98 protein-coding genes (1 of these 98 running past the window's edge) are annotated in these 115343 nt (G+C 71.9%); 35 read left to right on the top strand and 63 right to left on the bottom strand.

Going from position 1 to position 115343, the window contains the following annotated elements:
• Window positions 1-1884, bottom strand: the 5' portion of a protein-coding gene (gene acnA, locus DC008_RS26905) for an aconitate hydratase AcnA (protein ID WP_108709155.1). Its footprint begins 834 nt before the window's first position; the window shows 1884 of its 2718 coding nt (coding positions 1-1884); its start codon is at window positions 1882-1884; its stop codon lies beyond the left edge, outside the window.
• A gap of 270 nt (window positions 1885-2154) precedes the next feature.
• On the opposite strand from acnA, the gene argG reads away from it, so the two are divergent.
• From argG to DC008_RS26890, 3 genes are all read left to right on the top strand, one after another.
• A complete protein-coding gene (argG, locus tag DC008_RS26900; protein WP_108709154.1) occupies window positions 2155-3609 on the top strand; it encodes an argininosuccinate synthase in 1455 nt (484 codons plus the stop codon).
• Between the two features lie 166 nt (window positions 3610-3775).
• Complete coding sequence (locus DC008_RS26895; protein ID WP_079033636.1) at window positions 3776-3973, top strand: DUF4236 domain-containing protein; 198 nt, start codon at window positions 3776-3778, stop codon at window positions 3971-3973.
• Between the two features lie 65 nt (window positions 3974-4038).
• On the top strand, window positions 4039-5568 hold the full coding sequence (locus DC008_RS26890; protein WP_055621990.1) for a helix-turn-helix domain-containing protein: 1530 nt from the start codon (window positions 4039-4041) through the stop codon (window positions 5566-5568).
• Window positions 5569-5574: 6 nt separating this feature from the next.
• On the opposite strand, the gene DC008_RS26885 is transcribed toward DC008_RS26890, so the two are convergent.
• Both DC008_RS26885 and DC008_RS26880 read right to left on the bottom strand, forming a co-directional pair.
• Window positions 5575-5769: a hypothetical protein gene (locus tag DC008_RS26885; RefSeq protein WP_208645993.1), complete on the bottom strand. Its 195-nt coding sequence runs from the start codon at window positions 5767-5769 to the stop codon at window positions 5575-5577.
• 5 nt (window positions 5770-5774) lie between these two features.
• Window positions 5775-6377 carry a DUF4383 domain-containing protein gene (locus DC008_RS26880; RefSeq protein WP_108709152.1) on the bottom strand — a complete coding sequence of 201 codons (603 nt, stop codon included), beginning with the start codon at window positions 6375-6377 and terminating at the stop codon, window positions 5775-5777.
• Window positions 6378-6551: 174 nt separating this feature from the next.
• Here DC008_RS26880 and DC008_RS26875 point away from each other — a divergent pair, with 174 nt between their 5' ends.
• Window positions 6552-7391, top strand: coding sequence for a DUF4397 domain-containing protein (locus DC008_RS26875; RefSeq protein WP_108710872.1), 840 nt, complete (start codon window positions 6552-6554; stop codon window positions 7389-7391).
• 217 nt (window positions 7392-7608) lie between these two features.
• On the top strand, window positions 7609-8025 hold the full coding sequence (locus DC008_RS36080; protein ID WP_341867321.1) for a class F sortase: 417 nt from the start codon (window positions 7609-7611) through the stop codon (window positions 8023-8025).
• 150 nt (window positions 8026-8175) lie between these two features.
• Here the strand turns inward: DC008_RS36080 and DC008_RS26865 are convergent, their stop codons facing one another.
• Window positions 8176-10305, bottom strand: a complete 2130-nt coding sequence (locus DC008_RS26865; protein WP_108709150.1) for an ATP-binding SpoIIE family protein phosphatase — start codon at window positions 10303-10305, stop codon at window positions 8176-8178.
• Between the two features lie 287 nt (window positions 10306-10592).
• Window positions 10593-11048: a DUF6299 family protein gene (locus DC008_RS26860; protein ID WP_055622011.1), complete on the bottom strand. Its 456-nt coding sequence runs from the start codon at window positions 11046-11048 to the stop codon at window positions 10593-10595.
• Window positions 11049-11285: 237 nt separating this feature from the next.
• Here DC008_RS26860 and DC008_RS26855 point away from each other — a divergent pair, with 237 nt between their 5' ends.
• A complete protein-coding gene (locus DC008_RS26855; RefSeq protein ID WP_108709149.1) occupies window positions 11286-11510 on the top strand; it encodes a DUF5999 family protein in 225 nt (74 codons plus the stop codon).
• Between the two features lie 76 nt (window positions 11511-11586).
• On the opposite strand, the gene DC008_RS26850 is transcribed toward DC008_RS26855, so the two are convergent.
• Window positions 11587-11985, bottom strand: a complete 399-nt coding sequence (locus DC008_RS26850) for a RidA family protein (protein WP_108709148.1) — start codon at window positions 11983-11985, stop codon at window positions 11587-11589.
• Window positions 11982-13139, bottom strand: coding sequence for an acyl-CoA dehydrogenase family protein (locus tag DC008_RS26845; RefSeq protein WP_108709147.1), 1158 nt, complete (start codon window positions 13137-13139; stop codon window positions 11982-11984). Before DC008_RS26845 ends, DC008_RS26850 begins: the two co-directional genes overlap by 4 nt.
• 167 nt (window positions 13140-13306) lie before the next feature.
• On the opposite strand from DC008_RS26845, the gene DC008_RS26840 reads away from it, so the two are divergent.
• Complete coding sequence (locus DC008_RS26840; RefSeq protein WP_208645991.1) at window positions 13307-14920, top strand: AMP-binding protein; 1614 nt, start codon at window positions 13307-13309, stop codon at window positions 14918-14920.
• Window positions 14921-14935: 15 nt separating this feature from the next.
• Window positions 14936-15748, top strand: coding sequence for a PaaX family transcriptional regulator (locus DC008_RS26835; protein WP_108709146.1), 813 nt, complete (start codon window positions 14936-14938; stop codon window positions 15746-15748).
• Between the two features lie 13 nt (window positions 15749-15761).
• Here the strand turns inward: DC008_RS26835 and DC008_RS26830 are convergent, their stop codons facing one another.
• Window positions 15762-18116, bottom strand: a complete 2355-nt coding sequence (locus DC008_RS26830) for a bifunctional salicylyl-CoA 5-hydroxylase/oxidoreductase (protein WP_208645989.1) — start codon at window positions 18114-18116, stop codon at window positions 15762-15764.
• Window positions 18101-18928, bottom strand: coding sequence for an enoyl-CoA hydratase family protein (locus DC008_RS26825; protein WP_108709145.1), 828 nt, complete (start codon window positions 18926-18928; stop codon window positions 18101-18103). Before DC008_RS26825 ends, DC008_RS26830 begins: the two co-directional genes overlap by 16 nt.
• 335 nt (window positions 18929-19263) lie before the next feature.
• Between DC008_RS26825 and DC008_RS26820 the strand changes: the two genes are divergently transcribed.
• A complete protein-coding gene (locus tag DC008_RS26820) occupies window positions 19264-19716 on the top strand; it encodes an ATP-binding protein (protein WP_108709144.1) in 453 nt (150 codons plus the stop codon).
• Window positions 19717-19744: 28 nt separating this feature from the next.
• Here the strand turns inward: DC008_RS26820 and argF are convergent, their stop codons facing one another.
• Window positions 19745-20752 (bottom strand): ornithine carbamoyltransferase, encoded by a 1008-nt coding sequence (gene argF / locus DC008_RS26815; protein ID WP_108709143.1) that lies wholly within the window; start codon window positions 20750-20752, stop codon window positions 19745-19747.
• 128 nt (window positions 20753-20880) lie between these two features.
• The gene (locus DC008_RS26810) at window positions 20881-22104 is read right to left on the bottom strand and encodes an arginine deiminase (protein ID WP_108709142.1); all 1224 of its coding nucleotides are present in this window, start codon (window positions 22102-22104) and stop codon (window positions 20881-20883) included.
• Between the two features lie 125 nt (window positions 22105-22229).
• On the opposite strand from DC008_RS26810, the gene DC008_RS26805 reads away from it, so the two are divergent.
• A complete protein-coding gene (locus tag DC008_RS26805) occupies window positions 22230-23261 on the top strand; it encodes an SPFH domain-containing protein (protein ID WP_108709141.1) in 1032 nt (343 codons plus the stop codon).
• Window positions 23258-24157, top strand: a complete 900-nt coding sequence (locus DC008_RS26800; protein ID WP_108709140.1) for an NAD(+)/NADH kinase — start codon at window positions 23258-23260, stop codon at window positions 24155-24157. The genes DC008_RS26805 and DC008_RS26800 overlap by 4 nt, the downstream gene beginning before the upstream one ends.
• A 3-nt stretch (window positions 24158-24160) precedes the next feature.
• Here DC008_RS26800 and DC008_RS26795 read toward each other — a convergent pair whose 3' ends face one another.
• The 3 genes from DC008_RS26795 to DC008_RS26785 all read right to left on the bottom strand — a co-directional run bounded on the left by DC008_RS26795 (window position 24161) and on the right by DC008_RS26785 (window position 29244).
• On the bottom strand, window positions 24161-26701 hold the full coding sequence (locus DC008_RS26795; RefSeq protein WP_108709139.1) for a polynucleotide kinase-phosphatase: 2541 nt from the start codon (window positions 26699-26701) through the stop codon (window positions 24161-24163).
• Window positions 26698-28167, bottom strand: a complete 1470-nt coding sequence (locus DC008_RS26790; RefSeq protein WP_108709138.1) for a 3' terminal RNA ribose 2'-O-methyltransferase Hen1 — start codon at window positions 28165-28167, stop codon at window positions 26698-26700. The genes DC008_RS26795 and DC008_RS26790 overlap by 4 nt, the downstream gene beginning before the upstream one ends.
• 153 nt (window positions 28168-28320) lie before the next feature.
• A complete protein-coding gene (locus DC008_RS26785; protein WP_108709137.1) occupies window positions 28321-29244 on the bottom strand; it encodes an LLM class F420-dependent oxidoreductase in 924 nt (307 codons plus the stop codon).
• 262 nt (window positions 29245-29506) lie between these two features.
• Here DC008_RS26785 and DC008_RS26780 point away from each other — a divergent pair, with 262 nt between their 5' ends.
• A complete protein-coding gene (locus tag DC008_RS26780; RefSeq protein ID WP_108709136.1) occupies window positions 29507-29689 on the top strand; it encodes a hypothetical protein in 183 nt (60 codons plus the stop codon).
• A gap of 24 nt (window positions 29690-29713) precedes the next feature.
• On the opposite strand, the gene DC008_RS26775 is transcribed toward DC008_RS26780, so the two are convergent.
• The 4 genes from DC008_RS26775 to DC008_RS26760 form a co-directional block, all read right to left on the bottom strand.
• Window positions 29714-30184: a DUF6099 family protein gene (locus DC008_RS26775; protein ID WP_055622026.1), complete on the bottom strand. Its 471-nt coding sequence runs from the start codon at window positions 30182-30184 to the stop codon at window positions 29714-29716.
• Window positions 30185-30384: 200 nt separating this feature from the next.
• On the bottom strand, window positions 30385-30714 hold the full coding sequence (locus DC008_RS26770; protein WP_108709135.1) for a nucleotide pyrophosphohydrolase: 330 nt from the start codon (window positions 30712-30714) through the stop codon (window positions 30385-30387).
• Window positions 30711-31997 (bottom strand): AAA family ATPase, encoded by a 1287-nt coding sequence (locus tag DC008_RS26765; protein WP_244221423.1) that lies wholly within the window; start codon window positions 31995-31997, stop codon window positions 30711-30713. The genes DC008_RS26770 and DC008_RS26765 overlap by 4 nt, the downstream gene beginning before the upstream one ends.
• A gap of 138 nt (window positions 31998-32135) precedes the next feature.
• Window positions 32136-32525: a cell division protein SepF gene (locus DC008_RS26760; RefSeq protein ID WP_181890209.1), complete on the bottom strand. Its 390-nt coding sequence runs from the start codon at window positions 32523-32525 to the stop codon at window positions 32136-32138.
• 387 nt (window positions 32526-32912) lie between these two features.
• Here DC008_RS26760 and DC008_RS26755 point away from each other — a divergent pair, with 387 nt between their 5' ends.
• Together DC008_RS26755 and DC008_RS26750 are read left to right on the top strand one after the other, a co-directional pair.
• The gene (locus DC008_RS26755) at window positions 32913-33605 is read left to right on the top strand and encodes an SDR family oxidoreductase (protein ID WP_235072190.1); all 693 of its coding nucleotides are present in this window, start codon (window positions 32913-32915) and stop codon (window positions 33603-33605) included.
• Between the two features lie 67 nt (window positions 33606-33672).
• Window positions 33673-34290: a VOC family protein gene (locus DC008_RS26750; RefSeq protein WP_108709133.1), complete on the top strand. Its 618-nt coding sequence runs from the start codon at window positions 33673-33675 to the stop codon at window positions 34288-34290.
• A 9-nt stretch (window positions 34291-34299) separates the two neighbouring features.
• On the opposite strand, the gene DC008_RS26745 is transcribed toward DC008_RS26750, so the two are convergent.
• Together DC008_RS26745 and DC008_RS26740 are read right to left on the bottom strand one after the other, a co-directional pair.
• A complete protein-coding gene (locus DC008_RS26745) occupies window positions 34300-35322 on the bottom strand; it encodes a MerR family transcriptional regulator (RefSeq protein ID WP_108709132.1) in 1023 nt (340 codons plus the stop codon).
• The gene (locus tag DC008_RS26740; RefSeq protein ID WP_108709131.1) at window positions 35316-36035 is read right to left on the bottom strand and encodes a HEAT repeat domain-containing protein; all 720 of its coding nucleotides are present in this window, start codon (window positions 36033-36035) and stop codon (window positions 35316-35318) included. Before DC008_RS26740 ends, DC008_RS26745 begins: the two co-directional genes overlap by 7 nt.
• A 467-nt stretch (window positions 36036-36502) precedes the next feature.
• Here DC008_RS26740 and DC008_RS26735 point away from each other — a divergent pair, with 467 nt between their 5' ends.
• Window positions 36503-36778 carry a DUF3253 domain-containing protein gene (locus DC008_RS26735; RefSeq protein WP_108709130.1) on the top strand — a complete coding sequence of 92 codons (276 nt, stop codon included), beginning with the start codon at window positions 36503-36505 and terminating at the stop codon, window positions 36776-36778.
• Window positions 36779-36984: 206 nt separating this feature from the next.
• Window positions 36985-38115 carry a DUF3103 family protein gene (locus tag DC008_RS26730; RefSeq protein WP_244221422.1) on the top strand — a complete coding sequence of 377 codons (1131 nt, stop codon included), beginning with the start codon at window positions 36985-36987 and terminating at the stop codon, window positions 38113-38115.
• 163 nt (window positions 38116-38278) lie between these two features.
• Here DC008_RS26730 and DC008_RS26725 read toward each other — a convergent pair whose 3' ends face one another.
• The 15 genes from DC008_RS26725 to DC008_RS26655 form a co-directional block, all read right to left on the bottom strand.
• Entirely contained in the window at window positions 38279-39136 is an 858-nt protein-coding gene (locus tag DC008_RS26725) for an aspartyl/asparaginyl beta-hydroxylase domain-containing protein (RefSeq protein ID WP_108709128.1), read from the bottom strand.
• Between the two features lie 74 nt (window positions 39137-39210).
• Window positions 39211-40101 (bottom strand): LLM class flavin-dependent oxidoreductase, encoded by an 891-nt coding sequence (locus DC008_RS26720; RefSeq protein WP_108709127.1) that lies wholly within the window; start codon window positions 40099-40101, stop codon window positions 39211-39213.
• Window positions 40098-41507: an FAD-binding oxidoreductase gene (locus DC008_RS26715; RefSeq protein WP_108709126.1), complete on the bottom strand. Its 1410-nt coding sequence runs from the start codon at window positions 41505-41507 to the stop codon at window positions 40098-40100. The genes DC008_RS26720 and DC008_RS26715 overlap by 4 nt, the downstream gene beginning before the upstream one ends.
• A gap of 19 nt (window positions 41508-41526) precedes the next feature.
• Window positions 41527-43848 carry a non-ribosomal peptide synthetase gene (locus DC008_RS26710; protein ID WP_208645987.1) on the bottom strand — a complete coding sequence of 774 codons (2322 nt, stop codon included), beginning with the start codon at window positions 43846-43848 and terminating at the stop codon, window positions 41527-41529.
• The gene (locus DC008_RS26705; protein ID WP_108709125.1) at window positions 43845-44777 is read right to left on the bottom strand and encodes a beta-ketoacyl-[acyl-carrier-protein] synthase family protein; all 933 of its coding nucleotides are present in this window, start codon (window positions 44775-44777) and stop codon (window positions 43845-43847) included. The genes DC008_RS26710 and DC008_RS26705 overlap by 4 nt, the downstream gene beginning before the upstream one ends.
• A 60-nt stretch (window positions 44778-44837) precedes the next feature.
• Window positions 44838-45119 (bottom strand): hypothetical protein, encoded by a 282-nt coding sequence (locus tag DC008_RS26700; RefSeq protein ID WP_108709124.1) that lies wholly within the window; start codon window positions 45117-45119, stop codon window positions 44838-44840.
• Window positions 45119-46033: a chlorinating enzyme gene (locus DC008_RS26695; protein WP_164492385.1), complete on the bottom strand. Its 915-nt coding sequence runs from the start codon at window positions 46031-46033 to the stop codon at window positions 45119-45121. The genes DC008_RS26700 and DC008_RS26695 overlap by 1 nt, the downstream gene beginning before the upstream one ends.
• Before the next feature lie 136 nt (window positions 46034-46169).
• Complete coding sequence (locus DC008_RS26690) at window positions 46170-48002, bottom strand: ABC transporter ATP-binding protein (protein WP_108709122.1); 1833 nt, start codon at window positions 48000-48002, stop codon at window positions 46170-46172.
• Window positions 47999-49789 carry an ABC transporter ATP-binding protein gene (locus DC008_RS26685; RefSeq protein ID WP_108709121.1) on the bottom strand — a complete coding sequence of 597 codons (1791 nt, stop codon included), beginning with the start codon at window positions 49787-49789 and terminating at the stop codon, window positions 47999-48001. Before DC008_RS26685 ends, DC008_RS26690 begins: the two co-directional genes overlap by 4 nt.
• 70 nt (window positions 49790-49859) lie before the next feature.
• Window positions 49860-50942: an amidinotransferase gene (locus DC008_RS26680; RefSeq protein ID WP_108709120.1), complete on the bottom strand. Its 1083-nt coding sequence runs from the start codon at window positions 50940-50942 to the stop codon at window positions 49860-49862.
• Window positions 50935-52611: a carbamoyltransferase N-terminal domain-containing protein gene (locus tag DC008_RS26675; RefSeq protein ID WP_108709119.1), complete on the bottom strand. Its 1677-nt coding sequence runs from the start codon at window positions 52609-52611 to the stop codon at window positions 50935-50937. Before DC008_RS26675 ends, DC008_RS26680 begins: the two co-directional genes overlap by 8 nt.
• Complete coding sequence (locus DC008_RS26670) at window positions 52608-52826, bottom strand: MbtH family protein (protein WP_108709118.1); 219 nt, start codon at window positions 52824-52826, stop codon at window positions 52608-52610. Before DC008_RS26670 ends, DC008_RS26675 begins: the two co-directional genes overlap by 4 nt.
• Window positions 52823-54580, bottom strand: coding sequence for a SidA/IucD/PvdA family monooxygenase (locus DC008_RS26665; RefSeq protein WP_164492384.1), 1758 nt, complete (start codon window positions 54578-54580; stop codon window positions 52823-52825). Before DC008_RS26665 ends, DC008_RS26670 begins: the two co-directional genes overlap by 4 nt.
• Window positions 54577-55554, bottom strand: coding sequence for a fatty acid desaturase family protein (locus DC008_RS26660; RefSeq protein ID WP_108709116.1), 978 nt, complete (start codon window positions 55552-55554; stop codon window positions 54577-54579). The genes DC008_RS26665 and DC008_RS26660 overlap by 4 nt, the downstream gene beginning before the upstream one ends.
• A gap of 389 nt (window positions 55555-55943) precedes the next feature.
• Window positions 55944-56438, bottom strand: coding sequence for a GNAT family N-acetyltransferase (locus DC008_RS26655; RefSeq protein ID WP_208645985.1), 495 nt, complete (start codon window positions 56436-56438; stop codon window positions 55944-55946).
• 206 nt (window positions 56439-56644) lie between these two features.
• Here DC008_RS26655 and DC008_RS26650 point away from each other — a divergent pair, with 206 nt between their 5' ends.
• From DC008_RS26650 to DC008_RS35510, 4 genes are all read left to right on the top strand, one after another.
• Window positions 56645-57679 carry an Inducer of phenazine A gene (locus tag DC008_RS26650; protein WP_235072183.1) on the top strand — a complete coding sequence of 345 codons (1035 nt, stop codon included), beginning with the start codon at window positions 56645-56647 and terminating at the stop codon, window positions 57677-57679.
• A 168-nt stretch (window positions 57680-57847) separates the two neighbouring features.
• On the top strand, window positions 57848-59926 hold the full coding sequence (locus DC008_RS26645) for an iron-containing redox enzyme family protein (protein ID WP_244221421.1): 2079 nt from the start codon (window positions 57848-57850) through the stop codon (window positions 59924-59926).
• Complete coding sequence (locus DC008_RS26640; protein ID WP_108709113.1) at window positions 59919-61754, top strand: carbamoyltransferase family protein; 1836 nt, start codon at window positions 59919-59921, stop codon at window positions 61752-61754. The genes DC008_RS26645 and DC008_RS26640 overlap by 8 nt, the downstream gene beginning before the upstream one ends.
• A 38-nt stretch (window positions 61755-61792) precedes the next feature.
• The gene (locus DC008_RS35510) at window positions 61793-61936 is read left to right on the top strand and encodes a hypothetical protein (protein WP_164492383.1); all 144 of its coding nucleotides are present in this window, start codon (window positions 61793-61795) and stop codon (window positions 61934-61936) included.
• On the opposite strand, the gene DC008_RS26635 is transcribed toward DC008_RS35510, so the two are convergent.
• Genes DC008_RS26635 through DC008_RS26625 form a run of 3 tightly spaced genes read right to left on the bottom strand, consistent with a single transcriptional unit; the run spans window position 61923 to window position 64970 of the window.
• The gene (locus DC008_RS26635; protein WP_108709112.1) at window positions 61923-63155 is read right to left on the bottom strand and encodes an ATP-grasp domain-containing protein; all 1233 of its coding nucleotides are present in this window, start codon (window positions 63153-63155) and stop codon (window positions 61923-61925) included. The two genes, DC008_RS35510 and DC008_RS26635, sit on opposite strands and share 14 nt — an antisense overlap.
• Window positions 63152-64162 (bottom strand): fatty acid desaturase, encoded by a 1011-nt coding sequence (locus DC008_RS26630; RefSeq protein ID WP_108709111.1) that lies wholly within the window; start codon window positions 64160-64162, stop codon window positions 63152-63154. The genes DC008_RS26635 and DC008_RS26630 overlap by 4 nt, the downstream gene beginning before the upstream one ends.
• Window positions 64163-64178: 16 nt before the next feature.
• Window positions 64179-64970, bottom strand: a complete 792-nt coding sequence (locus DC008_RS26625; RefSeq protein WP_108709110.1) for a thioesterase II family protein — start codon at window positions 64968-64970, stop codon at window positions 64179-64181.
• Window positions 64971-65053: 83 nt separating this feature from the next.
• Between DC008_RS26625 and DC008_RS26620 the strand changes: the two genes are divergently transcribed.
• Window positions 65054-65824: a leucyl/phenylalanyl-tRNA--protein transferase gene (locus DC008_RS26620; protein WP_108709109.1), complete on the top strand. Its 771-nt coding sequence runs from the start codon at window positions 65054-65056 to the stop codon at window positions 65822-65824.
• Between the two features lie 256 nt (window positions 65825-66080).
• On the top strand, window positions 66081-66965 hold the full coding sequence (locus tag DC008_RS26615; protein ID WP_235072178.1) for a ParB/RepB/Spo0J family partition protein: 885 nt from the start codon (window positions 66081-66083) through the stop codon (window positions 66963-66965).
• 96 nt (window positions 66966-67061) lie between these two features.
• Here the strand turns inward: DC008_RS26615 and DC008_RS26610 are convergent, their stop codons facing one another.
• The 3 genes from DC008_RS26610 to DC008_RS26600 are packed head-to-tail and all read right to left on the bottom strand — an operon-like array spanning window position 67062 to window position 71891.
• Window positions 67062-70382: a non-ribosomal peptide synthetase gene (locus tag DC008_RS26610; protein WP_108709108.1), complete on the bottom strand. Its 3321-nt coding sequence runs from the start codon at window positions 70380-70382 to the stop codon at window positions 67062-67064.
• Window positions 70383-70407: 25 nt separating this feature from the next.
• Window positions 70408-70599 (bottom strand): MbtH family protein, encoded by a 192-nt coding sequence (locus DC008_RS26605; RefSeq protein WP_108709107.1) that lies wholly within the window; start codon window positions 70597-70599, stop codon window positions 70408-70410.
• Entirely contained in the window at window positions 70596-71891 is a 1296-nt protein-coding gene (locus DC008_RS26600; protein WP_208645983.1) for a cation:proton antiporter domain-containing protein, read from the bottom strand. The genes DC008_RS26605 and DC008_RS26600 overlap by 4 nt, the downstream gene beginning before the upstream one ends.
• 379 nt (window positions 71892-72270) lie before the next feature.
• On the opposite strand from DC008_RS26600, the gene DC008_RS26595 reads away from it, so the two are divergent.
• Genes DC008_RS26595 through DC008_RS26585 form a run of 3 tightly spaced genes read left to right on the top strand, consistent with a single transcriptional unit; the run spans window position 72271 to window position 75167 of the window.
• Window positions 72271-72876, top strand: coding sequence for a response regulator transcription factor (locus tag DC008_RS26595; RefSeq protein ID WP_208645982.1), 606 nt, complete (start codon window positions 72271-72273; stop codon window positions 72874-72876).
• A 32-nt stretch (window positions 72877-72908) separates the two neighbouring features.
• Complete coding sequence (locus DC008_RS26590) at window positions 72909-73316, top strand: nuclear transport factor 2 family protein (protein ID WP_235072175.1); 408 nt, start codon at window positions 72909-72911, stop codon at window positions 73314-73316.
• Between the two features lie 48 nt (window positions 73317-73364).
• Window positions 73365-75167 carry an LVIVD repeat-containing protein gene (locus DC008_RS26585; RefSeq protein ID WP_108709104.1) on the top strand — a complete coding sequence of 601 codons (1803 nt, stop codon included), beginning with the start codon at window positions 73365-73367 and terminating at the stop codon, window positions 75165-75167.
• 69 nt (window positions 75168-75236) lie between these two features.
• Here the strand turns inward: DC008_RS26585 and DC008_RS26580 are convergent, their stop codons facing one another.
• Complete coding sequence (locus tag DC008_RS26580; protein WP_108709103.1) at window positions 75237-75602, bottom strand: VOC family protein; 366 nt, start codon at window positions 75600-75602, stop codon at window positions 75237-75239.
• Window positions 75603-75771: 169 nt separating this feature from the next.
• Here DC008_RS26580 and DC008_RS26575 point away from each other — a divergent pair, with 169 nt between their 5' ends.
• The 4 genes from DC008_RS26575 to DC008_RS26560 all read left to right on the top strand — a co-directional run bounded on the left by DC008_RS26575 (window position 75772) and on the right by DC008_RS26560 (window position 87195).
• Window positions 75772-76182 carry an MmcQ/YjbR family DNA-binding protein gene (locus DC008_RS26575; RefSeq protein ID WP_108709102.1) on the top strand — a complete coding sequence of 137 codons (411 nt, stop codon included), beginning with the start codon at window positions 75772-75774 and terminating at the stop codon, window positions 76180-76182.
• 80 nt (window positions 76183-76262) lie between these two features.
• Window positions 76263-78188, top strand: a complete 1926-nt coding sequence (locus DC008_RS26570; protein WP_108709101.1) for a CocE/NonD family hydrolase — start codon at window positions 76263-76265, stop codon at window positions 78186-78188.
• A 249-nt stretch (window positions 78189-78437) separates the two neighbouring features.
• Window positions 78438-83381, top strand: a complete 4944-nt coding sequence (locus DC008_RS26565) for a non-ribosomal peptide synthetase (RefSeq protein ID WP_108709100.1) — start codon at window positions 78438-78440, stop codon at window positions 83379-83381.
• Window positions 83382-83385: 4 nt separating this feature from the next.
• Window positions 83386-87195, top strand: coding sequence for a non-ribosomal peptide synthetase (locus DC008_RS26560; protein WP_108709099.1), 3810 nt, complete (start codon window positions 83386-83388; stop codon window positions 87193-87195).
• Here DC008_RS26560 and DC008_RS26555 read toward each other — a convergent pair.
• The 7 genes from DC008_RS26555 to DC008_RS26525 all read right to left on the bottom strand — a co-directional run bounded on the left by DC008_RS26555 (window position 87180) and on the right by DC008_RS26525 (window position 96061).
• Complete coding sequence (locus DC008_RS26555) at window positions 87180-87869, bottom strand: hypothetical protein (protein WP_108709098.1); 690 nt, start codon at window positions 87867-87869, stop codon at window positions 87180-87182. The genes DC008_RS26560 and DC008_RS26555 overlap by 16 nt on opposite strands.
• A 64-nt stretch (window positions 87870-87933) precedes the next feature.
• Window positions 87934-88635, bottom strand: coding sequence for an FMN-binding negative transcriptional regulator (locus DC008_RS26550; RefSeq protein ID WP_108709097.1), 702 nt, complete (start codon window positions 88633-88635; stop codon window positions 87934-87936).
• Window positions 88636-88659: 24 nt separating this feature from the next.
• On the bottom strand, window positions 88660-90465 hold the full coding sequence (locus DC008_RS26545) for a gamma-glutamyltransferase family protein (RefSeq protein ID WP_108709096.1): 1806 nt from the start codon (window positions 90463-90465) through the stop codon (window positions 88660-88662).
• A gap of 4 nt (window positions 90466-90469) precedes the next feature.
• Window positions 90470-91396: a hypothetical protein gene (locus DC008_RS26540; RefSeq protein ID WP_108709095.1), complete on the bottom strand. Its 927-nt coding sequence runs from the start codon at window positions 91394-91396 to the stop codon at window positions 90470-90472.
• A 29-nt stretch (window positions 91397-91425) separates the two neighbouring features.
• Window positions 91426-91926, bottom strand: coding sequence for a VOC family protein (locus DC008_RS26535; protein ID WP_108709094.1), 501 nt, complete (start codon window positions 91924-91926; stop codon window positions 91426-91428).
• A gap of 613 nt (window positions 91927-92539) precedes the next feature.
• Complete coding sequence (locus tag DC008_RS26530; RefSeq protein ID WP_108709093.1) at window positions 92540-93880, bottom strand: class I SAM-dependent RNA methyltransferase; 1341 nt, start codon at window positions 93878-93880, stop codon at window positions 92540-92542.
• A 132-nt stretch (window positions 93881-94012) separates the two neighbouring features.
• The gene (locus DC008_RS26525) at window positions 94013-96061 is read right to left on the bottom strand and encodes an APC family permease (protein WP_108709092.1); all 2049 of its coding nucleotides are present in this window, start codon (window positions 96059-96061) and stop codon (window positions 94013-94015) included.
• Window positions 96062-96420: 359 nt separating this feature from the next.
• On the opposite strand from DC008_RS26525, the gene DC008_RS26520 reads away from it, so the two are divergent.
• Window positions 96421-97092, top strand: coding sequence for a potassium channel family protein (locus DC008_RS26520; protein WP_108709091.1), 672 nt, complete (start codon window positions 96421-96423; stop codon window positions 97090-97092).
• Window positions 97092-97766 carry a potassium channel family protein gene (locus tag DC008_RS26515; RefSeq protein WP_055622065.1) on the top strand — a complete coding sequence of 225 codons (675 nt, stop codon included), beginning with the start codon at window positions 97092-97094 and terminating at the stop codon, window positions 97764-97766. Before DC008_RS26520 ends, DC008_RS26515 begins: the two co-directional genes overlap by 1 nt.
• A gap of 71 nt (window positions 97767-97837) precedes the next feature.
• On the opposite strand, the gene DC008_RS26510 is transcribed toward DC008_RS26515, so the two are convergent.
• The 8 genes from DC008_RS26510 to DC008_RS26475 form a co-directional block, all read right to left on the bottom strand.
• Window positions 97838-98626, bottom strand: coding sequence for a DUF3159 domain-containing protein (locus DC008_RS26510; protein ID WP_108709090.1), 789 nt, complete (start codon window positions 98624-98626; stop codon window positions 97838-97840).
• Window positions 98627-98629: 3 nt separating this feature from the next.
• Window positions 98630-99028, bottom strand: a complete 399-nt coding sequence (locus DC008_RS26505) for an OB-fold nucleic acid binding domain-containing protein (RefSeq protein WP_055622067.1) — start codon at window positions 99026-99028, stop codon at window positions 98630-98632.
• A 20-nt stretch (window positions 99029-99048) separates the two neighbouring features.
• Window positions 99049-99732, bottom strand: a complete 684-nt coding sequence (locus DC008_RS26500) for a response regulator (RefSeq protein WP_108709089.1) — start codon at window positions 99730-99732, stop codon at window positions 99049-99051.
• Window positions 99729-102281: a sensor histidine kinase gene (locus DC008_RS26495; protein WP_108709088.1), complete on the bottom strand. Its 2553-nt coding sequence runs from the start codon at window positions 102279-102281 to the stop codon at window positions 99729-99731. The genes DC008_RS26500 and DC008_RS26495 overlap by 4 nt, the downstream gene beginning before the upstream one ends.
• A gap of 105 nt (window positions 102282-102386) precedes the next feature.
• A complete protein-coding gene (locus DC008_RS26490) occupies window positions 102387-103553 on the bottom strand; it encodes an alginate lyase family protein (protein ID WP_108709087.1) in 1167 nt (388 codons plus the stop codon).
• A 157-nt stretch (window positions 103554-103710) separates the two neighbouring features.
• Entirely contained in the window at window positions 103711-104469 is a 759-nt protein-coding gene (locus DC008_RS26485; protein ID WP_108709086.1) for a DUF3710 domain-containing protein, read from the bottom strand.
• Between the two features lies 1 nt (window position 104470).
• A complete protein-coding gene (gene dut, locus DC008_RS26480; protein WP_108709085.1) occupies window positions 104471-105031 on the bottom strand; it encodes a dUTP diphosphatase in 561 nt (186 codons plus the stop codon).
• Complete coding sequence (locus DC008_RS26475) at window positions 105028-105612, bottom strand: PaaI family thioesterase (protein WP_108709084.1); 585 nt, start codon at window positions 105610-105612, stop codon at window positions 105028-105030. Before DC008_RS26475 ends, dut begins: the two co-directional genes overlap by 4 nt.
• A gap of 58 nt (window positions 105613-105670) precedes the next feature.
• Between DC008_RS26475 and DC008_RS26470 the strand changes: the two genes are divergently transcribed.
• Window positions 105671-106132, top strand: coding sequence for a DUF3093 domain-containing protein (locus tag DC008_RS26470; RefSeq protein ID WP_108709083.1), 462 nt, complete (start codon window positions 105671-105673; stop codon window positions 106130-106132).
• Between the two features lie 19 nt (window positions 106133-106151).
• Here the strand turns inward: DC008_RS26470 and DC008_RS26465 are convergent, their stop codons facing one another.
• From DC008_RS26465 to DC008_RS26450, 4 genes are all read right to left on the bottom strand, one after another.
• The gene (locus DC008_RS26465) at window positions 106152-107069 is read right to left on the bottom strand and encodes a hypothetical protein (RefSeq protein ID WP_108709082.1); all 918 of its coding nucleotides are present in this window, start codon (window positions 107067-107069) and stop codon (window positions 106152-106154) included.
• A 13-nt stretch (window positions 107070-107082) separates the two neighbouring features.
• Window positions 107083-107379, bottom strand: coding sequence for a DUF4193 domain-containing protein (locus DC008_RS26460; protein WP_005481602.1), 297 nt, complete (start codon window positions 107377-107379; stop codon window positions 107083-107085).
• 404 nt (window positions 107380-107783) lie between these two features.
• Window positions 107784-109031: a sensor histidine kinase gene (locus DC008_RS26455; RefSeq protein WP_108709081.1), complete on the bottom strand. Its 1248-nt coding sequence runs from the start codon at window positions 109029-109031 to the stop codon at window positions 107784-107786.
• A 6-nt stretch (window positions 109032-109037) separates the two neighbouring features.
• The gene (locus DC008_RS26450) at window positions 109038-109691 is read right to left on the bottom strand and encodes a response regulator transcription factor (RefSeq protein WP_003993508.1); all 654 of its coding nucleotides are present in this window, start codon (window positions 109689-109691) and stop codon (window positions 109038-109040) included.
• Window positions 109692-110117: 426 nt separating this feature from the next.
• Here DC008_RS26450 and DC008_RS35505 point away from each other — a divergent pair, with 426 nt between their 5' ends.
• Complete coding sequence (locus DC008_RS35505; RefSeq protein ID WP_164492381.1) at window positions 110118-110291, top strand: hypothetical protein; 174 nt, start codon at window positions 110118-110120, stop codon at window positions 110289-110291.
• Window positions 110292-110384: 93 nt separating this feature from the next.
• Here DC008_RS35505 and DC008_RS26445 read toward each other — a convergent pair whose 3' ends face one another.
• The gene (locus DC008_RS26445; protein ID WP_108709080.1) at window positions 110385-111200 is read right to left on the bottom strand and encodes an inositol monophosphatase family protein; all 816 of its coding nucleotides are present in this window, start codon (window positions 111198-111200) and stop codon (window positions 110385-110387) included.
• A gap of 8 nt (window positions 111201-111208) precedes the next feature.
• Window positions 111209-112336, bottom strand: a complete 1128-nt coding sequence (locus DC008_RS26440; RefSeq protein WP_108709079.1) for a ferrochelatase — start codon at window positions 112334-112336, stop codon at window positions 111209-111211.
• Window positions 112337-112515: 179 nt separating this feature from the next.
• Here DC008_RS26440 and DC008_RS26435 point away from each other — a divergent pair, with 179 nt between their 5' ends.
• Both DC008_RS26435 and DC008_RS26430 read left to right on the top strand, forming a co-directional pair.
• Window positions 112516-113754, top strand: coding sequence for an MFS transporter (locus tag DC008_RS26435; protein ID WP_108709078.1), 1239 nt, complete (start codon window positions 112516-112518; stop codon window positions 113752-113754).
• Window positions 113714-115033, top strand: coding sequence for a D-arabinono-1,4-lactone oxidase (locus DC008_RS26430; RefSeq protein WP_108709077.1), 1320 nt, complete (start codon window positions 113714-113716; stop codon window positions 115031-115033). Before DC008_RS26435 ends, DC008_RS26430 begins: the two co-directional genes overlap by 41 nt.
• Window positions 115034-115343: the final 310 nt, after the last annotated feature.

Below are 115343 nucleotides of genomic sequence, written 5' to 3'. Positions count from 1 at the left end.
GCCGGCGAAGACGTCGCTGTAGGACTTGGAGAACATGTCCTCGCCGATGGCGTTGGCGACGACGTCGTTGACCTCGGCCTCGGAGGGCCAGATGTCCTTCAGGTAGACCGGGTTGCCGTCCTGGTCGACGCCCAGGGCCTCCTTGGTGATGTCCACCTTCATGGAGCCCGCGAGGGCGTACGCGACGACCAGCGGCGGAGACGCCAGGTAGTTCATCTTGACGTCGGGGTTGATCCGGCCCTCGAAGTTGCGGTTGCCGGAGAGCACCGAGGTCACGGCCAGGTCGTGCTCGTTGACGGCCTTGGAGACCTCCTCCGGCAGCGGGCCGGAGTTGCCGATGCAGGTGGTGCAGCCGTAGCCGACCAGGTTGAAGCCGACCTTGTCGAGGTACGGGGTGAGGCCCGCCTTGTCGAAGTAGTCGGTGACGACCTTCGAGCCCGGGGCCAGGGTGGTCTTGACCCACGGCTTGCGGGTCAGGCCCTTCTCCACGGCCTTCTTCGCGACGAGCGCGGCGGCGACCATGACGTACGGGTTGGAGGTGTTGGTGCAGGAGGTGATGGCCGCGACCGTCACCGCACCGTGGTCCAGCTCGTAGGTGGTGCCGTCGGGGGCGGTCACCGGAACCGGGTTCGACGGGGCGCCGTTCGGGGCGACGGCCGGGGAGTCGGAGGCCGGGAAGGACTCCTTGCCCGCCTCGTCCACGACGTCGACGTAGTTGAGGACGTCCTGCTTGAACTGCTCGGCGGCGTTCGCGAGGACGATGCGGTCCTGCGGGCGCTTCGGGCCGGCGATGGAGGGGACGACCGTGGAGAGGTCGAGCTCCAGCTTCTCGGAGAAGTCCGGCTCGGCCTTCGGGTCCAGCCAGAGGCCCTGCTCCTTGGCGTAGGCCTCGACGAGCGCCAGCTGCTGCTCGGAGCGGCCGGTCAGCTTCAGGTAGTTGATGGTCTCGGCGTCGATCGGGAAGATCGCGGCGGTGGAGCCGAACTCCGGCGACATGTTGCCGATGGTGGCGCGGTTGGCGAGGCTCGTGGCCGCCACACCCTCGCCGTAGAACTCGACGAACTTGCCGACGACGCCGTGCTTGCGGAGCATCTCGGTGATGGTCAGCACGAGGTCGGTGGCGGTGGTGCCCGGGGTGAGCTCACCGGTCAGCTTGAAGCCGACGACGCGCGGGATCAGCATGGAGACCGGCTGGCCGAGCATGGCGGCCTCGGCCTCGATGCCGCCGACGCCCCAGCCGAGCACACCGAGGCCGTTGACCATGGTGGTGTGCGAGTCGGTGCCGACAAGGGTGTCGGGGTACGCCTGGCCGCCCCGGACCATGACCGTACGCGCCAGGTGCTCGATGTTCACCTGGTGGACGATGCCGGTGCCCGGCGGGACGACCTTGAAGTCGTCGAACGCGGTCTGGCCCCAGCGCAGGAACTGGTAGCGCTCCTTGTTGCGGCCGTACTCCAGCTCGACGTTCTGCTTGAAGGCGTCCGACGTGCCGAACTTGTCGGCGATGACGGAGTGGTCGATGACCATCTCGGCCGGCGAGAGCGGGTTGACCTTCGACGGGTCGCCACCGAGGGCCTTGACGGCCTCACGCATGGTCGCGAGGTCCACGACACAGGGCACGCCGGTGAAGTCCTGCATGATCACGCGGGCCGGCGTGAACTGGATCTCCTGCGACGGCTGGGCCTGGGAGTCCCAGCCGCCCAGGGCGCGGATGTGGTCGGCGGTGATGTTCGCGCCGTCCTCGGTGCGGAGGAGGTTCTCCAGCAGCACCTTCAGGCTGTAAGGGAGGCGCGCGGAGCCCTCGACCTTGTCCAGCCGGAAGATCTCGTACGACTCGTCGCCCACCTGCAGCGTGCTGCGGGCGTCGAAGCTGTTCGCCGACACGACAGTCTCCTTCATTGATGTGCGCGTACCACCACGATCCTGCCGCGACGGCATACCGGCCGATCCGCTAAGGTAAGGCTAAGTTAGGTAACCCTTACCGTGAGATCGGTCGCGCCGTACGGCTGCGGTGCACCTCGGCAGATATCTCGATGTCGAGATAACTCTAGTACATGAGGCCGGGATGGTCATGCCCGGGGCGCGGCGAGCCCCGCGCTCCGGGTCGCGCAGGCCCGCATTGCATGACCATGCGAGATGATGCATACTCTTCCTATGTCCAAGGTCCTCACCTCCCTGCCCACCGGCGAGCGGGTCGGCATCGCCTTCTCCGGCGGTCTCGACACCTCGGTAGCGGTCGCGTGGATGCGCGACAAGGGCGCCGTCCCGTGCACCTACACCGCCGACATCGGCCAGTACGACGAGCCCGACATCGCGTCGGTGCCCGGCCGCGCCAAGACCTACGGCGCCGAGGTCGCGCGCCTGGTCGACTGCCGCGCCGCCCTCGTCGAGGAAGGGCTGGCCGCGCTCACCTGCGGCGCGTTCCACATCCGCTCCGGCGGGCGCGCGTACTTCAACACGACGCCGCTGGGCCGTGCCGTCACCGGCACCCTGCTGGTGCGGGCGATGCTGGAGGACGACGTCCAGATCTGGGGCGACGGCTCGACCTACAAGGGCAACGACATCGAGCGGTTCTACCGCTACGGCCTGCTGGCCAACCCGCATCTGCGGATCTACAAGCCCTGGCTGGACGCGGACTTCGTGACGGAGCTCGGCGGCCGCAAGGAGATGTCGGAGTGGCTGGTCGCCCACGGCCTGCCGTACCGGGACGCCACCGAGAAGGCGTACTCCACCGACGCCAACATCTGGGGCGCCACCCACGAGGCCAAGACCCTGGAGCACCTGGACACCGGCATCGAGACGGTCGAGCCCATCATGGGCGTCCGCTTCTGGGACCCGTCGGTCGAGATCGCCACCGAGGACGTGACGATCGGCTTCGAGCAGGGCCGCCCGGTCACCATCAACGGCAAGGAGTTCGCCTCCGCCGTCGACCTGGTGATGGAGGCCAACGCCATCGGCGGCCGGCACGGCCTGGGCATGTCCGACCAGATCGAGAACCGGATCATCGAGGCCAAGAGCCGCGGCATCTACGAGGCGCCGGGCATGGCCCTGCTGCACGCCGCGTACGAGCGCCTGGTCAACGCGATCCACAACGAGGACACCCTCGCCCAATACCACACCGAGGGCCGGCGCCTCGGCCGGCTGATGTACGAGGGCCGCTGGCTGGACCCGCAGGCGCTGATGATCCGCGAGTCGCTCCAGCGCTGGGTCGGCGCCGCGATCACCGGCGAGGTGACGCTGCGGCTGCGGCGCGGCGAGGACTACTCGATCCTCGACACGACGGGCCCGGCGTTCAGCTACCACCCGGACAAGCTCTCCATGGAGCGCACCGAGGACTCGGCGTTCGGCCCGGTCGACCGGATCGGCCAGCTCACCATGCGCAACCTCGACATCGCCGACTCCCGCGCCAAGCTGGAGCAGTACGCCGGCCTGGGCCTGATCGGCACCGGCAGCCCCACCATCGGCGCCTCCCAGGCCGCCGCGACCGGCCTGATCGGCACCATGCCGGAGCTGCCCGAGGGCGGCGCCGAGGCCATCGCCTCGCGCGGCGAGGTGTCCGAGGAGGACGCGCTGCTGGACCGCGCCGCGATGGAGTCCGGCACGGACTGACGGCGGCACGACCGGAGGACGGACCTCGAAGGGGCCCGGTACGACGCAGGACGCGTCGTACCGGGCCCCTTCGCTTGCGCTCGACTCGGCATGCCTCAGTGCGCGAAGCCGGGGTAAGCGGGTGAACACCTGACCGACTGGAGACCGACTGGAAAGGGAGGCGCGCATGCCCCTCACGTTCCGCAAGAGCTTCCGGATCCTTCCCGGCGTGACGCTCAACATCAACCGCCGTTCCTGGTCCATCACCACGGGTGGCAAGAACGGCCCGCGGCACACCCGCAGCAGCACCGGACGTCGTACGACATCGATGGATTTGCCCGGACCTTTCGGATGGCGGCGCACCCGTACCACCAGGGGGCGTTGACAGCCCGTCACCCGAATGGACCCCCCTGGGATGTGCCATCTCATATGTGAGATAGCCTCAGCCTCATGGCAGACGACTACCTCGTACGCATCGGCAGGCTCATCCGTGACGCCCGGCAACACCGTGGCTGGACACAGACGCAGCTCGCCGAGGCGCTCGGTACCTCCCAGAGCGCCGTCAATCGCATCGAGCGCGGCAACCAGAACATCAGCCTTGAGATGATCGCCCGTATCGGCGAGGCCCTGGACAGCGAGATCGTGTCCCTGGGATACGCCGGGCCGATGCATCTCCGGGTCGTCGGCGGACGCCGGCTGTCGGGTGCCATCGACGTCAAGACGAGCAAGAACGCGTGTGTGGCGCTGCTGTGCGCCTCTCTGCTCAACAAGGGGCGCACAGTTCTGCGCCGGGTCGCCCGGATCGAGGAGGTCTACCGCCTCCTCGAGGTGCTCAACTCCATCGGGGTGCGCACCCGTTGGATCAACGGCGGGGTCGACCTGGAGATCGTGCCGCCCGCCGAGCTGGACATGGGCGCCATCGACGCCGAGGCCGCGGTGCGCACCCGGTCGATCATCATGTTCCTCGGCCCGCTGCTGCACCGGATGAACCACTTCAAGCTGCCCTACGCCGGCGGCTGCGACCTCGGCACGCGCACCATCGAGCCGCACATGATCGCGCTGCGCCGCTTCGGCCTGGACGTGGCGGCGACCGAGGGCCAGTACCACGCCATGGTCGACCGGTCCGTACGGCCCGACCGGCCCATCGTGCTGACCGAGCGCGGCGACACCGTGACGGAGAACGCGCTGCTGGCCGCGGCGCGGCACGACGGCGTCACCGTCATCCGCAACGCCTCCTCCAACTACATGGTCCAGGACCTGTGTTTCTTCCTGGAGGCGCTCGGCGTCCGGGTCGAGGGCATCGGCACCACGACCCTGACCGTGCACGGCGTGCCCACCATCGACGTCGACGTCGACTACTCCCCCTCCGAGGACCCGGTGGAGGCGATGAGCCTGCTGGCCGCCGCCGTCGTCACCGAGTCCGAACTGACGGTGCGCCGGGTGCCGATCGAGTTCCTGGAGATCGAGCTCGCGGTCCTGGAGGAGATGGGCCTCGACCACGACCGCACCCCCGAGTACTTCGCCGACAACGGCCGCACCCGGCTGATCGACCTGACGGTCCGTCCCTCCAAGCTGGAGGCGCCGATCGACAAGATCCACCCGATGCCGTTCCCCGGCCTGAACATCGACAACGTGCCGTTCTTCGCGGCCATCGCGGCGGTCGCCTCCGGCAAGACCCTGATCCACGACTGGGTCTACGACAACCGCGCCATCTACCTGACCGACCTCAACCGCCTCGGCGGCCGCCTCCAGCTCCTGGACCCGCACCGCGTCCTGGTGGAGGGCCCGACCCGCTGGCGCGCCGCCGAGATGATGTGCCCCCCGGCCCTGCGCCCCGCAGTGGTCGTCCTCCTGGCGATGATGGCGGCGGACGGCACGTCGGTGCTCCGCAACGTGTATGTCATCAACCGCGGTTACGAGGATCTGGCGGAACGGCTGAACTCGATCGGGGCACAGATCGAGATCTTCCGGGACATCTGAGAGCTCTCAGAACACCGGTGCCACCAGATCGAGGAAGCGGAGCAGGAAGAGACCGGCGATGAGCACGGATCCGGTCACGACGAGGAGCAGCCAGAAGTAGGGGTGCTCCCAGACGCCACCGTCGGGACGCTCTTCGTGCGCTTCGGCGATCGAGCCCTCCACGGGAGGTGTCTCGGTCGGCCTGTTGAGTGGTTCGGTCACGTTGCTCACCGCTTTCCTCTCGTGGGCGGGCGCCATTCGGGCGTCCGCCCGTCGCCAGTGCCCTCGGGACTCTGCGTGGCGGGCAGCAGGTGCCGCTCCCACCCTGGGTCCGGGAGGGCGGCGGCCGCCTCGCGTTCGCGTGCCGCCTGCTTCGGATGCCGGCGCTGCCAGTACGGGTTGTCGTGGGACAGCTTGCTGGACACCCGCCCGTACATCCCGAACGTGGCGATGATCAACCCCATGACGAAGCTGAAGATCACGTTCGTCATGCCGAAGTCGAGGATGTTTGCGGGACGGTCCAGTACGAAGATGTGCGCGAAACCGCTCAGCACGAAGAGCGCGCCGACCGTCATGTTGAGGGTCGAGGCGAAGTTGCCGCCGATCACCGCGCCGGCGAGCAGCGCGAGACCGACGACGGCGGAGATGGTGCTGAGGGCGACGTTGGTGGTCATGCCGGCGATCGTGTCGCCGGCCGTGTCGAACGGACTCAGTGCGTCGGCGTAGCCGAGTCCCGCGAAGACCAGCAGGACGAGGCCGCAGAAGCCTGCGCCGTAGCGGTAGACGGTGGCCAGATGGTGATCGACAGGCAGTTCGTCCTTGAGCTTCATACCCGTATTTCGGCTCATATGTCGGCTTTGGATGCGGTGAGGGCGCTGTCCTGATCGCCGCGTGATGAACGCAAGGAGAAAGTGGTCGCTCCGGCGCATCCACGGCACCACCCGGCGGCGAAGCCCTTGTGAGACTCCCCCCGCACACATGAGCAACCCAAAGGAATGATCCTCATGACCTCCCGGACCTCCATCGCCGTCGCCGCTTCGGCCGGGGCCTGCGCTCTGGCCTTCGGCGTGACCGCACCCGCCGCCATGGCTGCTCCGCAACAGGGGCAGGACACGGGCATGGTGTCCGTCTTCCACGGCATCCCCGGCATGACGGTCGACGTCTACGCCAACGGCGACAAGCTGCTCAGCGACTTCAAGCCCGGCACGGTGACCGATCCGCAGTCCCTCGAGGCGGGGACCTACGACATCGAGATCTTCGAAGCCGGTCAGGACCCCGACGGCACCCCCGCCCTGGCGGAGCAGGTGAAGGTGTCCGAAGGCGGCAATGCCACGGTCGCGGCACACCTCTCCTCCGACGGCAAGCCACAGTTGACGGCATTCGCCAACGACGCCTCGAAGGTGGACGCGGGCAAGGCACGCCTGACCGTTCGCCATGTCGCGGCCGCGCCCGCCGTCGACGTACGAGCCGGAGGACAGCCCGTCTTCACCGACCTGACCAACCCGAACCAGGACAGCGCGGCGGTCGACGCGGGCACCGTGAACGCCGACGTCGTTCTGGCCGGCACCGACACGGTGGCCATCGGTCCGGCCGACCTCGACCTCAAGGAGGGCACGAGCAACATCGTCTACGCCTGGGGCAGCGCCGAGGACAAGAACCTGGCGCTGGCCACCCAGACGCTCAGCGGCATGGAGACGATGCCCAACGCGGCGCATGCCGGCGTCAGCGGTGCCGCCGTCACGCCGAACTCCTCCGACCAGTGGCTCGCCTGGGCAGCGGCGGCCGGAGCGATCACCCTGACGGGCGTCATGGTGGCCCGCCGGGTCGCCGGCCGACGTGGCTGACACCGCGCGACGGCTGACCGGACTGGCGACGGCGGCTGCCGCTGTGGCAGCCGTCCTCGCCGTTTCGGGTGGGCCGTCGGAGCCCGCACCCGCACCTCCCGACTTCGGGTCCGCGCCCGCGCGGCAGCAAGCGGTGACGGCCCCGACGCCCAGCGGTACCGAGTCACTGCCCGGCACCGCAGCAGCCGAGCCGCCCGAGCGCGTCCGACTTCGCGACGTGGGCCTCGACGCCCGCGTACAGCCGGTCGGTGTGACCGAGCGGGGAGACATGACCGTCCCCGACGACCCCTCCGTGGCCGGGTGGTACCGCTACGGCCCGGCGCCCGGCAGCCCCGAGGGGTCGGCCGTGCTCGTCGGGCACGTGGACAGTGAGACGGGCGCCCTCGGCGAATTCGCCGCGCTCTACGACGTACGGCGCGGCGATCGCGTCGAGGTCCGGCGAGCGAAGGCCGGGCCGATCGTCTACCGCGTCGTCTCGCGCGTCACCGTGCCCAAGGACGAGTTGCCGCCCTCGGCGTTCCGCCGAACGGGCGATCCCGTCCTGACGCTGATCACCTGTGCACCGCCCTTCGAGCCCGAGCGCGGCGGCTACCTGGCCAACCTCGTCGTCACGGCGGAGCCGGTGCGTGAGTGACAGCGTCGCCTCACGCGCGAAGGGCTCGTGTTGGGGCACGTCGTGTCGTGTCCGCGCTGCCGCAGTGAACTGGCGAAGCTGATCCGTGTGGTGGATGCCGCACACGGCGCGCAGGCGTCGGACCTGCCGACCCCGTCGGTTGCGGGTCGACTACAGGACCGGCAGCGGCAGTTCGGCTGTTTCGCTCAGCTGGGCCCAGACCGTTTTGCCGCGGCGGGCGTGGCGGGTGCCCCATTGTTCGGCGAGTTGGGCGACCAGGAGGAGGCCGCGGCCGCCCTCGTCGAAGACGCGGGCGCGGCGCAGGTGCGGGGTGGTGCTGCTGGCGTCGGAGACCTCGAGGAGCAGGGCCCGGTCGTGGATGAGGCGCAGGCTGATCGGGGGGCGGCCGTAGCGGATGGCGTTGGTGACCAGTTCGCTGACGACCAGTTCGGCGATGAAGTCCATGTCGCCGAGGCCCCAGGCGGCGAGTTGGCGTGAGACCTCTCCGCGTACGCGGCCGACCTCCGCGGGGTCGGGTTCCAGGTCCCAGGTGGCGACGCGGTCGGCGCCGAGGGCGCGGGTGCGGGCGAGGAGCAGGGCGATGTCGTCGTCCGGCTTCGTGGAGGGGAGGAGGGCCTCGAGGACCGTGTCGCAGGCCGCGTCCAGGCTGGGGGCCGGGCGGGCCAGGACTTCGCGCAGGGCCGCGAGTCCGCCCTCCACGTCGTGGGCGCGGGCCTCGATCAGACCGTCGGTGTAGAGGGCGATGAGGCTGCCCTCCGGCAGGTCGACCTCTACGGTCTCGAAGGGCAGGCCACCGAGGCCCAGCGGCGGGCCGGGCGGCAGGTCGAGCAGTTCCGCCCTGCCCTCGCGCACCACCACCGCCGGGGGCACATGACCGGCCCGGGCCAGGGTGCAGCGGCGCGAGATCGGGTCGTAGACGGCGTACAGGCAGGTGGCGCCGATGTCGCCGTCGCCCGGGCCGTCCTGGTCTCCGGACTCCTCGGCCGACAGCCGCAGCACGACGTCGTCCAAGTGGGTGAGGAGTTCGTCGGGCGGCAGGTCGATGTCGGCCAGGGTGCGTACGGCGGTCCGCAGCCGGCCCATCGTGGCGGCGGCCCGGATGCCGTGGCCGACCACGTCTCCGACCACGAGCGCCACCCGGGCTCCGGACAGCGGGATGACGTCGTACCAGTCGCCGCCCACCCCGGCGTCCGAGCCGGCCGGGAGGTAGCGGTAGGCGACGTCCACCGCGGACTGCAGGGGCGCGTTGCGCGGGAGGAGGCTGCGCTGGAGGGTGAGCGCGGTGGCCCGGGCGTGGGTGTAGCGGCGGGCGTTGTCGACGGCGACGGCGGCCCGGGCGGCGATCTCCTCGGCGAGGAGGAGGTCCTCGTCGTCGTAGCGGGCGGGTGTCTCGCAGCGGTGGAACTCGGCGAGACCCAGCGTGGTGCCCCGGGCGCGCAGCGGCACCACCAGGGTCGAGTGGATGCTGCTCGGGTCCTCGGAGCGGTCGTTCTGGTGCCGGGAGGGCTGCCCGGTGGTCAGGGCCTGCTCGGTGGGCGACCCGTCGTGGCAGTGGTGGATCTCCTGCGGGCGGACGGCCGGCTCCGGTCCGGTGGCGTCCGCCGGGCCCTGGGCCATCCGGCGCAGCACGTACGGCGTCTCCACGGCGGCGTCCTCCCCGCGCAGCAGCGGGTCGAGGAGGTCGACGGTGACGAAGTCGGCGAAGCGTTCGGCGGCGAGGTCGGCCAGTTCCTGCGCGGTGCGGTCGATGTCGAGGGTGGTGCCGATGCGCATGCTCGCCTCGTTCACCATCCTCGACCGCCAGCGCAACCGGCGGTCCCGCTCCTCCTGGAACGCCTCCACGCCCTGTTCGCTGACCCGGTCCACATAGGTGGTCGACATCGCGGTCAGCGCGCGGGCCGCCGCGCTGACCTGCTCGGCGTCGCCGCCCAGCCGGGGCAGCTCCTCCAGCAGGCGGTCGTTGACGATGCCCTGGGCCAGGCGGAACGCCCGCAGGACGGTGCTCAGGGGCGTGCCGTGCCGGGCCAGTCCCAGGGAGCGGGCGGTGTCGGCGGCGGGCAGCTCGATCTGGCCCGCTTCGATCTCGCCCTCGAGGCCGCCGAGGGCGGCGGCGATGTGGTCGGTGACGTTCTGGGAGACGACGCGGGCGATGTCGGGGGCGTCGTAGAGGGCCGGCAGTTCGCGCCGCAGGCACTCCTCCACCTCGGCGGAGAGCTCGTCGGCTCGCCGCCTGAGCTCCTGTGCCGCTCGCGCGAGAAGATGGCCGGCCGAGGAATCCACACTGACGACGGTACGCCGCTCGGGACGCCGTCTCAGACCGGGGGTGGCGGGCGGGTGGTCCGGTCGCCGGACCGGGCGCCGTCCGATCGGCCCCTACGGGCCCCTGAGGAGGGCTGGGCTCCCCCGCGTCCTCGCCCCGCGCCGCCCGCGCCGCGCCCCGGGATCGGCGGGGCGCAGCGCGGTGGGCCCCGCGGGCGTGGGGCGGGGGGCGGGCGTGGCGGGCGGCCGTCGGGCCTCGCTGGAGTCGCGGGCGGCCGTCAGTCCTTCACGAGGGCCGCGGGCGCCCGTCAGTCCTTCACGAGGGTCGCGTTCTTCTTCAGCTTCGCGTGGAAGTACGGCAGAGGCAGCCCGCCCAGCACGTCCACGGGGCGCAGCTCGACGAGGGTGGCCTCGACGTCCGCCTTGCCGGCCTCGAGCGTGGACGGGGTGGGGGTGCCCTCGTTCACCCAGCGGTGCTTCTTGCCGTCGCACTCGGCAAGGGTGCCGCCGATGGCGTGGCGGGTGTCGGACTTCCGCCGGGCCACGGAGGCGCTGACGAAGACGGGACCCTCGGCGTCGGCGCAGCGGTAGGTGCCGGACACGGTGACGGTGCCGTCGGAGGCCAGGCGGATCTTCTTGTCGACGGTCACGGACTCCTTGACCTCGGTGGTGGAATCGGTGTCGGCGGCGGGGGCCGAGGGCGCGGCGGCCAGCAGGAGCAGGACGGCGCCGACGGTGGCGGCGAGCGCGGGGCGCAGGGGCATGGGATGACCTCCCGGTGGGCGGAGTGGGGCGCTCCACTCGTACCCGGCGGGTGGGTCCGAAGACGTGATCGTCACCCCTTCGGTGGCGAGTCCGCCCGGACCGTCGCGGGGCGGTCAGGGGGTTGTCCGCGGGCTGTCACGGTTCGCGACGGGCCGTTCCGGCGCGGGCGCGACGGGAGCATGGTCGAACCACACGGACGGCCCCCACGGCTCGTCCGGTCCATGTGGAGGTGCGCCATGTGTTCTCACCGGTCCTCGTGCCCGTCCGTCCAAGCCGACACCGCACATGTGGTCGTGGCACACGTGCCTGCCGCACACGTGGTTGCGGCACACCCCGAGCAGGGCTGGAGCCTGCTGTGCGACGGCTCGATCGTGTTCGACGACAGCGGTGTGCTGCTGCCCGACGGCAGTGTGGTGGCGCCCCACCGGCTGCAGGCCGCCCGCCTGGCGCAGGCGGCGTGAGCCGACGGACCGGCGCGGTCCGGAGCAACGGGGACGGCAACGGCAACGGCAACGGCAACGGCAACGGCAACGGTGCCTACGGCAGTACCGCGAACCCGTCCAGTTCCACCACCGCCCGCTCGTCCCACAGCCGGACGACCTCGACGACCGCCATCGCCGGGTAGTCGCGTCCGGCCAGGCGCCGCCAGACGCGGCCCAGTTCGGCGGCCCGGTCGCGGTAGTCCGCCACGTCGGTCGCGTAGACGGTGACGCGGGCGAGGTCGGCCGGGGTGCCCCCGGCCGCCGCGAGTGCCGTCAGCAGGTTGCCGAGCGCCCGCTCGAACTGCTCGGGCAGGGTCTCCCCGGTCACCTTCCCATCGGTGTCCAGCGCGGTCTGGCCGGCCAGGAACACGACCCGTGACCCGGTGGCGACGACCGCGTGCGAGAAGCCCGTGGGCGGGGACAGGTCGGGCGGGTTGACGCGTTCGGCGGTCACTGGGCGGCCTCCCTGGTCGCGTAGAGCTCCTTGGCGATGATGCCGCGCTGCACCTCACTGGCGCCCTCGTAGATACGCGGGGCGCGCACCTCGCGGTAGAGGTGTTCGAGCAGATGGCCGCGGCGCAACGCGCGGGCGCCGTGCAGTTGGACGGCCTGGTCGACGACGTACTGCGCGGTCTCGGTGGCGAGGAGTTTCGCCATCGCCGCGCGCTTGGGGACGTCCGTCGCGCCCTCGTCGTACGCCGTCGCCGCCGCGTACACCATGAGGCGGGCCGCCTCGGTGCGCAGTGCCATCTCGGCGACCTGGTGGGCGACGGTCTGGAGGTCCTTCAACTTGCCGCCGAACGCGTCCCGTTCGGCGGTGTGGGCGAGCGTGGCGTCGAGGGCGGCCTGGGCCATGCCGACGGCGAAGGCGCCGACGCTGGGCCGGAAGAGGTTGAGGGTGCCCATGGCGACCCGGAAGCCGCGGTCGATCTCGCCGAGCACGTCGTCCGCGCTGACGGGCACGGCGTCGAAGCGCAGGGCGCCGATGGGGTGCGGGGACAGCATGTCGAGGCCGGTCCCGGTGAGGCCGGGACGGTCGGCGGGGACCAGGAAGGCGGTCACGCCGCGCGCGCCCGCGCCGGGGATGGTGCGAGCGAAGACGGTGTAGAAGTCGGCCTCGGGGGCGTTGGAGATCCAGCACTTCTCACCGGTGAGCCGCCAGCGGGCGCCACCGTCGGGCTCGGCGACCGGTTCGGACGCCCCCGCCTCCGCCCGGAGTTCCAGTGCCGCCGCGTCGGACCCGGCCGCCGGCTCACTCAGTGCGAAGGCGGCGATCGCCGTGCCGTCGGCCACCCGGGGCAGCCAGCGCTCCCGCTGGGCGGGGGTGCCGTGGGCGTATACGGGGTGGGCGCCCAGGCCCTGGAGGGCGAGCGCGGTCTCGGCCTCGGTGCAGGCGTAGGCGAGGGACTCCCGCATCAGGCACAGGTCGACGGCTCCGGAGGTGAACAGCCGCTCCAGCAGCCCGAGTTGTCCGAGTTCGGCGACGAGTGCGCGGTTGACGTGCCCGGGTTCGCCTTTCTCCGCGAGGGGGCGCAGTCGTTCGGCGGCGACGGCGCGCAGCTCGGCGCACCAGGCGGTCTGCGGTGGATCGAGTGAGAATGCGGGCATTGCCGACCTCCTGCGGGCCGCCCCGGCGGGCCCTTCTCGGCGGGCCCCGGCGATCCCTCTCGACGGGCCTCTCGACGATATCGCGCCCCATTGACTGCCGTCACCAACACGATACGCTCCCCATGCGAGCCCACACGAAGCCCACGAGGCAAGGGGGCGAAACCGCCATGGCCGGTCTGCACCGCTCCGCGCACGTCGACACCTTCGCGCGGGACCATCTGCCGCCGCCCGACCAGTGGCCGGAGCTGCTGTTCGAGCTGCCGGGACTGCACTACCCCGAGCGGCTCAACGCCGCCGCCGAACTGCTGGACGGCCCCGACGGCGACCGGCCCGTCTTCCACACCCCGGCCGGCGCGTCCTGGACGTACGACGTGCTGCGGGCCCGCGTCGACCGGCTCGCCCATGTGCTCACCGGTGAACTCGGGGTCGTCCCCGGCAACCGGGTGCTGCTGCGCGGCCCCACCACGCCCTGGCTCGCCGCGTGCTGGCTGGCGGTGCTGAAGGCGGGCGCGGTCGCCGTCACCGTGCTGGCCCAGCAGCGGCCGCACGAGCTGCGGACCATGTGCGAGATCGCCGAGGTCCGGCACGCGCTGTGCGACGTCCGGGCGGTCGACGACCTCGCCAAGGCCGAGGTGCCGGGGCTGCGCATCACGACGTACGGCGGTGACGGCCCGGACGACCTGCTGCGGCGGCCGGCGCCGGACACGCCGTACCCGGCCGCCGACACCGCCGCCGACGACGTCGCGCTCATCGCCTTCACCTCGGGGACCACCGGCCGGCCCAAGGGCTGTATGCACTTCCACCGGGATGTGCTGGCGATCGCCGACACCTTCTCGGAGCATGTGCTGCGGCCTCATGAGGACGACGTGTTCGCGGGCAGTCCCCCGCTCGGGTTCACCTTCGGCCTCGGCGGGCTCGTCGTCTTCCCGATGCGAGCGGGCGCCAGCGCCCTGCTGCTGGAACAGGCCGGGCCCAAGCAGCTGTTGCCGGCGATCGCCGGGCACCGGGTGTCCGTACTGTTCACCGCGCCGACCGCGTACCGGGCGATGCTCGACGCGCTCGACGGGCACGACGTCTCCTCGCTGCGGCGCTGTGTCTCCGCGGGCGAGAACCTGCCCGCGGCCACCTGGCGGGCCTGGCACGAGCGGACCGGGCTGCGCGTCGTCAACGGCATCGGCGCCACCGAGCTGCTGCACATCTTCATCTCGGCGGCCGACGACGCGATCCGGCCCGGGACGACCGGGGTCGCCGTGCCCGGCTGGCAGGCGCGGGTCGTGGACGCCGAGGGCCGGGAGGTGCCGGACGGGGAGCCCGGGCTGCTGGCCGTGCGCGGGCCGGTGGGCTGCCGCTATCTCGGCGACCCCCGTCAGCGCGAGTACGTGCGGCACGGCTGGAACATCACGGGCGACACCTATGTCCGCGACGCCGACGGCTACTTCCGGTACGTCGCGCGCGCCGACGACATGATCATCTCGGCCGGGTACAACATCGCGGGACCCGAGGTCGAGGAGGCCCTGCTGCGCCACCCGGACGTGCTGGAGACGGCCGTCGTGGGGCGCGCCGACGAGGCACGCGGCCAGATCGTGGTGGCGTACGCCGTGCTCCGGGACGGGGCGCGCCGGGACGCGGAGGCGCTGCGCGCGTTCGTCAAGGCCGAGCTGGCGCCGTACAAGTGCCCGCGGGAGATCGTCTTCCTGGACGCGCTGCCGCGCACCGCGACCGGCAAGCTCCAGCGGTTCCGGCTGCGCGATGCGGACGACCCGCCCGGCGACCGGCAGTGATCCGCACGACCTAAGATGATCAACGTGTCCGACCAGCATGCACCACGGTCTCTCATCGTCACGCTCTACGGCGCCTACGGCCGCCATATGCCCGGCCCGGTACCGGTGGCCGAGCTGATCAGACTGCTGGCGGCGGTGGGCGTGGACGCCCCCTCGGTCCGCTCGTCGGTGTCCCGGCTGAAGCGGCGCGGCCTGCTGCTCCCGGCCCGTACGGACCGGGGCGCGGCGGGGTACGAACTGTCGCCGGAGGCCCGCCAGTTGCTCGACGACGGCGACCGCCGGATCTACGCCACGGCGCCGCCCGAGGACGAGGGCTGGGTGCTCGCGGTGTTCTCGGTGCCGGAGTCGGAGCGGCAGAAGCGGCATGTGCTGCGCTCGCGGCTGGCCGGGCTGGGCTTCGGCACGGCGGCGCCGGGTGTGTGGATCGCCCCGGCCCGGCTGCACGAGGAGGCCCGGCACAGCCTTCAGCGGCTGCGGCTGGACGCGTACGTGGACTTCTTCCGGGGTGAGCACCTCGGTTTCACCCCGACCGCCGAGGCCGTCGCGCGCTGGTGGGACCTGGCCGCGATCGCCAAGGAGCACGAGGCGTTCCTCGACCGGCACGCGCGCGTGCTGCGCGCCTGGGAGCAGCGGGCGGACACCGACCCGGAGGAGGCGTACCGCGACTATCTGCTCGCCCTGGACTCCTGGCGGCATCTGCCGTACACCGATCCGGGGCTGCCCGCGCGGCTGCTGCCGCCGGACTGGCCGGGCGCGCGCTCGGCCGCCGTCTTCCGCGGGCTGCACGAGCGGCTGCGGGACGCGGGGGCCGTGTTCGCCGGTCTGTGAAGTCGCCGGGGTATCAACTACCCAGTGTGAGGCGGGGCTTCGGGGCGTCGGTGCGGCCGGTCTGGGGGCGGCGGCTGCCCGCCCGGTAGGGGGCCGGCCAGACGGCGCCCGGGCCGTCGTAGCCCTGTTCGGCCGCCGCGTGCAGGGTCCAGTGCGGGTCGTACAGGTGGGGCCGGGCGAGGGCGCACAGGTCGGTGCGGCCCGCGAGGATCAGCGAGTTGACGTCGTCCCAGGACGAGATGGCGCCGACGGCGATCACCGGGCGGCCGGTGGCGTGCCGGATCCGGTCGGCGTACGGCGTCTGGTACGACCGTCCGAACTCGGGGCGTTCGTCGGCGACGACCTGTCCGGTGGAGACGTCGATGGCGTCGGCGCCGTGCTCGGCGAAGGCGCGGGCGATGTCCACGGCGTCCTCGGCGCTCGTGCCGCCCTCGGCCCAGTCGGTGGCGGAGATCCGGACGGTCATGGGGCGTTCCGCGGGCCAGACGGCGCGTACGGCGTCGAAGACCTCCAGCGGGAAGCGCAGCCGCCGCTCCAGGGAGCCGCCGTAGGCGTCGGTGCGGTGGTTCGTCAGCGGGGAGAGGAAGCCGGAGAGCAGATAGCCGTGCGCGCAGTGCAGTTCGAGGAGGTCGAAGCCGGCACGGGCGGCCCGCCAGGCGGCGGACGTGAACTGCTCGCGGATGTCGGTGAGCTGGGAGCGGGTGAGCTCGCGCGGGGTCTGGGAGTCCGGGCGGTACGGGATCGGGGAGGCGGCGGCGAGCGGCCAGTTCCCCTCCTCCAGCGGCTCGTCGATGCCCTCCCACATGAGCTTGGTCGAGCCCTTGCGGCCGCTGTGGCCGAGCTGGACGCCGATGGCGGTGCCGGGCGCCTGGGTGTGCACGAACCGCACGACGCGTTTCCACGCCTCGGCCTGTTGCCCGGTGTAGAGGCCCGCGCAGCCGGGGGTGATACGGCCCTCGGGGCTGACGCACACCATCTCGGTCATCACCAGTCCGGCGCCGCCGAGGGCGCGGGCGCCGAGGTGGACGAGGTGGAAGTCGCCGGGGACGCCGTCGGTGGCGGAGTACATGTCCATCGGGGAGACCACGACCCGGTTGCGCAGGGTCAGTCCGCGCAGCCGGAACGGCGTGAACATGGGGGGTGTGCCGGGCGGGCAGCCGAAGTCGCGTTCCACGGCCTCGGTGAAGGAGGCGTCGCGCAGCCGCAGATTGTCGTGGGTGACACGGCGGCTGCGGGTGAGCAGGTTGAACGCGAACTGGCGGGGCGGCTGGTCGAGATAGAGGCCGATGTTCTCGAACCATTCGAGGCTGGCCCGGGCGGCGCGCTGCGTCGAGGCGACCACCGGCTTGCGCTCGGCCTCGTAGGCGGCGAGCGCGCTCGCCACGTCCGGCTGTTCGGTGAGGCAGGCGGCGAGCGCGAGGGCGTCCTCGACGGCGAGCTTGGTGCCGGAGCCGATGGAGAAGTGGGCGGTGTGGGCGGCGTCCCCGAGGAGGACGACGTTGCCGTGCGACCAGTGCTCGTTGACGACCGTACGGAAGGTGGTCCAGGCCGACTTGTTGGCCTTCAGCGGGCGTCCGCCGAGCGCGTCGGCGAAGATCTTGGCGCAGCGCGCGACGGACTCCTGCTCGTCGAGTTCGTCGAACCCGGCGGCCCGCCACACCTCTTCGCGCATCTCGACGATGACGGTGGAGGCGCCGCATCGATGCTGGGGCCCGGAGGGCTTCGTCGAGGGGTGGTGGTCGGGTGACGGGCGGGAATAGGGGTAGCCGTGCAGTTGCATCACGCCGTGCTCGGTCCCCGCGATCTCGAAGCGGAAGGCGTCGAAGGCGAAATCGGCGGCGAGCCAGATGTAGCGGCAGCGGTGCGTGGCCACATGGGGGCGGAACACATGGCTGTAGGTGTCGCGGGTGGTGCTGTGCACACCGTCGGCGGCGACGACGAGGTCGTGCTCGGCGGCCAGCCGGTCCACGTCCGGGGCCTCGGAGCGGAAGCGGAGGTCCACGCCGAGCTCGCGGCACCGCTCGTGCAGGATCTGCAGCAGCCGCTTCCTGCCGAGCGCGGCGAAACCGTGTCCGCCGGAGGTCTGGCGGGTGCCGGCGTGCACGATGTCGATGTCGTCCCAGCGGACGAAGTGCCGCTGCAGCGCGGCGTACACGACGGGGTCGGCGTGCTCGATGCCGCCGAGGGTCTCGTCGGAGAGGACGACGCCGAAGCCGAAGGTGTCGTCGGGGGCGTTGCGCTCCCAGACGGTCACCGAGCGGGCCGGGTCGAGGCGCTTGAGGAGCGCGGCGGCGTAGAGGCCGCCGGGGCCGCCGCCGACGACGGCGACACGCTGGGCGCTGTCCGGCACGGTCACCGCCCCCGCCACTTGGGGGGCCGCTTCTCGGTGAAGGCGGCGTGGAACTCGGCGTAGTCCTCGCCGTTCATGAGGAGGGCCTGGGTGGAGGCGTCCATCTCGACGGCCGCGGCGAGCGGCATGTCCAGTTCGGCCGTCAGGAGCGCCTTGGTCTGGGCGTACGCGAGGGCGGGGCCGTCGGCCAGGCGGCGGGCCAGGGCCTGGGCGGCCTCGTCGGCCCGCCCCTCCTCGGTCAGTTCGCTGATCAGGCCGATCCGCTCGGCCTCGGGGGCGCGCACGGTGTCGCCGAGCATCAGCAGCCGGGTGGCGTGGCCGAGGCCGACGACGCGGGGCAGCAGGTAGGCGGCGCCCATGTCGCCGCCGGAGAGGCCGACCCGGGTGAACAGGAACGCGAAGCGGGCGGTGGGGTCGGCGACCCGGAAGTCGGCGGCCAGCGCGAGGACGGCGCCGGCGCCGGCGGCCACCCCGTGCAGGGCCGCGATCACCGGGAACGGGCACTCCCGTACGGCCCGCACGACCTGGCCGGTCATCCGGTTGAAGTCGAGGAGCTGGGCGGTGTCCATGGACAGGGTCGCGCCGATGATGTCGTCGACGTCGCCGCCGGAGCAGAAGCCGCGGCCCTCGCCGGCCAGCACGAGGGCGCGCACGGCCCGCTCCCGGGACAGTTCGGCGAGCAGGTCGCGCAGGTCGGCGTAGGCGCCGAAGGTGAGCGCGTTGAGCTTGTCGGGGCGGGCCAGGGTGACGGTGGCGACTCCGTCGGCGTGCTCGACCCGCAGATGCTCCCAGTCGGGGGTGCGGGCGGCGGAGCCGGTGAAGGGACTCATGACGTGCGGCCTCCCCAGGGCGGACGGCGGGCACTGCCTCGGTGAGCTCACCCCTTCGAGCTCTTCCCCGAAGTTATCACCCGTCTCTGACTGTCGTCACGACCGCGCGATAGACCGATGTGCGCGAGATCGCGAATCGGGCTGTGACCTGCGGCTGTCACATCCGTCACGACTAGTCGACGCGCGTGTAACGAGAGGACGTGCCGGGCGAGGGCGGGCGCCGGGCTGGGTATGCCGCTCCTCAGCCGGGGCCGACCGCCCCGGGCGGTGCCCGCCGGACGCTCGCCGGGGCGGCCCCGTACCATTCATACGGTTGAAAGCAGGACAGCCTGCTCATGAACGGACTCGCCTTGCACGATCGCTCCTCGTCCGCCGCCTCCTGGCGCGTCGCGCTGCCGCACACCGCCGCGGCCGTGCCGGTCGCGCGCGCCCTGGTCCGTACGGCGCTGGCCGAGCAGGAGCACGCCGCGGACAGCGACACCGCGGAGCTGCTCACGGCGGAGCTGGTCGCGAACGCCATCGAGCACACGGCCGGGGACAGCCCGATAGAGCTGGTGGTGGACCTGCTGCCGTCGGGCTGCCAGGTCGAGGTGCACGATCCGAGCCCGGCACCGCCCGGCCATCTGACCCGGCCCGTCGTGGAGGCCCCCGACCCGTGGCAGGAGCACGGCCGCGGCCTGCTGCTGATCCGGGCGCTCAGCTCGTCCTGCGGCCACCGCCCGACGGCGTCCGGCAAGGCGGTCTGGTTCCGCCTCCCGATCGTCCCCGCCCAGCGCCGCCCTCACTAGGGGATGTCAGACCCTCTCTAGGAAGCGCTCAGCCCAGCGTCGCCACCAGGACCGCCTTGATCGTGTGCAGACGGTTCTCCGCCTCGTCGAAGACCACCGAGTGCTCCGACTCGAAGACCTCGTCGGTGACCTCCAGGGACGTGAGGCCGTGCGTCTCGAAGATCTCCTGGCCGACCTTCGTGCCGAGGTCGTGGAAGGCCGGCAGGCAGTGCAGGAACTTCACGTCCGGGTTGCCGGTGGCCCGCAGCACGTCCATGGTCACCGCGTACGGCCCGAGGGCGGCGATGCGCTCGCTCCAGACCTCCTTCGGCTCGCCCATCGACACCCAGACGTCGGTGGCGACGAAGTCGGCGCCGAGGACGCCCTCCTCGATCTTCTCGGTGAGGGTGACACGGGCGCCGCTGACGGCGGCCAGCTCCTGGGCCTTCTCGACGACGGACGCGGCGGGCCAGTACGCCTGCGGGGCGACGATCCGGACGTCCATGCCCAGCAGGGCGCCGGTGATCAGGTAGGAGTTGCCCATGTTGAAGCGGGCGTCGCCCAGGTAGGCGAAGGCGATGCCGGTGACGGGCTTGGCGGAGTGCTCGGTCATGGTGAGCACGTCGGCCAGCATCTGGGTGGGGTGCCAGTCGTCGGTGAGGCCGTTGAAGACGGGCACGCCCGCGAAGGCGGCCAGCTCCTCGACCTTGGCCTGGCTGTCCCCCCGGTACTCGATCCCGTCGTACATCCGCCCGAGGACCCGCGCGGTGTCCTTCACGGACTCCTTGTGGCCGATCTGGGAGCCGGTCGGGTCCAGATAGGTCGTGGAGGCGCCCTGGTCGGCGGCCGCGACCTCGAAGGCGCAGCGGGTGCGCGTCGACGTCTTCTCGAAGATCAGCGCGATGTTCCGGCCGCGCAGGTGCTGCGTCTCTTCCCCTGCCTTCTTGGCCGCCTTCAGCTCGGCGGCCAGCTCGACGAGCCCGAGGAACTCCTGACCGGTGAAGTCGAGCTCCTTGAGGAAGTGGCGGCCGGCGAGGGCGGTCGGGACAGTCGCCATGGGGCGCTCCAGGGATGCGGGAAACAAAGACGGTGGAAGTATATACGAACTTCAGAATTTATATACAGCCCCCGTTCCTCGCGGCCGTCACGACCGTCCCACCCACCTGCCCATCCTGCCTGTCCCGCCTAGACGGCGTCCCGCTCGATCGGGCAGCTCATACAGCGCGGTCCACCCCTCCCCCGCCCCAGTTCGCTGCCCGGGATCTCTATGACCTCGATGCCCTGCTTGCGCAGATGGGTGTTGGTGGTCGCGTTCCGTTCGTAGGCGACGACGACGCCCGGCTCGACGGCCAGCACGTTGCAGCCGTCGTCCCACTGCTCCCGCTCGGCCGAGTGGACGTCCTGGGTGGCGGTCAGCACCCGGATCTCGCTGAGGCCGAGGGCGGCGGCGATCGCACGGTGCATGTGCTCCGGCGGATGGTCGGTGACCTTCAGCTCCTTGTCGCCGGCGCCCGGTTCGATCGTGTACGAGCGCAGCATGCCGAGCCCGGCGTACTGGGTGAAGACGTCGCCGTCGACCATGGTCATCACGGTGTCGAGGTGCATCAGGGCGCGCCGCTTCGGCATGTCGAGGGCGACGATCGTCTGCGCCGACCCGGCGGCGAACAGCTTGTGCGCGAGCATCTCGACGGCCTGCGGGGTGGTGCGCTCGCTCATGCCGATGAGGACCGCGCCGCTGCCGATGACCAGGACGTCCCCGCCCTCGATGGTGGACGGGTAGTCGGCCTGCCCCTCGGACCAGACGCGGAAGTCCTCGTCGCGGAAGAGCGGGTGGTGCCGGTAGATCGCCTCGAAGTGGACGGTCTCGCGCTGCCGCGCGGGCCAGCGCATCGCATTGACGGAGACGCCGTCGTAGATCCAGGCGGAGGTGTCGCGGGTGAACAGGTGGTTGGGCAGCGGGGCGAGGAGGAAGTCGTCGAGCTCCATGACGTGGAAGCGCACGGAGGTCGGTTCGGCGTGCGCGTCCAGGAACTCGCGCTTGGTCATACCGCCGACCAGCGCCTCCGCCAGTTCGGGGGCGGGCAGCCCCTCGAAGGCCGCGCGGAGGTGGTCGGTGGCGAGGACCCCGTACTCCTTCTCGTCGAAGACCCGGTCCAGGACGAGCCGCCGGGCCTCCGGGATCTCCAGGACCTCGGTGAGCAGGTCGCCGAACAGGTGGACCTCGACCCCGCGGTCGCGCAGCACGTCCGCGAACCCGTCGTGCTCGGCGCGCGCCCGGCGCACCCACAGCACGTCGTCGAAGAGCAGGGCGTCCTTGTTGCTGGGGGTGAGCCTTTTGAGCTCGAGATCGGGCCGGTGCAGGATGACGCGGCGCAGCCGCCCGGCCTCGGAGTCGACATGCAGTCCCATGCCTTCATCCTGACCAAAGGGCGCCCCGTTCACCCCCTCCTTGTCGACGACTTCTTTTCGTCCCCTTGACGACAAGGGGCCTCTCTCGTTATCGTCTTCATGACGAGAAAGAGGGGGCAGGCTCCATGGCCGACATCACCCGGCGCCTCGGCTGGCGCCATCTGCGCGGTGCGCCCACCGCGCACGTCCGCCACCACCGCGGCGGAAAGCTGCTGCACGACGGCCCGGGCCTGAGCTTCTGGTACCGGGCGCTGACCGCCGCGCTCTCCGAGGTCCCGGTCGACGACCGGGAGCTGGCGATGACGTTCCACGCCCGCACCGCGGACTTCCAGGACGTGGCCGTGCAGGCGACCGTCACCTACCGGATCAGCGACCCGGCGACGGCCGCGGCCCGCCTGGACTTCTCCATCGACCCGGACACGGGCGTCTGGCGGGGCGCCCCGCTGGAGCAGCTCGGCACGCTCCTGACCGAGACGGCCCAGCAGCACGCGCTGGACGTCCTGGCCCGTACGCCGCTGGCGGCGGCCCTCGCCGACGGCGTCACCGCCGTACGGGAGCGGATCGCGGCCGGGCTGGCCGGCGAGCCCCGCCTGCCGGGCACCGGCATCGAGGTCGTCGCCGTACGCGTGGTCGCCCTGCGTCCCGAACCGGAGGTGGAGCGGGCGCTGCGCACCCCGGCCCGTGAGCAGATCCAGCAGGAAGCCGACCGGGCGACGTACGAGCGGCGGGCGGTGGCCGTCGAGCGGGAGCGCGCGATCGCCGAGAACGAGCTGGCCAGCCAGATCGAACTCGCGCGCCGCGAGGAGCAGTTGGTCGACCAGCGCGGCACCAACGCACGCCGCGAGGCCGAGGAGGGCGCCGCCGCGGACGCCGTGCGCGCCGAGGCGGAGGCGGCCCGGACGGTACGGCTCGCGGAGGCGGAGGCCACCCGGTCCGTGCGGCTGGCACGGGCCGAGGCCGAGGGGGCGCGCGAGGTCGGCGAGGCGCGGGCGCAGGCCCAGGCGGCCTGGCTGCGGGTGCACGCCGACGTCGACGTGGCGACGCTGCACGCGCTGACCGGGACCCGGCTGGCGGAGAACCTGCCGCGGATCGACAGCGTGACCGTGACGCCGGATCTGCTGACCGGGCTGCTCAGCCGGCTGGGAGCGCGGGAGTGAGCCTCGCGCCCCGGGTGGTGCTCGTCCACCGCACCACCGAGTACGAGGAGCTGGTGGCCCGGCACGGCACGCACGGCCAGGCCGCCTTCTTCCTCTCCTCCCGCGGCCGGGACATCGAGGAGATCGCGGACCGGCACCACCGCACCCGCCGGGCGCTGGCCGAGGTGGCGGCGGCGATCCCGCTGACCTGGCGGCAGGCCCGCGTGGAGCGCGCCGATCTGGACCGCTTCCTGTTCGCGCCGGAGGACGTGGTGGTCGTCGTCGGGCAGGACGGGCTCGTCGCGAACGTCGCCAAGTACCTCGCCGGGCAGCCGGTGCTGGGCATCGACACCGACCCGGGCCGCAACCCCGGTGTACTGGTGCGGCACCGCCCGAGCGACGCGGCGGCCCTGCTGGCGGCCACGCAGGCCCGCACGGCCCGCTGCGACGAGCTGACCATGGTCGAGGCCGTCACCGACGACACCCAGCGCCTGGTGGCGCTGAACGAGATCTATCTGGGCGCCGCCGGACACCAGACGGCCCGCTACCGCCTGGGCCTGGAGGGCGACGGGGGTGTCGTCGAGGCCCAGGCCTCGTCCGGGGTGATCGTCGGGACCGGCACGGGGGCGACCGGCTGGCTGCGGTCGGTGTGGCAGGAGCGGGGAGGGCGGCACGCGCTGCCCTCCCCCACGGAGGAGCGCCTGCTGTGGTTCGTCCGGGAGGCCTGGCCGTCCCCCGCCACCGGGACGTCCCTGGTGGCGGGGGAACTGGCGGCGGCGGGGCGGCTCGCCCTCACCGTCGAGTCCGAGCGGCTGGTCGCGTTCGGGGACGGCATGGAGTCGGACGCCCTGGAGCTGACGTGGGGCCAGACGGTCCGGGTCGGAGTGTGCCCGGACCGTCTGCGCCTCGCCGGCTGAGGCTCACAGCCTCGGGTCGACCGGCTCCGACTCCAGCGCCAGCACGCCGAACACGGCCTCGTGCACCCGCCACAGCGGCTCGCCCCCGGCCAGCCGGTCGAGGGCCTCCACGCCGAGCGCGAACTCGCGCAGGGCGAGGGAGCGCTTGTGGTTCAGGAACCGCTTGCGCAGCCGCTCCAGGTTCTCCGGGCGCGTGTACTCCGGGCCGTAGATGATCCGCAGGTACTCGCGTCCCCGGCACTTGATGCCGGGCTGCACCAGCCGGCCCCGCTCGTCGCGCACGACCGCGCCGAGCGGCTTGACGACCATGCCCTCGCCGCCGCGGCCGGTCATCTCCAGCCACCAGTCGACGCCCGCCCGGACCGACTCCGGGTCACCGGTGTCGACGTACAGGCGCCGGGTGGTCCGCAGCAGGCCGCTGCCGTCGTGCTCCACGAGCCGGTCCAGGAGCGCGAGCTGCTCGTCGTGCGGGAGCGCGGCGAGGCTGCGGCCCTGGACGGCGAGGAGCTGGAACGGCGCGAGCCGTACGCCGTCCAGGCCGTCCGTCGTCCAGCAGTAGCGGCGGTACGCCTCGGTGAACGCGGCCGCGTCCGAGGCCCGCTCCCGCTGGCGCGCCAGCAGTCCGGAGACGTCGACGCCCCGCCCGGCGGCGCTCTCCAGTGCCGCGAGGGCACCGGGGAACACCGCGCCGGCCGCGGCGCCGACCGCCGCGTACTGGGAGCGCAGCAGCCCGGCGGCCTTCAGCGACCACGGCATCAGCTCGGCGTCGAGCAGCAGCCAGTCGGTGTCCAGCTCGGTCCACAGGCCGGCCTCGCCGGCGGCCGTGCGGATCCGCTCCAGGATCGTCTCCGTCACCGCCGGGTCGTCGAAGAACGGGCGGCCCGTACGGGTGTACAGCGAGCCGGTCGGGCCGTCGACGCCGAAGTGACGGCGTGCCGCCTCCGCGTCCCGGCACACCAGGGCCACCGCGCGCGAGCCCATGTGCTTCTCCTCGCACACGACCCGCTCGACGCCGTCCGCCGCGTACTGGGCGAACGCCTCCGCCGGGTGCTCGAGGTAGCCGTCGACCGCCGAGGTCGCCGTGGGCGCCATCGTCGGCGGCAGGTAGGGCAGCAGCCGGGGGTCGACGGCGAAGCGGCTCATGACCTCCAGGGCCGCCGCCGCGTTCTCCTCGCGGATCGCGACCCGCCCGTGGTGCCGGGTCTCCACGACCCGGCGCCCGTGCACGTCCGCCAGGTCCAGCGGCCGGCCGTCCTGGCCGCCGGGTGCCTCCGTGCGCAGCGGCCGGGCCGGCTCGTACCAGACCTGCTCGGCGGGCACGTCGACCAGTTCCCGCTCGGGCCAGCGCAGCGCGGTCAGCTTGCCGCCGAAGACGGCACCGGTGTCCAGGCAGATGGTGTTGTTCAGCCAGGTGGCCTCGGGGACCGGGGTGTGGCCGTACACGACGGCCGCGCGGCCCCGGTAGTCCTCCGCCCACGGGTAGCGCACCGGCAGCCCGAACTCGTCGGTCTCGCCGGTGGTGTCGCCGTACAGCGCGTGCGAGCGGACCCGGCCCGACGTACGGCCGTGGTACTTCTCCGGCAGACCGGCGTGGCAGACGACCAGCCGGCCGCCGTCGAGGACGTAGTGGCTGACGAGTCCGTCGATGAACTCCCGCACCTCGGCGCGGAACTCCTCGCTCTCGCCCTCCATCTGCTCGATGGTCTCCGCGAGTCCGTGCGTGTGCTGGACCTTGCGGCCCTTGAGGTGGCGTCCGTACTTGTTCTCGTGGTTGCCGGGCACGCACAGCGCGTCGCCCGACTTGACCATGGCCATCACGCGTCGCAGCACCCCCGGGCTGTCCGGGCCGCGGTCGACGAGGTCGCCGACGAAGACGGCGGTACGGCCCTCCGGGTGCACGCCGTCGACATAGCCCAGCTTGCCCAGCAGCGCCTCCAGTTCGGACGCGCAGCCGTGGACGTCGCCGATGACGTCGAACGGGCCGGTGAGGTGCGTGAGGTCGTTGAAGCGCTTCTCGGTGACGACGGTGGCGCGCTCGACCTCCTCGGCGCCGCGCAGGACGTGCACCTTGCGGAAGCCCTCGCGCTCCAGGTGCCGCAGGGAGCGGCGCAGTTCGCGGATGTGCCGCTGGATGACGCGGCGCGGCATGTCGGCGCGGTCCGTGCGGGCCGCGTTGCGCTCGGCGCACACCTCCTCGGGCACGTCGAGCACGACGGCTATGGGCAGCACGTCGTACCGCTTGGCCAGCTCGACGAGCTGCCGCCGGGCGTCCTGCTGCACGCTGGTGGCGTCGACGACAGTACGGCGGCCGGCCGCCAGGCGCTTGCCCGCGATGTAGTGCAGGACGTCGAAGGCGTCCCGGCTGGCGCTCTGGTCGTTCTCGTCGTCGGCGACCAGGCCCCGGCAGAAGTCGGAGGAGATCACCTCGGTCGGCTTGAAGTGCCTGCGGGCGAACGTCGACTTGCCGGAGCCGGAGGCGCCGACGAGGACGACGAGGGAGAGGTCGGTGACGGGCAGGACCCGCCCCTGCGTGGTCTCGGTCATGCGGCCTTCGCCTCCTTCTCCCCGGTCACGTCACGTGCGAACACGGCCATCTGCGTCGGCGGCCCCACCTCGGGGTCGTCGGGTCCCACGGGCACGAACTGAACGCCGTAGCCGTGCCGTTCGGCGACGGCTCCGGCCCAGGCGCGGAACTCCTCGCGCGTCCACTCGAACCGGTGGTCGCCGTGCCGGACGTGCCCGGCGGGCAGGCTCTCCCAGCGGACGTTGTACTCGACGTTCGGGGTGGTCACGAGGACGGTGCGGGGGCGGGCCGACCCGAACACCGCGTACTCCAGGGCGGGCAGCCGGGGCGGGTCGACATGCTCGACGACCTCGCTGAGCACGGCGGCGTCGTACCCCTTGAGCCGGCTGTCGGTGTAGGCGAGCGAGCCCTGCAGCAGCTTCACGCGCGCGGCCTGCCGCTCCCCCATCCGGTCCAGCTTCAGCCGCCGACCGGCGATGGTGAGCGCCCGCACGGACACGTCGAGGCCGACGATCTCGGTGAACGCCGGGTCCTTGAGCAGCGCCTGCACCAGCTGGCCCTGCCCGCACCCCAGGTCGAGCACGCGCGCGGCACCGGACGCCCGCAGCGCGGTCAGGATGGCGTCGCGGCGCTGCACGGCGAGCGGGGCCGGCTTCTCCTCGGTCTCGGTCTCGTCGGCGACCGCGTTGTCGATGTCCTCGACCTCGCTGTCGTCGCTCTCGGCGAGCCGCACCAGTTCCAGCCGCTCCAGCGCCTCCCGGGTCAGCGACCAGCGGCGGGACAGATAACGGCTGGTGATCAGCTTCTGCTCGGGGTGGTCCGGCAGCCAGCCCTCACCGGCGCGCAGCAGCTTGTCGACCTCGTCGGGGGCGACCCAGTAGTGCTTGGCGTCGTCGAGGACCGGGAGCAGCACGTACAGGTGCCGCAGGGCCTGGGCGAGGGTCAGCGTGTCCGCCTCCAGGACGAGCCGGACGTAGCGCGAGTCGCCCCACTCGGGGAACCGCTCGTCGAGCGGTACGGGCTCGGCGGTGACGTCCCAGCCGAGCGGCTCGAACAGCCGCCCGACGAGCGCGGCGCCGCCCCGGGCGGGCAGCGACGGCACCTCGACGCGCAGCGGCAGCGGCCGGTCGGGCAGCTCCGGGCGGGCGTGGCACACCCCGCGCATCGCACTGGAGAACACCGAGCTCAGCGCCACGGCGAGCAGCGAGGAGGCCGCGTACGGGCGGTCGTTGACGTACTGGGCGAGCGCCGCGTCGGGGGCGCCGCCCCGCCCCTTGCCCTTGCCGCGCCGGACCAGCGCCACCGCGTCGACCTCCAGCAGCAGCGCCGCGGTGCAGCGCTCGGCGTCCGCCTCGGGGTAGAGGACGTGGGCCGTGCCGAAGGAGGTGGAGAACGCCTGCGACTTCCCGGGATGCTTGTGCAGCAGATAGCCGAGATCGGTGGCCGGGCGCTCCGGGGTGCCGGTGGTGGTGAGGGTCAGGAACACGGTGGATGACCTTGACGTAGTGGTCTGAACTGCGGTTCCGCACACCGTATCGAGCGCCCGCCGGCGGCACCCGGGAATTTCGGGCGCACGACGACGCCCCGGGGACGGGTCCCCGGGGCGTGCGCGCGTGATCTGTGACAGCTGCTGCGTGACCTACGACAGCTGCGACTGGACCTCGGCGGAGATCAGCTCCAGGTGGTCCAGGTCGTGCAGGTCGAGCATCTGGAGGTAGATCCGCTGCGAGCCGGCCTCCTGGTAGCGGCCGATCTTCTCGACGACCTCGGCGGGGGAACCGGCCAGCCCGTTCTCCTTCAGCTCGTCGACCTCGCGGCCGATGGCGGCGGCGCGGCGGGCGACCTCCTGGTCGTCCTTGCCGACGCAGACGACGAGGGCGTTGGAGTAGACGAGGTCCTCGGGGCGGCAGCCGGCCTCCCGGACGGCGTCCCGGACCCGGCCGAACTGCCTCGCGGAATCATCAATCCCGGCAAAAGGCATATTGAACTCATCAGCGAACTTACCGGCCAGACGCGGCGTACGGGTGGCGCCGTGGCCTCCGATGAGCACCGGGATGCGGTCCTGGGCCGGCTTGGGCAGGGCGGGCGAGTCGCTGAGCGTGTAGTACTTCCCCTGGAAGTCGAAGGTCTCGCCGACCTTGGTCTCCCACAGCCCCGTGACGATGGCGAGCTGCTCCTCCAGGCGTCCGAACTTCTCCTTCGGGAACGGGATGCCGTACGCCTTGTGCTCGTCCTCGAACCAGCCCGCGCCCAGGCCGAGTTCGACGCGGCCGCCGGACATCTGGTCGACCTGGGCGACCTGGATGGCGAGCACGCCGGGCAGCCGGAAGGTGGCGGCGGTCATCAGGGTGCCGAGGCGGATGCGCCGGGTCTCACGGGCGAGACCGGCCAGGGTGATCCAGGCGTCGGTGGGGCCGGGCAGCCCGTCCACGTCGCCCATCTTCAGATAGTGGTCGGAGCGGAAGAAGGCGTCGAAGCCGAGGTCCTCGGTGGCCTTCGCCACGGTCAGCAGCGTCTCGTAGGTGGCCCCCTGCTGGGGCTCGGTGAAGATGCGAAGATCCATGCCTCCATCCTGCACGCCCGGACGCGCATCGGCCGCCCGGCAGTCCGGCTGTCGGGGGTCCGGGGTGCCGTGGCCGGCCACGGGCGGGTGAATTCGGCCGCCGCCCTTGACGGCCGCCGCCCGGCCGGTGACCGGCGCCGACGGTGATCGTTTGCCCGGTCGGAGCCGGATCGCCCGGCTTCCGCACCGGCCTGTCACCGCCGGGGTGTCACCAGGTCGGCCCACTGCCGTTGGGGGGGGCCGCGGGCCGGAGGAGGCCGTCATGTCCGAGGAGTTCGACCCACCGGTGGGTGGCGGGGGGACCGGCCGGCCGAAGGGCCTGCTGGAGCAGATGGAGGAACTGATGGCGGCCCTGAACGCCGATCTGTCGGCCCTGGACGCCGACCTCCAGTCGACCGGGGGCGTACGGGGTGCGCCGCCGGCGGCGGAGGGCGGAACCGCCTGACAGAGCCTCCCGGGCACGGGGGTGTCAGCCCGCCTCCCGTTCCGCGAGCACCTCGTCGCGGTCCGCGAGTCTGCGGAGCATCTCCAGAACCCGGTCGCGGGACTCGTCCGCGGCGTCGATCGCCTCCATGCAGCGCCAGTACGTCGTCTCGTCGTCGGCCGAACTGGCCACGCCGACCAGTGCGATGCCGGCCTCGCCGAGCAGGCTCCCCAGGTTCATCAGGGCCTGCCGCGCGTCGCCCAGCTCGGTGAGCTGGGCGGCGCGTAAGGCGCCCTCCGCGAGCTCCGGGGCCTCCAGGACCCCGCACCCGCGACCCGCGAGCTCGGTCAACCCGATGGCCTCCCCGCGCAGTTCGGGTGGTCCGTAGACGGCGAGGCGGCTGCCGATCGCCTGGGCGAGCGCCTGCGCCTGCCACACCTCGGTCATGATGTCCGGCGCGCCGCCGCTTCCCGCCAGCGCTCGCCTGCTGTTCATGATCAGCCGCACCGCGTCCATCCGCAGTCCCCGTCCGTCTGGACGCGCTGCCCACACGTCCACCTGAACTCCGAACTCCCTTGTCCACTACCCAGAGTGAAGGGCGTTGAGACGAAAAGCCAGAGGAAGGCGGAAATCTGCGGACAACTTTTCGGATACGGGCCGTCGAATCGCCACGGAGAGTGAAAGTGGAACTAATCCCTCACTGGGCGCCAGGGAGCTCACTGGGGCGCGGGGAACCTCCGCTCGTTGCGGTCGATCTTCGCGTCCAGCGCAGCGAGCGGGTCGATCCCGAGCACCTCGCAGAACTGGAGCAGATACGCCAGGACGTCCGCGACCTCGTCCCGCACCCGGGCGGCCGTACCGTCGTCGTCCATGACCCGGGCGGACTCCTCCGGGGTCAACCACTGGAAGATCTCCAGCAGTTCGGAGGCCTCCACGCTGAGCGCGGAGGCGAGGTTCTTCGGCGTGTGGTACGGCTGCCAGGCGCGCGCGGCGGCGAACTCGGCCAGTCTGCGCTGGAGGCGGGCCACATCGAGGGGTTCGGTCACGGCTCCAGGTGTACCACCGTCACACCGGGCGTCTCCGCCGGCCCCGAGGGGTCGCTGACCGACCCGACGAGCCGGATGTGGCCCCGCTCGCCCATGCGGGCCGCCAGACCGACCAACTCCGCGCGCTGCACGGGGTCCAGGCCCCGGTCGAGGCCGTCCGCGAGGACGCTCAGGGTCTGCAGGGCGGCGGGCACCTCGCGCACCGGGTCGACCTCCAGGACGCCGGGCCCGGTCAGCAGCACCAGGGACAGGGCGAGATAGCGCAGTTCCCCGTGGCCGAGCCGACCGAGCGCGGTGCGGACGCCGTCGCCGCGGTCGAGGAAGCCGCGGACCGTGCCGTCCGCCAGAAGTTCGGCGACGACGTCCGTCACCGGTCCGGCGCATCCGGCACGGGTGGCGGCGACGAACTGGGCGTGCCGCCGTGTGCACTCGGAGCGGGTGCGCCACAGCACGTCGGCGAGGTTGTCGCAGCTCCCGAGCAGCCGGCCGGAGCCGACCGGGACCGGGGCCCGCATCCGCCCGGGCCGGGGGTCGCAGGCGAACACCGACCGCAGGGCCACCACCATCTGCTCGGCGGCGGCGAGGACCCGCCGCTGGCCGTCCGTCCGCCCGGACACCCGCAGCGGCAGCAGCGCGGTGCCGAGCCGGTCGTCGGGGAGCGGCGCCCGGGTCACCGGCGTCTGACCGGCCGTGTGCCAGGCGGCCTGCACATGGCGCCGGCCGGGGTCGCGCAGGGCCGTCTCCAGCAGCACGACGCCGTCCGCGCGCAACCTCTCCCCGACGATCCGCAGTTCGGGTTCCGCCTGCACCGCCACGTCGAGCCGCACCGGGCCCTCGGGGCCGTCGGCGGTGCAGCCGATACGGAAGCCGCGCCGCCGCTGGGCGTCCGGGCGGGCCCGTTCCGGAACGCAGGCCGCGGGGTCGGGGAACGCCTCGTCGACGGTGCGGCCCCCGGCGAGCCGGGCCAGTGCCTCGTACGCCCGCAGCGCGGTCGTCTTCCCGGAGCCGCTGGGGCCCACGAGGAAGGTGCACGGGCCGAGCGGGAAGACGGCCCTGCGGTGCCCGGCGAACGCGGACAGCCGCAGCTCGACGACCTGGGGGCGGGGCGCGTCCGGTGGACCATCGGCGGGGCGCTCCCCGGCGGCCGGAGCCGGCACCGGACCGGACGGGCTTGCGGGGACCTCCCTCGCCACCGGTCCGGAGGGGCGTACGGAGGCCGGGACCCCCGCGCGCCGGCCCTGGGGCGGTACGGACACGGCACCGGAGACAGAGGAAAGGCCCATGTCGGGGACGGTAGGGCCGGTGTCCTCAGGCGAACCGTTCCACCCTCACGGGCTTCCTACGAACGGGGTACGGCGGCGGAGTGCGCTCCCCGGCGCCCGGGCGCGCGGAAGAGGTGACGGTCACGCCACCGCCCGCTCTCACGCGCCGGGGACGCCCGCCGTCTGCATCAGTCCGCTCACCTCGGTGCCCGGCGGGGTCAGCAGGAACACGTTCCGGTCGACGCGGTGCATACCGCTGCCCAACCCGAAGACCACACCGGTGCTGAAGTCGAGCACCCTCTTGGCGACCTCGTTCTCGGCGCCGGTGAGATCCAGCAGCACCGGGATGCCCGCCATCAGCGTCTCCGCGACCTCGCGGGCGTCCCCGAAGACGTTGACCCGCAGGACGACGAAGCGCCGGCGCGGTTCGGTCTCCGCCTCCGGCATCGCACGGTGGTCCACCGCCGACGGCCAGGCGTCGCGCCCCCGCAGCGGCACGACCTGGGCGAGCCCCTCCCACTGTTCATCGGTGACGTCGTAGCTGTTCACCGGCTCACCCCGACCTGAATCGCCCTCAATGCCTGCACCAGCCAATTCTTACGCCAAGTCACCCGTTCGGCCCAACACCGACACGGCCGGCGACCGAAACGACCGGGCCTCACGGACCGGGTACCCGGGTTGTCCGGGCCGTTGTCCGGTCCGGGTGCGACCCGGCCGGACGGGTGACAGACTGATGTCTCGAGCCGGGCAGTCCGTGGTGGAGCGCCCGGGAACGGGCGGGAAAGTCCGGCAAGCACATGACTGACCCGGCTACGCCCCCTGCCGCAGGCTCGTACGTGTCGGACGTGTGGACGGCGGTGGGCTGTGCGAGCGAGCGACGAGACGGACGTGGTTCCCCCGGCATCGGGAGGGCCCGCCGGGCAGAGGGTCGTGGTCGTGGGCGGCAGTTCGGGCATCGGTCTGGAGACCGCCCGTCAGGTCCGGGCGGCCGGCGGTGACGTGATCCTGACGGCCCGCGATCCCGGGCGTCTGGAGCGCGCGGCCGAGGAACTGGACGCGCTGAGCACGGCCGCGTTCGACGCCATGGACGCCGACCGTCTGGAGGGGTTCCTGCGGGGCCTGCCCGGACAGGTCGACCACGTCCTGGTGACGGCGGGCAGTCCGTCGTACACACCGCTCGCCGAGCTCGATCTGAGCGCCGGTGGACGGGACTTCGGCGGGCGGCTGGCGATGCTGCTCGCGGCCGGGCGGGCCTGCCGGGACAAGGTCAGGCCCGGCGGCTCGCTGCTGTTCATCGGCGGTACCGGGGCCCGGCGCCCCGCACCCGGCATGGCGGTGATCGGCGCGCTCACCGCGGCCCTGCCCGCGCTGGCCGCGAACCTCGCCGTGGAACTCGCCCCGGTGCGGGTGAACCTCCTCGCCGCGGGCTTCGTGGACACGCCCCTGTCCGCCTCCCTCCTGGGCGACCGACTGGAGGAACGCCGCGAGGAGTTGCGCCGGACCCTGCCGATCGGCCGGGTCGTCGGCCCGGCGGACGTCGCCGCCCTCGCGCTGCACATCATGGCCAACGGCGCCCTCACCGGCGCCACCTACGACATCGACGGCGGCCAGCAACTCGTCGCGCGCTGAGCGCCCGGCGTACGGCCGGACGCCTGTCTCCCCGCCGCCCCCACTCCGAGACGGGAGCCTCACAACCATGGACATGAAACTGGAGATCGTCGTGGTGCCGGTGTCCGACGTCGACCGGGCGAAGGACTTCTACACGGGACTGGGCTGGAGGCTCGACGCGGACGTCGCCACGGACGACTCGTTCCGGGTGGTGCAGGTGACCCCTCCGGGCTCACCGGCGTCGGTCATCTTCGGCACGTCCGTGACCGAACAGGCACCCGGCACGGCACGCGGCCTGCACCTCGTGGTCGACGACATCGAGGCGGCCCACTCCGAGCTGAAGCGGAACGGCGCCGACCCGAGCGAGGTCTTCCACGACGCGGGCGGTGTCTTCCACCACGGCGGCACCGACGCGCGGGTGCCGGGCCCCGACCCGAAGCGGACCAGCTACGGCTCCTTCCTGTCGTTCAGCGACCCGGACGGGAACGGGTACGTGCTCCAGGAGATCACCACCCGGCTCCCGGGCCGCCTCGACCCCGCGACCACGACGTACTCCTCGGCCGGGGACCTGGCGAGCGCCCTGCGCCGGGCCGCCGCCGCGCACAGCGAGCACGAGGCGCGCACCGGCGCGGAGGACCCCGACTGGCCGGACTGGTACGCCCGGTACATGGTCGCCGAGCAGGCGGGCACGGAGCTGCCGGAGTAGAGGGGCGCCTCAGAGACGTTCGTCGAGCAGCTTGGTGAAGGCCGCGGCGACGCGGGCGACCGCGTGGTCGTCGTCGTGGGCCAGCCGGCGCAGCACCTCGCGTCCGGTGGTCCCCGGCAGTTCGACCAGTGCCTGTGTGAGCCGGATCCGGGTCGCCGAGTCGGCGCCGGGGGCGTCGAGTTCGCCGGTCAGCGCGGTCAGGACGCGGTCTGCGGTCGCCGGGTCCCCGGACAGCGTGCCGAGTGCCTCCGCGGCGTCGACGTCGTTGACGCCCTCGGCCACCAGGGCGACGAGCACCGGCACGGCCGCGGTCACGCCCCGCCGGCCCAGCGCGAGAGCGGCGGGCCCGCGGACGGTCGGGTCCGGGTCCGTGAGCGCGTCCTGCAGCGCGGCGGTCGCGGCGGGGACCTCGGCCAGTTCGGCGAGAGCGAGCGTCGCACGGCGCCGGACTGCGGCGTCCTCGTAGCGCATGCCGGCGGCCAGGGCCGTCACCCCGGCCGTCGCCGCCGCGTCGTCGGCCCGGGCGAGCCCCCAGCGCAGGGCGCCGGACACGACCGGGTCGGACTCGGTCAGGACGGCCTTGGCCAGCAGGTCGGCCGGGACCGGTTCGTCGTCCCGCCGGGTCAGCACGGTCTGCTGGCGGCGCGCGGCACTGGGCGAGTCGAGGCCCTGCATGAGCGCCACGACGCGCAGGACGTCCTGCCAGTCGGTCGGCGCCGACGCGTCGATCGCGCGGAGCCGTTCGAGCAGTTCCCGTTCGCGTTCCAGCCGCTCCCGCGTCCATCGGATGAGGTCGCCGACCAGGGCGGCCGGGGTGAAGGCCGGATCCTCCAGGGCCTGCCCGATCTGGTGCAGGGAGAGACCGAGGGAGCGCAGGCTCTCCACATGGAAGATCCGTCGGACGTCCTCGGCGGAGTACTCGCGGTAGCCGCCGACGGTCCGGCCCGTCGGCCGCACCAGACCGAGGGCGTCGTAGTGGCGGAGCATCCGGGCACTCACCCCGGAGCGCCGGGCCACCTCACCGATCAGCACGGTCCGGCCCCCTGGGCGGCGGGCGGGACTTCGGGGGCACGGCTCAGGGCGACGATCCGTCGGGCCTCGTCCACCGCCGCGTCGAAGCCGGCCTCCGGACGCTCCCTGAGCACCTCGGTGGCGGCGGCGTGCGTGGCCACCGCGGGGTCGGGGTCGGCGGCGGCCCGCTCCAGGGCGGTCCGGGTCGCCTCGCCGAGGTCGACGAGCGCCCTGCTCAGACTGAGCCGTACGGCACGGTCGCCGCGGCCGAGCTGCCGGACGAGTTCCCCGGCCAGGTCGGCCCGGGTGGCCTCGTCCTCGGGCGCGAGGGCGACCATGACCCGCCAGGCGGTCCGGGCCACCTCGTCGTCGGCGTCGTGCAGCAGGGAACGCGGGATCGAGGCCCACACGCTCCTGTCGCCGATCTTGGAGAGGGTGTGCAGGGCCTGACTCCGGGCCTGGGCGCGGGGGGCGCCCAGCTCCCGCCGTACGCGGGCCAGGGTCGGCTCGGACGGGAGCCGGGTCAGGGCCCAGGACAGCATGTCCCGTACGAAGAAGTCCGGTTCGACCGCGCAGCGTTCCACGAGGGTGTCCAGCAGTCCGGGGTCGGCGGACGTGCCGGCCGCCAGGGCCGCCTTGAGCCGGATCGAGGGCTCCTCGGCGCTCAGGGCACCGGTCAGGCGGGCGTTGTGCGGGGTCGTTTCTGTCGGGTCGATCGGGACCACCTCCTGCACCCAGGGGACACCTTGTCACCGTGTCAAGGTCAAGGCACCCGGTCCGGGCCGGGTCGGAGGGGGTGGGGGATTCCGCGCGCGGGGGCCGGTGCTTCTGCCGGATGCCGCCGCCGGGAGGGCGGTGGCCGGCTCGCGGTCGCGGGGCTCCCGACAGTGGAGCGGCCCTTCGCGCCGCCCCGCTCCCGTCCGTTCCTCGACGCCGGGCGGCGCCTCACGTCGTACGCCGGTCCGCGGCGACCGTACCCGGAGAGAGCGTTGACCACGTCCCGTTCCACCGCCCCCTCGGACACGACGCCGTCCCCCACGTCCGGTCCCCCGGCCCGTCCGGCCGGGCGCCTCGGCGTCGTCGCGCTCGCCTGCGCGGGTGTCCTCGTCGCCGGTGCGCCGCTGTCCTTGTGCGCCTCGTCCGTGCGGCTTCCGTGGTGCAAGACGTCTGTGGCGGACGGGGCGGTGCCACACTGGGAGGCGTGACGGAGACGGACCGGCAGCTCGACCGGCGCCTGGAGCGGGCCATCATCGGCCTGCTGGAGCGCCGCGCGGCCACGTCCTCGATCTGCCCGTCCGACGCGGCGCGCGAGGTCCACGACGGGGACGGCGAGGGCTGGCGCGCGTTGATGGAACCGGCCCGGCGGGCGGCCTGGCGTCTGGTGGCGGCGGGCAAGGTCGAGGTGACCCAGGGCGGCCGCCCGGTGAAGGAGAGCGAGGTGCGGGGACCTCTCCGCATCCGCCGCGCGGGTTGGTGAACCCCACCCCCCCTCTCCCCAAAGCGCTTCTGAATTTTTCCGGCAGTCGGCCACCTTTGGCCATGAATCACCACCCCGCCGTCTATCCGCGTAGACGAACACCCTCCACACTGGAGCCGCACTCGCACGAGCACGGCCGTCGTGCGCCGCACGGCGGTACTTCCGGCATGCCCCCACTCGGGCAACGCCCATGCATGGAGGACGAGTTGTTCGCTGAGAGACGGCTCCGCGCGGCACTGACCGCGCTCGCGCTGAGCGGCCTGGCCCTGACCACCCTTCAGGGAACCGCGGGGGCGGCCGACGCCCCCACCACACCGGCCCCCGCCAAGAGTTCACCCGTCGCCGGGATCGAGGACACGACGGCGCGCGCGTTCGCCCGTACGCTCGCCGAGCCCGCCTGGCGCAAACAGGTCGCGGCGGCGACGCTGGCCGGCGAGGACGTGGACCTGCTGGCCCTGACGGCGACGTCCCGGACGTCGTCCGTGAGGGGCTTCCGCGGCACCCTCGCCGGCGCCGAGACGGATGTCGCCCGCGTGAAGGGGCTCGGCAAGGAGGCGCCGCACCTGCTGCGGGTGAGCCTCGCCGGCCGGCCGGCGAGCGCGGCCGACCTCGCCCGGACCGCCCCGCTGGTCGCGTCGGCGCCGTCCGAGGACGCCGAGGTCGTCGTGGCCTACGACAGCGCGGGCAGGGCGCACGAGCTGGACGCGGCCAAGGCACCGGACCGGCCCGTCTACGTCGTCGGCGTCGACGGGCAGACGGCGCTGGAGGCCGGCCTGAAGGTCATCGGCAAGGAGCTGGCCGCCCGGGGCCTGTCCAGCCCGGCCATCAACACGTCAGCGTCCGCCTCCGGCTTCTGGACGACCCGGATCAAGTCGATCAGCGTGGCGGACGTCAAGGAGCCGTGGTTCAAGGGCGACGCCGAGATGTTCGGCCTGGTCACCGGCTTCGGCACGGACGGGAAGGTCCGCGTCGACACGGTCACGATGCCGTACATCGACGACGAGGGCACGACCTACTCCCCGGGCCAGATCCTGGTCAACTGGTCGAACTACAAGTACAACCTGGCCGATGTCGTGTTGATGGAGGACGACGGGGACACCAACTACTCGTCGCTGGCCAAGGCACTCGCCGCGGTCCTGCTGACGATCACCGACCAAGGGGCGTACATCCCGCTGGTCGACGCGATCATCGACGCGATGCCCACGTCCTGGTGGACCGACGACCCGGACTACGTCGACGCGTTCTACACCCTGGCCCGCGAGTCCACCGGCACCCGCACGGGCGCCTCGGCGAACGCGCGGATGACGGTGGAGCAGTACTTCGTGTCCGAGCTCTGACCCCTGGAGCGCCACCCGGCCCTGCCGGGGCCGGGTGGCGGCATTCCCCGTGGGCGGGCCAGGACAGCGGTCGGTCCCGCCGGCCCAGGACCGCCTCGCCGAGGTGCGTCAGACGGTGCAGGGTCCGCCGGACACATGCGGCGCGGGGCGGGATCGCGGACGGTCAGGCCGCGCGTTCCAGGGTGTAGTGGCGCCTCAACTCCTCGACGTGCGCGAGGACGGCCGGGTCGGCGGCGGCGCGCGCGATGTCGGTCATCGTCCGCCACACGAAGTTCTCGCCGCCGTCGGAACGGAAGTGCCGTTTGATGACGATGCTGAAGACCTCGTTGACCGTCTCCGGCGTGAGGATGTCGGCGAGGCGCATCAGGCCGGCGTGCTCGGCGTCGGTGAGCGGCGGGCGCTTCACCGTACGGTCGTCGGGGATCCCGGCATCGGGTCCCGCGCCCCGGACCGTGGTCAGCGGCTTGGAGGACGGCACATCCACGAAGTCGAACATCAGGTGCACGCGCTCCTGGGAGGAGAGCACCGCCACCGAGTGGATCTCCGAGGCGTCGAGGAACCACACCTCGCCCCGGCGCATGCGGTAGACGGTGTCCCCCTCGTTGAAGAAGCAGTCCTCGTTGGTGACGAGAGGGATGTGCATACGGTGGGCGTTGCGGGTCTCGTCGGCGAGGTCGGACAGTTCGAGCAGGTCACGGTGCGGGATGATCACGCTGTTCTGCACCTTGGCCAGGCGCACGAAGTTGAGCCGGTCCAGGTCGGCGACATCCTCGATCAGTTTCCGGAGGTAGGGCAGGCGGTCGGCGAACGGGGTGAAGGCGGCGGGCCGTTCATGGTCGTAGTGAGTGACCACACCGTCACCGGGGTCTCCACCCCGGGCCCAGAGCATGCAGCTCTTCCAGGCACCGCCGAAGACGTAGTCGCTGTACGCCTCCGACCACGTCAGGGAATCGCTCACTTCCAGGTCCTCGGTGAGCCGGGCGTCGTCAAGGGGGGTGTCCCCCACGTAGTGGGTGCGCATCGGATCAAGCAGTCCTTCTGTGTCGGAACCGGTTGTCTCCTGGGACGACGGTCGGGTCTTCCCCGTCGGCCCGGTCAGGCGCCGCGGTGCCCGTCGAGGTCCTCGGCGACCTTCTCCAGCACGTCCTCACTGCCCTGGAACGGCTCGTCGGGCCGGGGCCACTGCACGACGAGGTCGGTGATGCCGGCCTCGGCGAAACGGCCCGCCGCGTCGAAGAACGCCGCAGGAGAGTCGAGGACGCCGCCGACGGTGGGGCCGGCGACGAGCAGCCGGGAGAGGGTGGACGGGTCGCGGCCGACCTCCCCGCAGGCCTTCTCCAGTTCCTCCACCTGCCGGCGCAGGACGGGCAGGGCCTCTTCGTAGGGTGCGTCGGCGAACCGGTTGGGCTCGCCGGTGGTGACCCAGTACGAGCCGTGCCGGGCTGCCACACGCATGCCGCGCGGCCCGGACGCGGCGACCGCGAAGGGGACTCGGGGCTGCTGCCGGCACAGAGGCTGGGAGTGCACTTCGTCGGCGAGGTAGTAGCGGCCGTCGAACGTCGTCACCGGCTGCGTCAGGAGCCGGTCGGTCAGCTCGACGTACTCGGCGAACCGCTCGGTGCGCTCGCGTCGGCTCCAGGAGGTGCGGCGGGTCATGCGCGAGTCGAATCCCTCGGCGCCTGCGCCGAGGCCGAGAATGATGCGGCCGTCGGAGATGTCCTCGAGAGCGGTGACATCCTTGGCGAGGTGAACCGGGTGGCGCAGGTTGGGCGAGGCGACCAGCACGCCGAGGCCGATGCGCTCGGTCGCCGCGGCTGCGGCGGTCAGCGTCGGGACCATGGGGAACCACTCCTTGGCGCGGAACGCCCGCCAGTTGAGGTGGTCGTAGGTCCAGGCGTGGTCGAACCCCATCTCCTCGGCCCGGAGCCATTTGTGGCGCGCCGTGCGCCAGCGGTCCTCAGGGACGATCATGATGCCGAATCTCATCGGTCCCCCTCGTCGGGCAGGCCCGGGTCGATGTTGAAGTTGAAGCGGAAGAGGTTCTGAGGGTCCAGGCGCCGTTTGAGATCGACGAGGCGCCGCCACCGCCGGCCGTAGGCCGCGCGGACACCCTCGCTGCCCTCGTCGTTGAGGAAGTTGACGTACTGGCCGACCGCGTGGGGCGCCATGGCGTCGCTGAAGTCCCGCACCCAGCCGACGTGCCGGTCCCGGTCGCCGCGGCCGGGCTCCCACGCGCCGAACATGTTGATGTTGTGGCCGGCGTGGCGGGGGCCGAAGGCGGTGCCGTCGTCCGGCACCCGGCCGATCGCCCCGCCGAGGTGGTAGATCGGCACGGCCGACAGCGGCGAGGTGATCCGCGACGCGTGCTCGACGACGGTGTCGATGACCTGGTCGTCGAGCGTCCCGAAGTCCACCGATCGCCAGTAGTACTCCTTGCCCGGCGGTGAGGTGCGGTCGACCGTCCGCTGCAGGTCCACGTACGGCATCGGCGCGACCGAGTCGAGCAGCGCGGACCCGAACGCGCGCAGCGGACGCAGAAACCTCTCACCTTCCTCCGGGTCGGCGCCGGACCAGCACACGTTCAGGGCCACGACCGGCGAGCCGTGCAGGTGCTCGGGAACGGCGGGCACCGGCGGGCACAGCCGGAGGTTGAGGATCGTGCCGAGTTCGTCGGGGGCGTCGGCTATGAGGTCGCGGTAGCGGGTGAGGAATCGCGGCGCGACGTCGAGCGGGTGGATGATCATGCCGCCGAGGACGGTCGGGCCGACCTCGTGCAGGCGGAAGCCGAACCGCACCACGACCCCGAAGTTGCCGCCGCCGCCGCGCAGGCCCCACAGCAGCTCCGGGTCGGTGGTCTCGTCGACCCGCAGGAGACCGCCGTCGGCCGTGACCACGTCGGCTTCCACCAGGTTGTCCACGGTGAGCCCGCAGCGGCGCATGAGGTGGCCGATACCGCCCCCGAGGGCGAGTCCGCCGACGCCGGTCTCGCTGACGATGCCGCCCGTGGTCGCCAGTCCGTGCGCCTGGCCGGCCCCGTCGACGTCCTGCCACAGCGCTCCGCCCTGCACATGCGCCAGCCGGCGGTCGATGTCGATCTCGACGGAGCGCATCCCGCGCAGGTCGACGACCAGACCGCCGTCGCAGGTGCCGTGGCCGGCGACGCTGTGGCCGCCGCCGCGCACCGCGACGGGCAGTCCCCGCTCGGCGGCGAAGACGACGGCGGCCCGCACGTCCGTCACGTCGGCGCAGCGTGCGATCAGCAGGGGGCGCCGGTCGATGTCGGCGTTCCAGACCCGGCGGGCCTCGTCGTAGCCCGGGTCGGCGGGGGTGATGAGATCGCCGTGCAGGGCGCCGGCGAGTTTGTCCGTGTCGCCGGTCGTCAGGGTGTCCAAAGCCGTCGTCCCTCCGGTCCTAGTCCCGCGCTGACGGGATCGTCGTCCTGCGGATCGTCGCGGCCACGTCCCGCAGCGTGTCGTGCATGAGCCGGGCCGCGTCGGGTTCGACCCCCAGGGCCGCCCGGCACTCGTCACGCAGCCGGAAGGTGAGCAGCGAGTGGCCGCCCAGCTCGACGAACGTGTCCAGCACGCTGATGGAGGACCGGCCGAGAACCCGGTGGTAGATGCGGACCAGCGCCGCTTCGAGTTCGTCGGCGGGCGGCTCGACCGGCCGCTCCCGCTCGGTGAGTTCCTGCCAGATCTTGATCAGTTCACCCTGGTCGATCTTGCCGTTGACCGTCGCCGGCAGGTAGTCGACCGGCACCACGCGGTCCGGGCGCATCTGCGCGGGCAGCACCTCTGCGGCGTGGGCCAGCACGGCCGCCGGGTCCAAGTCCGCGGCGGAGTCCTGGCCGGCGGGCACGACGAAGGCGAGCAGGCGCAGCGGCTGCCCATGGGCGAGCACCGCGCAGTCGGCGACGGCGGGGTGCGCGGCGAGCACCGACTCGACCTCGCCCGGCTCGATGCGCAGACCACGGATCTTGACCTGCCGGTCGATGCGGCCGAGGTGCTCCAGCGCGCCGTCCGGCCGCTGGCGGACGAGGTCTCCGGTGCGGTACATCCGCGAGCCGGGCGGACCGTAGGGGTCCGCGACGAACCGCTCCGAGGTCTGGGCGGCCTGCCCCCAGTAGCCGTCGGCGAGTCCGATCCGCCCGCTGATGTACGCCTCGCCGGGCGTGCCGACGGGGACGAGGTCGAGGTTGGAGTCGAGGACGGTCACCCGGAAGTTGTCGGCGGGCTGGCCCACGGGGACGGTTCCATCGACCGAGCCCACGTCGACGATGTTGTCGGTGACCGGCCCGGCCTCGGTCGGGCCGAAGGCGTTGACGAGTTCGCTGCCGGGCAGGACGGCGGAGAATGACTCGGGGATGCGGGGGCTCATCGGTTCGCCTCCGCACACCACCCACTTCAGCGCCTTCGGCGCGGCCTCGGCCAGTTCCTCCAGGTAGGCCGTCATCATCGTCGGCACCAGGAAGACCAGCGACACGTCGTGGTCGCGGGTGAGCCGGGCCAGGTGGCGCGGGTCCCGTTCACCGCCGGGACGGCAGATCACGAGCCGTGCGCCGTGATAGAGCGGCCAGAAGACTTCCCAGATGGAGATGTCGAACCCCGGTGACGCCTTGAACAGCGCCGTCTCGCCCGGCTGGTAGGGGTACTGCCGTTGCATCCAGAAGATGTTGGCGAGGGTGGCCTCGGTCCGTGACACGACGCCCTTGGGCCGCCCGGTGGTTCCCGAGGTGTACAGGATGTGCACCAGTCCGGGGCCGGCGTCGACGTCGGGGTTCGTCACCGGGTGCCCGGCGCCCGGCTGTTCCGTGTCCACGTCGTGGATCTGCCAGGCCCCGTCGGGCAGATGGCCGCGGCAGGCCGGGTCGGTGAGCACCAGCAGGGGGTCGGCGTCGTCGAGGATGAGGGCGATGCGCTGGTCCGGCAGATCCGCGTCGAGGGGCACGTAGGTGGCGCCGGTCTTGACCGCCGCGTACACCGCGACGACCTGGGGTATACTGCGGCGCAGGCAGATCCCGATCCGGGCGCCCGGGCCGGCGCCGAGTGCCCGCAGATGGTGGGCCAGCCGGTTCGCCCGCTCGTTGAGTTCCCGGTAGCTGACCGTGGTGCCGTCCTCGTCCTGGAGGGCGACGGCGTCCGGGGTGCGTGCGGCCTGCTCCTCGAAGGGGCCGGCCATCGTGCGATATCGGATCACCGGCTCCCGGTACGGGTTGAGGCCGTGAAGGATCCGTTCGCGTTCCTCCGGCCCCACCAGAGGATGGCTGAGCATCGGGGCGTCCGGGTCGTCCGTCAGGCCGGTGAGCAGCCTGCAGAAGGCGTGTGCCCAGGCCTGCGGGGTGGGCACGTCGGACGCGTCGGTCAGGGACTCGACGTACAGGTTCCGGCCGGTCGCGCCGATCAGCAGACTCACGGCGACCGGGGGTTCCTCACCGTGTTCCGCTGCGAGCGGTGCCTCGGCCCGGGCGGCCTGCCGCAAGGCCTCGCGGAAGCTCGTCTCCGCGTCCGGCGTACCGGGGCCGGGCACGACCGCCTCGGCCTCCTGCCGGGTGACCCGGACCCGGCAGTCCGTTCCGGGATGGGGCAGCCGGGCGGCGAGGACCCCCGCGCACAGGGACAGCGCGGTGAACTCGTCGACGCCGGCCGCCTCGGCGAGGGAGCGCAGGCCGTCCAGCGCGTCCGCCGGCAGGGCGATCGGCCCGATGCAGTCGGCCCTGTCGAGCAGCCCCTTCACGACGCGGTCCCTTCCAGGAGTACGCAGGCGTAGAAACCCGGCGCGAGGGACTGTGCGAGGTACGTCTGCCCGGCGCGGACGCCGACGCGCTCGTGGTGATCGGCCAGGTTGATCATCCAGTCGGCGTTGCCGCAGTGCCCGTAGGCGGCGAGTGTCTCGGTGAAGTGCAGCCGGTCCGGCGGCAGTCCGACCGAGGAGGCGTTGAACAGCGTCAGCGGCTTGTACAGGTTGGCGGCGAACACCCGTGTCAGCTGCCCCCGTTGCCGTCGGCCCGCGCGCAGGGCGGCGGCCAGCGCGCGGTCGGCGACGGTCTTGCGGGACGCGAACGTGTCCTGGCCGCGCAGTCCGTCCGGGTCCACCTTGACGGCGGACGAGACGAGCCGTACCAGTCCGGGCTCGTGCCGGGTGAGCGTGCAGGCGACGGCGGCGTCCCCGAACAGGGCGTAGGGGCGCACCCGGTCACGGTCGTCCGGCACGAAGTCCAGAGCGACCATGACCACATGGGTGACGTCCGGATCCGCGAACAGGTCCCGCGCGTGCCGCAGTGCCGTGAGCGAGCTGCAGCACCGCTGGTAGGACACCAGATGCGGCACACAGTCGTCCAGGCCGCAGGCGAGCAGCACCTGTTCGGCGAAGTCGGACGGCAGCAGGGCGAGCGTCGGGTCACTGGTGGCGAGGACGAGGTGACCGACGTCCGCGGGCCGTGCCCCCGAGCCGCTCATGCTGCGGCGCACGGCATCGACGACATGGTCGAGCACCGGCCGGTTCATCTTCCGGTAGGTGCCGCAGCCCATGTCGCCGAAGTCCGTGCCGAACGACGCGGTCTGCCACAGGGCGTCGAAGCCCGGGATGTTCTCCGGCTTGTTCTCCAGGTCGCCGAAGACACACGCGAACGACCCGATGCCGATGTTTTCGAGATCCGAGATCATGGTTCCTTCGATCGGCCGTGCGGACGGGAACTGCCGACGCCGGGCTCCGCGACAGCGGGGTCAGGTCCGGGGCGCCACCGCCGCGCTCGCGTCGATCTCGCGGAGCACGGAGAGGATGCCCTCGACGTCGCCCAGCCGGGAGACCCATTCCGGCTGCATGGTCACCGAGTTGCCCGTGTACTCCTCGATGTAGTTCACGAGGATCAGGACCATGTTGAGCGAGCTGATGCCCAGATCGGCGCGGGTCGTCGCGCCGGCCACCTGCTCGTAGGTGAGGTCGGCGGTCATGGGCTGCTTGGCGAGGAAGTCGGCGAACTTGCGCCGGTAGTCGTCGGTGGTCATCAGTCCACCTTCGGGAACGGGAACCCGTTCAGGTTCTCGGTGTGGATGCGGTTGTGTCCCCACCGGTCCTCGCCGGAGACCAGGACGCTGCCGTGGTAGTCGAGGCTGATGGCGTCACCGAACCCGCTGAGGCTGTCGATGTGCTCGTAGACCCGCACCGACGGCGAGACGTACCGGGTGGCGAGGCCGAGCCGCTTGGTGTCGCTGACGTTCGGCAGAGACCCGTGGATGCACTTCGCCAGGAAGATCACGAACTGCCCGGGCTTCATGGGCATGGTGACGATCTCACCGGCGTCCGGGTCCCAGTCGGCGTCGAGCTTCAGCTCCGAGTAGTCGTAGCCGAAGAAGTCGTGGGACTTGCTCTCCACGTTCCGCGACATGGGCTTGGTCTCGTCGTAGTACCACTTCTTGTGACTGCCGGGGATGAAGCGGAGGCAGCCGTGCTCCTCGTCCGCCTCGGAGAACGCCGTCCACACCGTCAGCTCCTGGGTGGCGGCGGTGCTCTCCTCGGTGTAGCGCAGCGAGGGGTAGGCGACCGACTCCGACTCGAAGACCGTGAAGGCCTCGACCTGGTGCCAGCCCGTGCCGGCCTCGCCCGGCTGCTTCTCGAAGATGTTGGTCTTCCAGCAGATGATGTCGTCGCCCATCAGGCTGCGCAGCTTGTGCACGACCGTGGGGTGGGCGATGTGCCGGGAGAGGGTGTCGCAGTCCAGATGGCGGTCGTAGTTGATGATGGTCGACTCGTGCGGCTTGTTGCGCGAGGTCACCATCTCGATCATGGCCTGGTTCCAGTGAAGCCGGGCCTCGTCCTCCGAGTAGAGGTCGAACGGCCCGATGAAACCGTTCTCCTGGAAGGACTTCACCTGCTCGGGCGTCAGTCCTTGAGCCGCCGTTTTGCTGATGCCTTCAGCCACCATGTCTTCCTTTCGCCGAAGGTGCCCACGGGTTTGAGCCACCTGAAATGAGGGAGGAACGGGGCCGATCAGGCTCACCATATGGGGGCCCGAGCGGCGCGTCTTGTCACCGGAACCAGGGTCCGGGGGGTGCGGGTCAAGGGTGCGCGGTGCCGGCGGTGGCCCGCCGCCAGTCGTCGTAGAGCCCCGCGTACACGCCGTCAGCCGCGAGCAGTCGGTCGTGCGGACCACGCTCCACCAGCCGCCCGTCCTGGAGGACCATGACCTCGTCGGCCCGTTGCGCCACCGCCAGCCGGTGCGCCACGGTCACCGAGGTGCGTCCCGCGGTCAGCCGGCGCAGCGCCTCGATGAGCGTCAGCTCGATCTCGGGGTCCACCGCCGAGGTCGCCTCGTCGAGGATCAGGCACGCCGGGTCGGCCACGTGGGCACGGGCCAGGGCGACCAGTTGCCGCTCCCCCGCCGACAGGCTCTCCCCGCGCTGTCCGACCGGGGTGTCGAGGCCGAGCGGCAGGCCGGCGAGGAACGTCTCGGCGCCGAGCTCGCGGAAGGCCAGCTCGATCTCGCCACGGGTGGCGGACGGGCGGCCGTACCGTACGTTCTCCTCGATCGTGGTGTCGAAGAGGAACGGCTCCTGGGGTACCACTACAAGACGTGAGCGCAGTGAGTCCGTGGCGATCTCGCGGACGTCCACACCGCCGATCAGTATGCGGCCGCTGTCGGGGTCGGCGAGCCGCGCGATCAGTTTCGTCAGCGTCGTCTTGCCGGAGCCGGTGGCGCCCACCAGGACGATCTGACGGCCGGCCGGCACCTCGAACGACACGTCGTCCAGGGTGGCGTCGCCGCCCGGATAACTGAACCTCACGTTCTCGACCACCACGCCGGGCGGCCCGGGCGGCAGCCGATGGCCGTCGACCGGCTCGGGGACGTCCTCGGCGATGTCGAGCAGCGCCAGCACACGCCGCCAGCCGGCGACCGCGTTCTGGGTGAAGTCGATGACCTGGGTGAACTCCGTGATCGGCGCCAGGAACAGCGTCACCAGCAGGATGAACGCGACCAGTTCACCGGCGCTGTGTCCGGCCGACGGCCCGATCGCGAGCCCCACCGCGACGACGGCGACCACGATGACCACGGCGAACAGGTCGGCCAGCGAGAACAGCACTCCGCCGAGCACTCCGGCGCGGGCCTTGGAGTCCCGCCACCGGTGGATGGTGTCCGAGGTCCGGCGCAGACTCGGCTCCTCCACGCCGTACGCCCGGATGACGGCGGCCCCCTGGATCGTCTCGGAGATGACGGTCAGCAGATCGGCGACGCGCACGCGGACGGCGGTGTGCGCGGGTCCGAGGCGGGTGACGACCATCCGCACCAGAAGCAGCAGGGGCACGGTCAGCACCACCGTGACCAGCGTCAGCCAGATGTCGTAGTAGGCCATGCCGGCGACGGCGGCCAGCATGATGGCACCGTTCACCAGCCAGGCGATGCCGCCCCACTGGAGGAACATGCTGAGGGTCTCGACGTCGGAGGTGACCCGGGACACCAGCTTCCCGCGCGCCTCCGCGGAGTGGTACGCCACACTCAGCCGGTGCACATGGGTGAATGCCTGGACCCGCAGGTCGTACAGTGCGCGTTCGCTGGCGATCGCGAGCCGCGCGAGACCCGCCCAGTTGACGACGGCGGTCAGCACCACCACGAGCCCCGCGAGCACGCTGAGAACCATCAGCCGACGACCGCTGATGTGTCCGGAGACCAGTCCGCGGTCGATCACCTGCTGGATCAGTACCGGGACGGCGAGCCGGCCGGCCCCGCCGAGCAGGGCGAGGACGACGGTCACCGCCAGGCCCCGGCGGATCGCGGGAACGGCCGCGAGCCCGCGCCGGATCACGGCGGTCGTCGACCCGGTGACGCTCTCCGGGTCCGCCGGGTCCGCCTGGGCGGCCGGCGCCGCCGGGCCCACCGGCTCGGGCGTGGTCATGTCTGCACCTGCTCTCGCTCGTACGCGCGGATCAGCCGGTCGTAGCCGTCGAGCCGCAGCAGGTCGGCGTGCGGTCCGACGCCGGCGACCCGGCCCTGGTCGAGGTAGACGACGGCGTCGGCGAGGGCCAGGGTCGCGGCACTGGTGGTGACAACGATCGTCGTGGTCGACGTGAGGCCGTCGGCGAGGCCGCTCATGATCTCCTGCCGGGTCGTGGCGTCGACGGCGGAGGTCGCCTCGTCGAGCAGGAGCAGGCGGGGCCGGCGGGCCAGGGCCCGGGCGAGTGCGATGCGCTGGCGTTCGCCGCCGGACAGGGTGACGCCCCGCTCCCCGACGAGTGTGTCCGGTCCCTCGGGCCTGCCGTCCACGAGACCGGTCGCCCGGGCCAGGCGCAGCGCCTCGTGCAGGCGGGGATCGTCGGCGGCGCGAGCACCGTCGAAGTCGAGCAGGACGTTCTCGGCCAGCGACGCGGCGAACAGGAACGGCTCCTGGAAGGCGGCGGCGACGGCCCTCGCCCGGTCGGCTGCGCTGATCCGGGACAGATCGGCACCGTTGACCAGCACGGTGCCGTCCGGCACCGGCAGCAGGCCGGCCAGCGCCAGCAGCAGCGTCGTCTTCCCCGAGCCGGTGCCGCCGGTGACGGCGACCGTGACGCCGGGCGGCACATGGAAGCTCACGTCGGACAGCGCGGTGGAGCCGCCCTGATAGCTGTAGGACAGGCCGCTGACCCGCACGTCGAGCGGGCCGTCGGGCAGCGGTTCGGGCTCCGACGTGGCCGCGGGCAGCGGCTCGTCGAGCACGGACCGGACGCGGGCGTAGCCGGCCAGCATGCGCGGTACGTCACCGAGCACGTTGCCGATGGTGCGCACCGGCACGACCAGCATCGCGAACACGTTGACGAAGCTGACGAGGGTGCCGACCGTGATGTCCCCGCTGTTCACACGCAGCGCGCCGACGACGACCATGGCCAGGGAGGTCGCCGACGGGATCGATTCGATCAGTGAGTCCAGCAGCCAGTCCCGGAGGGCCAGTCTGATCTTCGCGTCGCGCAGTGCGGCCGCCTCCGTGGCGAACCGCTCCCGCTCGACACCCTCCCGGCCGAGCGTCTTGACGAGGGCCGCGCCGTCGAAGCTTTCGTGGGCGACCTCCGTCACCCGGCCCAGGCGCTCCTGGACCGCCCGCGCGGGCGCCTCCACCTGTTTCTGGTAGACGGAGTTGACCAGCAGCAGTGCGGGGACCATCGCCCCGCCGACCAGGGCGAGCACCGGGTCGACGGCGGTCGCCCAGCCCGCGGTGACCAGGAACAGCACGAACATGCCGAGCACGTCGGGCAGCCGGGCCGGGAGTTCCGCGGCGGCCTCCGCGTCGGTCGTCACGTGCGCCAGCTTCTGGCCGGTCGGGTGGGCCTGATGGAACGTCATGGGCAGCCGGTGGTAGTGCCGGACGACCGCCTCGCGCAGGGTGGCGTCGAAGCGCGCCCGGGTCACCACGAGGGTCCAGCGCCGCAGCAACCCCGCGGCGCCCTGCACCACTCCGATCGCGGCGACCGCCAGCAGCACCGCGACGATCGTGCCGACCGCGATCCGGCCGTCCTCGAACCGCGGGATCACCACATGGTTGACCAGTTCACCCAGTGCCACCGACCAGGCGACCAGACTCGTGCCGTACAGCAGCGAGCCGACGAGCCCCCAGATGACCGGGCCGGGGTGGGCGCGGAGGGCGTCGAGCAGCAGCGCCCCCGCTCGCCGGACCTGGGGGAATCGCCTGGCCGTCGTCCGTTCTGCCATCGTGCCTTTCCTGTCGCTCACCGGCCCCGTGCCGCGCCACACCGCTCCCGGTCCCTCCCGGTGAGGGATCTCAGAGGTAGGACCGCAGCTCCCCGCGCCGGCGTACGTCCGTGGTGGCGCAGTGGAACGAGCCGCCGAAGCTGTTGAAGGCGCGGAACGGGCAGGGGACCGGCGTGATGTCCCAGCTCTCGGCCAGTTCCTGCATGGGCCGGTCCTCGGCCTCGACCAGCATGTGCGTCTCGTCCAGCATCAGGACGTTCATGTTGATCCACTTGCTGGTCATGTACAGCGGGTGCCCGTCGGGTATGACGGGGCTCGGCGCCCGGCGGACCTCCCAGTCCTTGAACTGGCTCGGCACCTCGGGCACCCGGTCGGGGTGGACGAGCAGCTTGCCGGGCGCGAGCGGCATCAGGCTCGCGTCGATGTGCATCGGGTGGTCGTCCGCGAGTTCCACCACGTGGACCTGGTAGTCGTCACCGATCAGCCGGCGCACCCAGTCGATGCCCATCATGTTGGTGACGTGGCTGCGCTGCGCGAAGATGTCCCGGCCGCACCGGATGAAGTCGGCCGCGTCGAAGGTCGGTTCGAACTCGGTGATCACCGAGCGGAACGGCTCGCCCTCGGGCTGGTCGGTCCAGTCCTCGACGTACAGTTCGTCGCTCAGTTCGGGGCGCGGGGCGGCGGACCAGCGGGCGCCCGCGCGGAAGTACTCCTTGAGCAGCGGGCGGTAGGCGGAGCTGGCGAAGTACCGGGACCGCCAGGCCATGGGGGCCTCGATGATGTGCTCGCCGACGACCAGCAGGAGGTCGCGCGGCATCGCGTCGTACAGGCCGGTGCTGGTCCAGCCGGGCGCTCCGAAGGACCGTCCGTGGTCGCGCGGGTCGGGCCTGCGCACCCGTACGCCGTGGTTCTTGAGGATCTCGACGAGCTGGTCCAGCTCGTCGCGGGCCGCGGCGACCTCGTCCGCGGGGAAGGGCTGCCCGGCCCGCTCGCGGAACACTTCGCGTTGCCGCGGTGAGAGAGGCGCGGCCGTCACGGCGTCATAGGGCGGGAAGTGCGCGCCGTCGACGGTCCCGACGATGACTTCCTCCAGCGGGTCCCACTCGTTGTAGGCGCGGACCGGCGACCCGGTCCCCTGCGCTGACTCAGACACGGTTCGTCCTCCGCTCGTCGGTGTACAGGGTGCCGCCGGACCACACGTACGAAGTGCCGGCCCACTCGGTGGCCGTGGCGACGTCGGGGAAGAACCCGTGTCCCGCCAGGTTGGCGCTCGTGTTGCACAGCAGCGGGATGCCGCTGAGACGGTGGTACTCCTCGAGCACGCGGCCGACCCGGGTGTGCGGTGTGTCGGGACGGACGGTCTGCAGCCGGGCCGTCCCGTCGAGATGCAGCACCGCCGGCACCCGCTGCGCCCAGCCGTCCCGCAGCCGGTGGTCGAAGAGCATGTACGGATCGGCTCCGCCGGGCGAGAAGACCTCGGAGGCCGCCGACTCCAGGCAGATCGGCGCGACCGGCCGGTACGGCTCACGGTGCTTGATGCGGTTCAGCTCGTCCTTCATGGCCGGTGACACCGCGGCGGCGAGGATGCTGCGGTTGCCGAGCGCCCGCGGGCCCAGTTCGGCCCGTCCGTCGACCACGACGACCGGCTCACCCGTGGTGTGCAGCAGCGCGGCCAGTTGCGCCTCGTCGCAGTCCTGCGCCGACCAGCCCGCGGCGGGACGGCTCGGGGTGAGGGCCGGACCGCTGTACACGTCCCACTCCAGCACCGGGTCGCCGCCGTCGTGCAGCACCTCGCACAGGGCGGTGCCGAGGGCGGCCCCCGAGTCGTTGGTGAACGGCGGGACCCAGACGCCGGTGAACAGCCCGCTGGAGCGGATCATGCTGTTCCACTTGATGTTGAGGGCACACCCCCCGGCGAGGCAGATCGGCAGCGGCGCGGGCAGCTCGAGCCGGGCCACGGCGTCGGTGAGCGCGGCGACCAGTGTGCGGCCGATGAACTCCTGGAAGGAGGCGATGAGATCGGCGCTGGAGTGCGCGGGGAACAGTGCGGCGCAGCGCTCGGCGAGCCGTGTGCCGGCCTCCGGTCCCAGCGAGTCGAGGCCCAGGTCGGCGACGAGCTTGTCGAGCGCGGCCAGCACGTCGTCGTCGGCCGCGCCGAGGCCCGCGTACGCCATCGCCTTGCCCGCGGTGCCGAGGTGGTGCTCGACGACCCGGACCTCACTGAGCCCGTCCAGCGGCTTGCGGAACGGCTCCAGGGCCATGCAGAAGTACGTGAACGCGTCGCCGACCAGCCCGAACAGCGGCCCCTGGTAGTCGCCGGTCACCTGTTGCCCCGGGCGCAGCACGTACAGGCGGGGCAGCGTGCCGCCGTCCCAGACGAGTCCCAGCGCCGTCTGCCCGGCGTACGGGCCGGTGCAGTAGCTCGCGTAGAGGTGATGGGTCGCGTGCGGGTAGCTGCTGTAGCCCCCGGCCAGCGGGCTGCCCGCGATACCGTCGAAGGTGAACCTCGGGGGCGGGGCGGGGGTGAACGGGTCGGCGACGTAGGGCGCGGTGGCGACGCTGACCGGCCTTCCCGCCGACAGGGTGTCGATCCGCGGCGGCCCGTCGTCCTCCGACCACCATCCGTCGACGACGAACCGGTCCACATCGGCCACGTCGAGCCCGTGGTCGGCCAGGACGGCGGTGATCCGGTCGAGGTCGCCGAGCGCGCTGTAGCGCCGGCCGTTGCCGAGCTTCTCCATCTCGGCGCTGAAGACGAGGCGCTGCCCGTCGAGGACGGCGACGGCGCCGTCGTGGGAGACCTTGACGCCGCAGACGATCATCGGGCGTTCCCGCTCATGGCCGCGCGGAGACTGGCGGGCCGCATGTCGGTCCACAGTTCGCCGATCCGGGCCAGGCACGCCTCGCGGGCGGCCGGTTCACCGACCGTCGTCCACCCGGCCGGCACCTCGCGGTCGGAACGCCAGATCGAGTACTGCTCCTCTCCGTTGCGCACGATCACATACGTCTCGCCGGTCGTCTCGTCGGTGTCGCTCATGACTGCCCCTCGGTCTCGGTCCGGACGGTGCGCTGCTCCCCGCCCGCGTGGACGCGGCCGGACAGGCTTTCGATCTCGATCTCGATGCCGACCCTGGCGCCGGGCGGGTCGACGGGACCGGCGGGTTCGACTCGGGCCAGGTGGGCGGTGATCCGGTCCCCCTCGCTCACCGGCCGGAGGTGTCCACGCACGTCGACGGAGACGGGCAGGCCGGGCGCGGCCGGGTCCGGGGCGAAGACGGCGAGCACCTTGGCGCCTTCGGCGTACGGCGCGGGGTCGGCGCGGTCCAGGACGCCGAACAGGACGCCGTGCCGGCCGCGGGTCCGGTCCAGCGTCAGCGGCAACCGGGTCACGACCGGGAAGTCGTCGGTCCCGGCACCGACCAGAGTGGCGGTCCCACACCGCTGGACCCGTGCGACGAGCGCCTCCGCGTCGTCCCCTTCGGCCGGGAACGCCCGCGACATCGAGCCGCCGTCCTTCACGATCGCCGTGATGATCTGCTTGGACCTGAACGGCAGCAGAGACAGCAGTGTCTCGCCGAGTCCGTGGGTCGCCTCCGCGAGCCCCTGGAGGTACAGCCCGCAGGTCAGCTCTTCGCTGGTGCGTGCCCGGTGGTCCTGGGTGACCACGGGCCGGCCGTCCTCACCGAGGTCGAGGTGGGGCAGGACGTCGCGGTAGATCTCCGTGTCGAGTTCCCGCCGGTACCCGGTGGCCAGTACGAGGGCGTCCGTGCGCAGTTCGTGGGCCCCCGCGCCGAAGCGGCTGTGCACGCCCACGCGCACGCCCGTGCCGTCTTGGTCGGCCCAGGTCAGACGGGATCCGTCGTGGATGACGAGCCTGGGGCGCCCGCGTACCTCGTCCGCGTAGACGAGCCGGTACAGGTCGTCGAGGAAACCGGCCTCCACCACGCCGTAGTTGGTGTTGCGCAGACGGGCGGCGTAGTCGCGCCGGTTCTCCTCGCTGCGGAAGTAGAACCGGTCGGCGTTGGCCTCGAAGAACTGCTCGTTGGCGAACGGGTTGTTGTCGGTGGCGCTCAAGGAGTACCCGGGCAGCACCAGGTGGACGCGGGCGTTGCGGTAGTGCTCCAGCAGGTACCGGGTGATCTCCCCGGCGCTCTGCCCGTCCCCCGCCACCGCGAACTCCCAGTCCCGGTCGTGGTCGGTGAAGGTGCCGGGGAAGCGGGACAGGAAGGCGCTGGAGTGCAGTATGGCGCGCCCGGTCGACACGCCGACGGGCACGACGGGCCGGCCACCGAGGGCGTGCACCACGTTACGGGCGTGGAACTCGACGACCTCGTCGGTGGTGGTGTCGGTGGCGGTCACCCGCCACAGCGACAGACTGCCGTCGTCGGCCCGCACCGGTGACACCGAGGTCACCGCCGAGCGGTAGCGGACGACGTCGGCGAACTGCCCGCCGACCCAGCGCAGGTAGTCCTGGAACTCCAGCCGGGTCGGCCGGAACTCGGAGAGGTTCACGAACTTCTCCAGCCGCCCCTTCGCCTTCTGGTACGAGAGGAACGTGAAGGGGCTGGCCAGGTTGCGCAGGGACACCAGGTCCTTGAGGAACGAGATCTGCATCCGGGCGCCTTCGATGAGCATGCCCTCGTGCCAGCGGACCTCCGGCGAGCGCTCCAGGAACAGGCAGCTGCGGTCGGGGGCGATCTCCTGTGCGGCGATGGCCAGCGCGATGTTCGACGGTCCGAAGCCCAGACCGATCAGGTCGTACGGGTCGTCCCTGGTGCCGAGTTCCTTCACGTACCGCTCCTTCCTCGACGGCTCGCCGGCCGGCTCGTGCGGGCGGCGCGCCCCGTGTCCAGAAAGCCGACCAGGGCCGGCACCGGGGAGACCACACGTCCGGCCTCCTCGAACTGCTCCTGGTACTCCTGGGCGACCTCGGGCAGCCGGCTCCAGTGCGTCGCGGGCCGCAGGTGGTGCTCCTGGTGGTAGCCGTCGTTGAAGGTCAGCAGGTTGTACAGCCGGCCGTAGTGGCTCACCGAGTTGGCGTACCGGCTCTCGGGCTCCGCGCCGAAGTGCCGGTAGTAGTTCTGGATGTTGACCAGGGTGAACGCGAGGGCCACCGAGGGCAGGTAGCACAGCAGGGTCCACTGCCAGGACAGGACCGCGAGCAGCGCCGTGAAGGCGAGGAGCCCGAGCCGGTCCCATCGGATCTGCCTCAGCTCGGCGGCGCGGCGCTCGGGGTGGCGGGCGGCCAGGCTCAGCAGGGTGGTCTCGCGGCGGCCGACTGCGCAGCCGCGGCCGAGCATCACCCAGGTCAGAGCCCACTCCTGGGCGGAACCGGCGAGTCCTCGCACCAGGTACCACCAGAGGCGGGCGTGCTCCCCCTCGCGGCCGTAGCGGAAGGTGGAGGTGATGTCGGCGGTGGTCCCGTCGCGTTTGCGGTCGTTGTTGTAGCGGTGGTGGTTGCGTACATGCGTGAGGTGGTAGGCCTGCACGGACTGTGCGATGTTCGCCGAACTGATCGCCGACAGCAGGCTGTTGAGGCGGTTGTCGGTGAACCAGGGCTGATGGACGAACAGATGCGTCACCACGATGATCGAGTACGTCATCATGGCCGTGACCAGTGCCGCGGACGCGAGCCGGGGCCACAGGGCGTCCGGGGTCAGCGCGGCGAGCACGATCGTGCCGGTGAACTGCGTCAGAGTGATGGCGAGCAGAATCGCGTCAGCCGGGCTGTTGCGCCAGAACCGTCGCGCCTTGGCATCGACCATTTCACCAGCACCTTTCGTACGCATGGCGGACCGCCCGGTGATTCGGCGCAGCGGTGATTCCCGGCGCCCGTGCGGGAGCGCCGCAGAGCGCCGTATCAGGTGTCGGAATCGGGAAAGGGCGCCCTGGATGACGGAGCCCGGGATTCAACGACGACGCTATCCGCGGGCATGACTGTCAACGATGTGCCGCAGTGGCCGGCGGTGGCGCCACCGGCGTCCAACTGTTCCCTTTCGGCATTTGGAATGCGAAGAGGGAACGCGGGGACGGGGAGAGCACAGCGGGCGCGGGCACGCCGAAGCGGCGCGGGTGGCCGAGCCCCGCGCCGCTTCCGTCGTCTCTCGGGTACCGGCCGAGCCCTGCCAGGACCCGGCCCGCGTCCCGCTCCTCGTCAGCCGGCCAGCATGAAGATCAGCTCGGTGACGGTGGCCTGGCGGCCGGGAGCGAAGGAGTCCTCGCTCCCGACGCGCACGAAGCCGTTGCGCTCCAGCACCCGCACGGAGCCGGTGTTGTCCTCCACGACCCGGGCGTGGAGCGGCCGGTGCTTCACCTCTTCGAGCAGCCCCGCGACGGCCGCGGTGGCGACTCCCTTGCCCCACCAGTCCTTGCGGATCCAGTAGGTGAGTTCGATGTCGCCCTCCATCGGGAACGTGGCGACGCTCCCGACGACCTCACCGCCCACCTCCACGACGCGGTTGACGATCTCCTCGTCGGCAAGGATCTTGCGGTACTTCTGCTCGAAGGCGGCGGCGTCGCGCGCGGCTCCGGCGTCGGTGAAGGCGGCCAGCCACTGGGCGTCCTCGTCGAGCTGGATCTCGAAGAGGACGGGGATGTCGTCCTCGGTCAGCGGCCGCAGCGAGATGTCCCTGGCCCCGTTCTCGGTCATCACGCCTCCGCGTGTAAGCAACGACGGTCGTTCCCCCATCAGAATCGCGCCGAGGCTAACACGTGTGCACGCACGTCGGGGCGGGATCTCCAGGAGCCGGCCAGGAGCCCTTTTACGGGACACGCAGCGCCGCCGGGGGGGCATTAGGTTGCGGGCAGGGTTTCCGGCCGGAGGGCCACCTGCTGGCGAATGGAGGTCGTCCTTTGGTGCGGCAGACCGAGCTGTTGACGCCTCAGCTGTCCGACTATCTCGATTTCCTGGACCGCGGGGAGATGCGGTACCTCCCGTATCTGATGTATTTCAACCGCCCGAACTTCCGGTCCGCGGCGATCAACACGGACCGGCTCGGATTCCGGATCTCGCACGGCCCGGACGGCACCGGCTCCGTCGGCGGCGAACGGCTCGAGGGACCCGTACGGCTGCTCGTCGGTGGGTCCGTCTCCCTGGGATACGGCGCCACGAGTGACGCGACGACCATCGCCTCCCGGTTGTGGACGAAACACGCTTCGAGCCGCCCCTGGTTCACCTTCGGCGCGCCGTACCTCAACTCCACCCAGGAGCTGCTGCTGTTCATGCTGCACCGGCACCTGCTGCCGCCGGTCGACGAGATCGTCGTGATCAGCGGCTTCAACACCCTGGTCATGGGGCAGTTGACCGGTGCGGACGTCGGTGTGCAGGAGCCGTTCTTCTTCTGCAACGAGTACTTCGAGAAGATGCAGGAACTCCGTGCGCGCCACGCCGACACCGCCAAGCCCCGGCGCTGGAGGGCCGGGCCCCGGCCCGCGTCGCAGTCCGTAGCGCCGGCGCCGGGCCGCCCGACGACTGCGGGCCTGATCCGGACGGCCGTCGACGTGACCATGCGCAACCTCGACAGCTGGCTCGTCATGGCCTCCGCGACGGGCGCCCGGGTCAGCTTCGCCCTCCAGCCGCTCGCCACCTGGGTACGCGAGACACCGGCACCTCAGGAGAAGGTTCTGTTCGACGAGTTCGACACGGTCTCCGACTACGGGACGTGGGAGGAACGCTACGGCGACGTCGGCAGCATGGAGACGGGAGCGGCCTACGCCGCCGCGCTCGGCGAGGCCTGTGCGCGCAAGGGCATCCCGTTCGTGGACACGCCCTCCCGGCTCGCCGCGACGGCCGACCCGTCGGACTGGCTCTTCGTCGACCGCGGCCACTACACCGACGACGGCAACGACCTCGTGGCCCAGGTATTGGCGGACGACCTCGGACTGATGTGAGGCCCCGCCCCGAAGCGAACTGAGGTGATTTCTCCATGGCTTTCCTGCGGTCGCTGATCGCCAGGCTGTTCGGCCGTCGCAAGAAGAAGGCGAAGGGCGATGCCTCCATCTACCCCATGTTCTGACCGGGCGGAGCACGACGGGATCGCGACCCTGTCGGTCCGGACGGTGTTCGCGCGGGCCTGTGAACCCGAGGACACCCCGCTCGCCGACGCCCTGTGCTCCGCACTCTCCGGTGAACTGGACGACGCCGGCCACGCCGACGCGCTGGGCGACGGCCCCGCGGCGGTCACGGCGTGGGCCGACACCGAACGGGCCCGGATCACGCGTCTGTTCGCCGACGCCCGGCGCGAGGGCTGCGAGGACGTCCTGGTGCGCCGGGCGGTACTCGCCTGCGCGCCGCTGGCCCTGGTCGCGGGAGCCTGGCTCCAATGGCTGAGCGAACCCGGCAACGCGGAGGAGCCCGTCACCCTGCGCCTGCTCGCACAGTTCGCGTCCGATGTCGGCGCAGGGCATCCGGGCGCGTCCCGCGGCGACGCACACCTGGCTCTGATGCGGCACGTCCGGGTCGCAACGCACGCGCGGCCGGCCGCCGCGCTGGCACGTGACCGCCGTGTCACGGACACCTCCTTCCATCTGCCGGCTCTCGCACTGACGATGAGCCGCCGCCCCGGCCGGTACCGGGGAGAGATCATCGGCCTCGACCTGTGCCTGCGGGCCGCCGGGCTGCCGCCCCCGCTCGCGGGCGTGCGGGACCTCTTCCCGGAGGCGGCGGACTGGGTCGCGCTGGACCCCGGCCGGGCCCGAACACCGGCGCGGCACCCGACCGTCGACGACGCACGGGAGATCGTGGCCGCGTTCACCGGTGCGACCGGCCCGGCCGGCACGGCCGCGGTCGAGCGGGGCTTCGCGTGGGCGTTCGCCGCCCTGCGCCGCTGGAGCGAGGAGGCGTACCGGGAACTGGACGCCGCCCGTGACCCGGCCTTCGAGATGGCCGAGCTGATGCGCGCGCGGGCCCGCGAGGCGTCGGCGTACCACGACCGGTTCGTGCTGCGCGGACGTCCGCTCAAGGAATGGCTCACCGAGGCACGCGCCGACCCGGAACCGTTCCTTGCGGCGCTCGCCGGCAGTCGCCTGGTGCGGCCGGGCCGGTCCGGGGCGAGCCGCCTCACCGGCGAACTGGTGTCGGAGAACGGCCGGATGTTCCGGGTCTTCCCCGACGAGGACCTGGCCGTGATCAGGCGCTGGATCGACGCGCTGCCGGCGGAGCCGGCCGAGAGCGCGCGGCCCCGGTCCGCCGCGTACCGGCCCCCCTCGGTCGCGCTGCGTACGTCGCCCGCCGCGCAGGACGAGGACGGCGGCGCCCCGGCCGGTCCCCGGGAGGCGTACCCGCTTCTGCTGCGCCGCGCGCTCGCACCGGCCACCCGGCGCTATGCCCTGCGCTACGTCGAGGGGTGGCTGGCGCGCTCCCGGTACGGCATGGACAGGGCGGACCCGCCGCTGCCGGCGGTGCGCCCGGCGGACGGTCTGCGCCCCTGGCTGCTCGACCAGCACGACCTGCACAACGCCGAGTTCCAGGAGGGCACGGACGCGCCCCTGCCGGACCGTGCCGCCCTCATCGACTCGACGCTGCAACTCGCCCCGCTCACCCTCATCGACGGCGCCTGGCTCGCCGGCCACACCGACTACCAGCTCGCCGCCACCGAGCGTGGACAGTTCCTGTTCGCCACCTACTGGGACGAGTTGGGGAACGGCGAGGCCGAGTTGAACCATCCGCTGATCTACCGTGCGGTGCTGCGGGAGATGGGTATCGACCTGCCGCCGACCCGTTCGCCGGAGTTCGCCGCCTGGCCGGCCTTCCGGGACCGGTCGTTCGAACTGCCGGTGTACTGGCTGGCGATAGGGCGCTTTCCGCGCACGTACGAACCGGAGATCCTAGGCCTGAATCTGGCCATGGAACTCTCCGGAGTCGGCGGCAGCTACCGCCGCGCCCGGCAGGCGCTCGCGCACCACGGCTTCAGCACGATGTTCGTGGACGTCCACAACACCATCGACAACGTCGCGACCGGGCACTCCGCGTGGGCGGCCGACGCCGTCGACAGCTATCTCACTGAGCTGCCGACGACGGCTCGCGCCGACGCGTGGGACCGGATCCGGACCGGTTACCGCTCCCTGAACCCGCCTTCCGGATTCCGGGCCCGCCAAGCGGCTCGTCGCGCTCGAGTGGAGGCCTCCGCCCATGTCTGATCTGGTTCTCGGCATCTCCGCCTACTACCACGACAGCGCCGCCGCGCTGGTCTCCGACGGGCGGCCCGTGGCGGCCGCCCAGGAGGAGCGCTTCACACGCCGCCGCCACGATTCCGGCTTCCCGGCCAACGCGGTCGCGTACTGCCTGGAGGAGGCCGGCGTCACGCTGGCCGATGTGTCGGCGGTCGCCTACTACGAGGATCCGGCGCTCAAGTTCCGCCGGGTCCTCGCGACCTACCTGGGGGCGGTCCCGTACGGGCTCGCCTCGTTCCGCGACACGCTGCCCGGCTGGTGGTCGTGGAAGCGGCGGGCCGACGACGTGGTCCGCCGCGAGCTGCGGGAGCTGGACCGGGGCCCGGTGCCGCCCGTCGAGTGCCGCCGCCACCACGAGTCGCACGCCGCGTCGGCGTTCCTCGCGAGCCCGTACGAGTCGGCCGCCGTGCTGTGCATCGACGGCGTCGGCGAGTGGGCGACCACGACGCTCTGGCACGGGCGCGGCACCCGCCTCGAGCCGCTGGCGGAGATCCGCTTCCCGCACTCGCTCGGCCTGCTGTACTCGGCCTTCACGTACTTCTGCGGGTTCAAGGTGGACTCCGGGGAGTACAAGCTGATGGGACTCGCGCCCTACGGCGAGCCCCGGTACGCCGGCCTGATCCGGGAGCGGCTCATCGACGTCAAGCCGGACGGGTCGTTCCGGCTGAACATGCGCTACTTCGAGTTCCTCGGCGGCCAGGTGATGACCGGCCGCGGGTTCGAGAGGCTTTTCGGCGGGCCGCGCCGCGAGCCCGAGGGTGAGCTGACCCGCCGTGAGTTCGACCTGGCCGCCTCGGTGCAGCAGGTGACGGAGGAGGTCGTCCTCAGGCTCGCGCGAACGGCACGGGAGCTGACGGGCGAGTCACGGCTGTGCATGGCGGGCGGCGTGGCGCTGAACTGTGTGGCGAACGGGAAGATCGTCGCCGGCTCGCTGTTCGACGAGGTGTGGGTGCAGCCGGCGGCCGGTGACGCCGGAGGGGCACTCGGCGCGGCGCTCGCGGTCGCGGTGGACCGGGGCGCGGGCCGGCCCCATGTGGCGGCCGGCCACGACGCGATGTCCGGCGCGCTTCTCGGTCCCTCCTACGACGACGACGGCATCGCGGCGTATCTGACCTCGGCCGGCATTCCTCACCATCGGATGGACGAGGACGAACTGACCGCCGAGGTCGCCCGGTCGATCGCCGCCGGAATGGTCGTGGGCTGGTTCCAGGGCCGGATGGAGTTCGGTCCGCGGGCGCTCGGGTCGCGGTCGATCCTGGGCGACGCCCGCGACCCGCGGACCCAGTCGGTGATGAACCTGAAGATCAAGTTCCGGGAGTCGTTCCGGCCGTTCGCACCGTCCGTGCGGGCCGAGGACGCCAAGGACTTCTTCGATCTGCCGCAGGAGAGCCCGTACATGCTCGTCGTCGCGCCGGTCGCGCAGGCGGCACGCCTGACCGCCGAGGCGGATCCCGGTCTGACGGGCATCGACCTGCTCAAGGTGGTCCGGTCGGTGATACCCGCCGTCACCCACGTCGACCACTCGGCGCGGGTGCAGACCGTGGGCCCCCGGGACAACCCGGGCTATCACCGGCTGCTGACGGCCGTCGAACGGGAGACGGGCAGCAGTGTCGTGGTGAACACGTCCTTCAACGTGCGGGGTGAACCGATCGTGAACACGCCCCAGGAGGCGTACACCTGCTTCATGCGCACGGACATCGACGTGCTGGCGCTGGGCGGGTTCCTGCTGCGCAAGTCCGAACAGCCCGAGTGGCGCGAGGACGTGGACTGGCGTGCCGAGGTCCCTCTCGACTGACCGGTCAGTACCCCCGCCCCGAACGGAAGGGTTTTCCGATGCGCAACGTCCTGCTGACCGTCGTGTACGTCCTGTTCGTCGTCCCCGTGGGCCTGGTGCTGCGCGTCCTGCGCGACCCGATGCGCCGTTCGTGGTCACGGCGTCGGGCGAGCTACTGGCACAAGCCCCTCACACGGGGCTGAAGACGACCTGTTCGGCGAGGGCGCGCTCGATGGCGCGCACGGCGGTGAGAACGTCCTCGGGCCGCTCGGTCAGGCCCTCCACCACGCCGAGCGTGCCCAGACTGCCCAGCCGCCAGTCGACGCGGTCGCCGGCCTCCGCCGTGAGGACGACCGAGAGGACGTCCGCGCGTTCGGTGAGGCCGGCGATCTCGCCCCAGGAGGTCAGCCGCAGGTCTCCGACCGGCGGCAGGATCTGGTAGCAGTAGGCGGCTGCGAGGGGCTCTCCGAGGGACGCCGAGGGCTTGCGGCCGGTGGCCACCTCGAACGCCAGCCGGACCGCCTCCAGGCCGTACGACCGGTGCAGGAGGGTGGCGACGTACCCGCCGAGGCGGGCGTTCACCTCGATCACCACGGGCCCTTCGGCGGTCAGCTTCAGCTCGACGTCCGCCCATCCGTCCTCGATGCCGAGGGCGTGGCAGGCCACCGCGCTGATGCGGTGGGCCTCCGCCTCCACGTCCGCGGGCAGCAGGCCGGGCATGAGGAAGCCCTGCTCCCGGAAGGGTTCCAGCAGTGGCAGCCGGGAGTTGAGGATCTGGCACACGACCGTGCCCCGCCAGAGCAGCACTTCGACCGACACGTAGTCGCCGAGGCCGGGGCCGGCCACCGAGGGGGAGCCCACCAGCATCTCCTCGATCACGAACCGGTCGGCGCCGCCGTAGGCGAAGGCGTGCGAGGCGTGCCGCAGAGCGTCGTCCGGACCGTCGAGGCGGTAGGTCTGGCGGCTGGCAGCGCCCCTGACGGGTTTGAGCACCGCCGGGGTGCCCACCTCGGCGAGCGCCCGCGCGGCCTCCCGCGGTCCCGTCAGCAGCCGGAAGCGCGGTACGCGCAGGCCGGCTTCGCGCAGCCGTTGCCGCTGGAGGTGCTTGTTAGTGGCGGCGTCCACCGTGTCCTGCGTGTGATAGCGCAGTCCGAGCCGCCGGGCCAGCCGTGCCGCGAGCGGCAGGTCCTGGTCGGAGAAGGCGACGATCCCGGCCGGGCCCCGGGCGGCGAGCTCCGCTGCGCCGGCCGCCTCGTCGGTCACGTCGACGACCTCGCCGACGACCCCCAGCAGGTCGACCAGCCCGTGCGGCGCCGCGTCGACCGGTACGGCGAACAGCAGGTCGAACCCGTCGGCGTCGGCGGCCAGTTCGAGCGGCGAGGCGGAGCCGGACGTATAGACGACGATCACCGGCTCGCTCATGCGGCGGCCCGCAGCGTGTCGCCGTGCTCGCGATGCGCGGGCAGGGACCGGTAGATCTCCCCCAGTCCGCCGAGCGCCCCGCCGAGGCGCGGCAGCGCCGCGTACACCGGGTCGCGCCGGAGGATCGCGTCGACCTCCCGCAGCCGCCACATGGGCGTGCGGGGGAAGAGGTGGTGGACCAGGTGGAAGCCCTCGCCGTCGATCTCCCCGAGCAGGAAGCGGGTGCCCCAGCCGTAGACCCGGTTCCAGGACATGTAGATGTCGACGCGGGGCGCGGTCTCGATCAGCGGGAAGTGCTCCATCAGCTCGGCGACCGCGCCGATCCACACCTGGGTGGTGACCAGCGGGACGAACCAGAGCAACACCAGCCACAGCCACCAGCCGCCGATCACCGCCCACGCGATCACGGCCGCCAGCAGCACGACCCGCAGGACCCGTTCGGCCGGGCGCTCCCCCGCCGCCACGATGCGGTGCCGCAGCAGGTACAGCACGTACGAGGCGGTCGCCTTGGGGGTGACGATCCGGTACAGGTACCGGCGCAGCGCCCTGCGGTTGAGGTCGTCCCCGCACAGCGCGTTGTCCTGGTACTGCCGGTAGTCGGGGTCGCGGTCGGGGTCGCCCAGACGCCCGTGGTGCTCGCCGAGGTGTGAGGCACGGTAACCGGTGAAGCTCTGCAGCACGGGATAGCCGCCGAGGGCCGCCCCGATGACACTGCCGATCCTGTGGTCGGCCATGAACACCCGGTGGGTCGCCATGTGCAGCATCCCGGCGATGCCGCGCTGCCGCCCGCCGATGAAGAACACCGCCACGAGGTACACGGGCAGCGCCAGCCACCAGGGGGTGTGCCGCCACGACAGCACCGAGGCGGCGCACCAGAAGGCGATCCACGCCCAGTGCATGAGGGCCTCGAGCGGGCCGTGCCAGTTGTCCGGTCTGGACACGGCCCGGACAGCGGCCACGATGTCCGGCGCGAAGCGGTACCGCTCGGCTACATCAGAATCGGCCACGAGTCCGTCTCCTCACTCAGCGATGTCCAACTGGTGCCTCTCCCCAGTCAGACATCCGCCCGACGATGTCGGCAACCAGCTCGGCCTCCTGGGCCCGGAGGTAGAAGTGATCGCCCTCGAAGACCCGCCACACGGCACGTCCCGAGGTCAGTTCCCCCCAGGCGGCCAGCTCAGCGGGCACGTCGTCGGCGTCGCCGCGTCCGCCGTAGGCGGCGATCGGGGCGCGCAGCCGCACCGGATCGGCACGGTGGTAGGTCATCGACGCCCGTACGTCGGCGAGCAGCGCGGGCAGCACCAGCTCGCGCAGTTCCGGGTGGTCGAACACGGCCGGATCGGTCCATCCGGACACGCGGGCCTCACGTTCGACGGTGGCGTCGTCGAGCGTCTCCTCGGGCGGTGCGGAGCGATGGGGGGCGTACTGGCCGGAGACGAAGAGGCCGGCCGGACCCTGGCCGGCCCCGGCCTCCAGACGGATCGCGAGCTCGTAGGCGACGAGGCTGCCCATGCTGTGCCCGAACAGGAACAGCGGCCGGTCGGTGTAGGGCGCGAGGGCCGGGGCCACCGCGTCGGCGATCTCCACGACCGAGTTCATCAGCGGCTCCGCCAGGCGGTCGTGGCGGCCGGGGTACTGCACGCCGATCAGCTCGACCCCCGTCGGCAGCCGGGGGGTCCAGGGGGCGTACGAGCTGGCTGAGCCGCCGGCGTGCGGAAGACAGACCAGCCGGGCGGACGGGTCCCGGCGCGGCCGGGGCCGACGCAGCCAGCGCGCGGACGCGCCGGTGGTGTCCGATGTCGTGGGTGTGGTCATCGTGGGACTCCCGTCGGTCGCGCCTCTGAGGCCAGAATCCGGGTGTGCTTCTTTGCGAGGGATGTATCTGGGACGGACTTGCGATGGATAGTGCCCCGGCCGACGCGCCCGTCGCGATCGGCGGGCGCCTCGACCCGGCCACCGTCCTCGGTGGCTACCGGCACGGCCTCTTCCCGATGCACGCGGCGACGCCCGCGCACATCGAGGTGAATCACGCCCTGTACGAGGAATTCGTCGACGCCGGGGCCACCATGGTGCTCGACTCACCCCTGCCCGATCCGTACGAGCTGGTCTGGTGGTCGCCCGACCCGCGTCCCGTCATCCCGTACGGCGGGCTGACCAAGCCGCGCAGCCTCATGAGGCTGTTGCGCAACCGGCTGGCGTGGACGACCACCGCGAACCAGGACTTCGCCCGGGTGCTCGCCGAGTGCCGCCGGGACCGCACCCCCGAGTGGCTGACCACCGAGCTGTGCGCCTGCATGGTGACCCTGCACGAGCAGGGGTGGGCGCACAGCGTCGAGGTGTGGGAGGACGAGGAGCTGGTGGGGGGTGCCATCGGCATCGGAACAGGCGAGGTGTTCGTCCTGGACACCTGCTTCCACCGGCGTGACAACGCCTCGAAGGTGGCACTGCTCGACATGGAACACCGGCTCAGGGGCGCGGGCGTGACGATGCTGGACGTCGAGTGGGACAGCGAGCGCAGCCGGCGGCTGGGTGCGCGGCCGCTGCCGCGCCGGACGTTCCTGGCGGCGCTCGCCGGGAGCGGTGACCGCGTGCCGCTGGCCGGCGGCACCCAGCCGGCGCGGCGGCTGGGATTCCTCCGTACGTCCGGCGCGGCGGCCGCTGCCCCCTAAACAAGTGAGTCCCGCGCGTCCGGCCCGGTGTCCAGGATGACCGAAGACCGTGTGTCTTCGTTCGACCATCGAGGCCGTGACAAGAAACGGAGTTGAGCCAGTGCCGGTCAACACCTCCAGAAGCTCACTCGACGCCGGGTCCGCCACCGGTGCGCAGCCGTGCACGCCGGCGCTCTCGGACCCTGAAGACGCTGTCGTACCACTGCCCCTGTCGGCCATCCGCGAAGGTGACTCGCCTCGATCGGCGGGGGTGGACATGGCACACGCGAGAGCGATGGCGGACGTGGAGGCGGAGCTGCCGCCCATCGTGGTGCACCGTGCGACGATGCGTGTCATCGACGGGATGCACCGGCTCACCGCCGCCCGGCTGCGCGGCGACCACGAGATCCAGGCGCGGCTGTTCGACGGGGACGACCACGAGGCCTTTCTCCTCGCCGTCCGGCTGAACGTCTCGCACGGCATGCCGCTGACGCTCGCCGACCGGCGAGCCGCCGCGATGCGCATCATCCGCAGTCATCCGCAGTTGTCCGACCGGTCGATCGCGTTCACCTCCGGGCTCGCGGCGAAGACCGTCGGCTCGTTGCGTCGTGGGATGGACAGCCCTCAGGTCGAGGCGCGCATCGGCCGGGACGGCCGGGTGCGGCCGATCAACGGCGCGGCGGGCCGGCGGGCCGCCGCGCAGCTGATCGCGGAGCATCCGGACGCGACCTTGCGCCGCATCGCCCAGGAGGCCGGCATCTCGGTGGAGACGGCGCGCAGCGTGCGCGCGCGGCTGCGGGCCGGCGAGGACCCGGTGCTGGACCGGCGCACCCGTCCGGACCGGGGTGACCGGGGGGCGGAGCGGCAGATGACGGTGAAGCTGCCGGAGGCCGACCCGTCGGCGGAGCTGCGTTCGCTGCTGGACACCATCCAGCGTGATCCGTCGCTGCGCTACACCGAGTCGGGCCGGATGCTGCTGCGTTGGCTCGGCCCCCGGGTGCTGGTGCCCGACGAGATACCGCTGTCGCTCAGTCACATCCCGCCGCACTCCCGGCTCAACCTCGGGTCGCTGGCACGGTCCTGCGCGGCGGCGTGGATCCAGCTGGCGATGGGACTGGAGGACGAGTACGGCAACACCGCCGCGGGCGGCATGTCCGGCTGAGGGCGCGGCACACGCGCGGGGGCCGGTGTCCACGAGACACCGGCCCCTCACCGTGCGCGGGCGGTCGTGACGGCCCGCGCGGGGCCTACGGGCCGGTCACGCCTCTTCCGGCTCGTTCAGGCGGGCGACGAGGCCCGCCACGGTCGGCGCCTCGAAGAGCGTGCGCAACGGGACCGTGCGTCCGAGGGCGTCCGCGATCCTGTTGACGATCGCGACGGCCAGCAGCGAGTGGCCGCCCAGCTCGAAGAAGTTGTCCCGCACGCCGATCCTCGGCACTCCGAGCACCTCGGTCCAGATGGCGGCGATCCGCTCCTCCAGCGGTGTGCCGGGGGGTTCGTACACGCTGGTCCCGGCCCACTCCGTCGCATCGTCCGGCCGCGGCAGCAGGGCCCGGCTCAGCTTCCCGCTCGGCGTGTACGGCAGTTTCTCCAGGGTCTGGTAGACCGGCGGGACCATGTAGTCGGGCAGTCGGTCGGCGAGGAAGGCGCGCAGGTCGGCGGCGGCCGGCGGGCGGTCCGGCTCGGGCACCACGTACGCGACCAGCCGGCGGTCCCCGTCGCCGTGGCGGTGGGCGGCCACGGCGCACTCCAGCACCTGGGGGTGGCCGGCGAGGACGCTCTCGATCTCGGCGACCTCGACACGGAATCCGCGGATCTTCACCTGGTCGTCGAACCGGCCGACGAACTCCAGCTGCCCGGCGGCGTTCCAGCGGACCTGATCACCGGTGCGGTACATCCGGGCGCCGTCGCCGAACGGGTCGGGCAGGAACCGCTCCGCCGTGAGCTCGGGCCGGCCCAGGTAGCCGCGCGCGAGTGCGGCGCCGCCGACGAACAGTTCACCGGTCACCCCGGGTGGCACCGGCCGCAGGCCGGAGTCGAGCACATAGGCCCGTACGTTGTCGAAGGGCCGTCCGATCGGGGGCAGGGCCGGCCATCGCGCGGGGTCGTCGCCGAGCCGGTGGGAGGTGGCCAGGTGGACCTCGATCGGCCCGTACTGGTTGAACAGGGCGCACTCGGGCAGCCGGGTGAAGAACTCCCGGATCGCCGGCGTCGTCTGCAGCTGCTCGCCTGCGGTGAGCACCGCCCTGAGGGAACGGGGGAACCGATCCAGGCGCACGGCGAGTTCGGCCATGCCCCGCAGCGCGACGAAGGGCATGAAGACCCGTTCGACTCGCTCGGTGTCGATGACGTCGAGCAGCCGCTCGAAGTCGTGCCGGACCTCTTCCTCCACCAGGACGAGGGTGTCGCCCGCGGCCAGCGTGGTCAGCATCTCCTGGTAGAAGATGTCGAAGCTGAGTGCCGCCCACTGGAGGGTGCGCCCACGCCCGCCCGGGCCCTGGCGCTGCTGCCAGCGCACCTGGTTCAGCAGGGCCCGGTGGGACATGGCGACGCCCTTGGGGCGGCCTGTGGACCCGGACGTGTACAGCACCCAGGCGATGTGGGCGGGGTCGACCGGATTCCCGGGGCCGGTGGCCGCGCTCCCGGGGCCGACCTCCAGCTCCGGTGCGTCACCGTCCGCGCCGGGTTCGCCGCCGGGCGGGCGGATCAGCAGGCGCAGCCGCGCGTCCTCGGCGATGAGCCGCCGCCGTGCGGCGGGGTACGTCGGGTCGATGGGGACGCAGGCGCCACCCGCCTTGAGTACGGCGAGGTTGGCGACCAGGACGTCGAGCGAGCGGGGCAGGGCGATGCCGACCCGTTCGTCGGGGCCCACACCGCGCTCTCGCAGGAGGTGGGCCAACGCGTTGGCTCGTTCGTTCAGTTGTCGATACGTCAGTTGCCGCTCACCGAAGACCGCGGCGACGGCGTCCGGGGCCGCGGCGGCCTGCCGCTCGACCATCTGGTGCAGGCAGAGGTCCTCGTGCGTGGCGAGGGGGCCGTTCCAGTCCTCCAGGACCTCCTGCCACTGCGCGTCGGACATCAGAGGCAGGTCGTCGATCGCCATGTCCGGGGTACGGGCCACCGCGCCGAGCAGGGTGACCAGATAGCCGGCCAGGCGCCGCACGGTCGCCCGCTCGAAAAGGGCCGTCCGGTACTCGAGGCCGACGCTCAGCCGTCCGCTCTCCTCGTCGTTGGCGAAGAGGGTGAGGTCGAACATCGCCTTGCGCTCGTCGGGTTCGATCGGGGTGACGGTCAGCCCGTCGAGCAGGTCGAACGGTTCGGCTCGCAGGTAGGTGAAGAGGACCTGGAAGAGGGGCTGCACCGACAGGTCGCGTTGCGGACGGAGTTCGGCCACCAGGCGGTCGAACGGCGCGTGGCGGTGTTCGTAGGCCTCCAGGAGCCTCGGGCGCAGACGGCCGAGCAGTTCGGTGAAGGTGGGCCGTCCGGCGAGGTCGGCCCGGAGGACGACGGGGTTGACGAAGTGGCCGATGTTCGCCTCGACGTCCGGGCGCTCCCGTCCGTCGAGGATCATCCCCACGCTGACATCGTTCTGCCCGCTCCAGCGGTACAGCAGGGTGTGGAACGCAGCCAGCAGCACCATGAAGAGGGTGGCGCCCTCCCGGCTCGCCAGCCGGCGCAGTCCGTCGGCCACGTCGGCGGGGACGGGCACCTCGACGGTGTCGCCGTCGAGTTCGGCGGTGGCCGGGCGGGGCCGGTCGGTGGGCAGGTCGAAGGTGTGCGGGGCGTCGGCCAGGCGCCGTGTCCAGTAGTCCATGTGCCGCTGTGTCCCGGCGCCGTCCCGCTGGTGCTGCCACAGGGCGTAGTCGGCGTACTGGAGAGGCAGTTCGGGCAGTCCGGCGTCCGTTCCGGTGCGGTGGGCGCGGTAGAGGGCACGCAGTTCCCGATAGAGGTTGGCGTGCGAAGGCCCGTCGAGGACGAGGTGGTACGAGCGGAAGACCAGGATGTGCTCGGCCGGCGAGAGACGGATCAGCTCGGTGAGGAAGTTCTGTGCGACGGAGATGTCGAACCGGTGCTCGGCGTAGAGCCGCTTGCGTCCCTCCAGCCACGTCCGCTGCTCGGGCTCGGGCAGATCGGACACGTCGAGGAAGGTGAAGCGGGGGTCGCCGGGCGGGTCCACGACCTGGACGCCGATCCCGTCGCGGGCGGGGAACGCCGTCCGCAGGATCTCGTGCCGGCGCATGATGTCTGCGATGGCGGAGCGCAGCGCCGCAACGTCCAGGTCGCCGGTGATGCGGTGCAGCGCCGTCTGGTTGTAGGCCGCGCCGAGCAGACCCATCTGCTCCAGGAACCACATCCCCTTCTGCTGGTCCGAGAGCGGGACGGCGTCGGGCCGGGTGGCCGGGGGCGGGGGCTGTTCGCCGAGCATCGTGGCGATCACCTCGTCGCGCCGCTCCCGGAGCACGGCGAGGTGTTCCTTGTCGAGCGCACCGGCCGGCCGGTAGCGCAACCGGCCGTTCTGGAGCCAGAGCTGTACACCGGCCGCGCGCAGTTCTGCCAGGAAGTCGGAGATCGCGATCACGTGCTGCCCCTTCTCGGCCGGACCGTCAACGAGTGCTGAGCGGGCGCAGGTCGGTCCAGTGCCGCGCGACGTGGTCGAGGCACGCCTGGCGGCTGTCCTCGCCGTGGACGAGGCGCCAGCCGGGCGGCACGGGCAGGCGGCTCGGCCACAGGGAGTGCTGTTCCTCGTCGTTGACGAGGACCAGGAATCGGCCTTCCGGATCGTCGAAGGGGTTCATCTCGACTCCTCACTCAGCAGGGGGGCGGACGCTCCGACCGAGCCGGCCGCATGGTCGGCCTCGGCGTGTCCGCGGGGGTGGACGAAGGGCAGCAGCAGTCCGGCCATCGCCGTGGTGATCAGCGCCATCAGGACCAGGAGGGCGTACAGGCGCTGGTCGAGCAGGCCGGTCTGGAGGCCGATGGCCAGGACCACGAGTTCGGTCAGGCCTCGGGTGTTGACGAGCAGGGCCAGGGCGGTGCTGGGCCGCCGGGCCACGCGGGCGAGCCGGGCGGCCGTATAGGTGCCCGCCATCTTGCCGCCGATCGCGACCAGCAGGATCATCAGCAGCAGGCCGAACTCCCGTGCGTCCAGGCCCGACAGGTCCACCGCGAATCCGGCCACCACGAAGAAGGGCGGCAGAAGCACGGTGCGGTCGACGCGCTCGACCCAGGGCAGCACCCGCTCGCGCAGGTCGGCGGCGCCCGCCCGGGGCATCACCGCGCCGAGCAGGAACGCGCCGAAGATCTCGTGCAATCCCATCCAGGAGGTCGCGGCCGACGACAGCCACAGGGCACCGGCGAGTGCCGCGGTCAGCCCGGCGGCCGACGCGACCCGGGCCGCTCCCCCGCGCCGGCGTGCGGACGGGCGGCGTCCGGCGAGCCGGGCCAACGCCGGGCGCACCACTCCGAGGAGCAGGGCGACGTACGGCACGACGAGCAGCATCCGCAGCGGCAGGGCGTCGCCGTGGGACAGGGCGACCAGCACCGAGAGCACGGACCAGGCCACGACATCCCCGACGGCCGCGACGGCCAGCGCCAGACCGCCGATGGGCGTGGCGATGAGCTTCCGGTCCGTCAGGATGCGGGCCAGCACGGGGAAGGCGGTGACCGACATGGCCGTGCCGACGAACAGGCAGAACAGCACCGCCTCCCGTCCGGACCGGTCGCCGACGAGGCCGACCGCGAAGAGTGTGCCCAGGATGAAGGGCACGACGACGGAGCCGACGGACAGCGAGAGCACGATCCGGCTCCGCCCGCCCGACGGGCTGTCGGCGAGGTGCAGTCCCACCAGGAACATGAAGACGCAGACGCCGACCTGGGCGAGCGTCGAGAGGGCCGGGCGGATGTCGTCCGGGAACAGGGTGCGGGTCAGCGCCCCGTCGAAGAGGGTCGGCCCGAGCAGGATGCCGCCGGCGATCTCGCCGATCACCTGAGGCTGACCGAACCGCCGGCACAGCAGACCGAGGGCCCGGGCGACAGCGGTCGTCACCACCAGTGCGAGGAGCAGTTCCGCAACCGTGCCGACAGCCACCGGTCCGTCCCTTCGCTCGGCCTTCGTGTGAGCGACAGTAGGCAGGACACGGACGGTGGCGCAGTCACGTGAACCGGCGACAGTCCCCGAGATCGCCCGGGACCTGAGCCCTGTTCCGGGGCCGGGCATCGCGCGTACTCCCGGAGAAACGCGAGGGGTGAAGCTGGCGATCCTACGGTCGCCCCGAAGAGGGGGTCCATGTCCCCGATTGGGGCGACGCGCGTACCGGTCCGAAGGATCTGATAATCGCAAGCAGCCGTCGATCACGGCACCTTGTTCGATAAGTTGGACCTTCCGGAGGCCGGTCTTGGGCGGGACCTAGCTCCGCCCTTGCTGGCTGGACGATGGAGAACACCATCCAGGTATCTACGGGGGAACATTGCTTCGCGTTGACGCGCTGATCAGCAGCCCGGTCTATCTCGTCGGCCTCATCCAGATCCTTTCCAGCGAGGGAATCAGAATCGTCTCCACCCGCAGGTCCTCGACCGAGCAGATCTCCTGGCTCGCCGACGCGGCCTTAATCGACGAGGACGCCCTCGACGGGGCCGACGGGCTGGACGACATCGCCGAAGCCGCGCGCACGACCGCTGTTCTCGTCCTCCTCAACAGCTGGTCCCTGCCGGCGGAGGAGTACCTGCGGGCGGGAGCCATCGGCGTGATCCACAAGAGTCAGTCGGGCGAGAGCCTGGTGTCCGCCCTGCGTACGGTGACCGCGGGTGATCAGGTGCTGCCCGAGGGGCACGCCGCGAACTGCCCGTCCGAGCGCCCCGACCCGCTCACTCTGAACCTGTCGGCCCGTGAGGAGCAGGTGCTCGGCCAGATCTCCCGGGGTCTGACCCACGGCCAGATCGCGACCAGGCTCGGCATCAGCCCGCACACCGTCGACACATACGTCAAACGTATCCGCGCCAAGCTCGGCGTCGGCAACAAGGCCGAGCTCACCCGCGTCGCGCTGCTCAGTCAGCTGGCGAGGCCGGTCGCCTGACCGCCGACCGAGACGATCGCCCCGGAGGCAGCGTGCACCCCCACATCCACACGCCCGACCCACCGACCCTGGCGGCCCTGCATGCCGTCGAGCGCCGCAGGCAGCGCGCTCTCGTCGACGCCGATCTGGCCACGCTGGACGAGATCTTCGACGACACCCTCGTGCACACGCACGCGCACGGCATCACGCACACCAAGGCGCAGCTTCTCGCGCACACGGCCGACCGGCGCCCCTACCTCGGGATCAGCCGGGGCGAGCTGCTCGTCCGGCTGGTCGGTGATGTGGCGGTCGTGACCGGACCGCTGACCAACCGGCTGCGCACACCGGACGGCGGCGAGCGCACGCTCACGGGCGTCGCGACCCAGATCCTGCATCGCCGCGACGGTGACGACTGGCGGTTCATCAGCTTCCAGATGACCCCCTGCACCGAGCAGAAGTGACGATTCATCTCCCGCGTTCCCGACGGCAGGCCCACTCAGGAGGTACGCATGACCGACACCGGTACGGCTCCCGGTGACCACCCGCCGGACCGAGGCCATCTGCCACCCGTCACGTACGGGGTGCGGCTCGTGGGCAGAACCGGGGTCACCAACCCGTCCGGTGCGGGCCTGGAGCGGCACATCTGCGACCTCGCCGCACACGGGGACCGCGCCTTCCTGACGGCCTACCGCGAGCCGACGTGCGAGCGCACCGGCGCCTACGTCGTCGACATCTCCGACCCGCGGGCGCCCGGCGAGATCCCGGGCGCCTTCATGGAGACGACGCGGGGCAACTACGTGGGTGAGGGCCCGGGCGTCATCGAGATGGACAACGAGCACTTCAGCGGCGTGCTGTTCATCCACGGCAACGAGATCTACGCGCAGGCCCACGCCCCGGACCCGACCGGACCTCGCCAGCGCGGAGGCATCAACATCTGGGACATCACCGACCCGGAGAACGCGCGGCTGCTGACCGCTCACGCCGGCGACTACACGGAGGTCGACGGCTCCCCGCTCGACCAGGCCGTCGAGGTGTACTACGTCTTCCCGTGGACGAACGACCTCACGGGGCGCACATACGTCGCCCTGGTCACCGTGAAGGTCACCACGGACATCTGCATCATGGACATCACCGACCCGCGCGAGCCCCGGGTGGTCAACCTTCTCGACCTGAGGGTGCCGCCCTTCGGCGTGGCGCAGGAGTCCCCGCCGGGGCTCGACTCGGTGTTCGCCCACGCCGTCGAGGTGCGGCGCAGGGGGGACCGCTACATCATGGGCGCGACCTACTGGGACGGCGGCTACGTGCTGCTCGACGTGACCGACCCGACTCCGGGCAACGTGTCGATGATCGCCCAGTCCGTGTACGCCGACGTCGACGAGGAGCGCGCCAAGCAGGGAGAGCGGGTTCCGCCGGAGGGCAACGCCGAGCACTGCGCGCTCTCGCCCGACACCCGTTTCCTGGTGGGTGCCGACGAGAACTACGAGGCGGTGCGCCTGGTCGGCAGGATCACCTCGGGGCCGGGCGCCGGCCTGGAGTTCAGCGCCGCGTGGAGCCCGGACACCGCGCCGGTCGACGACGTGCACGGCATCTCGGGCACCCCGGTCTTCGTCGGCAGCGGGTGTCCGGGCACGGTTCCGGCCGGGCGCGGAATCGCCCTCATGGAGCGGGAGGCCTCCCTGCTGACGGCCGGATCGAACCCGGGGTGCTCGTTCCAGGAGAAGCTGGACGCGATCGCCGCGGCCGGCTACTCGGCGGGCATCGTCTTCAACCGTCAGGGGCCGGACGCGCTCCACCAGTACCCGACGTCGGCCAAGGGCCCCATCCCGCTGATCTTCGTCAACCGGCTGACCGGCCTGCGGCTGCTCGGCGTCACCGACGTGACCGAGGAGACCGCCGGTTCGACGGCGACGCCGGTGGAACCGGACGTCCCCTCGATCGACCTGCGGCCGGTGTTCAACGGGTGGGGCTACCTGCGGCTGTTCAGGACGGACGTCCCGGCCGACGGGCCCGCCGTGCTCGAACAGATCGACACGTACGCCATCCCCGAGTCGCAGGACCCGAAGTACGCGACCGGGTTCGGCGATCTGTCGGCCTCGCACGTCGCGATCGATCCGGACCGGCCCCTGGTGTACGCCACCTTCTACTCCGGCGGGCTGCGCGTACTGAGCTACGGCGACGACGGCCTGCGTGAGGTCGGCTCCTACTGCGAGCCCGGCGTCGACTTCCTGGGAGTCGTGGTCCACAAGATCGGCGGGAAGACCCACGTCCTGGTCACCGACCGGAACTACGGGCTCTACGTCTTCGAGGTATGACCACGGCACGAGGGGGCGGGTCCCGGCGGGGACCCGCCCCCTCGTGTGCGGAGCGCGCGGACGCGGGGTCTACGGCCAGGCGAGGCAGAAGGGGTGGCCGGCCGGATCGGTGTAGACCCGGAACCCCGTGCGGGCGTCGGGATCGTCGGCCGACTTCACCAGTTTTCCGCCCAGTTCGAGCACCTTGGCGTGGGCTGCTTCAAGATCGTCCAGATAGAAGTCGAGATGGACCTGTTGCGAAGAGGCGTCATCCGGCCACACCGGCGGCACGTGATGTGGCGCGAATTGAACGGCCAAATGCCAGTCACCGTCGACCCAGATATTGTGCCAGGTGTCCTTCGCCTCGACCGTGCCCTCGAGAAGTCCCGCCCAAAAAGCGCTTTCTGCGTCAAGATCCGCCGTCTCGAAAACGATGGTTCGACGTCTGAATTCCACGAGCCACTCCCTTTTCCGGCCGAGCGATGATCGAGCGGACATCATTCTGGCTTCCCTGTCCCGTGAATTGCAGCCGTCCCGGTGCCCCACATTCTGGGGAGCCCCACGGGCGGGCACGGCCCGCGTGATCTCCGGGACGCCGGACGCGGCGGGCCGTTAGGGTCGGCCCATGTCCAGCCCTGGAGACGTACCCGCCGGCATCCTGGACCGGCTCCGCCCCCTCTGCCGAGCCCTGCCCGAGTCGTACGAGGAACCGGCCTGGATCGGCGTGCGCTGGCGGATCCGCGCCCGCACCTTCGCGCACGTCTACAGCCCGGACACGGAGCGCTACCCGATCTACGCCCCGTACGCCGGCCCTGACGAGGGTCCGGTCGTGATGACGTTCCGGGTTCCCGTCGACGATCTGCTCGGACTCACCTCGGAAGGGTTCCCGTACTTCCGGGCGGACTGGGGGCACAACGTGGTCGTCGCCGTGCTCGACGAGCGCACCGACTGGACCGAGGTGGCCGAACTCGTCACCGACAGCTACCGGTTGATGGCGCCCAAGTTCCTCGCGGCACGCCTGCCCCCGCTCGTCTGACCCGCGGCGCTGCGCCGTGTCCCAGGTTCACGGGGCACAGCGCGCCTTCCCTTTCGGCCAGGAGTTCCTAGGATCCGATCATGCCTCGACTCCTCGTGCGTACCTTCGCGTCCATCGTGGTGCTGGGCCTGACCGCGGTCCCCGGCACCGTCGCCCCCGAGGCGTCCGCTGCGCCCCGCGCGCCCCATGTCCGCGGGGCGAGCCCGGTGCCGTTCTACTCGTACGAGGACGCGGTGCGGGAGAGCGTGTGGGTGACCACGCCGCTGGACAACGACGAGGACGGCGTGCCCGACAAGGTCGCCGTGGACGTGGTGCGCCCCCGGACCGGCGGTCTGCGGGTTCCGGTCATCATGCAGGCGTCGCCGTTCTACAGCTGCTGCGGCCGCGGCCCGGAGAAGCAGGTCAAGAAGTACGACGCGGACGGCACGATCGTCAGTCAACCTCTGTTCTACGACAACTACTTCGTGCCGCGCGGATACGCCGTGATCGCCGTGGACATGGCCGGGACTGGACGGTCGACGGGGTGTACGGACACCGACGGGCGTGAGGACACGCTCGGCACCAAGGCCGTGATCGACTGGCTCAACGGCCGGGCGGAGGCGTTCCACGCCGACGGGTCACCGGCCGACGCGACGGCCTGGACGGACGGACAGGTGGGGATGGTCGGCCGGTCGGCGGACGGAACGGTCACCAACGAGGTGGCCGCCACCGGTGTCGAGGGTCTGAAGACCGTCGTGCCGATCTCGGCCACCTCCAGCGGCTACGACTACACGCGGCACAACGGCGTGGTGGTCGCGCCGGACTCCAACGAGGAGCTGTTCCACATGGTCAGCTCCCGGCCCGCCGAGGCCTGTGAGCAGGTCCTGCGCTCGCTCGACATCGGCAGCGACGACGCGACCGGCGACTACAACGCCTACTGGGCCGAGCGCGATGTGCGCCCCCACGCCTCCAAGGTGCGGGCCTCGGTGTTCCTGGTGCACGGGCTCAACGACGGCAATGTGATGACGGATCACTTCGCCCTGTGGTGGAACGGGCTGAAGGTCCCCCGCAAGCTCTGGCTCACCCAGGCGGGGCATGTCGACCCCTTCGACTACCGGCGGGCCGAGTGGGTGCCCACGCTGCACCGGTGGTTCGACTTCTACCTGCAGGGGCTGCCCAACGGCATCGACCGGGAACCACCGGTGAGCAGGGAGACTTCGCCGGGCACCTGGGTCGACGGGCCTTCCTGGCCGGCTCCGGGGACGCGCGAGGTCGAGGTCTCGCTCGGTGACGGCGACGGCGCCACCGGCACCCTCGGCGGCCCCTCGGGCGCGGGCGAGCGCGTGTGGACGGACGACCCCGACCTCTTCGAGGACGCGGCGACGGCGGACCCGAACCGCCCTGTCGCCGGCCGCGCCGTCTTCCTGTCCGCGCCGCTGTCCCGCGACATGCGGCTGTCGGGGCGCCCGTCCGTGACCCTGCGGGTGAAGGTGGACCGGCCGACGACCGAACTGACCGCCCGGCTCGTGGACTACGGAACCGCCGCGCGCGTCAACACGGTGTATCCCGCCGAGGGGGTGCGCACCCTGGACACCCGCTCGTGCTGGGGCGGCTCCACACGGGCCGACAGCGCCTGCTACCTCGACAGTGCGCAGGACGTGGTGACCAGCGACCGGGGCATTCTCACGCGGGGCTGGCAGGACGCCGCGCACCGGGTCTCACTGCGCTTCCGGGTGCCGCTGCGGCCGGAACGCTGGTACACGATCACGGTGCCGATGCAGGCCACCGACCAGATCGTCCGTACGGGGCACGTGCTGGGGCTGATCCTGCAGCAGAGCGACCTGGAGTACACGACCCCCGCGACCACCGGAGCCACCGTCCGCCTCGACCTGAGCGGCAGTTCGCTGAGCCTGCCCATGGTGGGGGACGCACGCCTGCCGCGACCCGGGGCGAAGGCACCCCGGGTCGGGACGAGCGACAGCACCGACCGCCGGGACACCCCGCACCGGATCCGGACGGCTCCCTGACGGAACGGCGTCCCCGGGGCAGCCCGCGCAGTGGCGCGAGGGTGCCCCGGGTCCGGCGTGCCCTGACCCGGGCGGCGTCACGTCTGGTCATTCCCCCACCCTCGATGTCCGGGTCTAGCCTGCTGAAGCACTGCTCCAGACATTGTCTGACCGCGCATTCGACACAGTTGGACACGGTGGCGCCGCCCCGTTCCCCCCCCCCCCCCCCCGCGCGATCCACGCTCTTTCGGATACGGAGGCAGGCGATCCATGACCCATCCATGCGTACACCGGCTGATCGAGGCTCAGGCGGCACGGACACCGGATGCGCCCGCAGTCGTGTCCCGTGACGGAGTGCTCAGCTACGCGGGACTCGACGAGCGGGCCACGCGGCTGGCCGGCCTGCTCACCGTGCGCGGGGTCCGCCCGGAGATACGGGTCGGGCTCGCCGTCGAGCAGTCGGAGCGCTGGCTCGTCACGCTGCTCGCCCTGTGGAAGGCCGGCGGGGTCTACGTTCCGCTCGACGGCGCGCTGCCCACAGGTCCCGCGGCCGCGATGCTCTCCGACGCGGGCGTGGAGCTGCTGCTGCACTCCGGGGACGGTCCCGTCCCGGCCGCGTCCGGCGTCGCGGTCGTGGAACTGACCGATCTCGACGGCGCGGAGCCCGCCGCCTCGGCTGAGCCGGCGATGCGGCCGGACAACCTCGCCTACTGCATGTTCACCTCGGGTTCCACCGGAAGGCCGAAGCCCGTCGGGGTCCCGCACTCCGCGCTGGCGTCCCACGCCACCGCGATCCGCTCCGAACTGGACCTGCGGCCGGAGGACCGCGTCCTGCAGTTCACCTCGATGGTCATCGACGCGTCCCTCGAGGAGGTCCTGCCGGTCTGGCTCGCGGGTGGCGCCGTCGTGCTGCCGGACGGGCCGAGGCCGACGAGTGTCGAGCTGACCGCCCTGATCGAGAAGCGCGGTGTGACGGTGGCGAGCCTACCGACCGCGTACTGGCACCAGTGGACGGACGACCTGCGGGACGGCGTCGTGACGCTCCCCGCGTCCCTGCGTACGGTCTTCGTCGGCGGTGACAAGATCCGGATGGACAAGTTCACCGCGTGGGCGGAGGCCGTCGGCTCTCACCCGGTGCGCTTCGTCGCCGACTACGGCCCCACCGAGACCACGATCAGCTGCACCACGTACTGGCCCGACCCGGACGACCTGCCCGACGGTGTCTCGGCCATGCCCATCGGACGGCCCCTGCCCGGAGTGAGCGTACGTCTGCTCGACGAGAACCTGGAGCCGGTGACCGGCGAGGAGCCGGGGGACGTCTGGATCGCCGGCGCCGGCCTGGCCCGCGGCTACCTCGGTGCGCCCGCCGCCACGGCCGACCGTTTCCGGCCGGACCCTTTCGGGCCGCCCGGCACCCGGATGTACCGGACCGGTGACCGGGCCGCGCGCCTGCCCGACGGGAACCTCCAGTTCCTCGGCCGGTCCGACCGCCAGGTGAAGATCCGCGGATACCGGATCGAGCCCGGACAGGTGGAGAACGCGCTGCGGGCGTGCCCCGGGGTTCGGGACGCCTTCGTGGTGCCGGCCGACGACCCGGTCGCCGGGGCCCGGCTGATCGCCTATGTGGAGACGGACCCCGTGCCGGGCTCCCGGGACGCCCTGCGCACCGAACTGGCGGGCCGGCTTCCGGCCGTGATGGTGCCGGGCACCCTGGTGCTCCTGGACCGCCTCCCGCGCTCACCGCTGAGCGGCAAGGTCGTCCCGGCCGAACTGCCCCCCGCTCCGGCGGACTCCGCGGCGGAACCCGGCCCCGCGTCCGGGACGGCCCAGGAGGAGCTCGTCGCCGGCCTGGTCGCCGACGTCCTCGGGCGGGCTCCGGGCGCCGACGAGGACTTCTTCGCGGCGGGCGGCGACTCCTTGCGCGGACTGCAGCTCCTCAGCCGTATCGCACACGCCACCGGGGCGGCGCTCACCTTCGAGCAACTGCGCTCGGCGCCGACCGTGGCGGCGCTCGCGGCGCTGGTGGGCGAGGAGCGGGGGCACGCGTCGGGCACGGGGGCCGTCACCCAGGCCGGGGAGCACGGCGAGTGGCGGCCGGCGTCCCGCGGCCAGGCGGCGCTGTGGTATCTGGACAAGCTCCACCAGGGCGCGGCCTCCTACTCCGTCCCGCTCGGCTACTGGATCTCCGGTCCGCTCGACGTGGACCGCATGGACGCCGCGCTGACCGAGCTGAGCACACGTCATGAGGCCCTGCGGACGGTGCTGGTGGAGAGCGAGGGGCGGGTCCTGGCCCGGTTGCTGCCGCCGGCGCCGGTCCGTACCCGAGTGACGGAGGTGCCCGACCGCGCCACCGCGACGCGTCGGGCGGAGTCGGACGCTGCCCGGCCGTTCGACCTGTCCGCCGGACCACTGCTGCGTTCCTCCTGCTACCGCGTCGACGACGAGCGCCACCTGTGGCTGCTCAACGTGCACCACAGCGCCTTCGACGCCTGGTCCCTCGGTGTGTTCTGGCGCGAGTTCGCCGCGCTGTACGAAGGGCGCCGGCTGCCGGAGCCCACCGTCCGGTACGCCGACTACGTGGCCTGGCAGGAGAACTGGCTGGCGTCCGAGGAGGCGGCCGAACAGCGACGGTACTGGTCGCGACGACTGTCGGGTGACGCCCCGCCGGTGGAGCCGGGGCGGCCGACCGGGGCGCCCGGCCCCTCGGGGTTCTCCCTGCCGCTGCGCCTCGGCGGGGCGGGTCCGGTGCGGGTGGAGGACGTGGCCCGGGCCTGCGGGTCGACCCCGTTCGGTGTGCTGCTCGCCGCCTTCTTCGCCACGCTGCACCGGATGACCGGCGGCGCCGAGGACATCGTGGTCGGCGTCCCGATGGCGGGCCGGAACCGAGCGGGCACCGAGGATCTGATCGGGTACCTGGTGAACACCGTGCCCGTCCGCATGGGCTTCACGCCCGGGATGAGTTTCCGAGACCTCGTGGAGCGCACCGACACGGCGCTCACGGAGGCGTTGTCACGCCAGGAACTGCCGTTCTCGGAGATGACCGGCGGCATCACCCAGGGCGGTGACGGCGCCGAGAACCCCGTCTTCCAGTCCATGTTCGTCCTCCAGTCCACCCCGGTGGACGACGGCGGTGTGATCGACGGTCTGGAGGTCACCGAGCACCTCGTCCACTCGGGCACCGCCAAGATGCCGCTGACCTGCACGCTGCGGCTCGACGGCGAGGGGGTCACCGGTGAGGTCGAGTACGCGGCACGCCGCTTCGACCGGCCGTCCGCCGAACGCTGGCAGGACGCCCTGGTGACGCTGCTGGAGTCGGCGCTCGCCCAGCCGTCGACGCGGCTGGCCGAACTGCCCCTGCTGCCACCCGCCGCCGCCACCGCGCAGCTCACCACGATCAACGCCGACCACGAGGAGCGCGGCGCCGCCGCCACCCTGCTGCACGACGGGTTCCGCGCACAGGTGGCCCGAGACCCGTCCGCCGTGGCCGTGCTGGCCGGCGACCGGGCCGTCGGCTACGCCGAACTGGACGCCAGGTCACGGGCGGTGGCGGCCGCTCTGCGAGCCGTCGGCGCCGGTCCGGAGTCGCTGGTGGGCATCTGCGTGGACCGCTCCGTCGAGTCGGTCGCCGCCGTGCTCGGTGTGCTGCGCGCGGGGGCCGGGTTCGTGCCGCTGGACGCCGGCTTCCCCGCCGAGCGGCTGCGATGGATCGCCGAGGACTGCGCGATGGCCGCGGTCGTCGCCTCGCGGGTGCCGGCCGGACTGGAGGGCGTGCCCGTGGTCGATCCGGCCACAGCCGGGCGGGCGAGCGGGGAGGAGCCCGTGCTCCACCCGCGGAACACGGCGTTCGTCTACTACACGTCCGGGTCGACGGGCCGGCCCAAGGGCGTGGTCATCGACCACGGCTGTGCGGCGTCGCGGGTGGAGTGGATCGCACGGCACTACGCGCTCGGGCCCGGCCACCGGGTGGTGCACAAGACTCCGCTGATCTTCGACGTGGCGATCTGGGAGGTCTTCGCGACGCTCGGGGCCGGTGCGACGATCGTGGCCGCCGAGGCCGGCACCGAGACGGACGTACCGTATCTGGCCGGGCTGCTGGCCGCTCCGGACACCGTCGTCGCCCACTTCGTGCCCTCGATGCTGGACATGTACCTGGCCACGGTCTCCGCGACCAAGTACCCCTCTCTCGACCGTGTGCAGACGTCCGGCGAGGCCGTGCCCGCCGCGTTGCTGCGCCGCTTCGCCGCCCACTTCGACGTCCCGCTGGACAACGCGTACGGCCAGACGGAGACGTCGGAGGTCGCGCTGTGGAGCGGTCGGGAGCAGCCGGACGGCGACCGTGTCCCGATGGGCCGGGCCGTCAACGGCTACCGGCTGTTCGTGCTCGACGAGGCCCTGCGGCCGGTGCCTCCGGGTGTGGTCGGCGAGTTGCACGTCGCGGGCGTGGACGGTCTGGCGCGGGGCTACCTCGGCACGCCCGGCCTGACCGCCGAGCGGTTCGTCCCTCACCCCTGGCCGGTGACGCCCGGCGAGCGCCTGTACCGCACCGGCGACCTGGCGGTCCGGGACGAGGACGGTCTGCTGCACTACGCCGGACGGGCCGACGGCCAGGCCAAGGTGCGGGGCGTACGGGTGGAGCCGGGCGAGATCGAGGAGGTCCTGCGGGCCCACCCGGCGGTCGAGCAGGCGGCCGTGGCCATCCGCGAGGACCGGGCCGGTGGCAAGGAGATCGTCGCCTATCTGGTGGGGCCGGACACCGACGTGCCCGACGTGGCGGAGCACGCGGCGGACTATCTGTCCAGCTATCTCCTGCCGACGGCGTACGTGAAGCTGGCCGCGCTGCCGCTCACCCCGTCCGGGAAGGTCGACCGGCAGGCACTGCCCGCACCGACCGCACAGGACCGTGCGGCCCGGGCCGGCGTCTCGGAGGCGACCTCGCTGATCGAGTCGCAGCTCGCCGAGGTCTGGTGCGACCTGCTGGGCGTCGAACAGGTCGGCAGGCGCCAGAACTTCTTCGAGGCGGGCGGCAGTTCGCTGTCGGCCCTGCAGATGCTGCACCGGGTCAAGACCCGCTTCCGGGTGGCGGTCACCGTACGGCAGTTCTTCGGCGACCCGACGATCGCGGGAGTGGCCGAGCACGTGGAGAAGGCGCTGGTCGCCGAGTTGGCCGCGCTGTCCGACGAACCCGCCGCGCAGCGCGGCGACCAGGAGGAGTGAGTCGATGACCACACTGGACGCGGAGAAGCAGCGGTTGCTCCTGCGCTTACTGCGCGAGCGCGGCGACGAGCACGGCGGTCCGCACATCCCGCCGGTCCCGCACGGCACCCCGGTGCCCCTCAATCCACCCCAGGCACGGATCTGGTTCTCCTGCCGCCAGTACCCGGACACCAGCGAGTACAGCCTGCCGGAACTGCGGACCGTCGACCGGGCACTGGACCTGCCGACACTGCGTGCGGTCGCCGCGGAACTGATGGACCGTCACCACGCTCTGCGTGTGCACATGTTCGAACAGGACGGTGTGCCCATGCAGCAGGACGACGGCCCTATCGAGCCGCCGGTGACGTGGCACGACCTGCGCGACCTGCCCGCCGACGAGGCACGGGCGCGTGCCACGGCCGCCGGCCACGAGGCCGCCAGGCGCCCGTTCGCCCTCGACGGCCCCTGCTTCTTCCAGATCATCGGGTTCGCGCTGCCGGGCGACCGGACGATGCTGGCGCTCAACTTCCACCACATCGTCATAGACGGGCTGTCCCGTGCGATGGTCGTCGCCGAGTTGGACGCCCTGCTCGCCGGCCGGCCCCTGGGACCCGCCCCGTCCGTCGGCTTCCTCGACTATGTGGCCTGGGAGCTGGAGCAGAGCGACGAAGCGGCGGTCGCGCGCGATCTGGCGTACTGGACCGGCAAGCTCGCCGGGGACCTGCCGGTCCTGGACCTGCCGAAGGACCGCCCCCGGCCGGCCACGTCGAAGCGGACCGGCGGCACGGTGCCGCTCACGGTCCCGGCTCAGGTGCTGTCCCGCCTGCGGCGGCTGGCGGCGGACGAAGGCGTCACCCTGTTCGTCGTCGTCATGGCCGCGTACAAGGTGTTCCTCGCCCGCATGAGCGGGCAGCGCGACGTCATCGTCGGCGCACCGCTCGCCGGTCGGGACCACGAGGTCGCCGAGTCCATCGTGGGGTGCTTCGTGAAGTCGGCGCCGCTGCGGACCGACCTGAGCGGGGATCCCACGTTCCGCGAGGTCGTCCGTCAGGTCCACGAGACCGTCCTGGAGGCCCACGACCACCAGGCGGTGCCCTTCGACCGGGTGGTGGCGGAACTGGCTCTGCCGCGGCTTCCAGGCGTGCAGGCGGTGTTCCAGACCATGGTGAACGTGCAGTCGACCGGCGCGGCCGACAGTGCCGACCTCGGCACCGAGCTGGACACGAACGCCGCGATGTGGGACCTGGCCGTCAGCCTGTTCACCGATCAGGAGGAGATGAGCGGCGTCCTGGTGTATGACGCCGCTCTGTTCGACACGTCGACCGCGTCACGCTTCGCCGCCCATCTGGAGACGCTGCTGGCCGAGGGCGCCGAGCACCCCGACGCGCGGGCGTTCGAACTGCCGTTGCTGGCCCGGTCCGAGCGCGAGAGCGTCCTGCGCGCGTCGGCGGCATCCGGCGGGCCGGACATACGTCACCGGTCGATGGCCGAGCCCTTCGAGGAGCAGGCCCGCTCCACCCCGGACGCCGTGGCCGTGCGCGCCGGCGAGGAGGCCGTCACCTACGCGCAGGTGGACGCTCGCGCCGACCTGCTGGCGTCCGTGCTGCACCACGAGGGGGTCCGCTCCGGCGACCTGGTGGCACTGTGCCTGGGCCACGGCACCGACGAGATCGTGGCCCGGATCGCCGCGGCCAAGCTCCACGCCCCCTACACGGCGGTCGAGCCGGAGCTCTTGGCGGAGGCGGAGCCCAGGGTGGTGGTCACCGACGGGACGACGGCGGACCAGGTGACTCCGGGGCCGTGGCGAGTGGTCTCTCTCGCGGACGCCGGGCAGTGGGCCGTGACGGATCTCGGCGAGCGCCCGGTCGCGGACGGCGCCCCCGATCTGCTACGGCTGGTCCGCTCCCCCGGCCTGCCCGGGCCGGTCGCCCAGCCGGTCTCGATGGCGCTCGCCGATGTCGAGGAGCTGCGGCAGCACCACCCCCTGGACGCCGGAGAGGTGGTCCTCGTGGACTCCCCCGAGCGGGCGTGGTGGCCGCTGTCGGCCGGCGCAACGGTCATGCTCTGCCCACCCCTGGTGCACAAGCGCCCCCGGCCCGTCGAGGCGTACGTCCCCGTCGGCGACGTCACCACCGTCTGGACGACGCCGTCGGTGCCGTCCGCCGCTCCGGGCGCGGCGCCGCGACGGGTCCTGTGCGACGGCGAGCCGGTGACCGTCGCCGGGATCCCGGGCGAGGTCGTCGCCCGCCGCGAGCGGCCGGAGACCGGCGCGGTGACCCAGGGGGGCCGCCACGCCCTGTACGTGCTGGACGAGTCGCTGGAACCCGTTCCTGTCGGCGTGGTCGGGGAGCTGTACGTCGGCGGCGGGGACGGGTTCCTGGCGCGCGGATACCACGGGCGGCCGGCGGCGACAGCGGAACGGTTCGTCGCCGACCCTTTCGGCGTGCCCGGCGCCCGTATGGTGCGCACCGGCGAACTCGCCCGGCGCCGGGAGAACGGTGTGGTGGAACAGCTCGGCCCGGCCGGCCGGCAGATCGGTGTGCACGGCATGCGCGTCGAACGGGCCCTGGTCGAGTCGGCCTTGGCCGACCAGGGCGGCGTGGCGCTGTGTGCGGTCACCGCGACCGCGCGGGGCGCGCTCGCCGCGTTCGTCGTGCCCACGGGCGACCGTGAGCTCTCGGCCCGGCGGCTCACCGAGGGCGCCGCGCGGCGACTGCCCGACTACCTGGTGCCGGGCAGCGTCACCGTGGTGGAGGCGATCCCCCGCACGGACGACGGGGGCATCGACGTCGACGCGCTACTCGCCCTGCGGACCGAGGAGCCGCTCGCCGAGGAGGAGGAGTTCACCGCCCCGGCGAACGAACTGGAGGCCCGGCTCGCCACGATCTACGCCCGGCTGCTGCGCCGGGACGCCGTGAGTGTCACCGACAGCTTCTTCGACCTGGGCGGCCACTCCCTGCTGGTGTTCAAGCTGATCGAGGAGTGCGGCGGTGAGTTCGGTGTGCAGCCGTCCGTCCAGGACGTCTTCACGAACCCCAAGATCCGTGATCTGGCGGCGACGCTGAGCGCGGCGCGATCGGCCCCGGTGCCCCGGGACAACCTGGTCGGCCTGGCCGAGAGCCCCGGCGCACCGCTGATGGTGTTCGTGCACGCGGCCGGCGGCTCCGTGCTGCCGTTCTACGAGGTGGCGCAGCGGCTGCGGGGCGAGTTCTCGGTGTACGCGCTCCAGTCGCTGGCGGACGACCCTGCGGCGACCGTCGAGGAGATGGCCGCGCGGTACGTGTCCGCCGTCGACGCGGTGCGCGGTGTCGCCCCCGTCGTCCTGGCCGGCTGGTCGATGGGCGGCTGTGTGGCCGTCGAGATGGCCCGGATCTGGCTGCAGCGCGGGGAGCCGGCCGCGGCGACGCTGCTGCTCGACACCTGGGCGCCGCCCTCGTTCATGTCCTCGGAACGGGAGGCCGCCCAGGTGCGGCAGGCGTGCCTGTCGCTGGACGTGTTGCGGCTGGAGGGCGCGGACGAGGGCGCCTCCGGGGCACTGGCCGAGCTGACGGACATGGTCGAGCGCAACCGGGCCGCGTTCCTCGACTACTGGCCGGAGTTCTTCCCGGCCGAGGTGGATCTGCTGCGCGCAGGCGACCCGCTGCCCGCGGGTGCGCCCACGTTCCCGGCGGGCTACATGGACGACGACCGCGGTTGGCGCGCTTTCGTCGCCGGGCTGGAGACCACCGAGGTCGAAGGCGGCCACCTGAGCCTGTTCGACACCGAGCACGTGGACGACCTGACGGCGGCCATCCAGAGCGCCGTCGGCCGTCGGCTCGGCTACGAGGAGATCTGAGACCCGGCTCCCGCCCGCAGCTCGGGGTACATCGAGCCGTCGTACGCGGCGGCGACCTGTTTCATCGGCTCGGCGGCGATGTCACCGGGCTGGTACGTCCACCAGTTCACGAGGACCGTCAGCCGTTCCCGGTGTTCGGGAGCGGCCGGCGACTCCGGGGGCAGGCCGACGTCCACGCGACTGCCCACGGCGTGCCACAGATGACCCGGGAACGTGACGTAGAGGTTCTCGGCCGGCAGCACGAACTCCCGGTCAGGGGCGTCCGGTGCGGGCTCACCCCCGAAGACGAGCAGCGGCCCGTCCGCCACGTCGTTCAGGTACATGACGCTGGACAGCGTCGGGGACACCAGCTCCCCCGTGCCCGGGTCCTCCCCGATGTCCCGGTGCAGACCGAACTCGAAGTTCGAGGCGTACGGCGACGTGAGCCGCCCGAGCCACCACTCGACTCCTACGGCCGCCTCCCGCACCTGCGCGGGAATGTGGTGCACCAGGTGATCGCGCACCGCCGTCTCGACCAGGTTGCGCGGCGGAGTCTCGAGCGCGTACCAGAAGGTGTAGTGGTAGGGGCTGCGGCCGCCGAGCCGGTCGGGTCGGGTGGCCATCGCGACGGCCGAACGCAGCTGGTCCAGCGTCTCGTCGGGGAGCGCCTGCGCGGTGTGAGCGATGAGTGCCATGCGTCGCACGTTACGAGGCGGCCCACGCTGCGGTCGATCAGCCCGGACCCCTATCCCTGATCGGTCAGAACGGGCAGACCCCGCGGGCGCCGTCCGCCGTCGCACCGGCCGGCGCGACCTCGGCCGTCCGTCCCATCCCGGCCTCGCGCATCAGGTGGGCGAGGGCACGGCCGGCACCGCTCTCATCGGCCTCATAGCGCCGGATCACCGACTCCTGCACGTCGGCCGGCTTCTCCTGGCTGAACTTGAAGAGGCCCTCCACCTCCTCGACGCGGAGCCGGAACGCTCCGACTCCCGGCAGGAGCCGTCGGAAGTAGCCGACCGAGGACGTCTGGTCCCAGCCGGCGCCGAAGCGCTCCTCGAGGCGTTGGGCGGTCCAGCGGACGACCTGGAGCGTCTCCTCCGGATCGTCGATCAGCCGCAGCTTCCCGCACACGTGGACGGCCGCGAAGTTCCATGTCGGAGCGGACGGGCCGTCCGGATAGACCGCCGGGGTGACGAACCCGCCCGGCCCGTCGAACATCAGCCGGGCGTAGCCGCCGTCGGTGAGCGCCTTCCAGTGCGGGTTGGCGCGGTTGAGATGCCCGTACAGCTCCGTGCCGGCGAGCGGGCCGGTCCGGGGCTCGCCGGGCGCGACGAGGGCGGGCAGCCGCGACGCCCACGGCACCGTGGGGCCGTTGGTGGTGAGCGTCGCCAACGGATGGCCGTCGATGATCCGGCGGTGCCAGTTCTCGTCCTGGATCCGGTAATGGCTGGGCACGAACATGGAAACCGCCTCAGACGATCGGAGTCAACGGCACACCGCGTACGCCTGGCGGCCGCGCGGGCCGGCTGAGGCCCGCAGGAAACCGGTGGCCGGGTCGACACCGGCGGAACAGACCTTGCCGAGCGTGGAGCGCGGCACCACGTCCAGCCGGTGGCCCCTGCGTTCCAGCTCCGCCAGCACCTCGGCGTCGAACGAGCCCTCCACGACGACCACACCGGGCCGCGACAGACGCGGCGCGAACGACTGGGCGAAGTGGTCGATGTGCCAGGCGGGGAGTTCGGCTGCCGCCTGCGGCTCGAGGCCGAACACGGCGACGGCGAGGAACGCGTGGAGCGTCCACTGGTCCTGCTGGTCGCCGCCAGGGGTGCCGAAGGCGAGGAACGGGGCGCCGTCGCGCAGCACGATGGTGGGGCTCAGGGTGGTGCGGGGACGCCGTCCAGGGGCCAGCGAGTTGGGATGCCCCTCGCTGAGCCAGGCCGTCTGGCCGCGGGTGCCGAGCGCGAAGCCGAGGCCGGGGATCACCGGTGAGCTCTTGAGCCAACCCCCGCTCGGCACGGCGACGACCAGGTTTCCCCAGGCGTCGGCGACCGCGACCGTGCAGGTGTTCCCGGCGCCGGCCCGGGGCCCGGCCGGGGTGACGGTGGGCAGGCCGCTGCGCAAGTGGGCCACCCACTCCGGCTCGTCGACGCCCGGCTCCTGCGGATCCGGCTGCGGGATCCACGGCTGGGCGCCTCCCGGCCGGCCCGGTTGCGGGTCGAGGTCGGCCTCCTCGCCGATGAGTGCGCGCCGCCGCGCGTTGTATCCGGGTGCCAGCAGTTCGTCCAGCGGCACCGGGGTGTGGTCCGGGTCGCCGTACCACGCCTCCCGGTCGGCGAAGGCGAGCTTGGCCGCCTCCGCGACGGTGTGGACGTACGCGCCGCTGCCGAGACCCATGCCACGCAGGTCGCAGCCTTCCAGCAGCGCCAACTGCTGGAGGAAGACCGGGCCCTGGGACCAGGGGCCGGGCTTGTGGACGGTGAAGTCGCCGTACGGCAGTACGCACGCCTCCTCGACGGACGGCTGCCAGGTGGCCAGGTCGTCGCCGGTCAGCAGGCCGCGGTGCGAGCTGCCGGTCGAGTCGAACACGTCGGCCGTGCGGGCGAAGCGGTCGATGGCCTCGGCGACGAAGCCCTGGTAGAAGGCGGTGTGCGCGGCCTCGATCTGCGCCTCGCGGTCGGCCGACGTCCCCTTCGCCTCACGCACGATCCGGCGGTAGGTGTCGGCCAGCACCTCGTTGCGCATCCGCGTCCCCGGCGCGGGCGCCGCACCGCCGGGCAGGTAGACGCGGGCGGACTCGCTCCAGTGGGTGCGGAAGAGTCCGGACATGGCGTCGATGGTCGTCGCGGCGGCGGGCAGCAGCGGATAACCGCGCGAGGCGTAGCCGATGGCCGGTTCGAGGACCGACTCCAGCGGCATCGTGCCGTATTCGCCGAGCAGGCGCATCCATGCCCCGAAGGCGCCGGGCACGGTAGCCGGGAGCAGACCGCCGGCGGGTATCTGCTTGACGCCCCGGGCGGCGAACGCGTCGATGGTGGCCGCCTGCGGCATCGGCCCCTGTCCGCAGATGACACGGACCGTGTCGCTCGCGCGGGAGTAGACGGCGATGACGACGTCGCCGCCCGGTCCGTTGGAGTGCGGTTCGACGATCTGGAGGGCGAACCCGGCGGCTGCCGCCGCGTCGAAGGCGTTGCCACCGCGTTCCAGGACGCCCATGCCGACGGCGGACGCGAGCCAGTGCGTCGCGGCGACGCCGCCGAGGGTTCCGGTCAGCTCCGGTCGCAGAACGGTCATCGGCTCACTCCTCCGCCATGCCCGGACGTGGGGCGTGCAGCAGCTGGGACGGCAGGTCGCACGCCTGCTGGGCGACCCCGTGCAGGATGTCGACCAGCCCGTTCTCGCACTTGATCACTTCGGCCGTCCGCAGCTCGGCGGGCCGGACGGTGTCGTCGGCCGCGTACAAACCGTTCGCGGCGACGTCCTGGGCGATGGCCACGAGCCGGCGCAGGAGCTGGGCCACGACCTCGTGCCGCGTGACCGGGGCGCGCAGCGTCGTGAAGTACGCGTCGTAGATGAGCCCGGCGGGCCGGTGGCCGGGGCCACGGACGGCCGCCTCGCGCAGCAGGGACCGACCGTTGGCGACGAGCCGTGCGGCGACGCCGTCATGGACGAGGTGCAGCAGACTGATGGAGTCGTGCAGTTCACCGGCGTCCGCGTCGACCGTGCCCGGCAGCCGACGGCGACGGAACAGGTCGCGGATGGGCCAGTAGTCCGGCGCCCAGGCGCCGCTGAAGGCGCGGTGCCGCCTTCGCATGCTCGGCCGGATCAGGGCGTTGTAGAGGTCGGGCGGGCAGGATCCGGTGTACAGCAGCATCGCTGAGTAGCCGTCCACGTAACGGCTGATCAGGGGCAGCGCCTCGGCCACCGGACGCCGCTCCTCGGCGAGGTCGTCGACGAGCTGGGCGATCAGACGCCACACGATGAAGCACACCTGATGACCGGTCAGCCAGCGGAACCAGAACAGCTCCTCCGGCGACTCGCACGGTTCGACCTCGGGGATGAGCAGTCCCCGCTGGCCGAGAGCGGCCAGATGCCGGCAGCTTCCGGCGTAGTCCACCGCGGGACCGTCGTCGGCCGGGCCGTCGGGTTCACCCACGCCCGGCAGGACGAGCGGCTCGGTGGCATAGGCGAAGCCGCCGAAGTCCCAGCGGCCCACGGACGGCAAGTCACACAACGCGCCGCTGCCGGAGGCTTTCATGACTGGCCGTCCGGTACGTAGGTGAACTCGAACTCCAGCCCGTTGACGTCGTACGCGTAGAAGCTCTGCACACCGTCGGCGTCGACGACGATGTCGGTCGGGGGCTCGTCGAGCGCGAACGTGTAGCGGCCGGAGCCGTGCAGTTCGATCCAGCGCTCCCGCAGCCGGACAAGGTCCTCGGGAGCGTCCAGGCTGAAGCAGAAATGCTGGAACTGCACGGCGCTCTCGGACGGATCACAGTTCCGGCCGGGCCGGTCGAAGAGGTGGATCCGGACGTCACCGAGAACCATCTCGGTCAGCTCGCGGATGCCCGGCAGGCGACTGCGGGTCAGATCCGAGAACCGGTCGAGCGCCCAGGCCTGCCGGCAGCCGAGGAAGTCCTCGTACCAGCGGACGCTGTTCGCGAGGTCGGTCGTCTGCACTCCGACGTGATGAAACCGCGGTCTTGGAGATCGGACGTGGGCCGCCACGGTGACGGCCGATGGCGTCTCGTTCATGTCTCATCACTCCAGCGGAGGGAAGCACAACCGGACACTGCTGTCGCCCAGTCATGATGGCCGCCGCCGCGGATTCGGAGACTTCCCCGCTTTATGGGACAGCTACCTGGGGCGACGCCTTCGCCGTACCCGGAGTGCATGTGCCACCGTGGGCGGGGGACCTCGCGACCCAGATGGCAGCGGGAACCGGATCACTCCGCCGGCAGCTCGTCCCAGCCCCTCATCGTTTCTCCAGACGACCACGGTGAAGTGTTCATCGTCCGGCCGTGGCAGCGCACGCGTCGTCGACGGCGGCTCCTCGGTCGGCCTCCCGGAGACGGCGATCTGCACATCGTCTGCATGTACGACGCGTATGGCTCGCAACCGTCCCGTCGGCCCCGGCCGCTACACGCTCGCCGGACCGGTCCGCGCGTACGCCCGCACCGTGCCGGACGGCGGACCGCGCCACCGTCTCGCCGGTCCGAGCCCGTTCGCCCTCCCGTACGGCGAGCGACCGAGGACCAGGCCCGCCCAGCTCCGGTACCGGTGTGCCGCCACGGAGTGCGGTGCGAAGTGCTGTGGGGGGGCGCGGGTGGCACCCGCATCCGCCCGGGAAATCCGAGAAGAGTGCGGGTCACGTCCCCTTCGCCGCAGGCTCCAGAATCGCCACGCACTCCACGTGATGCGTCATCGGGAACAGGTCGAACACCCGCAGCGACCGCACCCGGTACCCCCCGTCCCGGAAGTACGCCAGGTCCCGGGCCAGGGCCGCCGGGTCGCAGGCCACGTAGGCGATGCGGCGGGCGGACAGGGACGACAGGTGTGCGACCGTCCTGCGGCCCGCGCCCGCGCGCGGGGGGTCCAGGACGATCAGGTCGACCTCGGTGATGCCCGTGCGCGGCAGGACCGATTCGACCTTGCCCTGCTCGATGCGGACCCGTTCGAAGTCGGCCAGGTTGTGGCGGGCGTCCTCCACCGCGCGCTTGCCGGACTCGATGCCGAGGACCGCGCCCTTGTCGCCGAGGCGGTCGGCGAGGGCGCCCGCGAAGAGGCCCACGCCGCAGTACAGGTCCAGGGCCATGTCGCCCTTGCGGGGCAGCAGGCCCTGCATGACGGCCGTCACCAGGGTGTCCGCGGCCTTCGGGTGGACCTGCCAGAAGCCGCCGCTGCCGACGCGGTAGGTACGGCCGTCGGCGCGCTCGCGGACGAAGGGGCGGCCGTGCACCCGGTGCGTGCCGCCGTCCTTCTCGCCGACGCGCATGACGGAGACCGGGCGGTCGAGCTCGACGATCGGGAGGCGCGCCCCCGGCCGCGGCGTCAGGATGACCTGGCGGTCCTGGGAACCGGTCGCCGCGATCGCCTCCACCGACGCCATGCCGGACCAGTCCCGCTTCTCGACGCCCAGCTCGCTGACGCCCTCGGCGGCGATCATGCAGTGGTCGATCCGCTCCACGTCGTGCGAGCGGTGCCGGCGCAGACCGGCGTGCCCGTCCGCGTCGACGGCGTACTGCACGCGGGTACGCCACTGCGGCACCTGCCCGGCGGGCAGCTTGTCGCCCTCGGCCGGCATCACGGTGCCGTCCCAGCCGACGTCCTCGGGGGACAGTCCCGCGAGCCGCTGCAACTGCTCCACGACGACCTCGCCCTTGAGGCGGCGCTGCGCTCCGGGCTTGGCGTGCTGCCAGTCGCAGCCGCCGCAGCGGCCGGGCCCGGCGAACGGGCAGGGCGCCTCGATACGGTCCTTGGAGGCGGACAGGATCTCCACGGCGTCCGCGCGCAGGAAGCGGTCGCCCTCCTCGCCCTCGGTCACCCGGGCCACGACGCGCTCGCCGGGCAGGGTGTGCCGGACGAACAGCACCTGGCCGGCGTCGGTGCGGGCGATGCAGTGCCCGCCGTGGGCGACGGGGCCGATCTCGACCTCGTACTCCTCCCCCACCAGCGACCTCACCGGCGACTTCTTCTCTTCTGCCTGCATGGTGGGGTGACTCCAGATCGAAAGGGGTTGGGGAGGGGGGTTCAGGGGGGCCGGGGCGCACGGGTTTCCGCGGTCGGCCCGACACCAGCCCACCAGTCTACGTGCGCCCGCGCACTCTCTTGCCGGGCCCGGTCACTTCCGGGTCTCGGGCTCCTTCGGCCGCTCCTGCGCCGGCCCCCGCCGTACCGAACCCGGCGCGTTCCACTCCCCGCGCTTACGGGCCCGCAGCTTCGCGGCCTCGGAGGACTCGAGCTGGTACGGGACCGAGGTCACCATGACGCCGGGGGTGAACAGCAGCCGCCCCTTCAGGCGCAGCGCGCTCTGGTTGTGGAGCAGGTGCTCGTACCAGTGGCCGACGACGTACTCGGGGATGATCACCGACACCGCGTCGCGCGGGGACTCCTTGCGGAGGCTCTTGACGTACTCGATGATCGGGCGCGTGATCTCGCGGTAGGGCGAGTCGAGGACCTTCAGCGGTACGTCGATGCCGCGCCGCTCCCACTCCTCGCGCAGCGCCTTGGTCTCGGCCGGGTCGACGTTGACGCTGAGCGCCTCCAGGGTGTCCGAGCGCAGCAGCTTGGCGTAGGCCAGGGCGCGCAGCGCGGGACGGTGGAGCTTGGAGACCAGGACGACCGAGTGCACCCGGGAGGGCCGTGCGCTGTCGTCGCTGGGGCCCTCGGGGGCGGCGAGCTCCGCGGAGACGCGGTCGTAGTGGCGACGGATCGCGGTCATCGTGCCGTAGAAGATGACCATGCCGAGCAGGGCCACCCAGGCGCCGTGGGTGAACTTGGTGACGAGGACGACGATCAGGACGAGGCCGGTGAAGAAGGCGCCGAAGGTGTTGATCGCACGGGAGCGGATCATGTGACGCCGCTTGGCCTGGTCCCGCTCGGTGGCCAGCAGCCGGTTCCAGTGCCGGACCATGCCGATCTGGCTGAGCGTGAACGACACGAACACGCCGACGATGTAGAGCTGGATCAGCCTGGTGGAGTCGGCGCCGTAGATCCAGACGAGGAGAGCGGCGGCGCCGGCGAGCAGCACGATGCCGTTGGAGAAGGCGAGCCGGTCGCCGCGGGTGTGCAGCTGGCGGGGCAGATAGCGGTCCTGGGCGAGGATCGAGCCGAGCACCGGGAAGCCGTTGTAGGCGGTGTTGGCGGCCAGGAACAGCACGAGGGCGGTGGCCGCGGCGAGCACGACGAAGAAGAAGGTGTCCTTGCCGAAGACGGCCTCGGCGACCTGGGTGATGACCGGGTTCTGGACATAGCCGGAGCCGACGGCGACGCCGTCCTTGATCAGGTCGACGGCCGGGTTCTCGGCCATGCGGACCTTGGTGGCCATGGCGAGCCCGATGATGCCGCAGAACATGGTGACGGCGAGCAGGCCCATCAGGGCCAGCGTGGTCGCGGCGTTCCTCGACTTGGGCTTGCGGAAGGCCGGGACGCCGTTGGAGATCGCCTCGACGCCGGTGAGCGCGGCGCATCCGGAGGAGAAGGCGCGCAGCAGCAGGAAGACGAGCGCGAAGCCCGCGAGTCCCTGGTGCTCGGGCTTGATCTCGAGCGTCGCGGTGGGCGCCCGCATGGTGTCGCCGAGGACGATCCCGCGGAACGCGCCCCACGCGATCATGATGAAGACGCCCGCGACGAACACGTACGTCGGGATGGCGAACAGCCCGCCGGACTCCTTGACGCCCCGCAGGTTCATCACGGTGAGCAGCAGGATCACACCGACCGCGCACTCGACCTTGTGCTCGACGACGAACGGGATCGCGGAGCCGAGGTTCTCGATGCCGGAGGAGATGGACACGGCCACGGTCAGGACGTAGTCGACGAGCAGGGCGCTCGCGACCGTGAGCCCGGCCTTGGGGCCGAGGTTGGTGGTGGCGACCTCGTAGTCGCCGCCGCCGCTCGGATAGGCGTGCACGTTCTGCCGGTAGGAGGCGACCACCGTGAACATCAGCACGACGACCGCGGCGGCGATCCAGGGGCTGAAGTGGTAGGCCGACACGCCCGCGATGGAGAGGACCAGCAACACCTCGCCGGGCGCGTACGCCACCGAGGACAGCGGGTCGGAAGCGAACACGGGCAGGGCGATGCGCTTCGGCAGGAGGGTCTCCCCGAGCCGGTCGCTGCGCAGGGCACGCCCGATGAGGATCCGCTTGGGCAGGTCGGTCAGTTTGGACACAACAGAGAATCGTATGCCCCCGGTCAGCCGCGGAGCACATCCGGGGGAACATGACGCGCGGGGCCGGGCACCCGCCCTGCCGGGGCACGGTGACCTCCGTCCCGCGCCACCGCCCGGAGCGGCGGGATCCGGACGTTACCTTGGACCTGGGCGCGGAGCGTGCAGGCGGGCGGGGCCGCGGCGCGGTTGCGTCGGGCCCACGATGCGAACCGCGGGGGATCATCGGCGGGAAACCCCGGCATGATGTTGCCCAGCGGTCTGCGACCGGACCGCGCCTGTTGCCCGGCGATTCGAGAGAAGAGATATGAGCGCCACGTTCACGCAAGTCGGACGCCTATCGAGGAGTGCGGGGTAGGGCCGTGCACATCGTCATCATGGGTTGCGGAAGGGTGGGCTCGGCTCTGGCCCAGACCCTGGAGCAGCAAGGGCACACGGTCGCAGTGATCGACCAGGACCCCACCGCGTTCCGCCGGCTGGGGCCGGGCTTCGGGGGCCGGCGCGTCACCGGCGTCGGCTTCGACCAGGACACGCTGCGCGAGGCGGGCATCGAGGAGGCGGGCGCGTTCGCGGCCGTCTCCAGCGGCGACAACTCCAACATCATCTCGGCCCGGGTGGCCCGCGAGATGTTCGGCGTGGAGAACGTCGCGGCCCGGATCTACGACCCGCGTCGCGCCGAGGTCTACCAGCGTCTCGGCATCCCGACCGTGGCGACGGTCCGCTGGACGGCGGACCAGATGCTGCGCCGGCTGCTGCCCTCGGGCGCGGAGCCGCTGTGGCGCGACCCCACGGGCGGGGTGCAGCTCGCCGAGGTGCATACGTCCCCGGAGTGGGTGGGCCACAAGATCAGCCGGCTCCAGGAGGAGACGGGCGTGCGGGTGGCGTTCCTGACCCGGCTCGGTGAGGCGGTCCTGCCCAGCTCGCAGACGGTGTTGCAGGACGGCGACCTGGTGCACGTCATGATGCGCACCGACGAGGTCGACAAGGTCGAGGCGGCGTTCGCCAAGGGTCCCGAAGAGGAGGGCGGTCACTGATGAGGGTCGCCATTGCCGGTGCCGGTGCGGTGGGCCGTTCCATCGCGGGCGAACTGCTGGAGAACGGCCACGAGGTCCTGCTCGTCGACAAGGCGCCGACCGCCATCTCGGTCGAGCGCGTCCCGCAGGCGGAGTGGCTGCTGGCCGACGCCTGCGAGATCACGTCGCTGGACGAGGCGGCGCTGCAGCGCTGCAACGTGGTGATCGCCGCGACGGGCGACGACAAGGTGAACCTGGTCGTCTCCCTGCTGGCGAAGACGGAGTACGGCGTCCCGCGCGTCGTCGCCCGGGTGAACAACCCGAAGAACGAGTGGCTGTTCAACGAGGCCTGGGGCGTGGACGTGGCCGTCTCCACCCCGCGCCTGATGTCGGCCCTGGTCGAGGAGGCGGTGAGCGTCGGCGACCTGGTCCGGCTGCTGCGCTTCAGCCACGGCGACGCCAACCTCGTGGAGCTGACGCTGCCGGAGGAGTCGGCCCTGGCCGGCACCCAGGTCGGCGATGTGGAGTGGCCGCAGGACACGTCCCTGGTCACGATCATCCGCGGCACCCGGGTGCTCACCCCGTCCCGGGAGGACTCCCTGGAGGCCGGCGACGAGCTGCTCTTCGTGGCCGCGCAGGCCCGTGAGGAGCAGTTGGAGGACCTGCTGTCGGTCCGCCGTCAGGACGCGGGCTGACCGCGGCCCCGCTCACGACGACGGAGGGCGCCCCGCGATGTGCGGGGCGCCCTCCGTCGTAGTGGAAGCGGCTAGACGTCGCGGCGGTGCCGACCGCCGGTCGTCGTCTCCCCGGTCCCGGCGGTCCCGGCGCTCTCGGGGGCCGTCCCCGCCCGGCGCTCCTCCTCGGCCCTCTCGGCAGCCTCCATCTCCGCGAAGACGTCGATCGGCGCGGGGGCCTTCGCAAGGAACACCCAGGTCAGCCAGACGGCCAGCAGGAACGGCGGGATCTTGAGGGCGACCAGCACCCAGCCCAGCTGGGTGGTGTCGGCCCACCAGTACAGCGGGAAGAGGATCGCGCACTTGGCGAGCAGGATCAGACCCCAGGCGTAGCTGGCCTTGGAGTACGCCTTCTTGCGGCCGGGGTTGCGGGTGCGCCAGGAGAGGTTCTCCTTGAACACCGGTCCGAGGATCAGCCCGATCAGGGGGACACCGCACAGCGTGGTGATGATGTACGCGAGGGCGAGGCCCAGCGTGTAGATCATGCCGGGCAGATAGAAGTCCTTGGCGTTGCCGGTCATCATCGCGAAGACGACACCGAAGGCCACGCCGAAGACACCGCTGAAGGCGTGCTTGACGGTGTCCCGGGTCGCCAGGCGGACCACCACGAGCACGACGGACACCGCGAGGGCCGCGAGCGCCGACATGTGCAGGTTCTTGTTGATCGTGTAGATCGTGACGAAGAGCAGGCCCGGCACGACCGTCTCGATCATGCCGCGCAAGCCGCCGAAGGCCTCGAACAGCGCGGCCTCCGTCACCGCGCGGGAGTCGTGCCCGGCGTCTGCGGTGGTGTCTTCGGTCGGCTTGTCGAGCGACGTCACCGGCTACTCCCGTCCGAGGGGTCTCAGTTCGTATTTCGGGTTGAACAGCACCCGGCGGCCCCGGCTCATGGCGATCCTGCCGGATGCGATCAGCTTGCGTCCGGGCTCTATGCCGACTATGGAGCGCCTGCCGAGCCACACCACGTCGAGCGCGGCGGTGCCGTCGAACAGTTCGGCCTCCAGGGCCGGGACTCCGGCGCGCGGCCGCAGGGTGACCGTGCGCAAGGTACCAGTAACCGTCACTATCTGCCGGTCCCGGCAGTCACCGATCTTGATACAGCCGGCGGTCTCGGCGTCCTCACGCAGCTCCTCGGACTCCAGGTCCTCCTGCGACGAGGAGAGCCGGTCGAGCATGCGCCGGAACCGGCCCACCGCCTTTTCCGAACGAGGAACAGCAGTCATGTCTTGAAGCGTACCGGGCCTCACTTCTCGAACCGATAGCCCATCCCCGGCTCGGTGACGAAGTGCTTGGGGTGCGAGGGGTCCGCCTCGAGCTTTCTGCGCAGCTGGGCCATGTAGACCCGCAGATAGTTGGTCTCCGTCCCGTACGACGGCCCCCAGACCTCCCGCAGCAGCTGTTTCTGGCCGACGAGCTTTCCGGTGTTGCGGACCAGCACCTCCAGCAGATGCCATTCGGTGGGAGTGAGCCGTACGTCACGCCCGCCGCGGTGGACCTTCTTCGCGGCGAGGTCGACGGTGAACTCGTCGGTCTCCACGATCACCTCGCCCTCGCCGGCCCCGGTGGGCTCGGCCCGGCGGACGGCGGCCCGCAGCCGGGCCAGCAGCTCGTCCATGCCGAACGGCTTGGTGACGTAGTCGTCGGCGCCCGCGTCCAGCGCCTCGACCTTCTCGTCGGAGGAGTGCCGGGCGGAGAGCACCAGGATGGGCACCCGGGTCCAGCCGCGCAGTCCGCGGATGACCTCGACGCCGTCCATGTCGGGCAGGCCCAGGTCGAGGACGACGACGTCGGGGTGGCGGGCGGCGGCGAGGTCGAGGGCGGTGGCCCCGTCGTGGGCGGCGTCGACCTCGTAGTGGCGGGCCTTGAGGTTGATCACGAGGGCGCGCACGAGCTGCGGCTCGTCGTCCACCACGAGCACCCGGGTCATGTGGTCTGCCTTTCGGGTCGTACGTCTGATCCGGCGGGGCCGGGCTGTGCTCCGGCGGCCCGCAGCGTCAGCACCATGGTGAGTCCGCCGCCGGGGGTGTCCTCGGCGCCGAGCGTGCCGTTCATCGCCTCCGCGAAGCCGCGGGCGACCGCGAGGCCGAGTCCGACGCCGGCGCCGCGCGGAGCGTCGCCGTACCGCTGGAAGGGCTCGAAGATGCGCTCCTTGGCGGCGTCCGGGACTCCGGGGCCCCGGTCGACCACCCGGACCTCGACCCGGTCGGCGAGGGCGCTGGCGGCCACCAGGACCCGGCTGTCGCGGGGGCTGTACTTGACGGCGTTCTCGACGAGGTTGGCCACCGACCGCTCCAGCAGTCCGGGGTCGACGGCGACCATGGGGAGCGTCTCCGGGATGTCGAGGTCGACGCTGCCCTCGGGCACCCCGCCCAGCGCCGCCGGCACCACCTCGTCGAGGTCGATCTCCCTGATCAGCGGGGTGACGGTGCCGGTCTGGAGCCGGGACATGTCCAGCAGGTTCCCCACGAGGTGGTCGAGCCGGTCGGCGCCCTCCTCGATGCCGGCCAGCAGCTCGGCCTCGTCCTCGGGCGACCAGGCCACGTCGTCGGAGCGCAGCGAGGACACCGCCGCCTTGATGCCGGCGAGCGGGGTGCGCAGATCGTGGCTGACGGCGGCGAGGAGCGCGGTGCGGATGCGGTTGCCCTCAGCGAGTTCCCCGGCCCGGTCGGCCTCGTGCCGGAGCCGGCGGCGGTCCAGGGCTACGGCTGACTGCGCGGCGAAGGCGGCCAGGACGCGCCGGTCCTCGGCGGGCAGCACCCGGCCGGTCAGGGCGAGCGCCATGTGGTCGCCGACGGGGACGTCGACGTCGGCGTCCTCGGGGCGGGCCGGGGCCGGTCCCACGCCGACGTGGCCCGCGCAGGTCCAGGGGGCGAGGTCGTCCGTGCGTTCGAGCAGGGCCGCGGACTCCATGCCGAAGGTCTCCCGGACCCGTTCCAGCAGGTCCTCGGGCCCGGTCTCGCCGCGCAGCACGCCGCCCGCGAGGAACGACAGGATCTCGGACTCCGCGCGCAGCCGGGCCGCCTGGTGGGTGCGGCGGGCGGCGAGGTCGACCACGGAGGCGACCGCGACGGCGACGCACACGAAGACCAGGAGGGCGAGCAGGTTCCTGGGGTCGGCGATCGAGACGCGGTGCAGCGGCGGGGTGAAGAACCAGTTGAGCAGCAGGGAGCCGAGGGCCGCGGAGGCGAGGGCCGGGGCGAGCCCGCCGACGAGTGCCGCCGCCACGGTCAGCGTGAGGAACAGCAGCATGTCGTTGGCGAGGCCGAGTCCGGCGCCGGCGTGCGACAGCAGCAGGGTGAGCAGCGCCGGCCCGCCGACCGCGATCAGCCAGCCCCACAGGATGCGCCAGCGGCCCAGGCGAGCGCCCCGGGCTGCGGGCAGTCCACGGCCCTTGGCGACCTCGTCGTGCGTGACGATGTGCACGTCGAGGTCGGGTCCCGAGTCCCGGGCGACCGTGGCGCCGACGCCGGGTCCGAGGACGTACTGCCAGGTTCTGCGGCGGGACGAGCCGAGGACTATCTGGGTGGCGTTGGCGCCGCGCGCGAAGGCCAGGAGGGCCGCGGGGACGTCGTCGCCGACGACGTGGTGGAAGGTCCCGCCGAGGTCCTCGACGAGGGTGCGCTGGACGGCCAGCTCCTGCGGGGAGGCGGAGGTGAGGCCGTCGCTGCGGGCGATGTAGACGGCCAGGACCTCGCCGCCCGCGCCCTTCTCCGCCAGCCGCACCGCGCGCCGGATCAGCGTCCGCCCCTCGGGGCCGCCGGTCAGCCCGACCACGATCCGCTCCCGGGAGCCCCAGATCGCGGACACGTGGTGCTCGGCGCGGTACTGCTGGAGGTGGGCGTCGACGCGGTCGGCGACCCAGAGCAGGGCGAGTTCGCGCAGCGCGGTGAGGTTGCCGGGCCGGAAGTAGTGGGACAGGGCGGCGTCGACCTTGTCGGGCCGGTAGATGTTGCCGTGCGCCATCCGCCGCCGCAGCGCCTCGGGCGACATGTCGACGAGTTCGATCTGGTCGGCGCGGCGCACCACCTCGTCGGGCACGGTCTCCCGCTGCCGTACGCCGGTGATGGACTCGACGACGTCGCCCAGTGACTCCAGGTGCTGGATGTTGACGGTCGAGACGACGTCGATGCCGGCGGCGAGGAGTTCCTCGACGTCCTGCCAGCGCTTGGCGTTGCGGGAGCCGGGGACGTTGGTGTGGGCGAGTTCGTCGACGAGGGCGACTTGTGGGCGGCGGGCGAGGACGGCGTCGACGTCCATCTCCGTGAAGGTGCCGCCCCGGTGCTCCAGCCGCCGGCGCTCCACCTGCTCCAGGCCGTGCAGCAGGGCCTCGGTGCGGGGCCGGCCGTGGTGCTCGACGAAGGCGACCACACAGTCCGTGCCCCGCTCGGCGCGGCGGTGCGCCTCGGCGAGCATGGCGTACGTCTTGCCGACGCCCGGTGCCGCACCGAGGTGGATCCGAAGCCTGCCGCGTCCCATGGCGTCGACATTACGACGCGGGACCGCGACAAATGGGGCGGGGTGAGACGGCGGCGGCGTCCTTGACGCAACCCTGACGCCACCGCCGCCACCCGTGGGGGGTGGTCAGGCCGGGTTGTCGCCGTGGGTGAGGGTCTCCCAGGCGACGAAGAGGTTGTTGGTGCCGGAGGGCCGGTTGCGCGCGTTCAGCGCGGCGGTGTTGGTCATGGCGTGGCCGAGCCGGTTGGCCAGGGCGTTGTGCCCGACCTCGGTGACGGGTCCGAGGCCGAGATGGAGCGATCCCCCGCACAGCCAGCCGGGCACGGCCGCCCCGAGTTCGTACTTGGCCTGGAAGCCGAGCGCGTGCCGCAGCCGCTCGCCGACGTCGGTGCCGTACAGGTCCTGGCCCTGGATACGGCTGGTCTCGGCGATGTGGGAGATCGCCGAGATGCCGTAGCCGGTGTGGGTGAGGTCGCGGCAGGTCTCCTGGGTGAGGCCGGTGACGAAGGTGCCCTGCCCCTGCCAGTAGTTGACGATCTTGTCGCGGGTGTTCAGGTTCTGGCTGGGCACCGTCTTCGGCAGGTCGCCGTCGGAGGCGAGGTAGACGTAGGCGGCGGTGCGGGTGCGGAACTTCGCCATGGCCTGGTCGTAGGAGGCCTTGTCCTCCAGGAAGACGGAGATGCCGACGGCGGCCTCCATCATCGACAGCTCCCGGTTCCCGTTGGAGTTGGAGCCGTTGATGATCTCGGGCAGGTAGACGGTGCGCAGCATGGTGGCGAACCGCCCGGAGTTCGCCCAGCCGCCGCCGTACGTGTACTTGATGATCTCGGCGGCCTTGGGCCAGGAGGAGCCGGCCCAGCCGGTCTGCAGGGGCGCGTTGCTGTTGGTGTGGTCCCTGATCACGGCCGACCATGCGTCCATGAGCTCGATGGCCTTGCGGGCGTGCCGTTCGTCGCGGGTGACGTACCAGGCGAGGGCCTGGGTGTAGGCGGCGATGGCGTCCTCGCGCTCGTCGGTGCAGCCGTTGTTGGGGTTCGAGTACGAGCCGCACTCGACGACGGCACGGGGCTTGGGGGCGCGGTTCAGATCGGCGTACTTGCTCGCCATCATCCGGTCGAAGGCGCCCTTCCAGGGCTGGGCGCCGGAGTTGACCTTGGAGCGGGCGAAGTCCAGTTGGGCCTGGGAGACGGTGACTCCGGGGTGGGCGAAGGCGGCGGGGGCGGCTTCGGCGGGCCGGGCGAGGGCGGTGGCGAGCAGGGCCGCGGCGACGGTGAGGAGGGCGGTTCTGCGCATACGTGGGGGGCCTTCCGTTCTCGTATGTGAACGTGAAGCGCCTTTATGAACAGGGGCGCTGGGCCGAGACGGTAGGTACGGACCAATGAGCCGTCAAGGGTTCACGCACGAGAAAGGGCCGTACCCCGACGGGGTACGGCCCTCGATGTGCTGTGGCTCAGCGGACCTCGGTGATCTCCGGTCCGCGCTGGAGCTGACCCATGCCGCCGGAGAAGCGCGAACCGGCCTCCTCCTGCTGGACCCCTTCGGGGACCATCTGGGCGTCGTCGGGCAGCTTGAGGACGATCGGGTCGCGCGGGGCCATCGGGCCCTCGCCACGGACCACGACCGTGTCCCGGAAGATCTGCTCGAGCAGGCCGGCCGCCTGCGGCTGCACCGCACCCTGACCCGAGATCACCCCGCGCAGGAACCAGCGGGGGCCGTCCACGCCGACGAACCGCACGACCTGGAAACCACCCGTGCCGTCCGGCAGCTGCACCGGCACCTGGGCCCGCAGCTCCCAGCCGAGCGGGCCCTCGACCTCGTCGACGATGCCACCCTGCTGGGTGATGCCCGAGCCGATCTCCTCGCGCACCTCACCCCAGATGCCCTCGCGCTTGGGGGCGGCGAAGGCCTGCAGCTGAATGGCGCTGTCGCGCAGCACGACGGTCGCCGCGACGATGGCGTCGCCCGCGACCTCCACCCGCAGCTCCATGCCGTCGACGCCCGGTACGAACATGCCGCCCAGGTCCACCCGGCCCTCGCCGGGGTCCCTTACCTCGGAGCTGTCCCACGGCCCGTCGGGGCGCGGTCCCGGCTCGAGCCGTACGCGCTCGCGCGTGCCGTCGTCGTCCGCCTCAGTGTCGATGTCGACGACCTGCTCGGGCTCGCCGGCCGCGTCCTCGGCGGCACCCTTCTTCTTGCGACGTCCGAACACGTCACTGTCCTTCCCGGTCGGATACGACCGAAGCGTATCGATTCCCACCCGTAGCGCCGCCAACGGCGGCCCCATCGCCTGTATCGCTTGTGGCGCTTTCGCCGCCCACCTCGGCATGACCGCCGGTGGACCCGAAGCCCCCCTCGGCCCGTGCCGAATCGGGAAGCTCCGCCACCTCCTGGAAGCGAACCCTCTCGACCTGCTGGACAACCAGTTGGGCAATCCGGTCGAAGCGCTCGAACCGCACGGACTCGCGCGGGTCGAGATTCACCACGATCACCTTGATCTCCCCACGGTACCCGGCATCAACCGTCCCCGGGGCATTCACGAGGGCGACACCGAGGCGGGCGGCCAGCCCGGATCGGGGGTGCACGAACGCCGCGTAGCCCTCGGGCAGGGCGATGGACACCCCGGTGGGCAGCACGGCCCGCTCCCCCGGCTTCAGCTCGCGGCTCTCGGTGGTCCGCAGGTCGGCCCCCGCGTCCCCGGGGTGCGCATACGCCGGAAGCGGTACGTCCGGATCGACGCGCCGGAGGAGGACGTCCAGGGGCGCCCGGCTCACGGGTTCACCTCGAAGGCACGGGCCCGGCGCACCTGGTCCGGGTCGTTCATCGCGGCCTGGATCTCCTCCGGGCGCCCGTTGTCGATGAAGTGGTCGACCTTGACCTCGATGAAGAGGGCGTCGGCGCGGACCGCCACGGGGCCGTCGGGCCCGCCGATCCGCCCGGTGGCGGTGGAGTAGATCTTGCGGCCCGCGACCGCCGTCACCTCCGCCTCCAGGTGCAGGACCGTGCCGACCGGGACCGGCCGTACGAAGTCGGTCTCCAGGCGTCCGGTGACGGCGATCGTGCGCAGCAGCCAGTTCAGCGAGCCGAGGGTCTCGTCGAGGGCGGTCGCGAGGACGCCGCCGTGCGCGAGGCCGGGCGCGCCCTGGTGGGCGGGCTGCACGGTGAACTCGGCGGTGATGCTGACGCCGTCCCCCGCCCGTGCCTCCAGGTGCAGTCCGTGGGGCTGCTCGCCGCCGCAGCCGAAACACTCGCCGTAGTGCGCGCCCAGGAGCTCGCCGGGCACGGGAGCCTCCGGGTGCCGTACGGGTTTCACGGCGTCGGCCGGAGGCTGAAGAGCTGGGGAAGTACCTCTCACAGCCGCAGACCTTACCCGCGCGTCGGCCGTGCCCCGACACCGTGCCAAGCTTGGATCCATGCAGCTCTCCGCCACCCCGTACGAAGAACGCCTCACCGCCCCGCGCTCGTGGTGGCTGGTCTCGTTCCTGGTGGGGCTCTCGCTGGCCCTGATCCTGCTGCCGTTCGGCACCCTGCCGATGCTCGTCGGCCTGGTCGGCGGCACCGCCGCGGCGGCGGTCGCCGCCAGTTCCTACGGCTCGGTCCGCATCCGTGTGGTGGGCGACTCGCTGGTCGCCGGCGACGCGCGCATCCCGCTGACGGCGCTGGGCGAGGCCGAGGTCCTGGACGCCGAGGAGGCGCGCGCCTGGCGGACGCACAAGGCCGACACCCGCGCCTTCCTGCTGCTGCGCTCCTACATCCCGACCGCCCTGCGGGTCGAGGTCACCGACCCCGAGGACCCGACGCCGTACCTGTACCTGTCGACGCGGGAGCCGGAGCGGCTGGCGGAGGCGATCCACTCGGCCAAGGCCGGCGCGTAAGGGATCACGCCGCGGCGTCTCAGGCGCCGCCGTCCAGGCCCGTGTGGCCGTGTTCGGGCAGGATCTCGTCCAGGTCGAGGGGCTGCTCGGGCCGCTCCAGCGGGGGCAGCTTCTCCAGCTCCTCCCAGGGCACCCGCACCTTGCGCAGGTCGGCGCGGATGCGCGCCGCGAGTTTTCTGGTGTCCCGGCGGTTCATGAAGGCACCCACGGCGGCGCCGACCATGAACGGCATCAGGTTCGGCAGGTTGCGCACCATGCGCTTCATGATCTGCTGGCGCAGTTCGCGTTTCATCTGCCCGCCCAGCGCCGCGTTGATCGTCACGGGCTTGAGGGGGTCGATGCCGCGTTCCTCGGTCCACGAGGAGAGATACGCGGTGCTGCGCTCGCGGAGGTTGCCGGGCGGGCGTACGCCGTAGACCTCGTGCAGTTCGGCGATGAGCTTCAGCTCGATCGCGGCAACGCCGGTGATCTCGGCGGCCAGTTCGGTCGGCATCGCGGGCGGTACGGGCAGCATCGCCGCGGCACCGACGCCCGCCCCGACCGTGGAGCTGGCGTTCGCGGCGCCCGCCACGAGCTTGTCCGCGATCTGCTCGGGCCCGAGGCCCGGGAACTGGCGGCGCAGCGTCGCGAGGTCGCGTACGGGGATACGCGGGGCGAAATCGATGATGCGGTCGGCGAGGTACCCGAGGCCGGCTCTGGCGCGGCTGCCGCCCTTGCGGACGCCCTGTGCGGCCCTTGCGCGCACCGCTGCGGCCCGTCGCCGGGTCGCGGGAGCCCGCACCGGGGCGGGCACAGCCACGTCGGACGCCGAATCGAGCGAGGCTCCCTGGTCGGGTGAGCCCCGCTCGTCGTCACGCGCGCCGTGCGGACCGTCGGACGGCCCGGGGTCCGCTCCCCGTAGGAAGCGGCGCTTCCGAGGAGGGGTCGAGCCGGTCATGCCCGACCCGTCCTCAGTCGCAGTCGCGGCAGATCGGCTGGCCGTTCTTCTCGCGGGCCAGCTGGCTGCGGTGGTGCACCAGGAAGCAGCTCATGCAGGTGAACTCGTCCTGCTGCTTGGGCAGCACCCGGACGGCCAGCTCCTCGTTCGAGAGGTCCGCGCCGGGCAGCTCGAGGCCTTCTGCGGCCTCGAACTCGTCGACGTCCACTGCGGAGGTCGACTTGTCGTTACGCCTGGCCTTGAGCTCTTCAAGGCTGTCCGAGTCGACGTCGTCGTCGGTCTTGCGTGGGGTGTCGTAATCCGTTGCCATGTCGCTCTCCCCCTCTGGGTGTCTGCGGTGTCTCCAGCGCACGTAACGCGTGAGAGGCCGGACTTGTGCCCGACCCGAGGCGGAGATTTTGCCTCACATCAAGGTCTGTTACTCAATCGACACCCAACCGGACTCCTCAAGAGTGATCGGCTTGGATGGCGAACGGGACCGTACACGGTCCGAATGCCGCAGTTCAAAGGCATCTCACCGTGTACTTCCCGTGATCAGGACCCCCGAAAACCCGGATTTTCCCGGCTTTCCGACCGGTCACATGATCACGGACAGTAGATGGCTGGAAAATCGCCCTTGTGATCGATCACACACGAGTTCCCTTCCACAGCGTTGTGAAAATTCCGCGCAAAGCGAACAAGTGCGTGGAGTGGCGTGTGTCGGGCCACATGCTCTCAGACCGGGAACGTCACCCGCATCACGAGACCACCTCCCTCGCGCGGCTCGGCCGCGATATGGCCGCCGTGCGCCCGGGCCACGGACCGCACGATGGACAGTCCGAGGCCCACGCCCTTGTCGCTGCCGGTGCGCTCGGTGCGCAGCCGCCGGAAGGGCTCGAAGAGATTGTCGATCTCGTACGCCGGCACCACCGGCCCGGTGTTCGTCACGTCGAGCACCGCCTGCCCGTGCTCCACATCGGTGGTGACCTCCACCCAGCCGCCCTCCGGCACGTTGTACCGGACGGCGTTCTGCACGAGGTTCAGCGCGATCCGCTCCAGCAGTACGCCGTTGCCCTGTATGACCGCGGGTTTGCGCTCGCCGCGGATCGTCACGCCCTTGGCGTCGGCCTCTGTGTGCACCTGGTCGACGGCCTGCTCGGCCACCTCCGCGAGGTCCACGGGCTTGCGCTCGATGATCTGGTTCTCGCTGCGGGCGAGCAGCAGCAGGCCCTCCACGAGCTGTTCGCTGCGCTCGTTGGTGGCCAGCAGCGTCTTGCCGAGCTGCTGGAGCTCCACGGGGGCGCCCGGGTCCGAGAGGTGGACCTCCAGGAGGGTCCGGTTGATGGCGAGCGGGGTGCGCAGCTCGTGCGAGGCGTTGCCGACGAAGCGCTGCTGGGCCGTGAAGGCCCGCTGGAGCCGCTCCAGCATCTCGTCGAAGGTGTCGGCGAGCTCCTTGAGCTCGTCGTCCGGGCCGTCCAGCTCGATCCGGCGGGACAGGTCCGAGCCGGCCACCGCGCGCGCGGTGCGGGTGATCCGGCCGAGGGGCGACAGCACCCGGCCGGCCATGGCGTAGCCGAACGCGAAGGCGATCACGGCGAGGCCGAGCAGGGCCAGCAGGGAGCGGCTGAGGAGGTTGTCCAGGGCGGCCTTGCGCTCGTGGTCCATGCACGCGTTGATCGCGTCGTTGAACTCGGCGAGGGACAGATCGCTGGTGGCGATCCCCGGGCAGTTGTTGCTGGTGACCTTGAGGCTCTGGAACTGGACGATCTTGAACAGCGGTTCGTTGCCGGTGCGCAGCGCCTGGGCGGCCAGCAGATAGATGATCGACAGCAGCAGGATGCCGGCGATCAGGAACATGCCGCCGTAGAGCAGGGTGAGCCGTATGCGGATCGTCGGGCGCAGCCAGGGGAAGGGCTGGTCCGGCTTGCGCGGGTCCCAGGTCGGCTTGGGGGGCGTGGCGGGCGGTGCGGGTGTCGCTGCCATCGCCGGTCAGATCCGGTAGCCGGAGCCGGGCACGGTGACGATCACCGGCGGCTCACCGAGTTTGCGGCGCAGGGTCATGACGGTCACCCGCACGACGTTCGTGAACGGGTCGGTGTTCTCGTCCCACGCCTTCTCCAGCAGTTGCTCGGCGGAGACGACGGCTCCCTCGCTGCGCATCAGGACCTCCAGGACGGCGAACTCCTTCGGCGCGAGCTGCACCTCCTTGCCGTCGCGGAAGACCTCGCGGCGGTTGGGGTCCAGCTTGATGCCGGCGCGCTCCAGGACGGGCGGCAGCGGCACGCTGGTACGGCGACCGAGGGCACGGACGCGCGCGATCAGCTCGCTGAAGGCGAAGGGCTTGGGAAGGTAGTCGTCGGCGCCGATCTCCAGGCCCTCGACGCGGTCGCTGACGTCGCCGGAGGCCGTCAGCATCAGCACGCGCGTGGGCATGCCGAGTTCGACGATCTTGCGGCAGACGTCGTCGCCGTGCACCAGGGGGAGGTCGCGGTCGAGGACGACCACGTCGTAGTCGTTGACGCCGATGCGCTCCAGGGCGGCCGCACCGTCGTACACGACGTCGACGGCCATGGCCTCCCGGCGCAGTCCGGTGGCCACCGCATCGGCGAGCAGCTGCTCGTCCTCGACGACGAGTACGCGCACGTCGCTTGTCCTTCCTGTGTCCACCCGCGTAGCGCGCTGTGCGCGCGGGCAGGGGGTCGGGTCCGTAGGCCTCCATCCTGCCCTTTTCGGCCATAAGTCGGCGGTAAGACGGGTGAGGGGGGCCGGGGCGGGCGGGAAACCCCAGGCGAAGGGCGCCGGCGCGGGAATGCCGGAATTTACGCGCGGGTTGAGGTTTCCGAGGAAGACGGCAGGGGGAGGACGGCATGTACACCCCGCGATCACGCTCTGCTTGTGCCGCACCACGTGCGGTACGGGATGATCCGCTTCCGCAGAGTGGTGGTGGGTGTCCGGCACCGTCGCCGCCCGGCTCGGGCAGCGCTGGGCATCTACTGGAGACGTGATCGCCCCTTCCGACGGCACACCCCCGTGCCACCGACCCACCGACCCAGGACGAGGGGGCGCAGCATGGACGCTTTCACCGCAGGACTTCTGCAGCGCATAAAGGCGACCGAGTCCGACCTGACGCGGGCTCGTGACGAGGGCGACGACTTCCTCGTCGAGGTCGAGCAGGGCGAGCTCGACGACCTGCGCCGCCTCGCGGCCGAGCACGGCGTCGAGGTCGGCGCGACCGCCGTCTGACCGCTTGCGCTGAACACGAGGCCCCCGGTGAATCCAGCACCGGGGCCCTCGCGCGTGCGGTCGGCCGCTCAGGGGCGTGTTCGACACACGCCCTCAGTCGTGCCAGGCGCCGAAGTCCTCCAGGAGCCGCTGGAGGGGCTCGAAGACTCCGGGGGTGGCGGCCACCGTCAGATCGCGTGAGGGGCGCTCACCGGGGCGGCCACCGGTCACCGCGCCCGCCTCCCGGGCGATGAGGTCGCCCGCCGCGACGTCCCAGGCGTTCAGGCCGCGCTCGTAGTAGCCGTCCAGGCGGCCCGCCGCGAGGTCGCACAGGTCGATCGCGGCCGAGCCGGAGCGCCGGATGTCCCGCAGCAGCGGGATCAGCCGCCGGGCCACCTCGGCCTGGTGGGTGCGGACCTCGCTCACGTAGTTGAAGCCGGTCGACACCAGGGCCTGGTCGAGCGGTGCCGTGGGACGGCAGGTGAGCCGGCGCTCGCCCTCCCACGGGCCGGTCGCCCAGGCACCTCCGCCGCGCACGGCGTAGTAGGTCTCGCCGCGCATCGGCGCCGCGACCACCCCGGCCACCGTCTCCCCGTCCCGCTCGGCGGCGATGGACACCGACCAGGTGGGCAGGCCGTAGAGGTAGTTGACCGTGCCGTCCAGGGGGTCGATCACCCAGCGGACGCCGCTGGTGCCCTCGGTGGCGGCGCCCTCCTCGCCGAGGAAGCCGTCCTGCGGGCGCCGGCCGGAGATCACGTCGGTGATCAGCTTCTCCGCCGCGATGTCCATCTCGGTGACCACGTCGATCGGGCTGGACTTGGTCGCCGCGACGGCGAGGTCGGCCGGGCGCCCGTCGCGCAGCAGGTCACCGGCGCGGCGGGCGGCCTCGCGGGCCAGGGTGAGCAGGTCCGAGGGCTGGGCGTCGGTCACGGGGCTCCTCATGCGTAGGGGCTGTCGGCACCGGCCGCCGCGGGCCGGGGTGTGCGGGCCGGGCAGCAGCCGACCGGGCACACCTGGTGGCTGGGGCCGAGGCTGCCGAGGGCGCAGGGCCTGACCTCCTCGGCGCGCTCGACGGCTGCCCGCTCCAGGACGAGGTCGCGCACGGCGGCGGCGAAGCGCGGGTCGTCGCCGACGGTGGCCGAGCGCCGCATCGGCAGCCCCAGCTCCTCGGCCTTCGCCTTGGCCTCGGTGTCGAGGTCGTACAGGACCTCCATGTGGTCGGAGACGAAGCCGATGGGGGCGATCACGACCGCGGGGACACCGGCCGCGTGCCGCTCCTCCAGGTGGTCGCAGATGTCGGGCTCCAGCCACGGGATGTGCGGGGCGCCGGAGCGCGACTGGTAGACGAGCTGCCAGGGGTGGTCGCGGCCGGTGCGCTCGCGGACCGCCTCGGCGATCGTGCGGGCGACGTCCAGGTGCTGGGTGACGTACGCGCCGCCGTCGCCGTGGGCCTCGACCGGGCCGGAGGTGTCGGCCGCGGAGAGCGGGATCGAGTGGGTCGAGAAGGCGATGTGGGCGCCCGCGCGGGCGTCCTCGGGGAGGCCGGCGAGGGACGCGAGGACGCCGTCGATCATGGGCTCGAGGAAGCCGGGGTGGTTGAAGTAGTGCCGCAGCTTGTCGATCCGCGGGAGCTCCAGGCCCTCGGCCTCCAGCGCGGCCAGCGCGTCGGCGAGGTTCTCGCGGTACTGGCGGCAGCCCGAGTAGGAGGCGTAGGCGCTGGTGGCGAGGACCAGGATCCGGCGGTGGCCGTCGGCGACCATCTCGCGCAGGGTGTCCGTCAGATACGGGGCCCAGTTGCGGTTGCCCCAGTAGACGGGCAGATCCAGTCCGTGGTCGGCGAAGTCCTTGCGCAGGGCGTCCAGCAGGGCGCGGTTCTGCGCGTTGATGGGGCTGACGCCGCCGAACCGGAAGTAGTGCTCGCCGACCTCCTTCAGACGTTCCTTGGGGATGCCGCGGCCGCGGGTGACGTTCTCCAGGAAGGGGATCACGTCGTCCGGGCCCTCGGGGCCGCCGAAGGAGAGCAGGAGCAGGGCGTCGTAGGGGCTGGCATCACGCACGTCTGGCATGGGTCGATCCTGTCATCCGGTACCGACAGCGGGGCAGCCGACCGGGTGCCCTGATCAGCCGGACGAGTACGTTAGGGTCACCTAACTCGCACGTTCTCCGGACGTCCGTACAGCGTGTCGAGCCTCTTCCGTCCGCCGAGCCGCCGCCGTCCGCTGCTCCCGCCCGCCCGGAGTCCGCCGTGCCGAGCCCCTATCGCGCGCTGTTCGCCGCTCCCGGCAGCAAGCGCTTCACCGCCGCGGGCCTGCTCGGGCGGATGCCGCTGTCGATGATGGGCATCGGCGTGGTGACCATGGTGTCCCAGCTGACCGGCCGGTACGGGCTGGCGGGCGCCCTGGCGGCGACCATCGCGCTCTCCACCGCCGTGGCCGGGCCCCAGGTCTCCCGGCTGGTCGACCGGTACGGGCAGCGGCGGGTGCTGCGTCCGGCCACGCTGGTCTCGCTGCTCGCCGCCGCCCTGCTGCTGCTCGCGGCGCACTACGCCTGGCCGGACCCGGTGCTGTTCGCCGCGTGCGTGGGCATCGGCTGTGTGCCCAGCGTCGGCGCGATGGTCCGGGCCCGCTGGGCGGCGCTGTACCGGGGGACGCCGCAGCTGCACACCGCGTACTCGTTCGAGTCGGTGATCGACGAGGTGTGCTTCATCTTCGGGCCGATCATCTCCATCGGGCTGTCCACGGCGTGGTTCCCGGAGGCCGGGCCGCTGCTGGCCTGCTGCTTCCTGGCCGTCGGCGTCCTCTGGCTGACCGCGCAGCGGGCCACCGAACCCGCGCCGCACCCGCGCGAGCGCCAGGGCGGGCGCACCGCCCTCGCCGCGCCGGGGCTGCAGGTCCTCGTGGCCACCTTTGTGGCGACGGGCGCCGTCTTCGGCGCCGTCGACGTGGTCACCGTCGCCTTCGCCGACGAGCAGGGGCACAAGGGCGCCGCGAGCGTGGTCCTCGCGCTGTACGCGGCCGGCTCCTGCGGGGCCGGCCTCGTCTTCGGGCTGCTGCGCTTCACGGGGGCGCCCGAACCTCGCTGGCTGCTGGGCATATGCGCGATGGCCGTGAGTATGATCCCCCTCCTACTGGTCGGGAACCTGCCGTTTCTGGCCGTGGCGCTGTTCGTCGCCGGCATGGCCGTCGCTCCCACGATGATCACCACCATGTCGCTGATCGAGCAGCACGTACCACGCGCGCAACTGACCGAGGGCATGACCTGGGTGAGCACCGGGCTGGCGGTCGGGGTCGCGCTCGGCTCGTCCGTGGCCGGCTGGGTGATCGACGCCGCCGGAGCGGACGCCGGGTACGTGGTCCCGGCGGTGTCCGGGGCGGCCGCGGTCGCGGTCGGTTTCCTGGGGTACCGCCGGCTCAGCAGGCCGGCGCCGCGTCGGGGAGGCACCGTTGGTCAGCACGGCGAGCGCGAAGAACGGCACGTGGCGTAACTGGGGCGGCAATGTGGCGGCGCGGCCCGCGCGGGAGGTCGAACCGGCGTCCGTGGAGGAGCTGTCGCGGGCGATACGCCGGGCCGCCGAGGACGGCCTGAAGGTCAAGGCGGTCGGCAGCGGCCACTCCTTCACCTCCATAGCGGCCACCGACGGCGTGCTGATACGTCCGCACCTGCTGACCGGCATCCGCCGCATCGACCGCGAGGCCATGACGGTCACCGTCGAGGCCGGCACCCCGCTCAAGCGGCTCAACATGGCGCTGGCGCGCGAGGGTCTGTCCCTCACCAACATGGGCGACATCATGGAGCAGACGGTCTCCGGCGCCACCAGCACCGGCACCCATGGCACCGGCCGCGAGTCCGGTTCGATCGCCGCCCAGATCAAAGGACTGGAACTGGTCACGGCCGACGGCTCGGTCCTGACCTGCTCCGCGACGGAGAACCCGGACGTCTTCGCGGCGGCCCGGATCGGCCTCGGCGCGCTCGGCGTCGTCACCGCGATCACGTTCGCCGTGGAGCCGGTCTTCCTGCTCCAGGCGCGCGAGGAGCCCATGCCGTTCGACCGGGTGCTCGCCGAGTTCGACGAACTGTGGGCCGAGAACGAGCACTTCGAGTTCTACTGGTTCCCCCACACGGGCAACACCAACACCAAGCGCAACAACCGCAGCGCGGGCCCCGAGCAACCGGTGTCCCGGCTGAAGGGCTGGTTCGAGGACGAGTTCCTCTCCAACGGCGTCTTCCAGGCGGCCCAGTGGGCGGGCCGCGCGGTGCCCGCCACGATCCCCGCGATCGCCCGGATCTCCAGCACGGCCCTGTCGGCACGGACGTACACGGACATCCCCTACAAGGTCTTCACATCGCCGCGCCGGGTGCGCTTCGTGGAGATGGAGTACGCCGTCCCGCGCGCGGCCGTCGTGGAGACCCTGCGCGAACTGAAGGCCATGGTCGACGGCTCGGGGATGCGGATCAGCTTCCCCGTCGAGGTGCGCACGGCGCCGGCCGACGACATCACGCTGTCCACCGCGTCCGGCCGCGACAGCGCGTATGTGGCGGTGCACATGGCCAAGGGCACGCCGTACCAGCGGTACTTCACCGCAGCCGAGCGGATCTTCACCGCGCACGAGGGGCGCCCGCACTGGGGCAAGGTGCACACCCGGGACGCCGAGTACTTCGCGAAGGTCTACCCGCGCTTCGGCGAGTTCATCGCGCTGCGCGACCGCCTGGACCCCGGCCGCCTCTTTCAGAACGACTACCTGCGGCGGGTGTTGGGTACCTGACCCTGGTGCGACAGTACGGCCGAAAGCCATTCGCTCCGTTTCTGCGCATTGCGTGAAGTACGCCACGCGCCAGATCCACGAACCGCTCAACGGACGGCCGATCCGGGCTTCTTGCCAGAACTTGGACGGCGTGCCAATCCACGCACGTGGCCCAAATGGAGTACTGTTGCGAGCCCTGGGTCCGGTCTCCCGCCTGGGCGTCCGTGACCTTCAAGGACCGCCGGGAGGGGGCTAGTTGCACAGGGTGACGGAGTTGGTCACTTAGCGTTGCGAATAGGTAACCGTGCCATAACGGCGATCCAGGGCCCTG

It is taken from the genome of Streptomyces nigra (genome assembly GCF_003074055.1).
Lineage (GTDB): Bacteria > Actinomycetota > Actinomycetes > Streptomycetales > Streptomycetaceae > Streptomyces > Streptomyces nigra.
The sequence above is the reverse complement of the archived record's forward strand: the minus strand, read 5'-3'. Positions and strand labels throughout refer to the sequence as shown.

What these genes read in the sequence shown, in the direction of transcription:
- argG (WP_108709154.1), top strand. Translation starts at nt 2,155, where the DNA reads ATGTCCAAGGTCCTCACCTCCCTGCCCACCGGCGAGCGGGTCGGCATC.
- DC008_RS26895 (WP_079033636.1), top strand. Translation starts at nt 3,776, where the DNA reads ATGCCCCTCACGTTCCGCAAGAGCTTCCGGATCCTTCCCGGCGTGACG.
- DC008_RS26890 (WP_055621990.1), top strand. Translation starts at nt 4,039, where the DNA reads ATGGCAGACGACTACCTCGTACGCATCGGCAGGCTCATCCGTGACGCC.
- DC008_RS26880 (WP_108709152.1), bottom strand. Translation starts at nt 6,377, where the DNA reads ATGAAGCTCAAGGACGAACTGCCTGTCGATCACCATCTGGCCACCGTC.
- DC008_RS26875 (WP_108710872.1), top strand. Translation starts at nt 6,552, where the DNA reads ATGACCTCCCGGACCTCCATCGCCGTCGCCGCTTCGGCCGGGGCCTGC.
- DC008_RS26860 (WP_055622011.1), bottom strand. Translation starts at nt 11,048, where the DNA reads ATGCCCCTGCGCCCCGCGCTCGCCGCCACCGTCGGCGCCGTCCTGCTC.
- DC008_RS26855 (WP_108709149.1), top strand. Translation starts at nt 11,286, where the DNA reads ATGTGTTCTCACCGGTCCTCGTGCCCGTCCGTCCAAGCCGACACCGCA.
- DC008_RS26845 (WP_108709147.1), bottom strand. Translation starts at nt 13,139, where the DNA reads ATGCCCGCATTCTCACTCGATCCACCGCAGACCGCCTGGTGCGCCGAG.
- DC008_RS26840 (WP_208645991.1), top strand. Translation starts at nt 13,307, where the DNA reads ATGGCCGGTCTGCACCGCTCCGCGCACGTCGACACCTTCGCGCGGGAC.
- DC008_RS26835 (WP_108709146.1), top strand. Translation starts at nt 14,936, where the DNA reads ATGATCAACGTGTCCGACCAGCATGCACCACGGTCTCTCATCGTCACG.
- DC008_RS26825 (WP_108709145.1), bottom strand. Translation starts at nt 18,928, where the DNA reads ATGAGTCCCTTCACCGGCTCCGCCGCCCGCACCCCCGACTGGGAGCAT.
- DC008_RS26820 (WP_108709144.1), top strand. Translation starts at nt 19,264, where the DNA reads ATGAACGGACTCGCCTTGCACGATCGCTCCTCGTCCGCCGCCTCCTGG.
- argF (WP_108709143.1), bottom strand. Translation starts at nt 20,752, where the DNA reads ATGGCGACTGTCCCGACCGCCCTCGCCGGCCGCCACTTCCTCAAGGAG.
- DC008_RS26810 (WP_108709142.1), bottom strand. Translation starts at nt 22,104, where the DNA reads ATGGGACTGCATGTCGACTCCGAGGCCGGGCGGCTGCGCCGCGTCATC.
- DC008_RS26805 (WP_108709141.1), top strand. Translation starts at nt 22,230, where the DNA reads ATGGCCGACATCACCCGGCGCCTCGGCTGGCGCCATCTGCGCGGTGCG.
- DC008_RS26795 (WP_108709139.1), bottom strand. Translation starts at nt 26,701, where the DNA reads ATGACCGAGACCACGCAGGGGCGGGTCCTGCCCGTCACCGACCTCTCC.
- DC008_RS26785 (WP_108709137.1), bottom strand. Translation starts at nt 29,244, where the DNA reads ATGGATCTTCGCATCTTCACCGAGCCCCAGCAGGGGGCCACCTACGAG.
- DC008_RS26780 (WP_108709136.1), top strand. Translation starts at nt 29,507, where the DNA reads ATGTCCGAGGAGTTCGACCCACCGGTGGGTGGCGGGGGGACCGGCCGG.
- DC008_RS26775 (WP_055622026.1), bottom strand. Translation starts at nt 30,184, where the DNA reads ATGGACGCGGTGCGGCTGATCATGAACAGCAGGCGAGCGCTGGCGGGA.
- DC008_RS26765 (WP_244221423.1), bottom strand. Translation starts at nt 31,997, where the DNA reads ATGGGCCTTTCCTCTGTCTCCGGTGCCGTGTCCGTACCGCCCCAGGGC.
- DC008_RS26750 (WP_108709133.1), top strand. Translation starts at nt 33,673, where the DNA reads ATGGACATGAAACTGGAGATCGTCGTGGTGCCGGTGTCCGACGTCGAC.
- DC008_RS26725 (WP_108709128.1), bottom strand. Translation starts at nt 39,136, where the DNA reads ATGCGCACCCACTACGTGGGGGACACCCCCCTTGACGACGCCCGGCTC.
- DC008_RS26720 (WP_108709127.1), bottom strand. Translation starts at nt 40,101, where the DNA reads ATGAGATTCGGCATCATGATCGTCCCTGAGGACCGCTGGCGCACGGCG.
- DC008_RS26705 (WP_108709125.1), bottom strand. Translation starts at nt 44,777, where the DNA reads ATGATCTCGGATCTCGAAAACATCGGCATCGGGTCGTTCGCGTGTGTC.
- DC008_RS26700 (WP_108709124.1), bottom strand. Translation starts at nt 45,119, where the DNA reads ATGACCACCGACGACTACCGGCGCAAGTTCGCCGACTTCCTCGCCAAG.
- DC008_RS26690 (WP_108709122.1), bottom strand. Translation starts at nt 48,002, where the DNA reads ATGACCACGCCCGAGCCGGTGGGCCCGGCGGCGCCGGCCGCCCAGGCG.
- DC008_RS26685 (WP_108709121.1), bottom strand. Translation starts at nt 49,789, where the DNA reads ATGGCAGAACGGACGACGGCCAGGCGATTCCCCCAGGTCCGGCGAGCG.
- DC008_RS26675 (WP_108709119.1), bottom strand. Translation starts at nt 52,611, where the DNA reads ATGATCGTCTGCGGCGTCAAGGTCTCCCACGACGGCGCCGTCGCCGTC.
- DC008_RS26670 (WP_108709118.1), bottom strand. Translation starts at nt 52,826, where the DNA reads ATGAGCGACACCGACGAGACGACCGGCGAGACGTATGTGATCGTGCGC.
- DC008_RS26660 (WP_108709116.1), bottom strand. Translation starts at nt 55,554, where the DNA reads ATGGTCGATGCCAAGGCGCGACGGTTCTGGCGCAACAGCCCGGCTGAC.
- DC008_RS26655 (WP_208645985.1), bottom strand. Translation starts at nt 56,438, where the DNA reads ATGACCGAGAACGGGGCCAGGGACATCTCGCTGCGGCCGCTGACCGAG.
- DC008_RS26640 (WP_108709113.1), top strand. Translation starts at nt 59,919, where the DNA reads ATGTCTGATCTGGTTCTCGGCATCTCCGCCTACTACCACGACAGCGCC.
- DC008_RS35510 (WP_164492383.1), top strand. Translation starts at nt 61,793, where the DNA reads ATGCGCAACGTCCTGCTGACCGTCGTGTACGTCCTGTTCGTCGTCCCC.
- DC008_RS26635 (WP_108709112.1), bottom strand. Translation starts at nt 63,155, where the DNA reads ATGAGCGAGCCGGTGATCGTCGTCTATACGTCCGGCTCCGCCTCGCCG.
- DC008_RS26625 (WP_108709110.1), bottom strand. Translation starts at nt 64,970, where the DNA reads ATGACCACACCCACGACATCGGACACCACCGGCGCGTCCGCGCGCTGG.
- DC008_RS26620 (WP_108709109.1), top strand. Translation starts at nt 65,054, where the DNA reads ATGGATAGTGCCCCGGCCGACGCGCCCGTCGCGATCGGCGGGCGCCTC.
- DC008_RS26615 (WP_235072178.1), top strand. Translation starts at nt 66,081, where the DNA reads ATGGCACACGCGAGAGCGATGGCGGACGTGGAGGCGGAGCTGCCGCCC.
- DC008_RS26605 (WP_108709107.1), bottom strand. Translation starts at nt 70,599, where the DNA reads ATGAACCCCTTCGACGATCCGGAAGGCCGATTCCTGGTCCTCGTCAAC.
- DC008_RS26585 (WP_108709104.1), top strand. Translation starts at nt 73,365, where the DNA reads ATGACCGACACCGGTACGGCTCCCGGTGACCACCCGCCGGACCGAGGC.
- DC008_RS26575 (WP_108709102.1), top strand. Translation starts at nt 75,772, where the DNA reads ATGTCCAGCCCTGGAGACGTACCCGCCGGCATCCTGGACCGGCTCCGC.
- DC008_RS26570 (WP_108709101.1), top strand. Translation starts at nt 76,263, where the DNA reads ATGCCTCGACTCCTCGTGCGTACCTTCGCGTCCATCGTGGTGCTGGGC.
- DC008_RS26565 (WP_108709100.1), top strand. Translation starts at nt 78,438, where the DNA reads ATGACCCATCCATGCGTACACCGGCTGATCGAGGCTCAGGCGGCACGG.
- DC008_RS26560 (WP_108709099.1), top strand. Translation starts at nt 83,386, where the DNA reads ATGACCACACTGGACGCGGAGAAGCAGCGGTTGCTCCTGCGCTTACTG.
- DC008_RS26555 (WP_108709098.1), bottom strand. Translation starts at nt 87,869, where the DNA reads ATGGCACTCATCGCTCACACCGCGCAGGCGCTCCCCGACGAGACGCTG.
- DC008_RS26550 (WP_108709097.1), bottom strand. Translation starts at nt 88,635, where the DNA reads ATGTTCGTGCCCAGCCATTACCGGATCCAGGACGAGAACTGGCACCGC.
- DC008_RS26545 (WP_108709096.1), bottom strand. Translation starts at nt 90,465, where the DNA reads ATGACCGTTCTGCGACCGGAGCTGACCGGAACCCTCGGCGGCGTCGCC.
- DC008_RS26535 (WP_108709094.1), bottom strand. Translation starts at nt 91,926, where the DNA reads ATGAACGAGACGCCATCGGCCGTCACCGTGGCGGCCCACGTCCGATCT.
- DC008_RS26530 (WP_108709093.1), bottom strand. Translation starts at nt 93,880, where the DNA reads ATGCAGGCAGAAGAGAAGAAGTCGCCGGTGAGGTCGCTGGTGGGGGAG.
- DC008_RS26515 (WP_055622065.1), top strand. Translation starts at nt 97,092, where the DNA reads ATGAGGGTCGCCATTGCCGGTGCCGGTGCGGTGGGCCGTTCCATCGCG.
- DC008_RS26505 (WP_055622067.1), bottom strand. Translation starts at nt 99,028, where the DNA reads ATGACTGCTGTTCCTCGTTCGGAAAAGGCGGTGGGCCGGTTCCGGCGC.
- DC008_RS26500 (WP_108709089.1), bottom strand. Translation starts at nt 99,732, where the DNA reads ATGACCCGGGTGCTCGTGGTGGACGACGAGCCGCAGCTCGTGCGCGCC.
- DC008_RS26495 (WP_108709088.1), bottom strand. Translation starts at nt 102,281, where the DNA reads ATGGGACGCGGCAGGCTTCGGATCCACCTCGGTGCGGCACCGGGCGTC.
- DC008_RS26490 (WP_108709087.1), bottom strand. Translation starts at nt 103,553, where the DNA reads ATGCGCAGAACCGCCCTCCTCACCGTCGCCGCGGCCCTGCTCGCCACC.
- DC008_RS26470 (WP_108709083.1), top strand. Translation starts at nt 105,671, where the DNA reads ATGCAGCTCTCCGCCACCCCGTACGAAGAACGCCTCACCGCCCCGCGC.
- DC008_RS26465 (WP_108709082.1), bottom strand. Translation starts at nt 107,069, where the DNA reads ATGACCGGCTCGACCCCTCCTCGGAAGCGCCGCTTCCTACGGGGAGCG.
- DC008_RS26460 (WP_005481602.1), bottom strand. Translation starts at nt 107,379, where the DNA reads ATGGCAACGGATTACGACACCCCACGCAAGACCGACGACGACGTCGAC.
- DC008_RS26455 (WP_108709081.1), bottom strand. Translation starts at nt 109,031, where the DNA reads ATGGCAGCGACACCCGCACCGCCCGCCACGCCCCCCAAGCCGACCTGG.
- DC008_RS35505 (WP_164492381.1), top strand. Translation starts at nt 110,118, where the DNA reads ATGGACGCTTTCACCGCAGGACTTCTGCAGCGCATAAAGGCGACCGAG.
- DC008_RS26440 (WP_108709079.1), bottom strand. Translation starts at nt 112,336, where the DNA reads ATGCCAGACGTGCGTGATGCCAGCCCCTACGACGCCCTGCTCCTGCTC.